This window comes from Vibrio galatheae (genome assembly GCF_000967545.1).
GTDB lineage: Bacteria > Pseudomonadota > Gammaproteobacteria > Enterobacterales > Vibrionaceae > Vibrio > Vibrio galatheae.
This window is the reverse complement of record NZ_JXXV01000028.1, coordinates 57,672-173,014: the sequence shown is the minus strand read 5'-3', so window position 1 is coordinate 173,014 and position 115,343 is coordinate 57,672. Positions and strand designations below refer to the sequence as shown.

Below are 115,343 nucleotides of genomic sequence, written 5' to 3'. Positions count from 1 at the left end.
TGGGTAGCCAGACATTGGCCAGTGGAATTAAAACGATTGCAGCGAGTATCGCCAATACGGTTAACTGCCCGCCTTTGTCGCCCTGCATGGCACTGAGTACAAAAGAGCGAGAAGGGGTTGAGATTGATTGAGTATGCATACTTCCTCCTTAACTCTCGGCTGCGCGGCCACGCTGAGGGAACAGCCCTCGCGGCCTTTTTTGAATAAACAAAATGATAAAGACTAAGACCAGAATCTTGGCTAACACCGCGCCCGCCCAAGGCTCTAAGATCTTGTTAAACAAGCCGAGACCCAAGCCTGCGACTAGCGTGCCCCACAAGTTGCCGACTCCGCCAAACACCACCACCATAAATGAGTCGATAATGTAGGCTTGACCCATGTTGGGGCCGACATTGGTAAGCTGGGACAAAGCCACACCTGCCACGCCCGCAACACCCGCGCCAAGGCCAAAGGTCAAGGCATCGACCCGTTCTGAGCGAATTCCCATCGCTCTTGCCATGGGCCTATTTTGCGACACCGCGCGAACTTGAAGACCAAGCGGCGTTTTTTTCAAAACCATCACCAAGGCGATAAAAACCAAGGCGCAAAACACAATGATGTAGAGGCGGTTATAAGTCAGAGAAAGCATGGGATTGATTTCGAGCGCGCCTGCCATCCAGTCTGGTGTGCTTACCGAACGATTAAGTGGTGAAAAGATAGAGCGCACCGCTTGCTGGAGAATCAAACTGATACCAAACGTTGCCAGCAAGGTTTCTAATGGCCGACCGTAAAGGTGGCGAATCACACCGCGTTCAATCGCGATACCAACCAAACCCGAAACCACAAATGCCATCGGTATAGAGAGAATCAACGCCAAACCTGTGTGCTGGGGCAATAATTGCTGCATAACGTAAGTGGTATAAGCGCCTAGCATGATTAGCTCACCATGAGCCATGTTGATCACGCCCATCACACCAAACGTAATCGCTAAGCCGATGCCCGCCAAAACTAAGACAGAACCTAGGCTTAAGCCAAAGAACAAGGTTTCGACACCGGCGTAAAGACGTTGGCTTTGTTGGTATTTATCTAGCCCTTTTTGCGTCGCTGCCAATAGCGTCGCGTCAGTGTCAGAAGCTAAGATTTGATTAAGCGTCACCAGTACAATCGGATCGGTGCTCTCAGAAATCGTGTCAATCGCCGCCAAACGATCTTCTGCACTAGCATCCAAAGCCGTGTTGATCGCCAGTGCAAAATCGAGCAGTGCCAAGACTTGCGCATCGGTTTCTGTTTGCTTTAACGCAATGAGCTTTTGCTGTGCTTCGCTTTGCCCGGTCAAGGCTTGAACCGACTGCTTGCGTATCTCAACATTGTCGCTGTTCAACCCTAATGCGGCAATTTCTAAACGGATGAAAGAGCGCAAGGTATTGTTGACGCGAATTTTTTTAAACTGGCGCTTATTTTCGATAGCGAGTTGCTCATCACTCCAGACGTGGCGTGCATTCGCCCCGACTTGTTCGTCGGCAACAATAAACAATTGCTGATACTGAGGGTGGTTGCGATCTTTGAGGTAGTAAAGTTGCCCGTTCAACCAAGCATCTAAAATGGGTTGCGCGGTTTCCATCGGGTAGTTAGCAGCGAGCCAGGTGGCAGCTTGCTGTTTTTGTTGTGTGTCTTTTCCAGAAAGTGCCTGAAAAAAAGATTCTTGAGTCAGTGGATTATCTGTTGCGGCCGACGCCGTCGTTAATCCAGTCAGCACAAAAACGAGCACACAAAACATCCGTAATACGGTCGTCATGATATGCATCCTTGCAGTAGCGATTTGTATGGCAATAAAAAAGCGCTGCTGAACCACGCGCAGCGCTAAACTTTTCAGGACAAGTGGGGGTTAGTTAGTCCCGGAGCATTTCTTAGTTTCGATGTTAAACGCGCCGCATGAGAACGGCTTCGACCAGCTAGAAAACAGTTTGGCTGATTCTGGTAAGTATTCCGACCAAGCATCACCAGCGACTAGACCCGTTGTTTCCCAGACGATCTCAAACTGACCGTCATCTTGAATTTCACCAATCAAGACCGGCTTAGTGATGTGGTGGTTAGGCATCATAGTTGAGTAGCCGCCTGACAAGTTCGGCACAGACACACCGATCAGCGCATCTTGAACCGCTTCAGGATCAGTCGTGCCAGCGTTGGTCACTGCTTGCGCCCACATATTGAAACCAATGTAGTGCGCTTCCATAGGGTCGTTAGTAACACGCTTGTTGCTGGCGATAAATTTCTGCCAAGTTTCAACAAACTCGTCGTTCTTTTCGGTATCGACACTCATGAAGTAGTTCCATGCCGCTAAGTGCCCGACCAGTGCCGAAGTATCCATCCCCGACAGTTCTTCTTCACCGACCGAGAAAGCCACGACAGGAATGTCTTCAGACGAAATACCTTGCGCGCCTAGCTCCTTGTAGAACGGGACATTGGCATCACCGTTAATGGTAGACACCACTGCGGTTTTCTTGCCTTCAGCACCGAATTTTTTGATGTCAGAGACAATAGATTGCCAATCAGAATGACCAAACGGAGTGTAGTTGATCATGATGTCTTTTTCGCTGACCCCTTTGCTCTTAAGGTAAGATTCAAGAATTTTATTGGTGGTTCTTGGATAGACGTAATCAGTACCCGCGAGAACCCAACGCTCCACATCAAGCTCATCCATCAAGTAATCCACCGCGGGGATCGCTTGCTGGTTTGGCGCAGCACCGGTATAAAAGACGTTTTTCGACGACTCTTCACCTTCATACTGAACTGGATAGAAAAGCAGGCTATTTAGCTCTTCGAAGACAGGTAGCATCGATTTACGTGATACTGATGTCCAACCACCGAACACCACATCAACCTTCTCTTTTTCGATAAGCTCACGTGCCTTTTCTGCAAATAAAGGCCAGTTAGAAGCGGGGTCAACTACCACAGCTTCAAGCTTTTTACCGAGCAAACCTCCCTTTTTGTTCTGCTCTTCAACCAACATCAACACAGTATCTTTGAGCGTAGTTTCACTGATCGCCATCGTGCCAGACAGCGAGTGCAACACGCCGACTTTGATCGTATCAGCGGCGTTCGCTATACCAGACATACATGCTAATGTGGTTCCCACTGCTGCAAGCTTGAGTTTGAACGTCATGTTCATTGGATATCTCCTTATTGTGAATTATTATTCAATTCTTGATACCTAAGGAGATAAATCCAAAAACAGTGCCAAATTAACCTTGAGTAAAAACTTTTGTTAAGCTATTGATTGTTAACACTTTAATAACATAACCCCACCAAACTTGTGCATACAACGCACTGTGCTTCGCTGCATATTAGTGCAATGTCATATTAATTTTCACCAATTTGGAGAGGTGACTCGTAAAACACCTTGATCAGAAACGAAATTTCGCGACCAACGCACTTAATGAGTCGGCGTTGCGCTTCAAACTGACACAATGCTGTGACGTCTTGGTGACCATGTCAGTGTTGCTACGAGCAACATCGGCAATACTCTCAACGTGAGGTGCTATTTCACTGATAACCTGTGATTGCTGGCCAGTTGCGGTTGCGGTTTGCGCGCTGAGCTGATTAATCTCTTCAACAATGTCACTGATTGAGGCGAGATAATGTTCCGACTCTTTCGCTACGATCAGACACTCACCGCCGATTTGGTGACTTTGGCTGACTTCGCCAACCACAGTGCGGCTAAGTCCCTGCAAGTTTTCGATAATGGTGCGAATCTCGTTGGCAGAATCATGAGTTCTTGAAGCGAGAGTTCGCACTTCATCGGCAACCACCGCAAAGCCTCTTCCTTGGTCTCCCGCTCTCGCCGCTTCAATCGCCGCATTTAACGCCAGTAAGTTGGTCTGCTCTGATACTCCGCTGATGACATCCAAAACGGTATCAATCGCATTGATGTCGTCGGAAAGTTTTTGAATGCTTTGATTACTTTGCTCAAGCTGTTGGTTCATCGCCTCGGTACTTGCATAGGTTTTACTGACTGAGTCTAAGCCGTGTTTCACTTCTTGCGCCGTGCGATGCACATTGTCTGAGGTATGGTTGGCGTTACTGGCAATCTCTTCTGAGCTGGCACTCATTTCATGCACCGCCGTCGCTACTTGATCGATATTGTGCTCCTGACTCTGAATTTGCTGCTTCATTTCATCCGCTTGCTGGTCAATTTGATTAATGGTGATCACCAGTTCTTCTCTGGCTCGTTCGATCTCTTCAAGCACGCTGCCCATATAAGCCACGAACTGGTTATAACCTTTGGCGATACTGCCAACTTCATCGTTACGGCTTTCATCGAGTCGTTTGGTTAAATCACCTCCGCCACTACCAATATCAAGCAGCAGATCAGCCGTGGTTGAGAGTGGTTTTAATAGTAGATGCGTCATGTAGGCGCTGAGCAAAATGAACAATAAGGCGACGCTTGCCGCAATCCACGTCATGGTTTGGATAAATTGATTGATTTCAGAAAGCACTTCAGAGGTCGGTTGAATCGAGACTAATACCCAGTCTAGCTGCGGCAATGCCATTAAGCCGATGATGGTAGATTGCCCTTGCAGCGTAGATTCCTCAATCACTGCCTTACCTTCAATGAGTTGGCCAAGACTCTCTGTCACCTCACTCATTCCAAGCGTGGCTAAGCTCTTACCGACTTGCTGCGCATCAGGGTGAATTTTGACCTGTCCGCGCTTATCCACCAACATGATCCGTCCCGAATCTCCTAAGGAGTAGTTCGCTACTGTTTTGCCAAGATTTTCCAACGAAAGACCAATTCCAGCCACACCAGTGCGTTTGCCATCTTTAAGAACAATGTGGTTGACGAATACAGTAGGGATGCCAGTGCCAGCATCAACATCAATCGACAACTCAACCTCTTTACTACCGCTTAAAAACGAATAGAACCATTGATCGTCTGCCGAGTTGGACGACATACTTTTGAGCTTTCCATCAGGAATGTAATAACTGTTATCCACGGTGGTAACAAAAAACGCCGTCAACGCATTAAAATCTTGCTTGATAGCGCTAAGCTGACTGATGATTTGCTCACTCTCCTGCCCCGAAAATTGCTCAAAAAGATTCAACTTTGCCATCACTTCAGAGACCACAATCGGCTTTTCTAGCTCAAGCAAAATTTGATTACTGACTTCGCCTAAAGCGGCAGGCATCTGCTGTTGGTAGGTTTTATCGAGGATGATTTTTTGCCCTTGATTCACTGTAGTACTCAACAGCACTATGATCACTAAGACCACCGCAGCCACAGTCGCGAATATAGTTTTATGTTTGATGCTTAAACTCAATTTCATCACCTATACGTCCTTATATATTTGGATGAGGTTTGTCGGCTCTGCTAATCAGCGCATTAGATAGCAGAACAAAATCGAACGATTGCTCTTTTAATAATGAGTATAGTCACGGGATCGTTCATCGCATCAATCCCAGACGCCAAGCGTGTTAATACACTCGCGTTATCAAAGGAACATAAAAAACCCCGGAACAGGGGCCGGGGGATCTCACGTGAGATAAAATGGCGGGAAATGCCACGTTTGCATGAACCACGCTTAACGGATTAGCAGTCCGTTAAGCGAGAGTCTTTAGCGAGTTAGTTGATCATCGCGCCCTGTTCGACCCATGTACCAATCAACGTACGTTCGTCATCGGTCATCTGAGTCATGTTGCCAAGTGGCATGTACTTGGTCGTCACGGTCTGTGCGATACGGGGACTGTTTGCCTGAATTTCCGCTGGCGTGTCTAACAGTACCCCAGCAGGTGCAGCAGCAAAGGCCGCGTGGGTCGGTGTGGCAGAGTGACATACCGCGCAGCGCTGTTGGATCACCTCGTTAATGGTCGAAAAGCTCACTGAATTCGACTGAGCCAGTTGATCCAATTCACCTTGCTGCTGCTCACTCGCAGTGTCAGCACTATGCGTCGCAGGCATTTCAACCACTTTGGTCGCTTTCACTGACTCGTTAGCAGGCATAGTTGCGTATGGTGACGTAACAAATGCCAATGTGATCATGCCTAGCGCTGCAACAGGGACTGTCCACGCATACTTCTGGCTACCATGGCGGGTATTAAAGTAATGGCGCACCAAGATACTAAAGATTGCCAAACCGGCCAGAATTGCCCAGTTGTACTCCGAACCATAAGTGCTTGGGAAATGGTTACTGATCATAATGAACAGCACAGGCAAGGTCAGGTAGTTGTTGTGACGAGAGCGCAATAAGCCTTTAGCGGGTAGCGCTGGATCGGGTTCACGTCCCTCTTCAATCGCACTGACCAGATTGCGCTGGGCTGGCATAATCACGCGAAATACGTTACCTACCATGATGGTACCGATAATCGCCCCAACATGAATGTAGGCACCACGACCACTGAATACCTGAGCAAGACCATAGGCAGCGCCCACTAACAGGACAAACAGCACCGCACCTAATAGTATCGGGGTTTTGCCGAGTGGCGAATCACACAACAAGTCATAGATGAACCAACCTGCGACTAAGGCTGAAACACCAATCGCAATGGCGGTCGAAGGCGACATGCCAGAGCCTGGTGCAATTAGGTAAATCTCAGCGTTGAGGTAGTAAACCACAGCCAGTAGCAGTACCCCAGTAATCCAAGTGAAGTACGCTTCCCATTTAAACCAATGCAGATGCTCTGGCATTTCTGGTGGCGCAAGTTTGTATTTTTCAAGGTGATAAATACCACCACCATGAATCGCCCATAGGTCACCAGACAACCCCGTTTTTGGGTTGACTCGGTTAAGGTTATTCTCTAACCAAACAAAGTAGAATGATGCACCAATCCATGCGATGCCAACTATCATGTGAACCCAGCGAATCGCTAGATTCAACCACTCCGTGATATGTGGATCCATAATTTACTCCTTTACAGCGCGTGTTCCGTGCGCTGTTTTTGTTGCTGTTGGTTGCACTCTGGCAGAGAGTCTAAGTCGAGCGACACTAGATCGGTGTCAAAATAGACTTCATCACAGTTATGTCCTTCACCACCTCGGTCAACGATCAGAAACTGATCTTGATCGGTCAATGCCAATACAGGGTGATGCCAAACGCCCTTGTGATAATTCACGCCTTGACGGCCATTACTCCAAAATGCTCGGCATGAACTGAGTGAAGGAGCGTCGCCTTTGGGTGCAACAACAATCAGATATGGTTGACCAAGCAAAGGAACAAATGCCTGAGAACCTAAAGGGTGGCGCTCAAGCATGTTTATCGTTAACGGATAGCTAAGCGGCGTTGCTTGGAAGATACTAATGATGGCTTCACCACCCTGATCTTGTACATCCGTCGTGGCTAACTTGTGATAACGGCGCGTTGAGCCATTGTTGATCATGAAGTAATCACTATTGTCTACCTCAATCACATCACCAAACTCGGCGAAGGCTTGCTTAGTTAAAGGCTCAATCGTTAAACGGCGTGTTCCTGTGCTCATATTCAATCCCTCGCTTATTTCGCTTTAGTGCCAAACAAACGCAAACGGCTGATACCACCATCAGGGAAAATGTTCAGACGAACGTGCGTCACCGCGCCAAGTTCATTAACTTCAGAGCTAAACTCATGAATATCGTGCGCTTTGAGTTTTTGTGCCGGCAGCAACTCGCGCCAGAACAGGCTCTGGGTTGCCACTTGGTCATCGGTTCCCCCTTTAACGTAAGCAGCCTGAATCGAGCAGCTGTCAGGGAAGTTGCCTTTAAAGTGAGCCGTATCAACCACCACTCGGTCGATATTGCCCGCATGACCTAAGGCGACAATTACCCAGTCATTGCCCGGTGTACGGCGGCGTGCGGTTTCCCAACCATCGCCCATGTTTTCACCGCGACCAGGGCCAAGAATGTTAGACTTGTTGCCGTAGTGCTCATCACTACAGGCTAACGCACGGCCACCATTTTCAACCGCCGCGAGATCAACTTGCTGCTGGCTGTCAATGCGATCCCAATCGACACTTGGACGGCCGTATACTCGTAGTCGAGCGACACCACCGTCTGGGTAGATGTTGAGACGTAAGTGAGTAAACACTTCGTCACTTTGAATTGGTTCTAAATGGTGATGATCACCCTGTAGACTCATGGACGGCAAAATCTCTTGCCACTCAGTGGCGTCCGTTGGATCACCATCTGGCGAATAACAAGCATCTATTGATGCCGATGGCGGGAAGTTACCAGTGAAGAAAGACGTATCAATATCAACCCCAGCAATCGTGCCAGCCAGACCGAGGCGGATGACGCAAAAGTCATAGCCTTCACCGCGTTTACGGCGGCTTTCCCAGCCATCCATCCATTTTCCGTTGTCATCATAAACGCCCTCTTTCCATTCTGGCGCTTCTCGGCGCAGCAGTCGGCTTTTATCAGCAAAGAAATCGTCTGTAGCGTAGATAGCTTCTGCGCCAAGTTTATCGTCAGCAAGGTTAATGTATTGTTCAATATCTAAGGACATGTCCTTATCCTTCCAATTATTCAAAAATAGGTTGAGTGAGTAGGCGCTTAATGAGCACCCTATGCCAATGGTTTAAACGAGATAGTCGACAGCACGGTGACTTACATATCTCGGAGACGAAACAGGGCAATCTTGTTGATCTCCTGAATCGCGGTAGCAAACTCAGTTTCACTATCATTGCCTAATCGCTTCTCGAACGACTCAAGAATTTGGTAACGATTGGCCCCTTTCACTGCCATGATGAAGGGAAAGTTGAAGCGGCTTTTGTAACTGTCGTTGTACGTGGTGAATTTTGCGAACTCTTGTGCGCTGCACTGATCAATACCCGCGCCCGCTTGCTCCGCCGTTGATGCGGCAGTGAGTTCTCCGTTAATAGCTGCTCGACCCGCTAAATCAGGGTGAGCGTTGATCAGAGCCAATTGCTTAGCTTTGTCTGCACCGAGTAGCGTCTCTGCCATGCGTTGGTGCAGATTTGAAATAAAGTTGTCTTGGTCGGTTAAACCTTGGTCGTATACAGACTCGGCAACCCAAGGACTATGTTCATACACATCACCAAATTGGCCGACAAATTCACTGCGAGCCATCTGTGACGGTTTGCAAAAACGAAATTCTGTCATGTTATTTCTCCTTGTTTGGTGTGTATGGATGGTGTTCGTGCCAATGACGCGCGATGTCGACACGTCGACATAGCCAAACATCATCATGTTGTTTGACATAATCGAGAAAACGCTTGAGCGAGGCAATGCGACCCGGTTTGCCGATAAGGCGACAATGTAGACCTACCGACATCATTTTCGGCGCCGTCTCTCCCTCGGCATATAAAGTGTCAAAGGTGTCTTTCAAATACTGATAAAACTGCTCACCAGAATTAAACCCCTGTACCGTTGCAAAACGCATGTCGTTCACATCCAGTGTGTAAGGGATCACCAACTGTGGTGCACCTGCTTCTGTGTGCCAGTATGGTAAATCGTCGTCGTAAGCATCCGAGTCATAGAGGAATCCACCCTCTTCTGCCACCAGTTTACGAGTGTTAGGCCCTGTGCGACCTGTGTACCAGCCCAATGGACGTTCACCAGTGATCGCTTTAATGATTTCAATCGCCTTCATCATATGGTCGCGCTCTTGCGATTCGTCCATATATTGGTAATCGATCCAACGATAGCCATGACTACAAATTTCGTGACCAGCTTGCACCATCGCCTGAGCAACCTCCGGATGACGTTCAATAGCCATTGCTACTGCGAACACCGTCAGCGGGATCTCATACTCATCAAACAATTTCAGCACACGCCAGACGCCAGCTCGACTGCCATATTCATAGATAGATTCCATGCTGATGTGGCGCTCGCCTTTAATTGGTTGCGCGGCAGGAATCTCTGACAGAAAGGCTTCGGATTCATCATCACCATGCAATAGGCAACGCTCGCCGCCCTCTTCGTAATTCAACACAAATGACACAGCGACACGCGCTCCACCTGGCCACTTAGGGTGAGGAGGATTCGCCCCATAGCCAATCAAGTCTCGTGAATAATCCTTATCCATTCAGGCTCTCCTTAATACAAGACACATCACCTTAGTGTCTTATGAAAACTTTATACACTCATTGTATACAATAAAATATCTTAATGTAAAGATTTTGTTGTTAAAGTTAATTTATCTTAACTAGATTATTATTTTCAATAAGTTAACAAACAAAAGTCTTTGCAACCTCTCTCGCCCAATCTCACAAATCTGAATTTAACGCACTTTTATCAGTAACAAAATTATAACATCACGCTTTACTATCTGGATATTTTGTGTACATATATAGGTATGGGACTTAATTTTAAAACAACCTTGTATACAATCTTGGTTAAACAAAGCTAAGGAGAGCGCTGGTCGCGAATAACAATTATGGGAAAATTAACCACTCACGTATTGGATACAATGCACGGTGTACCCGGTGCCAATATTCGCATCGAACTGTTCCGTGTTGAAGGCGAAGAACTGACGAGGATAAAAACCGTCACCACTAACTTCGACGGTCGAACGGATCAACCCGTACTCGAAGGGGAAGCGTTCACCACAGGAAAATACCAACTGGTGTTCCATGTGGCCGACTATTATCAGCACAAAGATGTTGACCTTGGTGAGATACCATTCCTCGACGACGTGGTGATTCGCTTTGGTCTGGGTGAAGAGGGGGCACACTACCATGTACCTTTACTTGTCTCGCCCTATAGCTTTTCCACTTACCGTGGCAGCTAATAACTAATTACATACTAATAATCTAACAACGACAGGTATCAGGAGAATTGAAAGGCTCCTGTGGGTGTTTGCACGCCCAAATCGAGCCAAAAGCAGTATTCAATTTGAGCAAAATATGACTAAAGGACTTGCTGAGATGAATGAAAGCAAAGCGGAAGTGCTTAACGAACAACAATCGAGTGGCTTTCTGGAACGCTTCTTTAAACTGAAAGCGCACGGAACCAGTGTAAAAAACGAAATGATCGGTGGTATCACCACCTTTGCCACTATGGCGTACATCATTTTCGTTAACCCGCAAATTATGGCCGCGTCCGGTATGGATTCAGGCGCCGTGTTTGTCGCGACCTGTATTGGTGCCGCCATCGGCTGTTTACTTATGGGACTCTTTGCCAACTGGCCAGTCGGCCTAGCGCCGGGTATGGGTCTGAACGCCTTTTTCTCTTTCACTGTGGTGAGCGAAATGGGCTATAGCTGGGAAGTTGCGCTCGGCGCTGTATTCCTGTCAGGCATTCTGTTTGTTGGCATGAGCTTTTATAAGATCCGCCAATGGATTATCGAAAGTATTCCCGAGAGCCTACGCTTTTCTATGACAGCCGGTGTCGGTTTGTTCTTAGGACTTATCGGCTTAAAAACCGCCGGAATCGTGGTCGATAACCCAGCCACCTTAGTTTCACTGGGTGACTTCACCAAGCCTGAAGCTATGCTCGCTGCCATCGCCTTTTTGATTATCGCAGTCTTAAGCGAGCGTAAAGTATTCGGTGCGGTACTGATCGGTATTCTTAGTGTTACTGTCATTGGCATGATGCTAGGGCTGGTGCATTACAACGGTTTCTTCGCTGCGCCGCCAAGCATAGCGCCAACCTTTATGGCAATGGATATTTCAGGGGCAATGAATGTCTCGATGATCAGCGTGATTTTAGCCTTCCTGTTCGTCAATATGTTTGATACTGCCGGGACCCTAATGGGCGTAGCGGAACGTGCTCACTTAGTTAATAAAGAGACAGGAAAAATTGAAGGGCTTAGCAAGGCGTTAAAGGCGGATTCTATCTCTAGTGTTGCTGGCGCATGCGTCGGTTGTCCACCTGTAACCAGTTACGTTGAGAGTGCGGCAGGTGTCGCGGCAGGTGCACGTACTGGCCTATCAGCGATTGTGGTCGCAGTGCTTTTCTTAGCCGCAATCTTCCTTTCGCCTCTGGCAGGTATGATTCCAGCCTACGCCACCGCGGGCGCGCTGATTTATGTGGCGTTCGTGATGATGAGCAGTATGCAGCACGTCGATTGGAAGGATTTCACCAATGGAGCACCCGCAGCCATTACCGCGCTGATGATGCCACTGACGTTCTCGATTGCCAATGGTATTGCACTCGGTTTTATCACTTACACTGTGCTGAAGGTGGCGACTGGCAAAACCAAAGATGTTTCGATTTCAATGTACATTTTGACGGTCATCTTCATCGCTAAGCTTATCTACATCTAATCCCATCCAACCTAACCTGAGCAAGCACTTGGGTTAGGTTTATTAACGAAACACTCGTGACCCTACGCAGTTTGTAGAAGTCAATTGTCCAATCAACGAGAGAACAAGGATCTTCTCTCCGAGGTATAACCAATGAAACTTCTCTATACACTTAATCAAAAGCCACCGCATGGCCTTACCTTACTGCTCGCCTTACAACATATGCTCGCTTCTATTGGTGGTATTGTTGCCGTGCCTCTGATTGTTGGTGCATCTATCGGATTACCTAATGATGAAATCGTATCCTTGATCAATGCTGCGCTACTCGCCTCGGGTATCGTCACCATGGCGCAGTGTATCGGTCTTGGCCCGGTTGGTATCCGTCTACCTGTGGTCATGGGGTCAAGTTTTGCGTTTCTCGGCGTAGCCATCGCCATTGGCCGTGAAGGTGGGGTGGCTAGTATTATGGGCTCAGCACTGGTTGGCTCATTGGTGGTGATCATCGCCAGCTTCTATATGGACAAAGTTCGCAAGCTGTTCCCAACGGTGGTCAGTGGCGTGGTTGTGACACTTATCGGTTTAACCATTTTGCCTGTCGCCATGAACTGGGTCGGTGATGCGCCGGCCGCGAGTGAAAACTTTGCTACGCTGCCTAAACTCTTCCTTGCGATTATTTCGCTCGGCATCGTTGTCGCGGTATCGGTTTACTGTAAAGGGGCGGTTGCGGCATCAGCGATTGTGATTGGCCTTGCTGGCGGCTATGTGGTCGCACTGTCACTCGGAATGGTTAATCTCGACGACGTCTCTTCGGCAGCTTGGGTCGGTGGTCCAGAACCGCTCAAATACGGTTTAAGTTTTCAGGCCAGCGCGATTGTCAGTATGAGCTTGGTTTACATTGTTGTGATTGCAGAAGCCACGGGTGACTTTATGGCACTGGCGAACAACTGTAATAAGCAGATTTCCGGTAAAGACCTCCAACGTGGCCTGCTGGGCGATGGCTTAGGCAGCACATTGTCTTCAATTTTAACCGCCATGCCACTGGCGTCATTTAGCCAAAACGTCGGTATCGTGGGCATCACGGGTGTTGCCAGCCGATACGTAGTGGCAGCAACAGGCGGCCTATTAATTCTGGCGGGCTTATTCCCCAAACTAGCGGCAGTTGCGGTCACCATTCCGAAACCTGTACTGGGCGGTGTCGGTTTTGTCATGTTCGGCATGATTGCTTATGCGGGTATCCGTATGTTAATTATGGCGGCAGATACCAAACGTAATGCTTTGGTCATCTGTGTCGGTTTAGCCTCTGGTTTAGCGGTAACTTTCGAGCCACGTTTACTGCAACACCTACCGCATGATATTGCCAGCTTTCTTCACTCAGGCATCACTACAGGTACCATCATCACTGTGTTAATGCATCAGTTGCTACCGAAATCGAGCAACAAAGAAGTACGTGAAGCGCTGACCGAGAGTAAAGTGCAGGTGGAAGAAAAAATCATTCGTAAATCTGATGACAATGAACAACCACAAGCAATCGAAAGTAAATTGGCGGCGAAAACCACCGAATAGACTTCAAAAGGAGACCCGAGCTCAATCGTAAGGTTGAGCTCAATAACAATACCCCGGCTAGGCATTCCTAGCTAAACAGCAACTAAACGTTTAAGACCCTCTCCCCTGAAATGGCTGAGACGGCTAAGGACTACTATGAATGGAAACCATCTGGATTAAGAATCCTTTGGCAATTTACACTGGCAGCACACAAGATGCCCAAGGCGGCGTCGTTGTGCAAGGCAATCACATTGTCGAGCTTGTTGCCAAACATGCAACCCCCTCCCACCAGATTGACTATGTGGTCGATGCCTCAAGGCATGTTGTCACCCCGGGCCTTATCAATGCCCATCACCACTTTTATCAAACCTTAACCCGCGCTTACCCTGATGCGTTAAATAAAGAGCTGTTTCATTGGCTCCAAAGCCTCTATCCCGTTTGGGCCAACCTCGATGAAGAGATGATGAGCGTCGCCACCGAGCTAGCGCTGGTTGAATTGATGCTCTCTGGCTGTACCACGGCCTCGGATCATCATTATCTTTTGCCACAGGGACTGGAGCATGCCATTGACCTGCAGGTTGAAGCTGCGCAAAAGCTAGGGGTACGAGCTATTTTCACCCGCGGTTCTATGAGCCTTGGCGTTGAAGATGGCGGCCTGCCACCCCAACACACCATTCAAACTGAACAAGCGATTGTCGATGACAGCTATCGCCTGATTCGCCAGTACCACCAGCCGGGCGAAGGCGCGATGACACAAATTGCGCTAGCACCTTGCTCACCGTTCTCCGTCACCACCGACCTGATGAAAGAGACCGCGCGAATCGCCAAACAAGAAAACGTCATGATGCACACTCATCTGTGTGAAACACTCGATGAAGAAGACTTCTGCGTAGAGAAATTTGGCTTGCGCCCGGTCGATTACCTAGAAGACGTCGGCTGGTTAAATGACAGAACCTGGCTTGCGCACGGCATCCATTTCAACAGCGAAGAGATTCGTCGACTGGGTCAGGCTGGCGTTGGGATCAGTCACTGCCCCACTTCCAATATGATGCTCGCTTCTGGGATTTGTAAAAACAACGATCTTGAAGCAGCAGGTGTCAAAGTTGGCTTAGGCGTTGATGGTTCGGCCTCTAATGACGGCTCCAACATGATTGCCGAAGTACGGATGGCGATGTATTTGCAACGCCTACAATATGGCTCGGCAAACGTCAGCCATTTTGATGCACTGCGCTGGGCAACTAAAGGTTCTGCACAAGCCATGGGCCGCAGTGACATCGGTGAGTTGAGTGTCGGCAAGCAAGCCGATATTGCGATGTTCAAGCTTGATGATATCCGCTTCTCTGGCAGTCACGACCCTCTCGCTGCCTTATTGCTGTGTGGCGCACAACAAGCTGACCGAGTGATGGTTGCAGGCCACTGGCGGGTATTAAATGGCGAAGTCATTGGTGTCGATATTCATCAACTAATGGATCGCCACAAGCGCGCAGCGGCAAAATTAGCACGTAAAGCGCTCGGAGAGTGATATAATCGCTTGCCTTTAAATAAACCCACATGAGATTAAATAACCTCATGTGGGTTTTTATTATCTCTTATAAAAGGTTGTTATTTTTAGATATAAATCGTTGTCACTTGCTCGGAGAATAACTGGGGCTTGATATTCGAGGGCATGAACTCGTTAAAAGTGACCTGCTATCTTTTTAAACTCAGCCAGTGCTTGTGGCGTATCGATATCATATTTCGCATGTGGCAGAGTGATTTCGCGAATGGGAAATTGTTCACCGCGTAATAGGCTACGAGCACCGTGTTCGCCATTTAGCTGAGTTAACTGTGGAAAATAGCACGCTGGAAACAGCACAGGCACACCTCGTTTACCGTTATAGTGTGAGCATACGATGTGCTCTTTGCTGGCTAACTCAACGAATCGGTGAAAATCTTCACTGGTGAGGGCGACTTGATCAGCAAGGGTGATCAAAATCGCGTTGTAGTCTGGCGCGAGAATTTCTACCCCATAAGCGATAGAGCGACCTAGCCCTTGCGCCCAATCCGGGCAATGCAGAAGTGGCACGGTAGCGAACGCTCCTTGTTGCTGCACTTGATCAATTTCATTATGCCATCGGCCGGTAACGACAAACACCGGACCTATTTGGGCGTTAACGGCTTGTTCGATGGCATGGGAAAGTAAGCTATGATCGTCACTGACTTGGCTGAGCTGCTTACAACCACCAAAGCGCTTGCTTTCGCCAGCAGCCATAATCATTAAGGCGACTTTCATCTCTTTAGTTTCCATATTATTGGACGTTACCTGCTTTCTCTAACACACCACTAATAGAACGAGCACTGGTTTTTGTGATAGCAGCTTGGCACTCTGCCAGAATTGACAAGGCGATGGTTTCTGGCAATTCGGCGCCAATATCTAGCCCTGCTGGACCTGATAATGGAGCAGAGAGCTGGTTTAGCTCAATACCAGACTGCTCGATAACACGCTCGCGGCGGTTGACTGGCCCAAGTAGTGCTACGTATTTGAGCTGCACTCCAGCCATTGCTGCAAGTGCCTGTGCATCTAGTGTGACGTTATGGCTCATCAATACCGCTGCCTGTACGCTGTGTTGCTGGCAATAGGCATTAAGGTCACTTGCTGTGCCGTTTAAGCGTCTAGAGATATTGGGGAAATATTCCATACGACCATTGGCAGGTCTTGGGTCCCATAGGGTGACTCGCCAACCAAGTTGGTGAGCAAGCTGGGCGACAGGCCGCGCATCAATTCCCCCCCCTGCAATCAACAGATGCAGGGGCGCTTCAGTCGGCGTACATAGCCACAAGCCGTCTTCCTGCTCAAGTAACTGAGCACGTTGCTGCTCATTTGACCTTGGCTCAACCACAAAACGCGCCGCGATCTCTTTATTTGAAACTTTTTGGTAAAAATAGCCAGTGTGATGATGCTCTAGTGCATCCAATACTTGGACAAGCCCTAAATAGTCATTTTCAACCGTTAATGGCTGCAAAAGAATATGTACCGTACCACCGCAACCAATGCCTAGCTGGAATGCCATGTCATCTTCATCACTGCCGTCATAAGTCAGAGTCGCCGGCTTTTGATTGAGCACAACTTTACGCGCGTGTAAGTGAATGTCGGACTCAAGGCAACCACCACTGAGCATACCGAGTTGATGTCCGGAGTCACTAAACAGCATCATTGCGCCCGTTTTTCGATAAGCTGGGCCTTCGGTTTTATACACTGTCCCTAGCACCCAATTAGCTTCATCTTTGAGATCACGCCATTGAGTTAGTAGGGACAACAAATGATTCGACATCTTTGGCTCCAAGAGTCATTAAATTTGATTAGTAAGGCAGGTTACAGACAAACAAAAAGAGGTCTGGTCGGGCACTTTGCTCTAATGCGCCCCGACCATTCCTCTAATTATCAAGCTTTCAAGAGAAGCAGATTAGTGAGCGGCATTTTTCTGATTGTCTTCTACTTCTTTACGTAGAGCGCTTATTTCCGCTTCAGTGTAGCGAACAGGCGATTCAGTAAAGGCGGCCTTGAGGTAGTTAACTAGCCCAGTCAGCTCGGCATCATTGAGTTTGCCGCCATAGGCTGGCATATCATCAAATGACACCAAGGTAGAGTAGTGCTGCGGCTTAATACCAAATAACGTCGCAACCAGTAGGTTGACGCTGTTGTCATGAACAAGAGAGCCGTTACCCGCTAAGCCAGGAGCAAAGTTCGGTTTACCTTCACCTTCAATGCCGTGACAGCCAGCACAGTAACCCATGTAAAGCTGGTACCCTTCACCTTGGTTGGCATCAATGTTGAACGCTAGCGACTTACCTGCTATTTCTTCGTCACTATCAAGCAAATAAGTGGCAGCAGCTTGCAGATCCCGCTCATCAAACTTACTTAAACTGTGGTAAATCGCGGTGTACATCTCACCAACAACCGTGCCTTTGCGTGAGTAACCTGTGCTCAAAAGATGTTTCACATCTTGAGTGCTCCAACCCTGCTCGATAAGCGCTTCTGGAGTAATATCCGGTGCCCACACATTTCCAATCATCGCACCTTGGTAGTGCTGACCATGATCCATCGCCATGGTCATATCACGAGGAGTATGACATTCGCCACAGTGACCGAAACTGTTGAGGATGTAGTTACCGCGGTTCCAATCATCGCTCTTGCTGCTATCTGCGACAAATTCTTGTGGGCTGTGGTTAAGCAAGTTCCAAGCTTTTAGACCGGTGCGGATATTGGCCGGGAACATCACGTCATTTTCAGAATTTGGCTGTGAAGATGGCTTGGTATCCATGAAGTAGGCGTACAGCGCACGCATGTCTTCTTGAGTGATTTTATCAAACGAAGTGTACGGCATGGCAGGGTACAGGTTACCCTTTGGTGCAACACCGTGACGCATCGCTTTATCAAACTCTTCAAAGCTATAACCACCAATACCTTGCTGCTTATCAGAGGTAATATTGGTTGAGTAGATGGTACCGAACGGAGTTTTAAACGCTAACCCACCGGCATACGGCTCTCCGCCTTCTGCGGTATGACAAGCGTAACAGTCCGATAGCTCAGAGAGGTATTTACCTTTTTTGATAAGTTCGTTATCGGCTTCGGCCATCGTCATCGGACTGATGGCCATTAACAGCGCTAAAGGAGCGAGTTTTTTCATTATATCGTTGCTCCTTCTGTCGATAAGATCAGCTCTTTGACCGCTTTGTAGTATTTAACATAGCCAGTACATCGGCAAACGTGATCCTTCAGCTCAGTTTCAATAACGTGTTGAACCTGATCTTTGGCAATCGGGTTACGTTTTAGATTTTCAACTAAAGCGACAGTCTTATTAGTGAAGCCTGACGTACACCAACCGCATTGGAAAGAGAAGTTCTCAACAAAGGCTTCTTGCACAGGGTGCAGAGCGATTATTTCTCCTTGCTTGTTGGTTTCTGCGTGGCCTTCGATGGTACGCAGTTTTTTACCGTTGAGTACGACCGCGTTAGTGATACAAGTACGTATCGTATCACTGCTTCCATCTTCGTTATCGACAATGATGGTACAAGCTTGACATACCCCCTGACCACAACCGAACTTGGTGCCAGTTAAGTTAAGGTATTCGTGTAGAAAGTCGGTCATCTTCACTTCAGGATCAACTTCCAACGGCCCGTACAACTTGTTGTTGATGGTTAAACTGATCATGCTCATGATTAAAGTGCCTCTACAATATCTTTAGCTCTAACGGGCGTGTGGTAAAAACGGGTATTGGTTGCCTGATAGATCGCTTCAATCAAGGCGGGTACGACAGGGATCATGACCACTTCACCAATACCTTTGGCTGGGTCTGACTCTGACAATGGCGGTAGCAAGGTGTAGTTCATGTTCCATACACCGTTGTGCTGCGCCAGTGGCACCTGATAACGGTTAAGGTTCCACGTACCGTTGCCTGCGCCGTGTTCGTTTCTTGGTAAGTATTCATACAGTGCGTGGCCAACGCCCATGGTTAGACCGCCTTCAATCTGGCCTTCAACAAGCTGTTCGACGAGCACTTTACCTGGTTCTAGCCAAGTGTGAGTCGATAGAATTTCAACTTTGCCTGACGCTTTTTCTACCGCAATTTCAGCCAGCGTTGCACAAGGTGCATAGTAGGTTACCATCGCATTGTTAAGTTGAGTTTTTGGATAATCGACACTCTTACGCTCAATCACTTGGTAGCCAAAGCGGTTGGTTTTCACGTTGCGTGCTCCGATACCGCGTTTGACGGCAATTGCATCTAGCGGATAGCGTTGCAGCTCACCATTGATTTCGAATTCCGCAGAAGCCCATGCCCAGCGGTTAAACGCGTGCGTCATAACGCCAGTGATCATGCCATCAAGATGCGCTTTGCTCGCAAGCGTTGCCAAGTCAATCGGTGGGTAGCCTTTGATCGTTAAGCCTTGTTCGCTCCAGCGCGCTTCTGAAATATCTAAGAAGTCTGGAGTCGCTAATTCGCCGTTGAAGTAACGATTTCTCCAGATTTCAACCGCAGCAGGGAACAGTGTTTTTTCGAACAAGATACGCGCAGCTTGCTCTGTGGTCTGCGTTTGGTAGAAGCTCGACATACTTGCTGCTGTCGCCATTGAAACCACTGGTGTCCAACGTGGATTGTTAGACATTTCATCCTGGCGATCTTGCGAGATGATGTATGGGCTGTCAGTATCGAACAGTTCCATGGCATCAAACTCTTCTGTCACCGCCATTTCTACTTCGTCGGCGGCTGAGCCCAGGTATTTAGAGACAAGATTACCTTGCGACGTGTCGATACCTGTCCCCATTTCAACCGAACAAGTCTTAACGATGATCTTACCTTCAGGCGTTAGCTCCACACTGGAAGATGGCGCCGCGGCACCCGTACCGTAGTCTTTTGACACAATACCGAAACCCACCCCATAAAGTTTACCTGGGTTTTTAGCTTCAAAGGCTTGCTTAGCTGACTGACGATTGATCCAAGTCGGATGCTTCTCTGCCATTTCTAGCATTTCTACGTAGCGCATATCACCATTTGGTCGTGCACCTTGGGTATTACGTTCGCCTGGTTTCAGCGCGTTAATCTTACGCAGTTCAATTGGATCGATATCTAGCTCGGCTGCCGCTTCGTTAAACATCATTTCCATCGCTGACATCGACTGCAGTGTCCCGTAACCACGCATAGAACCAGCATGTGGTGTTTGCGAGGGGTAACATACGGCGGTGATGTCGTTACGAGGGATGTAGTAAACCCCTTGAAGCGCACTCGCACCAACCATAGTCACTGAACCAGAGAAGTTGATGCGGCCACCGCCGTCGACTTCCATATCCGATACCAAACCTGTGATTTTCTTGGTCTTTTTATCAAATGCCAGTTGATTGGCCATTTTGAAAGGATGACGTTTCAAACCGTACTGGAACTGCTCAAAACGGTCATTGGCAATACGTACTGGAGCTTTAGCAAACATCGACGCCAAAATGCCATAGTATGCAAATTGGGTGTGATCTTTCGCGCCAAAGCCACCACCGATATAAGGCGTATGAACCACTACATTTTTAATGTCGCTCGCGAGTGGACTCTTAGCGATAACGTGCCCTGCATGATAATAGAAATGCTGAGCTGACTGGCTAGAAATGACAATATGCAGAGTCTTAGCCGCGCGGTCATACCAGCCGTTATACGACTCTGGCTCAAAAGCCATGGGCTCAATTGATTGAGTCTGATAGGTACGGTCGAGCACAAACCAATCATCACGGTTCGCAACATCGTTTTGTAGCTGCTCGGCATAGTACATGCCACGCTTGCCATTATCTGCCATGCTGTTTTCAGCGTCTGGCCATACAGGGCGGCGTTCAACATAGTTCGGAAAGAACAGGCCATCTTGCAGAGTGCTGTAGTGGTCGGCTAAACCTAGTGGGCCCTCTTCGCGAACAATACGCCATGCTGCATATGGGTCTTTTGCGTCAGCAACAACCGCGGTTTGTTCGCCATACTGCACAACATCTTTGTTGAACTGAATACGGCCTTTCGCTTTGTTGAAGGCAGCAAATGAGTCAAACAGTAAAACGGCAATCTCTTGACCAAGATAATCAGGCGTTTTACCCTTTTCCAGCAGCATGTTACCGCCAAACTCTTCAATTAAATCAATATTATTTGCAGCTAAGTCTTCAGCGGTAATCACTTTGTATGGCTGAATGTCCGCAGGCAAGAATGAAATATCGAAGCCTAAGTACACGCGGTTGGCGATAGAAGCACGAATAATCAGTGCATGATGCTGTTCATTTGGCCAATCTGGCATGTCCACAGCGCGGTAATCGCGGCCATAGATTTTTTGTCCGGTCACTTTTTCGATGGCATCGAAACGAAAATTTGGTTTATTGTCCGTACTCCAATTAGCACGAATTTTTTCAATCGGATTATTTTCTGCGGCGTGGACGCTATTCATAAGCATCGGAGCGCTATAAATGGTGACACCACCAATCACGCACTGCTTCATAAACTTACGTCTTGAGCTATCGTATGGTAAAGACATTACTTCCCCTAGAACCAATGTGTTATATCTAATTATAAATGGCTGACATTAATTGATTTGATTATTAACAACACAACTATTAATTATGCGAATTGTTTCAAAGACAAAATCGGCCGCGCATTCTCTGTCAATACTAACCAATAGGTCAAGATCTCGATTAAAGCAAAGTGATCTCAAGCGATATTTGATTTCACGGCCCACAACGTTGCCCGGCCTCGATATAGAGTTACTAGTAAAACAAAGTATTACTTTGTTTTCTGCCAGTTTAAAAATTGAAGCAGGTCACTTGTATCATATGAGCCTTCAACTACGCTTTTAACAGTACGGCTGTTGAAAAATAATAATGCTAGGTGAGCAGGCCATGGACGCAATAAGAAATCAAAGTGACCCTTCGTTTTCAGTTGACTTAAAACACGCCCTTGTTTGGGTCGCGCGGGCACTTGATTATGTTGGTGTCGATGACATCCACCATAACCATAGAGTAGCGTATATTGCCTATGAGTGTTCAAAGCAGCTTCAGTGGGATGTTAAACAGCAAGAGTTTGCATTCTTTGCCGGGCTAATTCACGATTGTGGGGTGTCTCAAACCACAGAGCACACCGAACTCGTTGCCAAGCTAAACCCTGACCATGTTAAAGTTCACTGTATTGCCGGATTCCAAGCGCTAAATAGTTGTAATTTGCTGGCAAAATTCGCCCCGATCATTCTCCACCACCATACCCACTGGCAGCAGCTAGAACAAACTGAGCTGTCTTGTTTTGAGAAGGACATGGCCGCACTTATTTTTATTGCAGACAGGCTGGATTTTTTTCGCGCCGAGTGTGCAAACGTTAAACACCCAGATCTCATCACCCTCAAAAAGCATGACATCATTCGCTCTCTGAAGAAAAATTCGGGTTCTACCTTTCGCCCAGACTACGTCGACGCACTGTGTACACTGGTGGAAAAAGATGGCTTTTGGTTTGCAATGGAACCAGAAAATATCGAAGCGTTACCACTGGGTTTTAGTCACTTAGATTGGCTGCAAAAAGATCTCTCGCTGCATGATCTGGTTCAGCTCGGTCGATTCATTGCAGGTATTGTTGATGCTAAAAGCCCCTTTACTTACCAGCATTCTCGTAAAGTCGCCGAGCTGTGCCTCTACTTAGCAAAAGGGATGGCGCTGACCAAACGTACATCGCAAATGTTGTATGTGTCGGGGCTTGTCCATGATGTTGGAAAACTGCGTACTCCCGATGAGATTCTTCACAAGGAGGGGCCGCTGACCAGTGAAGAATACATCCATATAAAACGTCACACGATCGACACCGAAATTGCATTAAAAATGGTCTTTCCTTGTTCAAAAATCGGCGAGTGGGCATCAAATCATCATGAAAAACTCAATGGAAGTGGCTATCCATACAATAAAACTGACCAAGATTTAGACTTACCTTCACGAATTATTGCCGTTGCCGATATCTTTCAAGCACTATCTCAAAATCGCCCGTATCGTGAACGGCTAGAAGCCAAAGAAATACTAGAGATCATGTGGGCTATGGTGGAAAAAGGCGAACTTGACCACGCAGTGTTTGCTTATTTAGAGCAGAATATTGATGAGTGCTACGAGCTGTCGGTCAACGAAAATATCGATAACTCATTGCTCGATGCTCGGCATAAAAGCAGCCCCGAACCAGAAAGCCGTTTGAATCAGGACATAAAAGTGTAGAAAGGGGGCTCTATGTCCCCCTTCCTTTACATCTCTCTAAGTGTCAGCTAGCCAAAGCGGCTCACAACTTGTCACTTAACATGAAAAATCTGTTCAGTTTCCAATGACGTCATGGCTTTGATTTGTCGCCATAGATAATAAAAAATCCCAAACATCATCAACATGCTTGGAATAGCAATCATAGGGTAGCTGTATAACGTCATCTTACCCAGCTCTTCGTTGAACTCTGGGGTACCTGCTGGACTGGTCACAATCCAAGTCGCAAGGAAGTAGTTCATCGCTGACGAGAAGGCGAACGTGCTGGCGAACAGGTAATTTGATGACATCAGACAACGCTCAAATGCCTCTGTTTTGCCTTTCTCTTTTAGACGCTCTGTGATGACGGGAAGATTCAAAACGGTATCGTTAAGAATCATTTTCTGCATAAATGGGTAACGGGTAAACGTTGATCCTAATACCGCTAGGCCAATCAATCCTGGAATCAATGCTTCTTTAAGCGCTAACCAACGAGTATCTAGCTCTAGTAGACCAATTCCCCCGGTCAACAGGACGCTGACAAAACCCAGAGCTGCGATAAAGTTAAACTTTTTGTTACGGATGAGATCCATTCCACCGTACACAATGGGAAATAGCAAAGCGACAACAAGTGCCAGAGACGTTCCCAGATGTTCTTCACCACTAAATTTCATTAATATGAATGAAGGGATAAAAACGTTAAATAGGATCTCAAACAAGGGATTCGACTTTTTCGTCGTCGTGTTATTCATAATTTATACTGACTCTATATCTGTCGGCTGTGATTAAAATTCGAGGGGAAGTGTTCAACGCTTAGCATCAGATGTAAAGCGCTAAAGCCGCGAGTTGTGTAAGAACTTATGAAATATTGGCGTTTAAACGACTATCTCGCATTAAACCACTCATTTGGCACTTTAACTGCGATAACTTCTGCGCAGCAACATAACTCGCCTTGAGAGTGGAGCTCACACTCCAAAATCATCTTCTTCTCGCTGGTTTCAAGTACCTTGGCAGTTAAAGTCACCGTCGTATCAATCGCGACGGGTTTGAGAAAAGACACGTTGAGATTCCCAGTCGCATACCACACTGGCTCCCCCTGCCCCACCTTCTGACCATTGAGTTGATAGCCTTTGGCAATCGCCATACATACACAGTGACAATCAATGATAGTGGAAATCACCCCACCATTTAGAAAATGAGTCGGTCCAGCACAATGATGTGGCTTAGGTTCAAACTCGCAGCGCGCGTGGCTATCTGATTGCCAGTAACTCTTGAGCTGCAAACCAACGTCATTGTCTGCCCCGCAGCCAAAACAATGGTTATTCGGTAGTTGGTCTTGTATCGCAACTTGATCTGGCATCTTTAGCTCCTATTCGCGCACTTGTTCTCCACGCCCAAAGCGTAAAGAACTTAATTATTATCTTACAGTTATAGTCTAACCTCGCCGTTTGATTTACTGAATTGACGCCTTGATACCCAAAAGCTGGCCATGCTCACGTCTTTAAACTTTTGCTGATACTCCTGTTCTCTTTACTCGCAAAATCAAAACCTTGCTATAATCGTAGCCTTCCTTTGCTAATGAGTAATAACCATGATTATTTTATCCACCACCTATGGCGATATCGAAATTGAATTGAACATGGACAAAGCGCCTGTCAGCTCAAAGAACTTTTTGCGTTACTGCCATGAGGGGTTTTATGAAGGCACGATTTTTCATCGTGTTATCGATGGATTTATGATTCAAGCGGGCGGCCATACCGAAGATATGACTGAGAAAGAAACCCACGCACCGATTGCCAACGAGGCCAATCGAGGGCTTAAAAACAAAACAGGCACTATCGCTTTTGCTCGCACCGACGCTCCACACTCTGCAACCGCGCAGTTCTTTATTAACCTCGATGATAACGACTTCCTCGATCACACAGCGAAAACCAATCAAGGCTGGGGTTACGCGGTATTCGGTAAAGTGACTGCGGGTATGGACGTAGTTAACAATATCGGCAAAGCCATGACTGGCAGTAAAAAAGGCCACGATGATGTGCCACTTGATACAATCAAAATCGAAAAAGTGACCCTATCCGAGTAGCAAATTTATCGCCGTATTAATCCGCTTGCTTCGCTCTGGTCGCAAAAATCAGCGCTATGCCACCCAGCACTAGTAGCGATGAAATAACCGCAGTGGTAGTCACTGGTTCACCCAGTCCAACACTGCCAGCAATGAAGGCGATAACAGGGACTGCAAGTTGAGAAACGGAAGCTTGCAGTACCGAGATGTGTTTAACGACCTGATACCACAAAATATAGCCAAAGCCAGAAGCAAAAATACCCGACATTAGCGCCCACACTACTCCCTGTAAATGAATCGACTGGAATGAGATAAGCCAAGGGCTAGCAACTGCAGCTAAAACGCTCGCCAAGACAAAACCTTGAGTGATGGCAACCGATGCAACACTGCTTTTCCTGCCAAGCATGGTAAAAACGCCCCAGCAAACACCTGCCACCAACATCAGCGATGCAGCACTAACAGTCGGAGCCTGTGCAGAAGGCAGCATTAACAATACAAAACCCGACAAAGAGACAAGAATTCCAAGCAACTCTTTACCACTCAGCCGATTACCCGACAGTACGTGAAACGCCACTAACGTCAGTTGTACCACACCAAACAAAATCAAGGCGCCCGTCCCGGTACTCAACTGGGTGTAGGCAAAAGAAAAACACACCGCATAACCAAACAGAGAAAGCCCTGCCCACCAGCTATGCTTATCAGTTAAGAATGAAAAGTTCATCTGCCGACGAAAGCTTTGGATGATCACTAAAGTCAGTGCGCCAGAAACCAGTCTCAACCAGGTAAACGAGCCTGGATCTATCGCTTGGCTTGCCAGTGCGAATCGGCAAAAAAATGAGTTGGCGGCAAACGCGATCAATGCGATAACCAGAAGTGTAAGATTGTGCATAATTCTCCCTAATAGCTAACAGAGTGTAGTACTCAATGGCTGATTAGTGATAACGCTATTACTTCTGACTAAGACAATTTGGCTATATCTCCTGCCAAGCAATTTTGCCTTGATTTATTTCGCGACCACCGCGTATAAATGATTTGAACAAACCAAACTGAAGGGATAACGATGAAACGGTTGATACTTGTTGTGACGCTACTTGCGTCTTTTGGCCTCCCCGTCGCAGCATCTGAGCGTGCTGAAATCGGTTGGCAGTGGATTGAACAAGGCGCTATGGTGGTTGATGTGCGCACAGAGCAAGAATTTGCCGCGGGGCACTTAGATCAAGCGGTCAATTTCCCACTTTCGGAGCTAGAAAAACACTTCGCCCACATCGACAAAGATACCCAAATCGTTCTCTATTGCCGTAGTGGTAATCGCTCAGGCCAAGCCTACCAGTATTTAAAATCTCAAGGCTTTACTAACTTACACAATGCGGGTGGGCTAGGAGAAATACAGAATGCAAAATAGTGTACAACAGACTATTTGACCCAACTGAAGCCTGCAGGATAACTATGTAGACCATCGAAGTCACCTTTACTTAAAGGCACACCGTTGGCTCTGGCAATCGCGTAAACCATGCTGATATGAAACAGAATGTTGGGTACGATGTAGCAATGGATAAACTCAGACTCTTTCAGTTTGACCTCAGCAAAACCTGCCTTATCCACCAACATGTTACTGTCATCAAATTGTTGGTGGATAGAAGCCTCGCCTAACATATCTAGCGTGGCTTGTATCTGCTTCAGCACTGGCGCTTTGCCAGATTGATCTTCAAACAGTGACACTGGCTCGATACCATTCAAGGGGCAATAGCCACGCAAGGTGAAATTCGCTGCGATTTTGGCGTGCATTTCTAACGAAAACATATCTTCGCTCAACGACGACGAAAAAAGTTCATCGGGCACTTTTTGAACAATTTTCTTCAATTGAGTGAGGTATCTCAGGAAAAGTGACTGACTATCAACCATGTTACTACCCATTCAGTTGGTATTGGATAACTAAATCTAGCTTGCCACGATAAGCATCAATGAGCGCTTGCTGGGTTTTGCCTTGATTGTGGTAAAACAGACCCCCTTGCTGCTTTAGTTCAGCATAGTGCTCGGTGATTGTATTCAATACCGTTTCAACACGCTTAATGGTAATGGGTGTACAACTTTTTCCATCCAGATCATCTTCAATATCAAGAACATGAGAACGAAACATTTCTAGTTGAAACAAACTCTCTAGTTTAGTTTGGCTTTCAAGAGCTTGCTGGTAGGTATCAATCAACGCTTGCTTAGCCTGCATAACCGCCACGCTAGCTCCATTATTTTTTAACCATCTGAGCTGCTGTAGCAAAACTCGCAACGCTTCATGTTTCACGTTCTTGAACACGGCTAACGCCTCACTGTGCGAGAGCTCTTTGTCCAGTAACCAACCAGATAAAAAGCGCGTCTCAAAGCGCTCACAAAAATTAAACAGCGGTGCATCCAAACCATTACTATTGAGTTCGTTAAGCGGCTCAAATCGATACATGTAGCCAAAATCAAACAGCCACAACTTGTGCTGCTCATCAACAAGCAAATTGCCCGCACATAAATCCCATTCGAACAGACCGATTCGTTCACATGCCGATAAAGTCGAAAAAAGCTGTGAGAGCAGTGAACTCGACACTTGTTTCACTGGCTCACCTTCAATCCAGTCAGAGACAATGATGCCCAAATGGTAATCTGCGTACACAGTCGAAACTATGCATTCAAAATCTGCCGCGCTACTGGGATCATCCTTTTGCTGCTGAATATCGAAACGGCGCTGTACTTCGTTGAGAAAGGAATAGTGACCATCGAGATTGCTCACTCGCGCGGTAGGGCGTTTTTTCTTCAACGTATAGTCTCGGCCATCGACTCGAATGCGAAAAACTTCGGCTGTAAGACCACTGTTAAATGTCTCAACCACATAGTCACAGTCTGCTGTAGTTTGTGCTAGCTGCTCGGGAGATAACGGGCACGCTTGAAGCGAGCCTACAACTAAGTTTTCTCCACTTTGTTCAAACTGCTGCTGCGCTAACTGGCGTTGATTCATAACATGCTCCTGCTGGTCGTAACGAGAATGCCTACTTTATCAACAGTGAAGCACATCACCTCATCCCTAACTGTTTGATAACTAGGCTTAGGTCGTGGGTGGAGGCGATTGAGAGCATTGAAGCACTTTTAACTACCAGGGATGTACATTGCGGTATTAAGGGTTAGAATCTTATTTATCCAATCACCCAAAGTGGCGACACTTTACAACTAAACTAAGGAGGAACTTATGTCATTGTGGTGTTCAATCTACCCACGCTTGTTTGGCATTAAGGCGCGCTCAAGAGTTTTCGATATCGCGCTGCGATAATCTCGACTTGAGCGAAATTTAATTTACAGACGAATACCGTCACGAGTACCTTCCCTCAAGCTCGAAGAATTATTGTCAGCCCTGACAACGGCTTTTTACGCCCAAAATTCTTGAGAAAATTATGAGTACTTATTTAACTGCACAATCTTTAACCCTTGCTTACACATCCAATCCGCTTTTTAAAGATCTCTCTTTCACGCTCAATCGTGGTGATAAAGTTGGCCTCATTGGCCATAATGGCTGTCTGCTAAAACTACTCAATGGCCAATACGAACCAGGTGAAGGTCAAATAGCCAAAGCAAAACATTGCCTTATCAGCTACGTAGAACAACACCTTCCGACGCACCTTGAGAGTAAAAGTGTTTTGCAAGCTCTGGCGGAAACACTCAGTAGTGAGGAATATTGGCGCGCTGAGTTGGTGTTATCTGAGCTAGGTTTTTCTGACGCGCAGCGAGATATGCCCGTCGTCAATTGCAGTGGTGGTCAACAAATGAGATTGCTTATCGCAAGAGCGATCATCAATCAGCCCGACCTGCTGTTTTTAGATGAGCCAAGCAACCACTTAGACTTGCCCTCTTTACTGTGGCTAGAGCAGTTTCTCGCTCAATGGAAAGGCTCTTTTGTCTTGGTTTCTCACGATCAAACCTTACTTGATCGAGTGACAAACACGACATGGGTTATGCGAGATCAAGCGCTGCATCATTTTGCCCTGCCATGTTCGCAAGCAAGAGCTGCTTTAAAAGAGAAAGATCGGCAAGATAAAGCTCGCCATGCTAATGAGCAAAAGGAAATCGACCGGATAGAGAAAAGCGCTAAACGGCTCGCAACTTGGGGCAAAGTGTACGACAACGAAGATCTTGCACGCAAAGCAAAAACCATGTTCGCGAGGAAAGAACGCCTTGAAGATCAACAAACAGAACTGACAGAAGGCACACCTTGGCAGCTCAGACTGCAAGGAGAAGCCCTAGCGGCCAATCGACTGCTCGAAACAACGCCTTTCTCTGTTACGCCATTAGACAGTGATCTTCACCTGTTTTCTATGGCCGAAATGCGAGTGAAAAGTGGTGACCGAATCGCGGTGCTTGGCAGTAATGGCTGTGGTAAATCAACGCTGCTCAACCAGCTTTACCGCCACTACCAAATGGACTTGGCACTCAACCCATCAGTGACGTTTCATGACCGATGTAGACTAGGCTACTACGATCAATCACTCCAGCAACTCAAAGACACAGAGACGGTCAGCGAAGCACTTGAGTCGTTCTCGGCGGTGAATAGTGAAACCGCAAAGCGTGCCCTAATTAGTGCTGGTTTTGAATACACCAGACACAACCAACACGTTAAGTCGTTGAGCGGAGGTGAACGCGCTCGATTGCTGTTTATCGGTCTGACGTTGGCCAAGTATCACTTGCTGTTTCTCGATGAACCGACCAACCATTTGGATATGGAAGGCAAAGAGGAGCTTATCACCACGTTGAGTGAATTCGCAGGTGCGGCTTTATTAGTGAGCCACGATCGGAGCCTAATTGAGCAAAGCTGCAACCGCTTTTGGCTGATTGACAAAGGAGAGCTGACTGAATATCTCAGCGCAGAGGAGGTGTATCAGCAACTCTCGGATTTGAAGCATCACGCAACCTCGGGCGAGACTGAGCTGTCGATATCGAGTGATGAAATCGTGTCACTAAACGATGAGGAGCAACTATTGGAACGCTTGATTGAGTTAGAGATGCTGTTGGCCGCGGATTTACAACGCAAGCCCAAACATCAAAAACCAAATTTGCAGCAGCAATGGCGCGAGGAAATCGAAACCATCAGCAAGCAAATGTAAACGCAATAAAAAAGGCTCTGGTGTAGAAACACTAGAGCCTTTCATTTTATATCGAGTGATTATGCGTTTTCTAAATCAGCGACCATGGCTTTTGACAACGCTTCAGCGACTTTGATGCCGTCGATGCCTGCAGACAAGATCCCGCCAGCGTAGCCAGCTCCTTCACCCGCCGGGTAGAAGCCTTTCAAGTTGATGCTCTGGAAGTCTTTACCGCGCTTAATACACACTGGTGACGAGGTACGCGTTTCCACCCCCGTTAATAGCGCATCTTCGCTGGAAAAGCCTTTGATTTTCTTGTCAAACGCTGGAATCGCTTCGCGGATCGCTTCAATGGCGAACGCTGGCAATGCTTGCGAGATATCAGTGAGATGAATACCAGGAGTAAAAGACGGTTCAACATCACCGATTTCGCTTGGGGAGCGACCTTTCAAGAAATCGCCAACTTTTTGTGCGGGCGCATCGTAGGTCTCGCCGCCGAGTACATAGGCGCCAGACTCAAGCTTACGTTGCAACTCAATACCCGCCAACGGATGTTCTGGGTAATCACGTTCTGGATCAATCCCAACCACAATGGCAGCGTTTGCGTTACGTTCTGCACGCGAATACTGGCTCATACCATTGGTCACCACGCGATTCTCTTCTGATGTCGCGGCAACCACAGTACCGCCAGGACACATACAGAAGCTGTAAACCGTACGGCCATTCTTACAATGGTGCACCAGTTTGTAATCTGCGGCGCCAAGGATAGGGTTGCCGGCATTCGGACCAAAGCGGGCTTCATCAATCATCGCCTGCTTGTGTTCGATGCGGAAACCAACCGAAAATGGCTTAGCTTCCATATACACGCCGCGATCGTGCAGCATTTCGAACGTATCACGCGCACTGTGACCCACTGCGAGTACCACGTAGCGAGTTTTAATCTCTTCACCATTCGACAGAGTTAGACCGGTAATTTGCTCACCATCCATATGGATGTCATCAACACGAGTGCTAAAACGAATTTCACCACCCAGTTCGATGATTTTCGCGCGCATTTTTTCAATCATGGTCACCAATTTAAAGGTACCAATGTGCGGCTTACTTACATACAGGATCTCTTCTGGTGCGCCTGCAGCAACAAACTCAGTGATCACTTTACGACCATAAAAGTTGGGATCTTTAACTTGGCTGTAGAGTTTACCGTCCGAGAAGGTACCCGCGCCGCCCTCACCAAACTGCACGTTTGATTCAGTGTTTAAGGTACGCTTACGCCAGAAGCCGAACGTATCTTTGGTACGCTCACGTACCTCTTTACCTCGCTCAACAACAATCGGTTTAAAGCCACTTTGCGCCAGAATGAGTGCTGCGAATAGACCACATGGCCCAAAGCCAATCACCACAGGGCGCTCAGTGATGTTCTCTGGCGCTTTGGCGACAAACTTGTACTCCATGTCCGGAGTCTGTTTAACATGAGGATCACTGACGAACTGCTCAAGTAACTCGGCTTCGTTTTCTACAATCACGTCGAGCGTATAAATCAGCAGAATGTTGGCTTTCTTACGAGCATCGTAGCCACGTCTAAATATGTTGTAAGAGATAACTTGATCATCACTGATGCCAAGTTTCTTGGTGATAGCCGCCATTAGCGCCTCTTCCTCGTGATCAAGAGGAAGTTTGATTTCATTTAAACGTATCATTTTGATGTCTCGTATCGATAGGTGTCTTAGCCAAAACCGTTTGAGTGACGGTCAGCTCACAATGGCGCGCATTTTACGAGAATTTGAATTGTCTGTCATACTAAATCAAACATATTGAATTTTGGCTTGGGATGAGTATTATCCCCCTTTCTTTAAATTTGACTAACTTAAGAGCGGATCATCATGGCGTTTGTCGTAACGGATAACTGCATTCAATGTAAATATACTGACTGTGTCGCAGTATGCCCTGCAGATGCTTTCCACGAAGGGCCAAACTTTATGGTGATCAATCCAATCGAATGTATCGACTGCGGCTTATGCGTTGATGAGTGCGATGCTCACGCTATTTTCCAAGAAGATGAAGTTCCGGCGGATCAAAAGATTTACGTTGAACTGAATGCGGAACTTGCCGAGCTTTGGCCAGTGCAAACCGAAGTAAAACCTGCGATGGAAGAAGCCGAAAAGTGGAATGGCGTACCTGACAAGTTAGGTATGTTAGAGAAGTAAGTTTGTTGATCTGCCAACTGTAGTTTTACGCTTCTCTCTATCAGAAGTTCTTGTTATCACATACACTACTCATGATAATTTTTTGTTATGAGAAGATGCGATGATAAATCCAGCTTGGCTCAAAACCTTTGTCACTTTGGTTGATACAGGCCACTTCACCAAAACCGCTGAAAAGCTGTTTATGACTCAGCCCGGTGTCAGCCAACATATCAAAAAGCTCGAACAAGCTTGCGGCTACTCGCTGATTGAACGCTACAACAAAAGCTTCGAAGTCACTGAAGCTGGTCACAGCGTCTATCAATACGCACTGCATATCGAAAAGCAGGAATCAGATCTACTCAGCTCTCTCAACATGGAAGATCCGTATTCGGGTAGTGTTGCTATCTCTTGTTCAGGTTCACTCGCGCTGCTGCTCTATCCACACTTGCTAAATTTACAATGTAAATACTCTCAGCTCGTGACCAAGCTTGAAGCCGCGCCACATCAAAAAATCGTTACCGATGTGCTTTCTGGTGCGACCGATATCGGAATCGTCACTCATATTCCAGCCGATTCACGCTTTGATTCACAAATCTTAGGCAGCGAACCACTGTGTTTAATGCTGCCGAAAAGCCAAGCATCGCAACCAATCACGCAAACAAGGCTCAAACAACTAGGTCTGATTCAGCACCCAGATGCGATTCACTACTTGTCGCTCTATTTCTCTCAATGTGGTGATTCTGACTTAGAAAACATCAATATTGATGAGATACCTGTGAACGGTTACATCAATCAACTTAGCCAAATTTTGCTGCCCGTTGCCAAAGGGCTTGGGTTCACTGTGTTACCCAAAAGTGCGCTCGATTCATTTAGTGATAAATCTCGAATCGCGATCTTTGAACCAAGCAATAGCGTGATTGAAACCCTTTACTTTCTCACCAAGCGTCACCGTCAGTTACCGAAAAGGTTCGCAACCATAAAAACAGAGATCATCGAGCACTTTCAGCAACGCTAGAAAGCGAAAAAGGAGCACTCAGCTCCTTTTTCATCAACGTTGCCATCATTAATTATGCTTCAAGAACCTCTTCTCCAGAGAGTTCTGAAATCAGCAGTAAATCATCTTCATCAAGCTTCATGCCCAAAACCGGTAAACCGTGCTGAACAACCCAACAGAAGAAGAATACGAAAACGCCTAACGCGACTAAACCTAATGAAATCATAGCCAAACCTCCTCCTTTGCTATCCGAATGTATCGATAACTTGAAGATGTGACTACTTGAGAGGGATAAAGCAAAAAGCCTTGGAAAATACTTCGTTCTTATACGTTTTTAAACACTCTCAACGGAAAGATCGTTAAGTTTTGTGTCTCTATTTTCGTTGTGTCAGTTCGTATTCACTCGGGGAGTTTACTCGCGTCTCTACACCTTTAAGTTATTGGGATACTCTTTCAATATAGTGATAGCGTACCTAAGCCGCAACTAGATTGAGTGTTTCCGCGCCATAAGATCACAGTTTTTATGCTTAGATGCGCATAATTATCCAGTCAATAAATAACTTAGGGTCTACAGACGGAATTTCTGGTGGAACGCGGATATAAAAAAGCCCCAAATGTTGCCATTTGGGGCCCAAACGTCGTTGCTTGGTTATGCGCCGATCACACCGCCGTCTTCACGTGTAATCGCCATAATGGTTGAACGTGGTTTGCTGTTGCCACCAGCAGGGAAGTGAGAAGGTGCGCCACTTTCACCTGGATGCTGAACACCAACGAACATGGTTTTGTAATCTGGCGAGAAGGTAAGTCCTGTGATTTCACAAGCAACAGGCCCGGTCAAGAATCGACGTACTTCACCTGTCATTGGATCTCCACACAGCATCTGGTTATTGCCTTGCCCAGCAAAGTCACCCTTATTTGAGTAGTTGCCATCCGTTTGAATCCACAAACGACCAGCCGCATCAAAACCAATCCCATCTGGGCTATTAAACATATTGTCGGCATTGATATTCTCGCTACCTGCGTAGAGAGTACCCGGATGTACTTCTGGGTTACCCGCGATAAGGTAAAGATCCCATTCGAACCCATCACTGGTGTGATCGCCATTTTGTGGAACCCAACGCACGATCTGGCCGTAATGGTTTTCCTTACGTGGGTTAGGGCCGCCAACCGGCTGCCCCTCTTTCACGCCGCGATTTTTGTTGTTGGTCAAAGTACAGAATACATGTTTGTTATCTGGATGAACCGCAACCCACTCCGGGCGATCCATGGTCGTTGCACCGACCTGCGTTGCTGCACGGCGAGCAAAGATCATCACTTCACCTTGATCAGCAAAACCATTTTCTTTAGTCAGGCCATTTTTACCGTGGGTCAGTTCTAACCACTGACCCTTTCCTTTCAGCTCTTTGTCGTCCATTTCGAACTTAGCGACATACAGCGTCCCTTGCTCAAGCAGATCTCGGTTTGCTTGGTCATTCCCTGGTTGGTATTTGTTCTTAGACACAAACTTATACAGGTGCTCGCCTCGCTCATCATCACCAAGATAGACCACTACATGGCCGTCATCGTTGATCAGCAGCGCAGCGTTTTCATGCTTAAAGCGACCGAGCGCGGTACGCTTCAGCGGTGTAGAAGTCGGATCATTCGGATCGATTTCGACCACCCAACCAAAGCGGTGTGGTTCATTCGGGTGCTTGGCAACATCGAAACGCTCGTCACTGTCATGCCATTGGTACTTGCTCTGCGCCGCTTTGACACCGTAGCGTTTATGGTCTGCAGAAAGCTCCGCGCTACCGCTAGTTCCAAAGTAGCCGTTGAAGTTTTCTTCGCACGTTAAGTAAGTGCCCCATGGTGTTTGGCCATTAGCACAGTTATTAAATGTGCCGAGTGGTTTCATACCAGATGGGTCGAGTTCGGTTTTAACTAAGTCGTGCCCTGCCGCTGGGCCGGTCAACTTCATTTCGGTGTTTGCGGTAATACGGCGGTTAAGTTTGCCGTTCCTATCTAGCTTCCACTGACCGCCCGATTTAACGATTTCAAACACAGTCACACCATGGGCAGCTTGCGCTTTAACAACGTCATCAGCCGTCATCGCTTTACCGCCGTGATCGAACAGCAAGTCGTAGTTGGTGTACTCGTTGTTAACAGCAATAACAGCACGATTCTCAGAGAGTGGAAATAAACTCATACCGTCTGTGTTATCGCCAAACTGACGCATCTGCGCTTTAGAATTTTGCTTACCGCTTGGGTCAAATTCTGGCGCATCAGCGAAAATTGGATCACCCCAAGACAGCAACGGTGTTGCTTTGTAACCCTTAGGCACAATAAACGTATCGGCAGTAGACGCCGGAACCGCTTCAAAGTTTAGCAGTGAACTTTCACCTTTGGCGGCAAACGCTTTCGCAATAGGGTTGAGCGAAAGAAATGCGCTGGCACTCACTGCGGCTGTTCCAGCTAGGAAACGACGGCGAGATAGACGCGCATCGATCATTTGGCTGAATTCGGAATCCTGACTGTCACACTTATTGTCTGAAATCGGGCACATTGCTGACTCCTTGCTTGAGTAATAATTATATAAAATGCGGGGAAATCGTAGACGCCGAACGTGACATTTTGGTTAACTTACTGTTTCTTATTGATTAATAAAAAACGACAATGCTCCTTCAGTTACATGTCAAACTTATTAAAGTGCGCTATGGTTCACTTTTGCCTAATAGGGTATAGCGTACATACAAAAAAATGTGATCAAAACCCTAGATCTTTTCAGAATTGGGGTCTAAATTAATCCGTGTTCATGAGGAACTACATTTATATAAGCTCAATGACGAGCTGCATTGTTTCTAAGTGAGGGATTATCATGAAGAAAATGAGAAAAGCACAATTGCATCGCGTACGCATTCAGTACTGGAAAGAGTCGAACAAAGACGCAAGCAAAACATCTTAATGTGCTAACCCACCAAACTAAGCTGGCTTAACCGCCAGCTTTTGTGTTTCTAGGGTTTAAGATTTTCACCGTTCACCGCTAGGCGGCTCTGTCGCGATAGGGAAACATCTGGGTTAACTCATGCAGAATGCTTTGGGTCTGCTTAGAGTAAAGATGCTTATCTTTATATCCAACTAACTGAACTTGACGCACTTTGCCAGAAATCAGCAATTGACGAATCATGCGATTCACCATTTGGGTATCAAGTGCCAAACCACTTTCAATCCGCGAGTCGGGAGACAAGCACGACAAATCAATGCTGAAGATGATGTCGTCACAATGAGAAAGAAAATTGGCCAACTGATGCTTAACCTGTAAACGATGGCTGAAACCGCATTCGGCGAGCATCATCCAGTCACAGCCAAGATCTTCGGCATATTCCAATGTTCTATCGTCAAGAGCACTGGCATCAATGCCTAAACAAAATAAACGGCATTCATTGTAACGAGACAAAGCAAAGTGATAGGCACTGCCTTGTTCAATCTCCAATGAGGCTTTGATCTCGAACTGGCGGCCAATATTGATGATGCCTAACTCTCGACGCGCAGAATGCAGAAGTGGCAAACTCTGCAACACAGTCTCACAATTATTGGTCAATACAATAGGCAAGGCTTCGGAGCCCAAATAACGACTCAAGTGAAGTTGATATTTACCCGCAGGTTGACCAGATAGGTTGTAATGTCCACCATTGATCCATTGACTACCTTCAACATCCGCAACCCAATCGTACATCTCTTCTAAACTTTGGTTGGCCATTTCGAAGTCGACAAGTTTCAACGGTTTTAAGTGTTCACTGACACTCATCAATACCAAACGATGGGACAAAACACCGCTAACACTTTGCGTTTTATTACGTCGAAATAGGCCTAACATACCAATTACCTTTCTGGGGGCAATGCCCTTGCTGCTTGAAGAACGTGAAGAATTATCTTCTGCTGATTGATCTCTACTCGGTGCGCGGGCGCCATAACAGAAATGGCGCCAATCAATTTCGAGCCCTTCATTACTGGCGCACTAATGCCAGACACTCCGGGATCGATTTCGGATGTGCTCAGCGCATAACCTTGATTACGGATCTGCTCAAGCTCTTGATGCCACTGCTCTAACCTTTGCTGTTGACCAAAGTAGCGCAATATCTTTTCGCATCGCGAGATTGGCATATAAGCCAGCATCACCTTTGATGAGGCGCCCCGTAGCAGGGGTTGACTTTGACCCTGGACGTAGCTGCAACGAAGCGCCTGCATACTTTCCTTCCGGCTGACACAGAGGGCACGATAACCAACAGGCACCATATAGGCAGCCATTTCGCTGGTCTGTTTCTGTAAACGATTGAGCACCGCATCGACAGTATCTAAGTCGTGCTGACTCGTTTGATAACTGCGCATCAGCAGTAGCGCTGCCGGACCTATGATCAAGGTTTTGTCATTTGGACTCTCCTCGATCAGGTTCCACTCTTTGAGCAGTTTCAAATGCCGATATAAGCTGCTGATGGGCGTACCCAATTGCTCGCTGAGTTGCTTCGCTGTGACCGGCTCTTCATTGACAGCAACTTGCATTAATAACTGAAGAACTTTTTCGTTTACTTGCCCACTGTTCTGCTTCATGGAATTCACACTAATCTTGTATCGCTACCTTGAGGTCTCGATCAAACTATATTCTTACCCTGTAAGAATTAGTAATTAAAATTCACTCCATTTTCTCATATAACGAGAAACAACCCCTCTCTTTCCATGAACGAAAAACACGGTTATGGGATCCAGAAAAAACAACAGGAGCCGTTTGGCTCCTGTTGTTTTCGTTAAGCTTTTAATGATGCGCCGTTGCTGCGAATCACATCCTGATACCAGTAAAAACTCTTTTTCCGCTTGCGGGTTAAAGTACCACTGCCATCATCATGGCGATCGACATAGATGTAGCCATAGCGCTTACTCATCTCTGCGGTTGAGTTCGCCACTAAATCAATCGGTCCCCAACTGGTAAAGCCCATGAGATCAACACCATCTAATACCGCCTCTCGCGCCTGAACAAGATGATCATTGAGATAGGCAATCCGGTAGTCATCAATAATCTCGCCATTTTCATCTATTTCATCACGAGCGCCTAAACCATTTTCAACAATGAACAAGGGTTTCTGATAACGGTCATGCAGGAAGTTAAGCAGAATACGTAGACCTTTCGGGTCGATGAGCCAACCCCATTGGCTTTTTTCAAGGTACGGATTAGGCACGCTATCAATAATATTGCCGACCTCTTTTTGCTTGGGATCGGCGCTAGCACAGCCACTGGCGTAATAGCTGAACGAGATAAAATCGACACTTGCGCTGGCTAACTCTTCAATATCAGCGGGCTCCATTGCGATCTCAATACCTTGTTCTCTGAAGTAGCGCAGCATATAGCCCGGATATTGACCGCGTGTCTGAACATCACCAAAAAACAGCCATTTGTTGTTTTCGTGCATTGCCGCGATAACATCGTCGGGATTGCAGGTGTAAGGATAGTTGATCGCCCCTAACAGCATGTTGCCAATCTTGCCATCCGGAATGATTTGCTGGCACAGTTTGACGGCTTTGGCATTGGCCACCAACTGATGGTGAATTGCCTGATAAATAGCTTGCTCTGAAGCGTCTTCTTGTAACCCAACACCAGTAAATGGCGCATGCAATGACATGTTAATTTCATTAAATGTCAGCCACAGCTTGACCTTATTTTTGTAGCGTTCGAATACAGTACGTGCATAACGTTCAAAGAAAGTAATCAGTTCACGACTTCCCCACCCTCCGTAGTTTTCCACCAAGGCGTAAGGCATTTCATAATGAGAGAGCGTGACAAACGGCTGCATACCATGCTTGGCGAGTTCATCAAAAATTTTATCGTAATAAGCCAGTCCCGCCTCGTTAGGCTCTAGCTCATCACCATTTGGGAAAATGCGCGTCCAAGCGATTGAGAGACGTAAGCAGTTGAACCCCATCTCATTAAACAAAGCGATATCTTCTGGATAACGGTGGTAAAAATCGATCGCCAGATCTTTGATGCCATCAGTGCGCTCTTCACGAGATTGGTGTGGGCTGAGAATACCGTTGGGCAGCATATCTGATGTAGACAACCCTTTGTTATCTAGATTAAAAGATCCTTCAACTTGGTTGGCCGCAATTGCGCCCCCCCAAAGAAAATTACTGGGAAATGTGTTCATAATCGATTCCTAAATCCGCCTTGCTATCTGCCAATCATTGTAGGGAGAAAATAAGGAACAAATAAGGTCAAGTTGATGAATCTAGATTTCCCATTTTCTCTAGCATGATTTAGATAATTTTCATAAATTCGAGACCGTTACGACAACATTTCACCGATCTAGAGATTATGCTTATCTTAAGAGATTCAGAAGAGGACTCGATTATGAACTACCGACATATTCTGGTTGCCCTTGAGCTTGAAGAAGAGAGCAAAGCTCTGATAGACAGGGCCGTTTACCTAGCGAAATTGACCGATGCACAAATCTCTTTTGTTTATATTGATGGCTCACATGGGGAGATTTATCCCGAACTGATTGATTTGAAACAGACCCCCGATGAACATCCATTTGGCGAACACGCTGTTGAGCAGATCCTGGCATTTGAAGCGCATAGCCCGCTGGCAATAAAACAGATCTTGGTCGGCACGGGAGATCTGGCTGAAAAGCTCAAAGACACCGTTGCAGAGCACAACATTGATTTGCTGATCTGTGGGCATCACCATGATTTTTGGAGCAAAATCGTTTCGCACTCCAAGCATCTTATCGACAAATCACCGGTTGATATCCTCGTCGTCCCTATCTAACTGGCCTACCTAAAATACTGCAAGCCATGGTGAGAATGATCTTTGCTCGCCATGGTTACACAACACGCTACAGTCTGACTCTATTCCTCACCCAGCTCCGTTAATTATGGAATTTTTATTCCATAGTGATTGGAGATATCGGCTATTTTTCTCATTGAGCGAGTGAATTAAATTACCTCTATTGACAAGCACTACCGCGATTTCTCGATAACTGGGGCATGTTCCAATCACACGTTAATTGTTGACGCACCGAACATCAAACCCGATTGCATTGGTAAATTTTAGCTAGTTAGGAGCCAACATGACTCATCCAATCATCAAAGACTTAAATACTCGTTACACCGCCAAAAAATACGACGCAACAAAACGTATTTCGGCACAAGACATGATAGTGATCAAAGAAGCGATTCGCCTTTCCGCCTCTTCCATTAACTCTCAACCTTGGAAATTTATCGTTCTTGAGAGTGACGAAGCGAAACAACGTTTCCATGATAGTTTTGCCAACATGCATCAGTTTAACCAACCGCATGCCAAAGAAGCATCACACACCATTTTGTTTGCTCACAATCCTCGCTTTAGCAAAGAGCAGTACAAAAAAGTGGTCGATGCGGAAGTCACTTCAGGTCACCTGCCTGCCGAGCGTTACAACGACATGTTGAACGGTGCTTATGGCTTTGCTGAGTTCAACACCGATGAAACCGGCTTCAACGGCAACTGGACTAAAGCGCAAACCTACATTGCTGTTGGTAACACCTTGCATACGCTTGCACGTATGGGCATTGCATCGACACCGATGGAAGGTGTTGATCCTGAGCTTATTGGTGAAATATTCAAAGATGAATTGGAAGGCTATGTGTGTGATTTTGCACTAGCAATGGGCTATCACAAAGATGGCGAAGACTACAACCACGGCTTGCCAAAAGCACGTTTGCCAATCGATGACGTGATTACAACACTGTAAAATCCAGCAAATAGGTGACTCTCGCTATGACACAGTTGACCATAATTGCCAACATTATCGCCCAAGACACTCACGTAGCCATGGTAAAATCTGAGCTAATTAAATTGATCGATAAAACTCGGGCTGAGCAAGGGTGTATTAACTACGACTTGCACCAAGAGCAACAAAACCCAGCGCATTTCGTGTTTTACGAAAATTGGCATTCAGAAGCAGCACTAGAGACCCACCTGGCTAGCGAACACATCGCCAATTATTCAGCCGCGGTGGAGGGTGCGATTAAATCTTTTACCATGAATCGCATGACACAAATTGCCTAATCGATGCGCAACCACGCTCCCGATGTTTCACCTTAGAAATATCGGGGTATTGGTTTATATCTGACTTAAATAGACTTGTCTTGGACACCGCACTCAATGAAGTGATAGAGATGCCATATAGGTGTTTGGTAATCAGCGATGATCAAGCAGTACAGCGATGTTCCATAAACTTCGCTTCTGCAGTGGAATAACACTGACCATTAATAAAAATACTACTTTGCAACACATACAAACCTCGTTTGCTTTTCACACAATGAGCCTCAACCTGAATTAAAGTATGGAGAGGAACAGGTTTAATAAACCGAACATTAAGTTGTGCTGTCATTGCGCAGACATTGCGGGAAAATAAACAATGTGTCATCGCCGTATCATGTAGGGCAGAGATTGCTCCTCCTTGCATGACGCCTTGATAGCCTTGTACTTTTTCAGTTGCTACAATTTCCCCCAGCACTCCACCATCTGACATTACGCGAAATTGAATAACAGAATGTGAGTTGAAAAAGGGCTGACAGCATACTGCGCATTGCTGATGGTTGATGGGAGTGTGAATAAACATAAAATATCCTAGATTTTAGAATCTCATTCAACCTAAACAAATCAATAGAAAAGGGAATAAAGTGGCTAGACCCAAAATAGAGCGAAATATCTGCACCAGTGCGCCATACGAATGTTTTAAACCCAACGGCGTTCCACTTGCAAAGCTGGAAAAAATAGAACTATTAGCGGAAGAACTCGAAGCACTGCGTTTGGCTGATCTCGAATCACTGAGCCAATTGGACGCCGCGACTCGTATGGGAATATCGAGACAAACATTTGGCAATATTGTTAAAAGCGCACGAGCCAAAGTGGCGCAAAGTTTGGTTTATGGTCAAGCCTTGATGTTTGATCGTCAATAATCAGCTAAGAGCTTGGTAGATTTGGCTCTTGAATTTGGTAGAGTACACTCTGATGTTGTTCGCATGTTGTAACACAATTGCACTCCCTCTCGATTTCAATACTCGCGAGCCCACCGCAACTTCCTTGTATCGCTTGGCGTTTGAACATGACGCCTAATGTCATTAAGGCGATGGCAATCAGAAACACAATAAAGCTGACTAGATAGATCATTATCGCTCCTCAGCTGGCAGGGTAAGTTTCAAAACCTTAGCCAGACGGTTCATTGCTCTTGGTGAAAGCTTGTTCACAGAGGCTCGCTGGTTTGATGTTTCTTTGCTGGCTGACGATTTGGCACCATGACCCGAGCAGCAAGTTTTATTCTTCTTCGCCGACGGGCGAGCAAACTCAACTGTTGTTACCGCAGTCAATTGATCTACATCGAAACACTCCAGATCAAATCCTCTTGGGGCACTTAAGACACGTACATTGAGTTCAAACAAGGTGTTAAGCATATTCGTGCCAATTGAGCGCACGACGACTGCATCAACGTTATTGTCTTGCAAGACTTTGCGCCAATACTTCTTATGACCACAACACGCCGACGATTCAGGTAGATTTAAAGTTCGCTTCGTATGACTTTGGCTGTCCCAAAGCGTAATCTGAGGAGCTTTAGCGAAGTGATTGGAAAGAGAAGAGTCTCTGCTGGGAATGGCAAATAGCATAATGAGTACCTTAATCTGTGTGATATGGGTACTATAGAACCAATTATTGGCATATGCCAATAACAACAATTGAAAAATTAAGATCCATATAACGATAGTGGAGTGGCACACCACAAGATTAACGAATATACGCTGCTCAATATCTACAGTGACTGCCTAATTCCAAGCTATGATCGATGTTGCAAAAAAACGGCCGCTATTTAGCGACCGTTTACAGTGTAAAAAATACGAAATTACTTAAATGTCATTGCCAACGCAGCAGCGATGTTACGCGACGTCATTTCAACATTAAATGCCGCTTCTTTGAGAGCAGTCGGCAAATCAGTTGCCCCTAATACCACGCTATAAACCGCATCAAGACCGTGTTCATGGACCACTCGGCAATCTTTGGCAATACTGCCCGCAATACCAATCACAGGGAGATGATATTGTTTCGCGATGCGAGCGACACCAATTGGCGTTTTGCCGTGAATGGTCTGGCTATCGATACGACCTTCACCGGTAATAACTAAGTCTGCATCTTTAACTACTTCGGCTAAATTCACTGCGTCCATAACAATATTGATACCCGGGCGAAGGCTCGCGTCAAACAAACCGAGTAACGCGGCACCTAAACCACCAGCGGCGCCAGCACCCGCTTGGTCAATCACCTGCTTGCCATTGGTTTGGCGAATCACTTCTGCATAGTGAGCAAGGTTTTTGTCGAGCAGCTCAACCATCTCTGGGGTCGCGCCTTTTTGCGGGCCAAATACATGTGATGCCCCTTTAGCGCCACACAGTGGATTATCGACGTCACAAGCAACTTCCAACTTAATCTCAGCTAGGCGGCTATCTAATCCCGACAAATCGATACTGGCTAAGTTTTCCAGCGCGCCACCACCGTAGGCTAATTCGACGCCTTGTGCATCTGTTAAGCTTGCACCTAATGCCTGAGCCATACCGATACCACCGTCATTGGTCGCACTACCACCAATACCGACGATAATATGCTTAACACCCGCGTCTAATGCCGCCTTAACCAGTTCACCCGTACCGTAGGTTGTGGTTAGCAGTGGGTTGCGTTTTTCTGGCTCAACAAGGTGTAACCCTGATGCGGCCGCCATTTCAATCACAGCCGTAGAGCCGTCACCCAATAAACCGTAGAAGCCTTCAACGGGTTGTCCAAGCGGCCCAGTCACGGTCGCGGCGACAATTTGACCACCAGTCGCATCAACCAGTGATTGAACCGTCCCTTCACCGCCATCCGCCATCGGCAGCTTGATGAACTCGGCGTGTGGCATTATCTCTTTAAATCCATTTTCAATCGCAATTGCGACTTCCATCGCCGTCAAACTTTCTTTATACGAATCTGGAGCAATGACAATTTTCATCTTGAATCCTTAAACAAATAAACCAAACACACCGGCCAACGCACCTAGGGCTGTAACTTCTATCATTGTGTTGTGAATTCCAATGATTTTTACACTGTCTTAAGAGTAAAAGCTCAGCCCAACAAATTCTTTATGCAAAATGACAAATTTTAATCCACTTAGCACAAATCATTTTGTTTAATTAAAAAATAAACAAAATACTGATACGCAATTTAGGGCTAAAAAGAAAAAATCCCGATGTAAGCACGCGAGGTGCCTGCTAAGACGAAGCTCGTAAGCTTCTACCTGTTGCCTTACAACGGGAACGCGCACAAAAGGAGACAAAAAACTACGCGATTTAAGCAATACCAATCTCACCAAACTCCCCCACTAAGGTTGGTTGATGGAATTGGTATGTATTTGGGACGGCTTGGGAGAGGAGTCCTCACCATCCCAGACGGAAACGAGAGGCCGTCGCCTTAATCTCGAATCGAGTGACCAGATCGCTTCTCAATCGCTTTGATCAGCGCTGAGTGATCCCAATCTTTGCCACCCAATGCGGCACAATCTTCAAATAGCTCTTGCGCCGTTTGTGTGTTCGGTAACGCAACATCTAGCTCTCTCGCACCTGAAAGCGCTAAATCGAGATCTTTCTGATGCAATGAAATTCTGAAACCGGGATCGAATGTGCCTTCAATCATACGCTCGCCGTGTACCTCTAGAATTTTTGAACTGGCAAAACCACCTAGCAAGGCTTGGCGTACCCGCGCCGGATCAGCTCCCGCCTTAGACGCAAAGACCAATGCCTCGGAAACGGCTTCGATGTTGAGCGCCACAATGATCTGGTTCGCCACTTTACATGTTTGTCCTGCGCCATTGTCGCCAACCAAGGTAATGTTTTTACCCATCACTTCAAACAGTGGACGAGCTTTATCAAATGCCTGTTGTGAACCACCAACCATAATGCTTAACGTCGCGTTAACCGCCCCGACTTCACCACCGGATACAGGCGCATCGAGATATTGCGCACCACTTTCATTAATGCGGGCAGCAATCGCTTTGGTTGCCATTGGCGAAATAGAACTCATGTCGATCACAAGCTTACCTTGTGCGCCGCCAGCACTAAGACCAGCCTCAACACCTTTGTCACCAAATAGCACATCTTCTACCTGTGGTGTGTTTGGCACCATCAAAATCACGGCGTCGGCGGCACGAGTGGCTTCTTCAGGTGAATGGCAGACCATAGCGCCAGCATCAACCAGATCTTTTGGCGCTGGATTAAAGTGATCAGACAGGACGATTTGATAACCCGCTTTTTGCAAGTTCGCTGCCATTGGGCGACCCATGATTCCTGTGCCGATAAATGCAATTTTCATATTCTGTTCTCCGTAACGTTTACCCACCGCTATGATGGGTATCAACCGCGCTTAGCGGTATAGGTTGATCCAATCTAAGCCTTCGGTGGTGGTGGTTTTCGGTTTGTACTCACAGCCGACCCAGCCTTGGTATCCAAGCTGATCAAGATGTTTCAAGACGAATGGATAGTTAATCTCACCGGTTCCCGGCTCATGTCGTCCAGGATTGTCCGCCAATTGAACGTGAGCGATTTGTTCGATATTGGCACTCATGGTAGGAGTTAAATCCCCTTCCATGATTTGCATATGGTAGATGTCATATTGGATGAATAGGTTGTCGCTGCCGACGTCCTTAATCACCGCTTTCGCCTGCTCTGTCGTATTAAGGAAAAAGCCCGGAATATCGCGTGTGTTGATCGCTTCAATTACCAAACGAATCCCTGCTTCTTTGAGCGCCTGTGCGGCATAACGCAAGTTGATCACAAACGCCGCATGCGCATCATGCTGAGTTACCCCCTGTGGAACGATGCCCGCAAGACAGTTGATTTGGGTGTTACCCAATACTTTGGCGTATTCAATCGCCTTGGCGACGCCTGCCTGAAACTCTTCAATTCGCTTGGGGTCCACCGCGATACCGCGCTCGCCCGCCTCCCAATCGCCGGCCGGAAGGTTGAACAACACTTGGGTAAGTTGGTACTCATCAAGCTTCTCCTTGATTTGCGCGGCTTCTAGCGCATACGGGAATAGATATTCCACGCCGCTAAAGCCTGCTTTTGCCGCGGCTTCAAAGCGGTCTTCAAAGTCCAGTTCGGTAAACAACATGGATAAATTTGCTGCAAACTTTGCCATTTTGATTTCCTTATTCTGTTAACGGTTGTGAATCAATGCAGTAGGTGCGTCATCGGCATGTTCCGCCAGAGATTCAAACTCGTTGATTGAATCAATCTCTACCCCCATGGCGATGTTCGTGACGCGCTCCAAAATGACTTCAACAACAACGGGCACTTTATGCTTGTTCATTAGCTCTTTGGCCTCTGCAAACGCCGCTGGCATCTGCTCGGGATCCGTGACTCGAATCGCCTTACAGCCTAAACCCTCAACAACGGTGACATGGTCAACACCGTAGCCGTTAAGCTCTGGTGCGTTTTGGTTTTCAAATGCCAACTGAACGCAGTAATCAATATCGAACTGACGCTGCGCTTGGCGGATCAAACCAAGGTAAGAGTTGTTTACCAACACATGGATGTACGGCAGATTAAATTGCGCGCCCACGGCCAATTCTTCGATCATAAATTGGAAGTCGTAATCACCAGAGATCGCCACAATATCGCGATTTGGATCGGCGGCGCGAACACCAAGTGCGGCTGGCGTCGTCCAACCAAGTGGGCCAGCCTGACCACAGTTGATCCAGTGGCGCGGTTTATACACGTGTAAGAACTGCGCCGCTGCGATTTGTGACAAGCCGATGGTGCTGACGTAACAAGTATCGCGACCAAATGCTTTGTTCATTTCTTCATAGACACGCATTGGCTTGATCGGCGCGTCGGTGTAGTGAGTTTTACGTAGCATGGTCGCTTTACGCTGCTGACATTCCCCCACCCAAGCACTGCGATTAGGTAGCTTACCTGCATCGCGCCATTCACGAGCGACTTCCACCAAGAGTTCAAGAGCCGCTTTGGCGTCGGAAACAATGCCCAAATCAGGACAGAACACACGACCGATTTGCGTTGGTTCTATGTCAACGTGAACAAACTTGCGTCCTTTGGTGTACACATCAAGCGAGCCTGTATGACGGTTAGCCCAGCGGTTACCAATACCAAACACAAAATCAGATTCTAGTAACGTGGCATTGCCGTAACGATGCGCAGTCTGTAGACCTACCATACCGGCCATCAATTCATGGTCATCGGCAATCGAGCCCCAACCCATCAAGGTTGGAATCACAGGGACCCCAGTAATTTCGGCAAACTGTTGCAGTAAAGCTTCAGCGCCAGCGTTGATAACCCCGCCACCAGACACTATCACTGGATTTGCCGAGTCACACATCATCTCAAGCGCTTTTTCGACTTGAGCGCGCGACGCTTTCGGTTGATAAGCCTCGAGTGGTTCGTAGGTATCAATATCAAACTCAATTTCAGTCAACTGCACATCAAGTGGCAGATCAATCAATACTGGGCCCGGACGACCCGAACGCATTAGGTGGAACGCATGCTGAAATGCACGTGGCACCTGAGCTGGCTCTAACACGGTTGTTGCCCATTTAGTGACAGGTTTGGCGATGGATTCAATGTCTACCGCTTGGAAATCTTCCTTGTGTAGACGTGCTCGTGGCGCTTGCCCGGTAATACAAAGAATGGGAATGGAATCCGCAGACGCCGAATAGAGGCCGGTGATCATATCTGTTCCCGCGGGGCCTGACGTGCCGATACACACACCAATGTTCCCTTGCTCAGTACGGGTGTAACCTTCAGCCATATGCGAGGCACCCTCGACATGACGTGCAAGTACATGATCAATCCCACCCAGTTTTTTCATTGCTGCGTACATTGGGTTAATCGCTGCGCCAGGAACACCGAAGGCAATGTTGACACCTTCTTTTTTCAATACCTCTACCGCTGCTTCAATTGCCTTCATCTTTGCCATGCGAACCTCCATTTAGATTGTATACAATTAAAAGATACTTTGTGTACTATGAATCATATTTAGAATTTGGCAACCCCTAAATGCAACATTTTTTCAACATAGAGCTATTGCTCGAAGCGATCACTTACCCCTTAAAGCCTAGAAACCATTGCTTTACATAAAATATCTTTACATAAAAATAAATTCATTTCGGCACAAATGAAAAATAATTGTTAAATACTCTTTGATTGTTTACATAAATTAAAATATAAGTATTCGTGAAATATGATTTTTGTACACAAAATCAAAAGGTATTGTTTAAAGGAGACGAACAATGAATATCAACGACGTAGCAGAAAGAGAAGAAACCGCCTGTCTGCGAGTAATCGGCAGTATGGACAACCCTGAGTACCCAGAGATTCTCAATCACGAGGCTCTGTCTTTCTTATCCAAACTGGTCGAAAAATTCGCCCCACGCCGAGATGCGCTACTTGCCGCGCGAGAAGAACAACAGCAACGATTTGACGCTGGCGAGTTACCCAACTTCAGAACAGATACCCAAGCGATCCGTGAAAATAAAAGCTGGAAAGTCGCTCCACCACCAGCGGAACTGCTTGATCGCCGAGTCGAAATTACCGGACCAATCGATCGAAAAATGGTGATCAACGCCCTGAATTCCGGCGCAAAAGTGTTTATGTGCTGCTTTGAAGATGCTTCGTCTCCCACTTGGGAGAATATGGTTCAAGGCCAAATCAATTTGCGCGATGCCAACGCTGGCACGATTAGCTATCACGATGAAGCAAAAAACAAACATTACCAGCTCAGTGATAATCCAGCCCTACTGATTGCCCGCCCACGAGGCCTGCACCTGCCGGAGCAATCAATTCAATTCGCCAATAAGCCAATTCCTGGCTGTTTGATGGACTTTGCGCTTTACTTCTACCACAACTATCTGACGCGCGCGCAACAAGGGCTGGGCGTTTACTACTACATTCCCAAGCTCGAAAGTATGGAAGAGTCACAATGGTGGGATGACGTTTTCTCTTTTACCGAAGAGTACTTTGGCGTAGAGCGCGGTACCATTCGCGCGACCGTACTGATCGAAACCTTGCCGGCTGTATTCCAAATGGATGAAATGCTTTACGCGATGCGCGATCATATTGTTGCCATGAACTGTGGCCGTTGGGACTACATATTCAGCTACATTAAAACACTTAAAAATCACACCGATCGTATCCTTCCAGACCGCCATGTGGTGGGAATGGATAAAGAGTTTCTCAATGCCTACAGCCAATTGTTAGTGCGTACTTGCCATCAACGTGGCGCTTTAGCCATGGGAGGTATGTCAGCCTTCATTCCCGCTAAAGATCCTGCTGAAATGGAGCGAGTCACCGCCAAGGTTATCGAAGACAAAGAGCGTGAGTCACGTAACGGCCATGACGGCACTTGGGTTGCGCACCCTGCTCTGGTTGACTTAGCCATGTCGGTATTTGAAAAAAATCTTGCTGGCAAACCGAATCAACTTGATTTCGTCAGTCCAACTCATGAAATCGGCGCCGATCTGTTGCTTAAACCATGCGAAGGTTCGCGTGACGAAGCTGGCGTGCGTAAGAACATTCGCATTGCGCTTTACTACATTGAGGCTTGGATTCAAGGCCAAGGCTGCGTGCCTATTTATGGCCTGATGGAAGATGCCGCTACGGCTGAAATTTCACGAGCCAACATCTGGCAATGGATTCATCACGCCGTTGAACTGGATGATGGCCAAATCTTTACCAAAGAGCTGTTCTACAAATGGCTGTATCAAGAGCTCAATACTATCAAACAGGAAGTGGGCAATGCTCGATTTGCAGCAGGCCGCTTTGAACAAACCGCTGACCTTTTCTTCGAGCTGTCAACGGCAAAAGAGTTTGCCACCTTCCTGACCTTACCAAGCTACCAGCTTCTCAACGGGGCTGCGTAATACCAACCAAGTACACGCTACCAAGCGAATGAATGCCAACTAAGCAATTATTCGCTTGGTGTTACGTGGACTAGGAAGGTAGAACATTAACAGGAGATAACATGGGAAGTTTAACTCTAGAGCAAGCACTCTCCGTCATTGACGGGACCTTTCAGGCAGGTTTCAACAACAAAAGCGCACCGCTTACGGTGGCCGTTCTCGACAGTGGGGGAAAACTCATCTCACTGCAACGCCAAGATGGCTCAAGCATGATGCGACCAGATATCGCAATTGCAAAGGCTTGGGGAGCACTCGCGCTCGGCTGTTCCTCACGCAAACTCGCTCAAGATGCAGACAACCGCCCTGCGTTTATCTCCGCCGTTAATGTACTCGCACACGGCAATATGGTGCCCGTTCCGGGTGGGCTACTGATTCGCGATGCAGAGAAAAACATTCTCGGCGCCGTCGGAGTCAGCGGCGATTTGTCGGATATTGATGAATCTTGTGCGCTCGGCGGCATCGACTACGCACAGCTCTACAGCGATGAGGCGATGTAACGGCTAAGTTTAGCAATAATTGAAAACGCCCTCAGTGTGATTAAGTGACATGAGGGCGTTTTTATTTGACGACTAAAATCGAGTGACCGTGGTTATTCGTATTGTGTCAGCCAACCTTTTAAGATGGTGTTGATCTGCTTCTTCTGGTTGGAGTTAATTCCCTTAACCAGCTTCTCCTGTACTGCAGCATGCTCTTCGATAATCTTATCGATTAGCACATAGCCATCTTGAGTCAATTCTACTGTCACACTGCGGCGATCTTCTTTGCTGTGTTCACGAACAATCAACCCCTTAGATTCAAGTTTATCTAAACGGTTGGTCATCGCACCGGATGTTAACATCATAGAGTCAATCAATTCAGAAGGGGTAAGACGAAACGGTTTACCGCTGCGACGTAATGTTGCCAGCACATCAAACTCGCCGAGTTTCAAATCATAACGCTTGTGCAGTTGAGCGACTTCTGTCTCCATATATTTAGCAATGCGCATCAATCGACCCATGATCGACATAGGCTCGGTTTCTAGATCCGGCTTTTCCTTAGCCCACTGCTCTACTACTCTGTCAATAGCGTCCATGAATATGTGTCTCCAGTAACAAAATGCCATTTGAAATACCTTAACATAAAGATACTTTACAAACAGCGTTTTTAGGCGTACATTCCTCACAAAAGTATCTTAACGTAAAGATAATTGTTATGAATATATTACTTGCCATGATTCCGGCGTTCTTTTGGGGAACGACCTATGCCGTTACGCAATATACGCTTGCGGACTGGCCACCTCTATTACTGGGTGCGATTCGCGCACTGCCAGCCGGTCTTTTGTTGTTGGCATTTAGACCAAGCTTGCCGAAAAAAGGCGATTGGCAAATCTTGTTCAGCCTAGGGCTTATTAACATCGCGACCTTCTTTGGTCTGATCTTTGTGATGGCGCTGACTTTGCCATCCGCTATCTCTGGAGTGGGTATGATCTCGGTGCCTGTTTTCGCCATGATCTACAACTGGCTTATCAATAAACACCGTCCGGGGCTGATCCAAGCGATATCTGGAGCAACCTTGATTATGCTTGCTTGGATGTTGTTTGACCCAAGTTCGATCAGTCTAAATCCTATTGGTTTAGGTGCGATGCTGGCCGCGATCATGTGTATTGTCGTCGGCAGTTCACTGACTAAGTCACTCGGTCACCGCATGCACTGGTGGACAGTACTCACCTGGCAGTTATTGTTAGGCGGTGTGATTCTCGCGATTGCCGCTGGTGTGCAGGGCGTTATGGAACCCGCTAAATACGCAGCAATTTTTGACAACTTCTCAATGACTAACCTATCTGGCCTGCTATGGGTGGTTGGATTAAATACCGCGCTCGGCTACGGCATGTATGTATGGCTGCTGCAACGTATGTCTGTGGTTGACTTCACCTTTGGCGGAATTGCCAACCCTATTGCGGGGATTGTGTCGGGTTTGGTACTGCTCGGTGAATCGTTCACGCCATTCCAGTACAGCTTGATGATCGGCATGATAGTGATGTCGTTACTGCCACAAGCGATCCTCGCACTACGCCAAAACAAGGCAGCGCCAGCAGAGTGTCAAAGTTAGCAGACCAACGATTTAGAACAAGGATTTAGAAATACCAAGCCGCGCATATTTGCGCGGCTTTTTGTTATCGCATCATTTAAGTTGAAAACGCATCCCTTGCTCGAGATACAAGTCATGCAGAGATTTTAAAGTAAACCCACTCAACAAAATCACACAAAACAGCAAGCTATTTTTCATAGCAACAAGAGCAGAATCAAACACATCAAGACTAATAAAGTAAATCTGCCCAATAAGTCCGATGCCAACCGCCATACCAACATGCTGTAGAGCTTGCATAGCGCCCGAAGCCGTTCCTGAATCACGACTATCGACGAGGCCCATGATCGTTTGGAATAAGGCAATAATGGCACTACCCATACCTAATCCGCCCAACAGAAAAGGCACCATTAGCCACTGAAAATCCTCACTTGAAGAGACATTACCAATGGAGAAATAAAGCAAAGTCCAGCTGATAGTGAGTACCAAACAGCCAGCGAAAATTCGATAGCGTTGCCACCTAGCTGAGCGCCCCTTTAGCAGCGCAGAAGCGATGAACACGCCGAGCGGAAAGGCAAAGGTGACACCCCCAGACTCAAAAGGAGTAAACAGCAAGTGGCTTTGCAAATAGTTGGTTAATACAAAAAATAATCCAGGTGTTGATGTACCAAACAGCATCAAGAAAAAGATTTGTCTGATAAACGCTCGGTTTTGGTAAAGACCTTTAGAGATTAGCGTCGGACGGCCCCTTTTTAGCGAGCTTTTTAACCAAGTATTGAGCAAGATAAAACTCGGCACGGACATAACCAAGAGGACAACCAACCAAGCAGGCCAGTTCAAGCTATAGCCTTCGATCATCGGGACGATGAAAAGCACGCTGATTAAGACAACCAGCCCATTGCCGACCCAATCAATACGCGGTTTATCAGCAACCACTTCGTTAGTTAAAGTATGTTTAACACCAAAATACGCAACGGCTCCAATCGGAATATTGATCAAAAATACCCACCGCCAGTCCAACTCAAACAGGTCTAAGGTTATCAATCCTCCCCCAACAACTGGACCAAGAATAGACGCAAGGCTACTTACCATGCCGATATAACCGAACATTCGCACTTTTTCTTGATCGGGAAACAAAGTCACTGCGATGGCCAGTACCTGAGGCACCATTAATGCACTGGCAATGCCCTGAGCAAGCCGGCTGAACACAAGCGTCTCGATATTCGGTGACATAGAGCAGAGTAACGACGTGACGATAAATGCGATGAGACCAAGTTGAAATAACCTCACTTTGCCGTACATATCACCAAGCTTGCCAAAGGGTAACAGACACGCAGCAAAGCCAGTTAAATAGATCACCGACACCCACTGTGCCTGAGAAGGGCTGATATCCATATCGAGATAAATTCTCGGAATCGCGACATTAACGATGGTCACATCAAGAATGTTGAGAAAGTTAGCGAGTAATAAATACAACAGTGCCTGCCATCTGTTTGCTGGGAATGATTGAGTCATCTTTACACCATATGTAACTTTAAAAGTATCGTGAAATTCATTCTAGTTTCATGTATCTTTTAAAGCAACATGAATATGGAGTTTGATATGCGTACCGATTCTAGACTCTCGCGCGTTATTCACGCACTGCTACACATGCAAGACAGTAAAAAGCCACTCACATCGGATCTATTGGCGAAGATGCTCAATACCAATCCGGCGGTTGTCAGACGAACCATGGCAGGCCTAAGAGACAAAGGCTATGTGCTATCAACCAAAGGTCATAATGGTGGCTGGGAATTAGCCGTACCCACAGATCAGATCACTCTACTTGGTCTGTATGAGGCATTGGGGATGCCGCGCTTATTTGCTATTGCACCTGAAACCGAAAAAGCCACCTGTCTGGTTCAACAAATTGCCGATGAAACATTGATGAGTGCACTTGAACGTTCGCGAGCAACCTTTCTTAGCCAACTTGAAGCAGTATCTCTCGCCGATCTTGATCAGCAATTTAGACAGCGTTTAGCGCAAGTTAAAGAATGTGATAGACACGCCCCTTTAGACACAAATGAAAGTTAGTGCTCACAAACACTGAATAGCTGAAATGTAAAAGCCAATTTCAAACACTCACTAAAGGAATCATGGGAATATGAACCAAGAAGAGCTTAAAGCTGTTTTTGATAATCAAGCGTCTGGCTATGAGGCGCAACAGCAAAAACTGGCCCCAATACACCAAGGTCTATATTTTCAACTGGAATGGATTTTGTCCGAGTTACCTCAGAATGCTCATGTCGTCTGTGTTGGATTAGGCGCAGGAGCGGAGCTTTCCTATTTGGCTAGTCGCTTTCCACACTGGAGATTTACTGCAGTAGAGCCATCAGGTGCCATGCTCGATGTATGCCGAGCTAGAGCGCAAAAAGAAGGTTTTGTATCGCGTTGTGAATTCCATCAAGGATACTTAGAGTCGCTCCCTCAAACTGAACGTTATGATGCCGCGACCTGTTTTATGGTCTCGCAATTTTTTGTGGATAGAACGGAGCGCAGTGAGTTCTTTGCCCAGATTGCCGAGCGATTAAAATCAAACGGACTGTTAGTGAGCGCCGATCTCTCATCAGACATGGATTCATCGGAATATCGGGCGTTGCTAAACGTTTGGGTTAACATGCTACATGAAGGAAAGCGGCCTAAGGATGCGGTCGAAAAAACCCATTCATCATGGAAGAAAGACGTAGCTATATTGCCTCCCGAGGAGGTGAAAACCATTATTAGCAAGGGTGAGTTTGAAGCTGTCACTCAATTTTACCAAGCTGGGTTAGTTCATGCTTGGTTCGCGCGCAAATCAAAGTAAGTCGGTGTAATGCAACTGTGAATACAACGATTTGTATTGCAAAACCTATTCAGCAAGCACCAAGTGCTGAATAGGTTGTTACAGGTTTCACCAAGCACAGTGCTTTACACTGTAAAACTCTACATTCCGTAGCGAAATTCTTTGCCAGCAGAAACCATATCGCGGTGGACAGGAGCCAATGCGCGTGCGTAACTCGCCAGTAGTCCTAGGGTATATTGGCTGCGCTGATGCATTTTTTCATCCGTCAGTTGGTTGTTCTGCGTGAGCAAAGTTTCCACATTACGGAACATCAAGTGATCAGGGATAAAGCAAGCATGGTTATTTTTACTTCCTGTCATACGCAGCTCACTGATTGGGTAAACACCATTTATACTCGCAGAAACACTGACCAATAAAACGGGTTTATGGGCCAGCTCTTCGTCTGTAGTCAGCAGTAGAAAGTTCTTTAATGCTGGCGTAGCCATCCCGTGCCACTCAGGTGAAATGAGCACAACTGCGTCGGACTGTTGCAGAGTTTGAGCAATCGGTGTCCACTGTTGCCATTCTGCACTTTTTTGCCACACTCCTTCGTTCCATAGGGGCAAGTTAAGTTGATGTAAATCGAGAATCTCGATCTGCTCGAAGTGTGGTTTAGCGACAGATTGTAAATAACGCGCCACATTGAGGCTTTGTGAGTTCGCACGTTGGCTGCCTGAGACAATAGTGATGTTCATAATACCTTCCTTCTCATTGACGAAATAGTGAGTTTAAATTTGTTATCCGCTGTAGGATTTACTGACGTAGATAGCCCAATGGCGAGCATTATTGATAACGCACCAAATAGCTGGGACAAGGTCATTGTTTGGTCTAGGATCACATATCCTAAAACACACGCAGAGACGCTGCTAAGAAAACCGAGAAATGAAACCAATACCGGCGGTAATTTTTCTATACCACGAAACCACAGCAAATAACCGACAATGGCTCCGACGGCACTAAGATAGAAATAGCCCAGGTAATTCTCTAACGTGAATTGGCTCGGGAGCCCCTCAATCAGCAAAGCAGTCGGCAATAGCATCACACCACCAAACAGCAGTTGCCAGCCTGTGAAACCAAGTAGAGTCATCCCCTTAGGTCTCCCCCATTTCTTAGTCAGTACCACACCGGATGCCATACTCAAGGTTCCGATCAGCGCCACCACGATTCCTTGGAGACTTAACTGCGCAGCACTATTTAGCACCAGAAGTGCAACACCTAACACTCCAAATCCACTGGCCACCAGTTGATTCAATGACAAACGACTCTTGAGCCATTTCCAGCTCAGTAGCATCACCACGATCGGCTGTACTGACATCACCATTGCAGCCATACCTCCGGGAAGAGACGTTGCTGCAAAAAACAGGCAGCAAAAAAACAAACCGATATTGAGAAAACCAAGCAGAGCTAAGCGAAACCACCAATTCCCCTGCGGCATCACTTGACTAAACATCACCAACAAGATACCAGCCGGGAGAGCGCGAATTGTCGAGGCGAGCAACGGACTCTCTGGGGGCAATAGCTCTGTAGTCACAATATACGTGCTTCCCCACACAATGGGTGCGATCGCGGTTAGCGCCAACGTTTTAATTTGATCCAATCCATTCATCATCTCGACTCCAAAACCTTTATAAAAAGTATCTTTCGCAAAAGATACTTTTTATAAAGTAATGGAAGTATAACTTTTGATCAAGTATCTTTTTAAAAAGATATTCACACGGAAGATAATCATGTCGTCAGATAGCGTTGATACCATATTGGCTCAATGGGAGCAGGTCCGTCCGGATTTAGATTGCTCTGCTATGGGGGTTGTAGGCCGATTACGTCGTACAAGTATTGCTTGGAAAACTAAATTAGATCAGGTGTTTAAACAACATGATTTAAGTAGTATTGAATTTGATATTTTAGCGACAATACGCCGCAGTGAAACAACGGGAATCACCCCAACCGAGCTATACAAAACCTTGATGCTGTCGTCGGGAGCGGTCAGTACTCGTATTGAACATTTGGTAAAACGGGGTCTTATTGAGCGTGTATTCAGTGAACAAGACAGGCGCAGCTGTAAAGTCATTCTGACCCGCCAAGGCTGCAAACTCGTTGATGAAGCACTTAATGATCATGTCGCGAACATGAATAATATGCTTGACGTCCTAACCCAAACTGAACAACAGCAACTTGCCAAGCTGTTACGTAAGATTCTAATCGCTGAGGCCAACACCAACTAATCATTTTCCCACCCGCTTTACATCCTCGATAAAGAGTAAACGGGTAGGTAAGCCGCTCTATACCGTTAGTATCCAAGAGCCGACACTGGGCCCTCAGTTGGTTGTCGATTTTTCATTCAACTAAACGCTATTCAGCAGTGATACTTTTCTGATTTATAAGAAAAATATCACTGCTAATTTGCCGATTTAGCACAACTTTTCGCAACCACTATCTATACTAATACAATAAGCTTACCTAGTGAGCGCATTGTCAGTGAATCTATAAGAAGAAAATAGTATGCGTTATTGGCTAAATTCCCTTTTGTGCGTTGTCGTTGTCCAGTTTTCATCATTCGCAATTGCAGACAGCAGCAAACCCTTATTGCGTATCGGAGTTCCCGAAGATTTTCCACCCTTCTATTTTCACGATGAAAATGGCGAATTGCGTGGTGCGTCTTATGAAGTCGTCGTTTCGATACTTCACTCACTCGGCTATCAAACCCAAGCGACCCAGTACCCAAATATGAGACAACTGCTCGCCAATATCGCAGCAGGTAAAGAAGACATCGTCGTCAACCTCACTGGTACCGAGTCACGCCGTAAAGTCGCCTACTTTACCGATACACCTCATATCTACGAATCACAAGATGTCATCGTACGGGCTGATAGTGCTATCCGCTTTGAAGGTAAATTACCCCAGCTCTCACCGTATAAAATTGGCACTATATTCGGTTGGACATATGGGCCCGAGTTTGACTCTGCAAACTACCTGCATAAAGAATATGTCAACGATTCAGAAGAGCAGCTCAAAGGATTGCTATCTGGCAATTTTGATATGCTCATCAACAATAAAAACTTCGTCCAATCCGTCACTCAAACGCTTGGTGTGTCAAAAGCATTTGAGGCACTTGATCACGCAATATTTATCCTCCCCGTGACGATCGCGGTCTCTAAAGCTCACCCAAATGCCACCAGCTTGGTCGCAACGCTCGAAAATGAAGTGGTTAGGTACCGAAAAACCGAAGAGTACCAATCCATTTTGACCCGCTATGGGTTTGATCCCAACATCCTGAACGAGGGAGGCTCATTATGAAAAATAGGATGAGCATTCATTACCTCCTATGGGGCATGTTCACGCTGCTGTTTATCAGTTGTTTTTCCATTTGGGCGCAAGAAAGTGAGCAAATATCAGAGAACGTCGCTGAACTACGCCTTATTGAATTAACCCAAAATTTGCGCTTACAAGATGAAGTGGCAACCAGCGCGATTATCACATATAGCCACAGTGGCGATATACGCTGGCTCGACAGGTATGAAAAAGCAGTAAAGCAATTTGACACTAGCCTGTTGGAGATTAAACGCATGGGTCGCAGCAACGGTGTTGATTACATTCGCCTAATTGACGGAATCCATGAATCTGTGACTGCGCTAGAAAAAACCACAATCAAGCTGGTTTTAGCTCAAGAATCGCAAGATGCGCAATTATTACTAGATTCCATCGATTACATAGAAAATACTGCCCAGAGAAAGCGGGCGATCAATGACTTTATTGATTATCTAGAAAACCGTCTTTCGCAATCCTTGATCCCTGTCGATAATGGCATAAGTCCACCTCAAAAGAACTTGGCACGACAAACCGAAAAACTTTATCTAACTCAAGAAGAACTGCGCTGGATTAGCGAAAATCCCACCATCACCATAGGTAAGGAAACAGACTGGCCTCCGTTCAATTTCGCCAACGATGATGGTGAACAAGTGGGTATTTCTATTGATGTCCTTCATCTAATCGCAAAGAAAACGGGACTGATAATCGAGTTTTCTCCTCCGGGAACCTATTCTCAACTACATCAAATGTTGGCTAAAGCTCAAATTGATGTCATTGCTGCCGCCTATTTTTCAGATGACAGAAGTACCTATGGATTGCACACGCCCAGCTACACCGTGTTACAGGAATATGTCTACGTCAAATCAGGTTCCGAAATACGGACGATGGACGACCTCAACGGCCGTACTCTTGCCATTCCACAAGGTTATGCGACTGCTGACATCATCAGCCAAAAGAGACCTGAAATAAACTTAATACGCACCAATTCGATACTCGAAGCGATTGAACTGGTGCTTGAAGGGCGGGCTGATGCGACAATCGACTCTCAAAGCGTTATCGAATACTATCTTAAAGAGCGTGCTTTATCCGGCTTTCGCTCATTTTCATCCGAGATGGGGACCCAACCTCTGCTAATGCTGGTTAATGGTAGCAAACCGATTTTACACAGTATTTTAACTAAGGCTATTGTCTCGATCACTCGTGAAGAGCGTTTAGAAATCCTCGACGATTGGATACAAACAGAACCTAGTGCGCCTGTCACCTACTCGCAAGTCGCAACACACCTCAGTCCCGAACAGCATGCTTGGCTTAACCAGCACCCAGTTATTCGAATTTCCGGAGACCCCGACTGGCGTCCATTTGAATTTACTGATGAGACAAACTCGTACAGCGGCATTTCAGCCGAGTACATGCGCTTTATCGGTGACCAATTGGGTATCGAATTTAACTTTGTTCCCACCCAAAGTTGGGAACAAACCCTAGACACAGCCAAAAAGCGCGAGGTAGATATTTTACCTGCACTGGCTCATACCCCTGATCGGGAAGCCGACTTTCTGTTCTCAACCCCCTATCTAACCATACCAACCGTGGTTATCACGCAACGAACAGCAGCAAACTTTTCCAGCGTGAGCGAACTAAATGATATGACAATAGGCGCGATTAAAGGTTATGCCAGCACCGAATGGCTAGAAACGAATTACCCAAAAGCCAATATCGTTAAGATTGAGAATATTAGCGACGGATTACTGCAAGTCTCAAACGGCACTTTAGACGCGGTGATCGCGGGGCAGCTAACCGCGATAGATAAAGTCGATCGGCTCGCATTGGATAACCTCAAAATAAACTTCCGTACCAGCTATCAATATCAGCTATCCATTGCGGTTAGATCGGATTGGCCAGAGTTAGTCACGATTATTAACCAAGTACTGGGCACCATTACTCCCTCACAACGTGATGCTTTTAGACAAAAATGGGTCAGTGTTGAACTGGAAAGTCTCATTGCCCCTACTATTTCTGCCAAGAGTGCACAACTGCCTATCGTGTCGCTAGTGAGCATTACACTTGGCTTAGCGGTATTTTTCTTGCTTTTGGCTTGGTATCTAAGTCGTAAAAGTGGCGATGTGCTGACCTTATATGAATCAGGCAGACTAAGAGTATTTGCCATGCTAGGTGTCAGTACATTGCTGATGGCGATTGCGGCATTAACCTGGGACTCACTTGCTAAAGAGGAGCAAATCGCACGACAACGCACAGGGCAAGCACTGGTTACTGTGCTTCATGCTACCCACGACACCTTACATTACTGGGTAAAAAGTCGTTTACAGTTAGTCACACTTATCGCCAATGAAACCGGATTAAAAACACTCTTTGCATCAACCTCGTTGTCAAATAGTAGTAAGCCAAACAGCACATTTGCAGCGAACAAAAACGTAGGCTCGTTACTCGATAGACAAAAACTCGGTGAAGATGACTGGACTTTCCATATGGTATTGACCGATGGTACTTCGGTATTTGATAACTCTCCCCCACTTGCTCATCTATCTACCATCTTACGTGAGCGCGTATTTGCGGGAGAAACCGTCTTTATTCCGCCTAAACGCAATCCAACCAATGGTCTGGTGGAAATATATTTTGCGGCGCCTGTGGTTGATTATTCAGGGAAAGCTATAGCCGCGGTTATCGCTTCTACCGATCCGAAAGGAGAATACTCTAGCATTTTAGCCAAAGGCCAAATTGGTGAGACTGGTGAGACTTATGTAGTTCAGTCGGACGGAGTTCTGCTTTCTGAAAGTCGCTTTATCAATCAGCTCAAACAAAGTGGTGTATTAGATAATGATCAAAGTTCGATACTTAATGTTCGCCTGACCGTCCCTGCAACTCGCAACGATTCTGACCAACAAGTAGACCTAGCTCAACTTAGCCCAAACATTCAAAGCGTAATCACAGGCGCAAGTGACGTAGACACGGCTGGCATCAACGACTACCGCAACAACCTCGTCTTAAGCGCATGGACATGGGATGCCGAGCTCGGCTTTGGTTTAGTCACCGATATCGATGAAAAGGAAGCGCTGCAATCTTCTGATATTTCACAAAATACCATGTATTCAGTATTAGGTGTCACCTTGATTTTGTCACTCAGTTTAATGGCCATCAACGCATGGATTGGACATAGGGCCAATACTGCGCTTTTACGCGCGCGCGATGAGTTAGAAGACAAAGTGGAAGAGAGAACGGAAGAACTGAATAAAACCAAAGATCAGTTTTATAACCTGCTGGAATTAGCGCCCGATCCTATGGTGGTCGCCGACGAAAATGGGTTAATCGTTATGCTCAACAACCAAGCGCAGAAACTGTTTGGTTACCAAAGCGCCGAGCTGGTAGGTCAGTACTCATCCATACTGGTGCCAGAAGAAGATCGGGGCAGATACGCTCAAGATACTCGACCTTTTATCTCTTCTATTCATGATTATTTTAACGAGAAAGAGTCTGAAATTTATGTTTTAACCAAAGACAAACAGAAGATTTCAGTGGAAGTGAATATCAGCCCGATTGAGTCTGACAACGGCACTTTAATTGCCAGCTCACTGCGTGATGTCTCTCAGCGTAAGAAAACCGAAAAGGACTTGGCCGAATCAAGAAAGCTGCTCCAAGCCGTACTCGACAACTCCCCTGCCTTGATCTATCTAAAAGATATCGAAGGCCGCTACATTCTGGTCAATAAAGTATGGCAGAAGGAAATTCGTCGCTCTGAAGAGTCGGGGATTGGTCTTAAAGATGCGGATTTGTTGCCCGAAGAAACGGCGAACATGCTCAGACAAAGCGACTTGCAGGTTATGGAGCAAGGTGAAACATTACAAGTAGAGGAAACGCTAACCGAACCCGATGGGAGAGTCATTACCTATATTTCCTTTAAGTTCCCCGTCTATGACTCCGACGGAAACATCTTTGCAGTCGGGGGCGTTTCGACAGATATTACTGAGCTGGTCGATGCGAGAGAGCAAGCTTATGAGGCCAGCAAGGCCAAAAGCGAATTTCTCGCCAACATGTCTCATGAAATCCGCACGCCCATGAATGCAATTATTGGTATGAGTTACCTGGCGCTACAGACGGAACTCTCTCCACGTCAGCATGACTACGTAACCAAAATTAACTCGGCGGCCAATGCACTCCTTGGCATCATCAACGATATTCTCGATTTTTCAAAAATTGAAGCGGGTAAGCTCGAAGTAGAGAACATTCCATTCAATTTAGATGAAACACTAGAGACATTAATTAGCCTAGTCACCGTTAAAGTGCGCGAGAAAAACCTCGAATTGCTCATCTCCATCACACCAGACGTACCTAGGGGGTTAATTGGCGATCCACTACGCTTAGGCCAGATTTTAATTAACCTAGTCAATAATGCGATTAAATTTACCGAGCAAGGAGAAATCGTCATTCAAGTGTCTTTACAAGAGGCCTCAAAAGAAGATGTTGCCTTGCTGTTCAGTGTCTCCGATACCGGGATTGGCATGACGAAAAAGCAAATAAATGCACTGTTCCAATCATTTAGCCAAGCAGATGCTTCTACAACGCGAAAATACGGCGGCACTGGCCTTGGTCTCAGCATCAGTAAAAACTTGAGCCAGTTAATGGGCGGTGATATTTGGGTGGAAAGTACGCCAGAACAAGGCAGTACTTTTTCGTTCACGATTAAAGCCGGCCTCAGCACAGAAGTAGAAAGTAAACCTTTAGCGCTAGATGATGATTTAACCGGCCTGCCAGTACTGATCGTCGATGACAGCCCAGTCGCTCGTCTGATCATGAGGCAAACCGCTGAATCGCTGACTTTCGAGCCGATATTGGCGGAGTCGGGCGCTGAAGCTTTAGCACTTATCACCAAACATGAAAAGCAAGGCCACCCATTTAGAATCGCCTACATCGATTGGAAAATGCCTTCTATGGATGGTATCGAGCTAAGTGATATTATCCACTCTGACGAGTCATTAACCTCACCACCAAAAGTGATTCTCGTCTCCTCATATGATATCTCAGAGATACCACACCAAACTGCAAACAAAGTAGAAAGTCTGCTCAGCAAGCCAGTATCCAGCTCATCCATGCTTGATGCGACCTTACAAGCGATCGGCAAAGCAGTGGCCATTAGACCGAACAACAAATTAGATGACCAACATATCGCCCTGGTGGCAAAAGTATCGGGAGCAAATGTATTACTGGTTGAAGACAATGAGATTAACCAACAAGTGGCGACTGAACTGCTTTCGCGCTGTGGCATGCAAGTCGAGGTGGCAGAAAATGGGTTAATCGCTGTCGAAAAAATAAAAGCCAATCAATACGATATTGTTTTGATGGACATTCAAATGCCAGTAATGGATGGTTTTGCAGCGACAAAAGAAATTCGCCAAGAAAGTCAATTCGACACACTGCCTATCATCGCAATGACCGCAAATGCGATGGCAGGTGACAAAGAAAGATGCATCAATGCAGGCATGCAAGATCATATAGCCAAGCCAATCAATGTCGAAGCCCTTTATCAAACATTGGCAGAGTGGATTCGCCCTCGCAGCGGATTAGGCGAACAACATGTTGAGTTCGCAGCGCGCAGCGACCAAGAAGAAGTCATCATCGATATCGAGGGTTTAGATGTTGAAGTTGGGCTGAGCCGAGTCGCAGGTAACAAAACCTTATATCAAGAGTTAATTCAACGCTTTGTTAAAAATCACGCCAATGCAGCCAATGAGCTCAGACAAGCTCTAGAGCAGCAAGACTACAACTTAGCAGAGCGGGTTGCGCACACATTAAAAAGTGTCGCAGGAAATATTGGTGCCAGTGCCATACAGGAAAAAGCGCAGATATTAGAAACGGCCTTCGCAGAAAGTGAGCCTAACGTAGCCGATCTTAAAAGCTCAATTAATGAATTTGAACCGCAACTTAATCAACTGATTGATGCGTTAAGTGCTTATTTGGCTGCAACTGTGCCGCCAGCTCAGCAGAAAGAATCGGGATCAGTTGAGAATTTGGAGCAGTATGTTGAGACACTCGATAAGTTGCTGTCGCTATTGGAAGATTTTGATGGGGAGTCAGAGGCTTGCTTTATCGACAACAGAGCGCTAATCCAGAGCTTTGCCCCCACTAATAAGTACCGATCGCTTGCTGATGATATTGAAAGTTTTGATTTTGATTCAGCGATTGACGTAATTAAAGAGTTGCAAAGCAATTTACCGAAGCCTTCCAATTAAGGTATTGCTAAACTAGTTAGGTCTCATTAGCAAAATGATGGTAAATAGATGCTGTGTCCACTGTTCTTAAGAGGCATTGGACACTTCAATGAATGGTAAAATTGAATGAATGACAAAAAAACGATCTTGATCGTGGATGATACTCCAGCAAATGTTTCTTTGCTCAACAACATCTTGAAAGATCGGTATAAAACAAAAATTGCCACCAACGGTGAAAAAGCGCTGAAGCTTGCCTTATCTAACCCTGCTCCTGATTTGATCTTGCTCGACGTGATGATGCCTGAAATGGATGGCTACGAGGTCTGTGAATGCTTAAAAAGCGACGTCATAACCCAAGATATTCCCGTCGTTTTCCTCACAGCCAAAGTTGCGGTCGAAGATGAAGCCAAAGGGCTTTCATTAGGTGCGGTAGATTACATAACCAAACCGATTAGCGCCCCTATCGTATTAGAGCGTGTAAAAAACCACTTAGCGCTAAAAGAAGCGCGTGATTTACTCCAAGAGCAAAACCGCCTATTGGAAGAAAAAGTCAATGAACGAACTCGTCAGTTAGATGAGTTGCATGATGTCGCGATGGAAGCCATGGGGGCCCTAGCTGAATCAAGAGACCCTGAAACTGGCAACCATATCAAGCGCACTCAACTTTATGTCAAACTGCTGGCAGAGGCTCTCTCTTCTCATCCGCGCTTCTCACACTTTCTGACACCAGAGATTATTACTCAATTGTACAAAGCCGCCCCTTTACACGATATTGGCAAAGTTGGCGTGCCTGACGCAATTCTGCTCAAACCTGGTAAGCTGACTGAAGAAGAGTTTGAAGTGATGAAACTTCACACTGTCTACGGACGAGATGCCCTGCTCGCGGCAGAGAAAAAGCTGTCAGAACCGAGTGATTTCTTACTCTTTGCCAAAGAGATTGCATACAGCCATCAAGAAAAATGGGACGGCTCAGGTTACCCAGAAGGCTTAGCGGGTGAAGCAATCCCTATATCTGCCCGCATTATGGCAATTGCAGATGTATACGATGCCTTGATCAGTCGCAGGGTGTACAAGCCACCCTTCTCTCATGAAAAAGCCATGACCATCATGATTGAAGGCCGAGGCAGTCACTTTGATCCTGATATGTTGGATGCGTTTGTTGAGATTTCTGAACAATGCCGATCCGTCGCGCAAAAATACGCAGATTCAGAGCAAGACATACAGTCACATCTAGGTAAGTTGCAGATTTAAGGTGCAAGCTAGATGTGGCTCCTGCACCTCTAAAATGGCTTTTAGTTGATCACTTTCACGACTGGGCAAACACTTTTTCTATAAGTATCGCTTTACGGGTATCAAACGCCCCTTGGCGTAAACCAAATTCCCAGTCGACGCTGCGGTTGAACATTGCAATCATCAGCGCGACACTTCTGCGATTCGCATCTTGCCAGCAGTCAGACTCAGTATATTCACCGTGATTGATCGCTTTTCCATCAACCTCTACTGGCTCAAAACGCCACTTTTTACCGACTCGGTAATAGCCTTTGCAATTCAATGTCGAATCAGAGCGAATATTGAATTGATATTCGATCCCCTCTTCCCCATTAAGCATTAAATTAATGCTCAACCGATGTACTCCACAGCTAAGCTGGACGGATATCACATCATCGGATTGAGTTACCTTTGCTTGTGAAAACTCGCCAAAATAGTGCAGTAACCAAGATAACGGATGGCTGGCAACCTCGACAAACCATTGTTGAACAGACATATCTCCCGGTAAGTTGACATAGCAATCAAGAATGACATCACATGCGGTATTCTGCGTGTCTAACCATTGCTCGATACATTTTGCCGTCTCTAGTTGAGCAAAGGCATAATTGACTAAGATGCGTTGATTCGACTTTGCCCACACTTGTATATCGCCATGCAACCCAAGCAAAGGCTTTTCGCAAATGAGGTTTGGCCTAGAGAGAGTTTCAATACAGTTGCTGTGTTGATCTGCTGGAGTCGCGACGGTGACGACATCTAGATCGTTTAACTCATGGATATCTGTAGTGGCACGAACAATATTTTCTGCTGCGCACACTTGCTCTAATTGCGGCAGGTTCTTTGCGCACATAGCGGCAACATCAAGACCAGCCGCTCTATAGTGAGGAACATGTGTTCTACCCCACTTGCTGCCAAGGATACCCGCAGAACAAAGCAGTTGTGGACGTTTGAAACGTGAGCTGAGCGGAGGTAAGCCAATACGTTCATCTTGCAGACGTTGATCGTGTTGGTAATCATCACAGGGTACAACCTGCCAATCTTTCCCGTAATGCAGTTTTAAAGCGCAGACAAGTTCATAGAAACTCCAACGTTCCTGAGCGTTGCTGTCTAAATGGTAAAGACCGGCTTCGTTGCGCTCAATCAATTGTAAAAACGCTAGCGCTGTGTCGTCCATGTGAGACGTAGCCGGATACCAATGTGTGCTGGCTGTTAAGACCCCTTTTTCTCGATGCTGAGCCTCTAGGTGAGCGAGCATATTATTGCCACTGCTGTCATCATGCATTTGCCAACCAATGCGAGCGATCATTGCATTTGGGTTCACCTGCCATATCGCATCTTCACTGCGTATCTTGTATTGCCCGTAATCGTCTACTGCATTACGTTGACTAAAAATCCCATACGGTCCATTAACCTTAGCGTCAAACACCATAGCCGTGCTAACAAACAGATAAGGGAGGTTTTCACGCAAACACTGCTGTGCCAACCATGAAGCCCAATCCTCACTGCCCATTGCCATATGACACACCGCATCAAAATGGTGACTGTGCCAGAATTCCTTACATTTGTTTTCTTGAGATGGCGAGACCTGATGGTGGTTCCACTCAAGTACATTCCAGCCTCGTGATTGAAACTGTTTGGACACTTTTGGTCCAAGACTTCCGCTCAGGCCGGTCATTAACACTGTTTTCATCGTACTGATCTATTGATTCGCTTTGCTGAAAGTTAACCATAGAAACGGTTTTAGTCATTCTGCTTATAGAGATTAGCTTGATACAAAGCACGCTTTGTAGGGGTATTTTGCTCAGTGGTGCTTTATGTTAACTCACATGAGTAGATGCCTTGCAATAACTTATTTACAGTGTAAAAAAGCCACCTTGATTCGGTGGCAATGTTTGGTTAGACCAGCTCGACAACAACAGCTTGGTAGGGTTGCAATGTTAACCGGTCGAGAGTGCTTACGGAACTTGAGTAGTTATTTATTACTACCTGTTTAAGTCGCCCATCATAATGCCTAACTAACTCATTGGCGGTAAAGTTGGCGATAGTAAGTAATGACTTGCCTTTATAGGAGCGGATATAGGCGTATACATCTGCATCATCAGGGTCAAGCAGTTTATGATCGCCGTAAACAACAACATCGCCATACTCTATACCTTGACGAAGCGCGATTAACTGACGGTAGTGATGATAAATTGAGTTAGGATCACTGAGCGCTTGCTCTGCATTAATTTCTTGATAATTGTCATTCACAGGTAGCCACGGTTTCCCAGTAGTGAAGCCTGCGTTTGCTTGCTGGTTCCATTGAATTGGTACCCGTGCATGATCACGAGAGAAATCATTCAAAAAAGCGATAGCCTCAGTCTCACTGACACCGCGCTCTCGCATTTTTTGATAGTGGAACTTGGCCATCAAGTCATTAAACTCATCGATTGAGTTGAAACATTTGTTGGTCATGCCTATCTCTTCGCCCTGATAAACATAGGGAGTACCGCTCATCATATGCAGTACGGTTCCCAACATTTTGGCGCTAACAAGCCTATACTGGGCAGAATCACATCCATAACGTGAAACGGTGCGCGGTTGATCATGGTTGCTCCAGTAAAGGCTATTCCACCCTTTTTGGTACAAGTCTTCCTGCCAACGCGCCATGATCTCTTTGTATTGAACTAAATCGAAGGGTTTCTTCACCGCATTATGCTCTTCCCGATCAATACTGACGTGCTCGAACTGAAAGATCATACTAATTTCGTTTCGAGCGGGATGTGAGTAATAACGCCCGTCTAACGTCGTTGTAAATGGTGTTTCCCCCACCGTTAATACATCGTAATGCTTGAGCACTTTGTCATGCATTTCTCGTAAGTATTGGTGAACCAGTAAGTTATTTGACCAATGTTCCCAGCCAGCCACACCCTGATCAAAAATCGTAGCGTCAGGAAAATCGGATGGTTTGCCGATCATGTTAATAACGTCCATACGAAAACCACCTAGCCCTTTTTTGAGCCAAAAGTGCATCATCTCATAGATGGCTTCACGAACTTGCGGATTAGCCCAGTTAAGATCAGGCTGTTTATTACTAAACAGGTGCAGATAGTACTGATCTGTCTGTTCATCAAGCGTCCAAGCTTTGGGTTTAAAAAACGATTCCCAGTTATTCGGCTCACTACCATCAGACTTAGGATCTTTCCAGATATACCAATCGCGTTTAGGGTTATCTGTTGAGCTGCTCGATTCAATAAACCACGGATGCTGATCAGAGGTATGATTAACCACCAAATCCATAACAATTTTGATGCCACGCTTATCTGCTTGTTCAATCAAAGAGTCCATATCCGCCATGGTGCCAAACTCTGGCGCAATACTCTGATAGTCAGAGATATCATAACCATTGTCATCCATTGGAGATTGATACACAGGGCTCAACCAAATCACATTCGCACCCAGTCCAGCGATATAATCAAGCTTTTCGATAATCCCTGGAATATCGCCAATACCATCGCCATTTGTATCGTTGAAACTACGCGGATAGATTTGGTATACGACCGCATTGTGCCACCAGCGCCTCTCTAATTGCTGTGTGCTCATGATAATTACTCCTCTAGCGTATTAAATAAACCCTAAGTGGTACTGCGATGTATCAATTCAGTATCAAGAACTATTGTTTGATAAGGGATCTGGCCCATAGCCATCTGGGCTGCAAGTTGACCTTTATGCATTATTGGCTGCCTAACCGTAGTTAACCCAGCGGGTTCGGCAGCAGGAATATCATCGAAGCCGACGATGCGAATCTCTTGCGGTACCCGTAAATCGAGCTCTTGCGTCACCTCTAGTGCTGCTAGGGCGATTTTATCACTCATACACAGCAACACATCAGCTCGCTGTGGCGAGGTCAACGCTCCACGCAGCATGGTCTTTAGCGCATTTTTCTCAAGCTCATGTATCTGCCATACATTTCCAATCTCTAGCACAGCTCCTTTATCGCGTATCGCTCGCTTGTAGCCCTCAAAACGACAGCGCGAAACTGACTCTTCCTCTGTATACAGTTTGTCTAAATTTGCCAATGCTAATGCATTGGTTGATTCAAGGCGTAAACCGAGGATCAAAATTTTATCTTGAGGACTGCGAATCGCATGACAAGCAATGTCATAGCACGCCTGCTCATTGTCGACGTTAATTGATGGCATCTCTGCCCAACAAAAGTCCACAGTCACTAGCGGCTTACGCTGACGGGTAATCAGATTCATCACATTAGCATCCATCGGTTTACCGTAAACAATGAAGCTATCAGGGATGGTTTCAACCTGAGTATTTTGGTAGTTCTCTATTGTAGAAGGCAGCATCAACATGTTGACGTGTTCTTGATCGAGCAGTTGGGAGATCCCCGTGAGGAACTCTGTCGCTACGGGATCGGTAAAGTTAAACGCAAGATTGTCAGCCAATAGCAGACCAATCACACCTGTTTTACCCGTGCGTAAACTACGAGCGGTAATACTCGGCCCACTGTAACCAAGGTTTTCACATTCCGAGAGTATTTTTTCTCGCAGCGCTTTAGACAGCTGATTCGGTCGATTAAACGCATTAGAAACCGTTGCAGTTGAAACGCCCAAGTATTGAGCTACCGTTTTAAGTGTTGTTTTTTTGTTTTGCATGGTCGCCCAGCGTTCATTGCATCGAATCTATAAGCAAAGATAGTCAATATTTTCCCAAAGTCTAAAACGATTAAGTAAAAATAAATACTGATGTAAAAACGCTCAGTGCATCAACTTTGAATGCGATCAAACTTCACACCAAGAAAGCCACTAAAACATGATAAAAAGCACAATTTTAGGTCAAAGAACAAGCAAGTTTAATAGCAACTTCTATTTTATATACTGACAACTTAATCGATTAAGACATTACCTGAATGAAGCAGTATTCGCATGAGGTAACTCAGCTCGGTTTTATAACAAGAAACGTTAATTAGGTATCTGAACACGGAGTCTAACCAATGAAAACCACCCTACTTGCTAGTACGATTGCTGTCGCAATACTCTCCCTTCCTACCCTTGCTGCCGACTTAAAGTATGCGCCTGGCGACGATGCTCGCTTCAATTGGCAAAGTTACGAAGCACTTAAAAGCCAAGATCTTACAGGCCAAACTGTGACTATTTTTGGGCCTTGGTTAACCGAAGATAAAGCGCTAGTTGAAAGTGTTGTTGCCTATTTTGAGCAAGCCACTGGCGCAAAGGTCAACTACTCAGGTTCAGATTCCTTCGAACAACAAATCGCCATCGATGTTCAAGCAGGTAGCGCACCAAATATCGCCATTTTCCCACAGCCAGGCCTAGCTGCCGATCTTGCATCCAAAGGTTTCTTAACACCACTAGAGCCTAAAACAGCCCAATGGATAAATGACAACTATGCCGCTGGTTCATCTTGGGTAGACCTAGGGACGTTTGCAGGTAAAGATGGCAAAGATGCATTATATGGCTTTTTCTATAAGGTCGATCTCAAATCGTTAGTTTGGTATGTACCTGAAAACTTTGAAGATGCTGGCTATGAAGTACCACAAAGCATGGAAGAGTTGAAAGCTCTGACCGAGCAAATTGTCAAAGATGGCGCAACGCCTTGGTGTGTCGGGTTAGGTTCTGGCGGAGCAACTGGCTGGCCAGCGACTGACTGGGTGGAAGATATGATGCTACGCACGCAGTCACCAGCCGATTATGACAAATGGGTCACTAATGAACTTAAATTCAATGATGCCAAAGTTGTGAATGCCATTGAGGAGTTTGGTTGGTTTGTCAGAAACGATGCCTATGTCGACGGTGGGGCACGAGCAGTAGCCGCAACTGATTTCCGTGATTCTCCTAAAGGACTATTTACATCTCCAGCGAAGTGTTACATGCACCGCCAAGCCTCTTTCATTCCAAGCTTCTTCCCTGAAGGGACAGAACTAGGGGCTGATGCGGACTTCTTCTACTTCCCTGCTTATGAGTCTAAGGATCTCGGTAAACCAGTGCTTGGTGCGGGTACTATGTGGAGTATCACCAAAGACTCTCCAGCGACACGTGCCTTTATGGAATTCCTCCAATCTCCGATTGCTCATGAAATTTGGATGGCACAATCTGGCTTCTTAACCCCGCACAAAGGTGCCAATGTTGAAGCTTATGGTAATGAGACCTTGAAAAAACAAGGTGAAATTTTGCTGCAAGCTACTACGTTCCGCTTTGACGGTTCCGATCTGATGCCAGGTAAAATTGGCGCTGGCGCTTTCTGGACGGGCATGGTCGATTATAGCGGCGGTAAATCTGCACAAGACGTCGCGAACGATGTGCAAACCACGTGGGATGCATTGAAATAACCCCGTTTGGCTATTAAGCCGGTAGCATATGGCTACCGGCTTTTTGTCACCTCGATATTCATTTCGGCTGCTTAAGGTCAGATAGCGATGGAACAGCTTTACTCTTCTTTATTTATTATGGCGTTAGGTGTCGCAAGTTGCGTGGTCTATTTTCTAGGGACTAACTGGCTGCTAACCCTAATTTTTCCGAGCAAAAACGTCTCTAATCAGGTAATGGCTCGTAACCTACGCCGTGCCGCCTCCATTCGACCATGGCTGTTTCTTGGTCCTGCACTGAGTTTCTTAGGCTTGTATTTGGTTTATCCTGTGTTTGAGTCTGTGGCACTCTCTTTGCACGATAGGAATGGAGATCAGTTTGTTGGCTTGTCGAACTACCTTTGGCTATTTAACGATCCTGAGTTTCGCGAATCATTGTTCAACAACCTACTCTGGTTGTTGGTTGTTCCTGCAGCGTCAACCTTCTTTGGTCTAGTTATCGCCGCACTCACCGATAGAGTCAGTTGGGGCAATATAGCGAAAAGCTTGATTTTTATGCCGATGGCTATCTCGTTCATTGGTGCATCTATCATCTGGAAGTTTGTCTACGATTACCGCGCTCCTGGCTCTGAACAGATTGGTATCCTCAATGCCATTGTTGAAGCATTTGGCGGAACGGCTCAAGCTTGGATCACTATTCCATTTTGGAACAACTTCTTTTTAATGGTGATCTTAATCTGGATCCAAACCGGATTCGCCATGGTAATCCTCTCTGCTGCACTACGCGGTATTCCGGAGGAGACAGTTGAGGCCGCCATTTTAGACGGCGCGAGTGGCGTGCAGATATTCTTCAAAATCTTGATACCACAAATTTGGGGCACCATCGCGGTGGTGTGGACAACGATCACCATCCTAGTACTCAAAGTGTTCGATATCGTATTAGCCATGACCAACGGTCAATGGAGCACCCAAGTTCTGGCAAACATGATGTTCGACTGGATGTTCCGTGGCGGCGGAGACTTTGGCCGCGGTGCTGCCATCGCCGTCATTATTATGGTTGCGGTTGTGCCAGTTATGGTTTGGAACATGCGCCAAGCTAGCGCGCAAATGGAGGATCGTTAATGTCGAATACTACAGCGGCGAATGACGCTAAGTTTGGCCTCAGTAAACTAAGACGCTCGCCATTAACCTTACTTGTGCACTTTTCTGTCATGGTCATTGTCGTTCTATGGACACTGCCTACCGCAGGACTATTCATCTCATCTTTCCGCGATAAAGATCAATTAGCCCTCTCCGGCTGGTGGACTTCGCTCACCGCTTCACAGCAAAACTTAGTCGAGCGTACAGATGATCCAAGTAAGCAAGTAAAGCAAGGTAATAACTACGTCTTAAGTGGACAACTTTTAGTGGATGGCAAGCCTAGCACAATCAGCGCATTTGGTTTCTCTTCACGTGAACCAACTCGTTACTTGCCAGGTGAAGTAGCAGAAATGAACGGAGGTGGCACACTCACGGTAGAAGAAAATGGAGAATATAAAATGACCTCTCTTGAACCATTCAAAGGTTCAAGAGGTAAACGCATTTTCTACACTGCAGTGGTCGCACCTAAGTTTGGCCTAGCCAACTATGAGGAAGTCCTCACCGCCGAAGGTATAGGTCGCTCCTTTATCAACTCCCTCACCGTGACGATACCCGCAACCATCATCCCCATTCTGATTGCTGCTTATGCGGCCTATGCTCTGTCATGGATGAAAATGCCGGGGCGTAACCTTTTGATAGCACTAGTTGTTGGCTTACTCGTGGTCCCACTACAAATGTCATTGATCCCACTGCTCAGGCTCTACAACGATATAGGCGCATTCTTTGGGGTTGGTGCCAAAACTTACCTCGGTATTTGGCTGGCCCATACTGGGTTTGGCTTACCTCTCGCCATCTATCTATTGCGGAACTACATTTCGAGCCTACCGCGAGAGATCATTGAATCGGCCAAAGTTGATGGCGCAACGGATTTTGAAATTTTTATGCGCATTGTTCTACCACTATCTTTCCCTGCCCTCGCCTCGTTTGGCATCTTCCAATTCTTATGGGTATGGAATGATCTACTTGTCGCAACCGTGTTCTTAGGCACAGGCGAAGAACACATGGTATTGACTGCGCGTTTACGTGAACTACTTGGCTCCCGAGGTGGCAACTGGGAAATTTTGACCGCTTCGGCATTTGTTTCGATAGCCGTTCCCCTAGCAGTCTTTTTCGCCCTACAGCGTTACTTAGTTCGTGGCCTTCTTTCTGGCTCAGTCAAATAAACCACCAGCATATGATGAGAATAATGAAATGACAGGATTAGCTTTAACCAATGTAAAAAAATCATACGGTGACACTCAAGTCCTACACGGAATAGATCTAGATGTTAAACAGGGTGAATTTATTGTTTTTGTTGGCCCCTCTGGCTGTGGAAAATCAACCTTGCTGCGCATGATAGCGGGGCTTGAAGATATTACTTCCGGCGATCTGTTTATTGAGGGGGCACGTGTCAACGAATTACCAGCCGCCATGCGAGGGATTGCAATGGTGTTTCAAACTTACGCCCTTTACCCGCATATGACGGTTTACGACAATATGGCGTTTGCGATGCGAATCGCCAAAGAGCCCAAAGAAGCGATTCATGAACGAGTCATGGAAGCCGCCAGAATGCTGCAGCTTGAGCCTTATCTCGATCGCTTACCGAAAGCACTTTCGGGAGGACAGCGGCAGCGTGTTGCGATTGGACGCGCGATTGTTCGTCAGCCGAAAGTATTCCTATTTGACGAGCCGCTTTCTAATTTGGATGCCGCCTTACGAGTCCAAACACGAATCGAGATAGCCAACCTCAAAGAACAACTTAAGCAAACCACTATGGTTTACGTTACCCATGATCAAGTCGAAGCAATGACACTTGCTGATAGGATCGTGGTGCTGTCTGCCGGAAAAATTGAGCAGGTAGGAACGCCACTCGAACTCTACAGCAATCCAGCCAATGTTTTTGTCGCCCAGTTTATTGGCTCTCCGGCAATGAACTTAACCGCCGCTAGCATGCTAGAGGGAGGGGAAAGCTGCACTGTCAGGGCAGACAGCGGGCTTACCGTAACCATTCCGATTAGAGCCGAAAGTGAACTTATAGGAAGCTCACTTAAACTAGGAGTACGCCCAGAGGACTTCCTAGTCGCCAATCAAGAGGAAGCACTCATATCTGGGACAGTGCTGTTTGTTGAATCGCTTGGTGAAGTCACGCTGCTGCACATCAATGTTGAAGGCAATGATCAAACAATTGTGGCGAAGCTGCCGGGCATTTTAGATTTCCATCGAGGTGAAGAGATTCATCTCAAGGCTGAGGCCGAGAAAATCCATCTGTTTAATCAAGATGGTATTTCACTTAAACACCTTTAACTCAGTGCGAGTCTGTCAACATGAGGCCACATAATGGAAAATAAAGTCCAGTTAATCACCTATGTTGATCGCCTTACCGGAGGGGATCTTTCTAGCTTAACCAAATTGCTAACAACCGATTTCGCCGAACTATTTGCCAGCGTCCACCTGCTGCCTTTCTTCTACCCGATTGATGGTAGCGATGCTGGTTTCGATCCGATAGATCATCGCCAAGTCGACTCTCGACTTGGCTCATGGGATGAAATAAAGAAACTCGGGAAGCATTGCGACATCATGGCGGATCTCATCGTCAATCATGCTTCAGCGCAATCGCCGCAGTTTTTAGATGTTTTACAACAAGGTGAAGAGTCCCCATTCTGGCCGCTGTTTCTAAAAGAGCAGGACATATTCCCAAATGGCATTACCGATGAGCAAGCCAATGCGATTTACCGTCCCCGCCCTAACGCGTGTTTTAGTTTGAAAACACTTCAATCAGGGCAGCAAGTTAATTTCTGGACAACGTTTACCGACAATCAGATAGATATCAATGTCGAACACTCACAGGGAGAAGCCTATCTTGAACAAGTGCTGCAACTGTTCGCCGACAACGGGGTCAAAATCATTCGCTTAGATGCGGCAGGTTATGCGATTAAACGTGCCAATACCTCTTGCTTTATGCTGGACGAAACGTTCGATTTTATCGACCAATTGTCCCAACGAGCGAAACAGTTGGGAATGGAAACCATCGCTGAAATCCACAGCCATTATCAAACACAAATTGATGTTGCTTCACGAGTACATCGCGTATACGACTTTGCCTTACCACCTTTAGTGCTGTATGCCCTTTCAGCCAACAATTTCGATCCTCTGATTGAGTGGCTTGAGGTAGCACCGCGTAACTGCCTGACCGTACTGGATACGCATGATGGCATTGGGATTATCGATGCAGGGCCTGAAGGTTCAAAATCAGGGCTGCTTAATGCAGAGCAATTAAACCAGCTAGTCGAAACCATTCATACCAACAGCAAGGATGAGAGTCGACTGGCGACAGGAGCCGCGGCTAACAACCTTGACCTCTACCAAGTCAACTGTAGCTACTATGATGCGCTAGCAAGAAACGACTTCCATTATTTGATAGCGCGTGCAATTCAATTCTTTAGCCCAGGTGTACCGCAAGTTTACTACGCTGGATTACTTGCGATGGAAAACGACATGGCGTTACTCCAACAAACCCAAGTTGGACGCGATATAAACCGCCCATACCTCAACCGAGACGAAATTAACGCACGACTTACACGACCTGTCGTAAAGGGCTTAATAGAACTGATTAAACTACGCAATACTCATCCCGCTTTTAATGGCGAATTTAGCCTCACAGGCGGTAAAGAAGCCCTAACACTTAGCTGGAAAAAAGCTCTAGATAGTGTCCGACTAGAGGTTGATTTAAGACAGCAAACAGCTGCGATTTATAGTAACCACCTCGGCGAACAACGACTAATAAACATAAAACAGCTCGGCTAGCTTTGCTTACCTTTGATATTTAAAAATACCTTCTCCGTTCGCGTTACATTGAATATCAACGTAAACTAGCGCCCTTTCCCCCCCATCAAATATAGAAAGGCCGTCAGTTTGAATAGCGTAGAACAACTTAAGCGTGGTGAATTATCAGGAATTCAACGCCTTCAGCTTGTCGATCAACTCACTGAGTTACCACAAGAAATATTAACGTTAGCTGAAACATTAGAAGTTCTCGATGTTTCAAATAACCAGCTATGTGAACTGCCTGCATGGGTTGCCGATCTGCCCAAACTAAAGATTGTTTTTGCCTCGAATAACCGCTTTACAAGCCTGCCGCTAGTATTAGGTCAGTGTAAACAACTGGAAATGGTCGGCTTCAAGAGTAATCAGATTAAATGTGTTGACGAAGAGTCACTGCCGCCACAACTGCGTTGGTTGATTCTGACCGACAATCATATTCGCCAATTGCCTGAATCGTTAGGTTATCGAACTCAACTCAAGAAGTTAGCTCTCGCTGGTAATCAGATAGAAGCATTGCCAAATAGCTTTGCTCACTTACACAACCTCGAGCTGGTCAGACTGTCAGCAAACCAATTGAGCGTGTTCCCTGATGTGCTACTCACACTGCCCAAACTCGCTTGGGTGGCCTTTGCTGGCAACCCATTCTGTGACACATCTTATACCAGGCAAGGGGTTCCGCAAGTCTCGTCTGACTCATACACCCTGAATCACGTATTGGGCCAAGGTGCGTCAGGCGTGATCTCTCATGCAAATTGGCACAACGACGCGTTCAGCTTTCCCGATAACGTGGCAGTCAAAGTCTTTAAGGGAGAAGTTACCAGTGATGGCTACCCTAGTGATGAACTGCAAGCTTGCCTACAAACCGGACATCACAACAACCTAGTTAAGTCGATCGCACAGGTGAATGAAGACAATCATCTCGCCTTAGTCATGGAGCTGATCCCAGACAACTACGTCAATTTAGGACTACCACCGACGTTAGAAACCTGTACACGAGATGTGTTCAAACAAGACTTCACCTTATCGGTTCGTCAGATTGAAAAAATTGTCTATCAGATGATGGATGTTTTTAATCATTTGCATGACAGCCAAGTCTGCCATGGCGATTTATACGCACATAATGTTTTGTTCAATACGGATGGCGAGATGATTTTTGGTGATTTTGGGGCTGCGTCCGTCTATCACTACTTAACGCCAAGACAGCAACAAGGTATTCGTCAAATTGAAGCCCGCGCACTGGGGCATTTTATTGATGATCTACTCACCGTTTGTCTGCCAAGAGAAGTCGCAACCGCAGCGTACAAGAGCCTAAAAAATCTCGCACGACTAGTCAGATAGCTCTAATCTTTAGGACATTTAGGGGACTAGCGAGGAGAAAACCATGCTCAATATGAACTTTACCAAGCAAGTGGTGATTGACACAGCCAGAATGGAATGGGTTGCTAGCCCTGCCAAAAGCGTGTGGCGTAAACCGCTTGAGCGAGAAGAAGCCGAATCAGGTCATACAACCAGCGTGGTGCGTTATGAGGCGGGGTCTCAATTCAACACTCACCATCATCCACTTGGAGAAGAAATCTTTGTGTTAGAAGGCGTCTTTTCTGATGAACATGGTGATTACCCAGCAGGCACCTATCTTCGCAATCCCCCAAAAAGTAGTCATGCACCTTTTAGCCAACAAGGCTGTGTCATTTTGGTAAAACTCAACCAATTTGACTCTAGAGATAAAGACGTTGTCAGGCTAAACACCAACACGCAAACATGGCGTGCTGGAATTGGTGGCCTTGAAGTGATGCCCCTACATGACTTTGAGCATGAACATGTTGCGCTAGTAAAATGGCCTGCTGGTGAAAAATTTCAACCTCACAAACACTTCGGAGGAGAAGAAATATTTGTGTTATCTGGTGAATTTTGCGATGAGTATGGACGATACCCACAAGGCTGTTGGATACGTAGTCCACACATGAGTGCACATTGTCCTTTCGTTGAACAGGAAACGGTCAAACTGGTGAAAACAGGCCACTTACCATTGCTGCGTTAACTCGTAGCAATTCAAACTAAAATGGGCCTCAAATCAGTTTGATACCCATCTCATTAGCGTCCACCAGCAATATCGATAAACGACCCCGTGACGAACGAGGCTTCATCCGAAAGCAGCCACGCAATAGTATACGCCACTTCTAATGCCGTACCTCCACGTCCAAGAGGCAGTTGTGGCCCCAATCTGTCCACTCGTCCTGGTTCCCCCCCATCGGCGTGCATTTCTGTGTAAATACAGCCTGGCCTCACGCCATTGACGCGAATATTGCGTGACGCCAACTCAAGAGAAAGGCCTTTGGTCAATGAGTCCATCGCTCCTTTTGAAGCCGCATAATCTACGTATTCAAAAGGTGCTCCGGTCCTTGAAGCCGCTGAGGAGACATTAACGATCGCACCCGATGAATCCAACTGATTGATGAAGGTTTTACTGCACAGAAAGCAGCTCACCACATTCGAATCCATCACTTTTTTAAATCGCGTAAGGTCTATCTCGCTCAACGTACACTGGGAAAACAGCACCCCAGCATTGTTAACCAAGTGAGTCACGGTGCCATAACGCTCGCTAACTTGAGCAAACATAGCTTCAACTTGCTGTTCGTCCGAAACATCAGCCTGTACAGCAAAAGCTCGTCCCCCACTGGCAGTAATGTCTTCAACCACTTCCTTGGCACGTTGGTGGTTTTTCAGGTAGTTTACCGCGACCGCATATCCCTGACTGGCCAGCAACTTTGCTGTTTGTGCGCCAATTCCTCGTCCCGCTCCCGTGACAATAACGACTTTATCCATCAGTTCTCCTATTTATTCCCTTTGCAATTAGTGATGAGTTTACAGTGTAAAATCCTTAGGCTTTTGCATTTTCTCGACACCATTCATTAAGCGTTCAATCAATAAACTCAGCGCTTTTGGCTGATAGCGCCTCTGTTTATAAACCAAATAAGCTTGTCGCACGCTACGTTGGTATTGAGGTAGGACACGTACGACATTCATTCCCTTATGGACATGTCTAAATGGCAACGAAGCAACCCCGAGCCCTTTTTCTACCGCGCCGCACACGGCGAGGATGTCATTGACGATCAATTTCGGCGTCACTGTCATCACATCGACCAACTGATCCTGTTGGTAAACCGAAATATCCAATGAGTGATCCACACTCACCCAATCAAGCTGACTAAGCGTCGCTAGATCGTTAATCTCACCCACTTTTTGTAAATATTCTGGGCTAGCATAAAACGCTTGTCTCGCCTTGAACAAAGGTCTGGCTATCATGTCGTGCATATCAGCCAACTCAAATGTTATCAAAAGATCTCGATCGGTTTGTGGTGAAACTTGCTCCTGACTGAGCACCAGATCAATGGAAACTTTAGGATGTTCGACCAAGAAACGCTCAACGACTTCACCAACAAAAGCACGATAAAAGCTGTGCGGGATCGCAAGTTTAATCTTGCCAGAGGCCTCTTGGGTATCAGTAAGCATTTGCCCAAAACCCGTTTCGATGGATTCCATACCACTCTGAAGCAACTCGAAAGCTTCTAAGCCACTTTGAGTGGCCACCAGCTCTCTGCCCTGCTTTTCAAGAAGTCGGGTATTAAGACGCTGTTCAAGAGCAGATAAGCGGCGAGACATAGTAGAGACTGGCAGCTGCAGTTTTTTCGACGCGGCGAGCAAAGAACCTTCTTCCACGACATAACAAAACAAATAGAGATCATCGATGTTTCCAAATATGGAACTCATGCTTCTATACCTGCTTATTTTTTTCACTATTGGATAGTTATATCCTTAATAGCACCGGAAAAACACCACCAATAGGAGATTTTATGAGCCGTAAACACTTTTGGATTTCAGCGCTACTGTCATCGCTGACTATGGCAATCATTATGTCAGGGCTAATTTCAGGTTACAGATTGGGCTTTAGTATTGAGTGGCCTGAGATGTGGTTAGACAGCTTTCTACTTGCTTGGCCTACCGCCCTATTGCTCAACCTAACAGTGTTGCCTCAGATCCGCAAACTATCGAACTGGCTGGATTGCGTCACGACCATTCCGCAAGCATAAAAAAACCGAGCGATGTGCTCGGTTTTCATTTATCTAGGTAGCGATTATAGCTCAGCGTTGTGGTAAACCTGCTGAACGTCATCACAGTCGTCTAGAAGATCAAGAAACTTCTGGAATTTTTCAGCGTCTTCACCCGCGATTGGCGTGTGAGTTTGCGGAACGAAAGTGATCTCTTCCACATCAATAGTCAGATCTGGGAACGCACTATTAAGAGCCGTCTTAGTTTTGAAGAACTCAGTGTGAGGAGCAAATACGGTAATCACACCATCTTCAAGCTCTACATCAGTCACATCAACATCTTCCATCATTAGCGTTTCAAGAATGACTTCGTCATCGTCGCCTTTGAACTGGAATACCGCTTGGTGATCAAACATGTGAGACACGGAACCTTCAACACCAATTTTTGCGCCTGTTTTTACAAAGCACTGGCGTACATCTTGGAAAGTACGGTTACCGTTATCAGTTAGACAGTCAACGATGACACTCGTGCCACCAGGGCCAAAGCCTTCGTAGCGTGCAGGAACATAGTCTTCGCCGCCGCCGCCACTCGCTTTATCAATCGCCTTGTCGATAACGTGTGCAGGAACTTGGTCTTTTTTCGCTTTTGCGATCAGGTGCTTAAGAGACAAGTTCATGTCTGGGTCTGCACCGCCATTTTTCGCGCACATGTAAATTTCTTTACCGTATTTGGAATAAACTTTAATTTTTGCGCCAGCAGTTTTAGCCATCGAGGCTTTGCGCACTTCAAAACTTCTTCCCATCGGGATGTTCTCTCTAATTCAATTTAACGCGAAGGATTTTAGCAAAAAGCGAGCACATTTCAATTTCTCGCCTTGCTGAGGAATTGGCTGCATTACGCGACGCCCATTACTCGCTTATATTTAGCTACAGACTCTAAGAACGAGGCTTGCTCTTCCTGGTCTGTGATTTTTGCTGCTACCTGGTCAATCTCATCAGGCACCGCTTTTGCCTCACGAAGTTTCCAAACCAAAAACGAGGCTTGTTTATCAAGTTCAATCTTGTTTTTGTCACTTGCTGGAAGCGTAGACAGGTTGATCGACATAGCAAAGCTCAAATCTGTAAAAATATGGGGAGGCAATATATCACACCCAAGACAAATGTTGAGAGGGATTCGAGGCGAGAGTGGAGGATTAGATCAAAAAAATTTCAAAAACAAAGGGTGGCTTTCCCGAGCCACCCTTAGGTAATCGCATTTGTGCGTCACAACTAGTGCAAAATGCCCAGTTCTTTCGCCTCTTCGATTGTTAATCCACTTTCACGAATCTCTTTTAATGCTTCAATACGACGACGAGCTTCGGCAGATTTGACACTCTTATTTGGCTTTTGTGATTCTACTTCTTCCGTGAAGTCCCACGTGCCTGCAATTTTACTCATTTCATCATGGTCAATAGAATTAATGGACATAATAACCTCCGAACAAACCATGCTAGGGACAACTAATCTGTAGCAAAACCTCTTATCCCTTGTTAAGAATTTTAGCTCCATTATGTGATTGTGCTAATAGTTCAGAAACTCTTACTGTTTTTTGTATAAATAAGCTTTGCACCCCATATTGTTGCACAGTACATTTAAAGGATTACCCCTACAAAAACGAAGGCGATCCGAGTCTCATTTTTCGCTCTTGTTATCTTATCCTTCCGCCAAGGCTCGCAACAAAATAGTCTCTCTGATTTATATAATACGATTTGGTAATTCACTCAGGAATGCACCACACTGATCTTTAGTGGCTGGTTAAGAGCACTGGTAAACCATGACGGTGTTTCAATCAGTTTTCAGTCAGAGCGAATGACATGGATTGAGCCAAGATGAATCAACTCGATAGTTGGGTGAAACAGATCGAAATCTGGTATCAAACTCGAAAGCATGATCAAGGGCGAACTCTCGAAACCTTGATTCTCTCGCCGCCAGATCCTATTTGGGGGCCATACATTACCCCGCAGCAGAGTAAAGCCATCGCCTGTTGGTTAGATGGCTGTTTACGACTTTTTGAGTGTGCGCGCTTCAACGAACCCGATATCGCATACCCATATCTACAACTCGCCTATGGCAAGTTACAGCTCGTCGTCACCAATCCCTCAAGTGAGTTAACGCTTCGAGATTGGTGTATGAAGCGAATGCAGCACCTAGCAGTGCTAAGCCTAGAGTTCTGCAATCAGCAAAGCCAAGTAGTGTGGCAATCAGAAGCTCATCGACTCATCGAAAACCACGTACAGTTCATGACCGACTACGCTTGGAATGAACCCTTAGCTGAGCGCAGCAACACTCTACACTGACGTTCGTATTCCGTCTGTACGATGTACCTTGATCATAGTTCCGGAATATGACAACAAGCCGTCAAGGAAACGCGCTTATCAACCGCAGATTTATTCAGGCCAGCCCACCGTTTGCCCTGATCACTTGACCATTAACCCAGCCTCCCGCCGAAGAACAAAGAAACGCGACTACATGAGCAATGTCATCCGTTTCCCCGAGTCTTTCGAGTGGTGCCATTTTGCTAAACTGTTCAATCTGCTCAGGACTCTTACCTTTTAAAAACAATTCAGTGGCAACTGGCCCCGGCGCTACAGCATTGACGCTGATTCGACGTCCACGGCACTCCTTAGCAGCCACGCGCGTAAAGGCTTCAACGGCGGCTTTAGAGCCATTGTAAACACCGTATCCCGGCATATTCAGTGCGAGTGTTGTACTAGTGAGGTTGACGATACGCCCACCCTGTTCAAGATGCTTAAATGCCTGTTGCATTGCATAAAAAACGCCAAACGTATTAATGGTGAATGTACGCGTCAGCTGTTCATGTGTTGCCTGATCAAACGGCGAAATTTCAAGGATGCCAGCGTTATTCACTAAAGCACTGACCTTGCCAAACTTGGATTTGGTTTGCTCGAACAGCCCTTGTACTTGATCTGGATTTGAGATATCAGCCTGAATAGCGATCGCCGTTCCGCCGCGCTCTTCTATCGTAGCAACAACGCTATCCGCCTGATCTTTACCATTTTGGTAGTTAACAACGACGCAAAAGCCATCTTCAGCCAGTTTGCAAGCAACGGCCGCACCAATCCCGCGTGACGCACCGGTGACAATTGCGACTGGATTATGATTGATCATACCTTTTCCTTTTATGCTCAATTAATTGAGCTTCCAGCATACTGCCTTGTCATATTGAGATAATCACCGTAGATTTAATTTAACTATTTCATTTGCGTTAACAATGAGGCCATCAATGGATCGTTTTCAGGAAATGCAGATTTTTGTCCGAATCGCAGAACGCAGTAGCTTTACACTCGCAGCCGATGATTTGCACATCCCTCGTGCAACCGTAACCAATATGGTCAAAAGACTAGAGGCACGCTTAGAAACTCGGTTGTTAGAGCGCACAACGCGACGCGTTAATATGACTCAAGAAGGCGAATACTTTTATCAACGCTGCCTACACATTCTTTCAGAGCTTGAAGACACCGAAAGTACATTTTTGGCCAAGAATCCCAAGGGGCTGCTCAAAGTGAACTTGCAAGGCACGTTAGCTCAACATTTCGTGATGCCGTATTTAGATGACTTTATGACGCGATACCCGGAGATCCAACTGCACATTGGCGTTGATGATCGTTTGATCGACCTAGTCAAAGAAGGGGTAGATTGTGTATTACGCGCGGGGACTTTGCTGGACTCAACACTGGTCGCCAAGCCTTTGGCATTAATGCCTCAAGTCACTGTCGCCAGCCCAAAGTATATAAACAAATTTGGTCTACCAACCGACATAGCTCAGTTAGCGGATCATGTCACCATAGGCTATAGATCAAAAGAGTTCGGTCATCAAACGGACTTAGACTTTATGGTTGAAGGGCAGCAGAAACAGGTCGTCGTGCCAACCAATTTATTTGTAAACAGCGCCGATCTTTATACTGGTGCTGCGTTAACTGGACTTGGAATCATTCAAGTGCCGCGCTACAGAGTTGAACAGGAATTGGCTCATGGAAGGCTGATTGAGCTGCTACCCGAGACACCACCGCCTGCCATGCCTGTATCAGCCTTAATGACGCATCGCCAGCAACTATCGTCGCGTACTCGCGTATTTATTGACTGGCTGCAAGAACGCTTTCACCATCACAATACCGCCTAGCACAGCCCTAATCACAATCGGGATTGGCAACCAAAGCCAGATAGCTAGATATATGGCAACATGATCAAAAACATTCCCCTTTCTACGGTAAAATGAGTTGGAGAAAGGGGAACGATGAAAGGGTCAAATCGTATTAACGCTCAAACGAAAACACAGCGACTTTCGACTTCAGCACATCAACAATACTTACCTGAGAACTTGCTTCAACTTCCGTCGCTTCCGCCTTACTATTAGTCTGATCGGCCAGCATGGCGACTTGGTTGATATTTTGATCAAGCTCTTTTAGCGTCACCGCTTGCTGCTCTGCTGCCGTTGATATCAAATGGCTTAAGTCTTGAATTTCGGTCATAAACTGTTCGAAATTCACAATGGTTTCATCCGCTGAAGTCGCTTGCTCTAGACTGTCGTTCGCTAACTTTTCGCTTCTTGAAATCACATCGACTGCCGACTTGGAATCCGCAACCATAGAACTGATTTTATCTTGGATTTCTAGCGTGGAATCTTGAGTTCTGGTAGCGAGATGACGAACTTCATCCGCAACAACAGCGAAGCCCCGACCATGCTCGCCCGCACGAGCTGCCTCTATCGCTGCGTTGAGCGCTAAAAGGTTAGTTTGTTCAGCAATGCCTGTGATGGTATCAATAATGGTCTCTATACTCTTAACGCCCTCATTAAGATTATTGATAGCGACAATCGTTTCCTTGGTCTGTCCCACCATTCCTTCAACACTTTGACGGCTGCTTTGTACTTGCTCACGGCCAGCTCGTGATAAATCGCTCGCGGAAAGCACTCGGCTATAGGTTGTTTCGGTATGCTGCGCGACCTCTTGTGCGGTAGAACTCATTTCGACCAATGCGGCGGCAATCGCGTCAAGCTCAGATTTCTGCCTCTGAACGATTTCTCGAGTATCGGTCGAACTCATCGCCACTTTTTCGACCGATTCATTGACCTGATTCGACGAGGCTTCAATATCAACCACCGTCTGCTTCAAGTTTTGTACAACTTGAATCAGATACTGATTGAGTACACCAAATTCATCGGATCTGTGGGCATCTGGAATATTCCTCAACTCACCACGTGAGAGCGCATCAAGTTCTTGAGTTAACCCTTTGATCGACTTCTTAATGAAGGTAGTCATCCAGACTGAAATGACCAATATTCCGCCAATAATTGCCAAACCCACATAGATCGACACCTGATTCTGATACTCTGCGCTAAGATTGATTCCTTCAGATAGGGCGTTGTTCGATTGGAACGATTCCGTTAACAGCATCTGCGTCGACTGATTGAGGCGATGTAGGCTTTGCTCCAATCCGCTCACTAACTCAGCTTGAGTTGCCGCGAGCGCTAAATTTGACTCTTGTAATGCTATCAGCCCTGCATCCCCTTCCACTGAATCCAGTAATAGTAAGGTCAAACGCGACAGCTCCCTGACGAACTTTTGATAGAACGCCTCATCGGATGCAAAAATCAGGGTTGGTAACAGATTCGAATGCTTGTTCTGCCAACTAACGAATGCATCTTTTAACGCTCCAATTTCAGCAACGCTTTGTGCTCCGGAGATCATTTCAATGACGCGTAAACCATTAACAACCGACGCGTTAATTTCATTTACGGTAGATATAACCGCATCGTCATCGAGTTCAAACAAGGTCGCTTCCATCAAGGGAACAATTTGATCTTGTAACTCAGACAAGGTGGCGATGAGTTCTTTCGCTCGGGTTTGTGTTTCAATAATGTCATGCTGGAGGCTTACCAACTCGGTCGTTTTGGCCTCGATACCCAGTTTTTCTTGGTTAATTCCGTTCAGCGTTGAGTCAACGACACTGGCGAGTTCCCCATTTAACGCCACCTGACTCAACGAATTTAACGCACTGTCCAGCTCAGATTTATATTGCGTTAATGCTTGAGAGAGCGGATTGAACGTGGCGCTAGTTTGAGCATGGCTAACCTCTCTTGAGGTCATTTCCAAATTGAGCACCAACTCATTGATCTTCGAGGCATACTGTACAACCGGAGAAGACTCGTTATTGATTTTGAACAACCCTGCAATGACTTGTTGGCTATTTTGATAACTGTATATGGTTGATCCAATAAAGAGTAAACCGATAACAGAAAAACTGAGGATAATTTTGGTCGATAGATTGGTCATTTTTGACACGGAAATCATTTTCACTCTCCAAGCGGAAACATTCACCTATTAATAAAATAGACAACTTTCACCGAAATATTTGCAGTAATTAGATTATCAAGTAGAAGCCTGTCACTATTTTTAGCTAATCATATAGCCAAAACTCTAACGAAAAATTCCCACAATAAACCTATGCTTGATTTGTATTTAGTATGATTTCAAATATAAATTATAGTGATACAAATCACATCACAAATAACATCCGCACTTAATCGTGTGTGATCTACATAACACTAATGGGTGTTTTTAATACAGAATTAATATTCCAAGTGATATGAATCGCATTTAAGTTATTCAGAACATCTAATAAACCAACAGGTATTTAATGAGTTTTTTACATTAACGACAAGCTCTGACTTTACTCAAAATGTAATCTTAGCGACGTTTCAAATATAGAGAGCTGATACTCAGTTTGGTTTTGTTAGTGTGAGTATCCATACTGATAAATATAGGTGCTATTGTTAGAGAATGGCTCTTGATAGGAAAAGAAAGATGAAATTCATTAAGTTACCACTGTTCACCAGTCTCGCTTTTTATTCATTTGGCTTTCATGCCGTTGCCGTGGAGATCAATATTGCCACGGTAAACAACGGACATATGATAGAAATGCAGAAGTTATCGTCAGCGTTTGAAAAAGAGTATCCGGATATATCTCTGAACTGGCATGTTTATGGTGAAGGTAGCTTACGCATGCGAGCCATTGCAGACATAGCTGCCGAAACTAACAAGTACGATGTGGTGACGATTGGTATGTACGAAACACCAATCTGGGCCAAACGTGGCTGGCTACAACCACTGAATCCTCCGAAAAGCTATGATGTGAACGATATCCTTCCTGCAGTCAAAGATGGGCTTTCATACAATGGAACACTCTACGCCGCGCCTTTCTATGGAGAAAGTTCTATCACCATGTATCGAGCAGATTTATTGGCTGATAAAGGTATTTCACTTTCTGACACACCATCTTGGGACGATATTAAACAAGCGGCAGCGGCAATACACGACCCGAGTAAAGGTATCTATGGTGTCTGTCTGCGAGGAAAACCAGGCTGGGGCGACAACATGGCGCTCATCTCTACAATAGCTAACAGTTACGGCGGACAGTGGTTTGATATGGACTGGAATCCTCAACTCACCTCCCGTTCATGGTCCCAAGCCGTTAACTTTTATGTTGATTTGCAAAAGAACTATGGCGCACCAGAAGCTGAGAAGAATAGCTTCAACGAAATTCTATCGTTGTCACGTGAAGGCAAATGCGGCATTTGGGTAGATGCTTCCGTGGCGGCTTCGTTCCTTGCTGATAAAACCAAAAGTAGTGTTGCCGATAAATGGAAATTTGTTCAGGCTCCCAATCAAGTCACCAGTAAAGGATCGAATTGGCTTTGGGCTTGGGCACTCGCGATACCAACCAGTTCAAAGAACTTTAATGCCGCCCAAACGTTCGTCACATGGGCAACTTCAAAAGGGTATATTGAACTTGTCGCGGAAAAAAACGGCTGGGCGAATATCCCAACCGGTACGCGTATTTCTACCTACAACAATGATCAGTTTCTACAAGCCTCGGGATCATTTGCCAAGGCCGAATTGCAAGCACTTCTGGCGGCAGATCCCATTAACAATACCCTTCCCCCTTCGCCGTATCAGGGAATCCAATTTGTTTCTATTCCAGAATTTGTCTCAATTGGTGGGGTCACTGCGCAAAAGATTTCAGAAGCTTTAGAAGGCAAAACTTCAATCGAAAAAGCTTTGTCTGATGCGCAAAAACTCTCGATACGTCAGATGCAAAGGTTTGGTTATTACGATTAATTGAGCGTTGGAGAGATGGGAAACAGCAAACGATAGGCAAAAAAAAGCGAGCTCTGAGAACTCGCAAAATATTCAGAATGAATGTAACAATATGAGCCAATCTATGAGGGATAATCTAATCCCTCATTCATCAGAAAGGACAAAAGGTTGTCTATTCGGGATAAATATTAGCCAACTTTGCTGCGCTGAATGTCAGTGTATTGTCAGGGGAATGTAGTAGCTTTGTCTATAAGCCTTAAGAGGGTAACAAGCTGTTTGATTGCGCAAACAAACACGAAAAAACCAGCATGACGCTGGTTTTTTCGTGTTCGCTTTGTCGTTATATACAGTTTACACCGCGACTTCATCCAATGCTCGGAAGACACTTTCATCCAAGTGACCTTCAAATACCTGCTTACAGACTTTGCGTCGTACTGCGAGCCCCGCAATCAGGCGCTCAATAGACAAGTGTTTGTTCTCACTTTGCCCATTATAGAGTTCGACCATTTTGCTCAATGTCTCATAAGGAATGACCTCTTTGCCGACTCTCAGGTAGTCAAGCTTGTCAATCAACTCCAGACACTCTTCTTGTATTGAGCTATGGGAATGCCCTGTCATTGCCGACAACGCCGTTATAGAGCGTTCTAGAGCCTCTGAGGAGGTGTATTTAGATAAAGTAATGGTTATCTCGTCAGCATTGATCTCTACCAAGTGTTTGCGCTGTTTCACACGGCGTCCAAGTTTGCCACGCGGAGAACGCTCTTTGCGCTGAATCGGTTCAAACTCACCATCAATAATCTGCGACATCTCTTCAAGTTGTTGCTTCGATACCATTTCGTTGCGCAATGGGTTAGGTAGCGTTGGGGCCATGTTGCGCTTACCAGCATTGGTAGTACGCGCTCGCGAGTAGCGTAGTACCTCTTCGGCATCACATTTGATATCAAACTGGTAGTCCTTCACTTTATCATTTTCGATCATCGCAGTGATCGTCAGGTGATACCCCCACAAATTGACCAAAAACAGATCTTCTGTGCCCTTTCCTTCTGAAAGCTTCTTCAATTCTCGAATCAGATCCATCGAGAAGCGGCGCCACTCAATATTGCGCGCAAGCTTCTGGTTGAGCTCACTTAACAACATGACATCAGAATGACGACGTGACATTCGGCTGCGGAAGTAGCTGTAGAGCTGAAAGACCAAAGTATGTTGTTTAAGAATTTCCGGTGGAAACAAGAAGAAATAATCACGAGTAAGGAGCTCTTCGTAAAATGAAGGTTCCCAAACAAGAATATACAAATTCGGTTTAATGCGAATTTCGCCGTCAGCGCCTTCCGTAGGGGCTTCTTCGGATGCGGTAATAGTCCGGGCTAAAAATCGAAAACGATCGCTCTTAAAGCCTTCTGGCATGTTTTCACTAAGCCATCGGCCTGTAAGCTCGTGAAGTTGGAAGTCGGTAAATTCGATTCGATCAATACTGTCGCGAATAGAATCACGTGCGGGGCCGCTGTCTTTTTTACCACGGAGTGACAATATGTCGGTAATATAGAGCGGTGTTTTATTCGGTACATGAGTTCCATCAAGCTGGTACTGGTGTTGATGATGTTCGTGGTATTGCACTGTCAACGTAAAGAGCGCAAACAAGGTCATCAGATCATCAACGGTCATTATATTTTTTGATGATCGTGTTTCGATCACTGCGCGTGTACCAGAGATCGAAACCATACTTTTCTGATAACTTTTCCTTGTTCTAGGCGGCGCAAGAGCTTGATCTATGATACCTGCCCAATTTGTTGGCGAGACAACAAATTGATCCGCCTCATCTTTCATTGCTGGTGGCGTATTGAGACCATGCTCATTCAACAGACGTTTATTAACTTGAGTTTGCGCCAAGGCTTTGGAGCGTTTTTGCTTTTCTGTTTGCTTAGCTGATTCGGTGACAAGACTGGTTGCTCCCAGTACAGAAATAAGCTGATTAGGATTAACAAAACGGTGTAACATCGTTTTGCCCGCGAGACCCTCTTCAAAACGGACAGGAACTTGCTGGAAAAGTCCGATAGTTACCGCTGCACGTAATCTCTGTTGTATTGCCGCCCGAGTGACTTGTCCATCAGTCGCATCGATCAGTTCCGTGGTAGAAACCAATCCATCTTTGCTGCTAAAGCCTCGAAGAGAAATTAAGTTGAGAAGTTCGACGATACTTTTCGTAACGCCTTTGAAGTGTTGATACTGCTCTATCCAATTGACGGCAACTTCAGAAACTTCAAATAAGTGTCCATCTTTGTGGCTTCTTGGCGCTTTGATCAGTAGTTTTTCGTCTGAGCTCATTTATTAGATCCGTGTCACAGTAGCCGTAATATTGCTATAGTTCCGAAAGAATAAAGAAAAAAAGATCATAAATAAAGAAAAAATTATTGCTTTTAAATAACTGATCTTTTTGATTAATCTGATCTTAAATGATTATATGATCTAATGATCCGGGCTGAGATTTGCTTGTAAGACACTGTCAATAAACAAGTTTTTTTTTAGCGTCTCGAAAGCATGATCATGTTTAAAGTGAAAGCATGATCATTAAGTTATTGAAAGCATGATCAAAAATATCTTGAACAATGATCATAACAAATACGAATCAATGATCATTGGTTGTCCGTAAGCATGATCATCATCTCTACACAATTTATCCACAGGCGCTTGTTGTATTGCGGAATGCAATTGCAAAACTTCGTCTCTTTTGCTGCCTGATTTCTTCGCAACGATGATCAAGGAGAAGCTTATTTCGCAGATATTGTCTATGTTGTGCTCGATATTATCTGTTGAACAGCAATGAGCTTGAGACTTCATCAAATGTTTATTCATATTTATTTTATCGAAAGCATGATCATGGTATTCAGATAAATGATACGAACGCTAGCGCTGCTGTTCAATTTTCATCAATTTATTGCTCTGTTTACGCTTAACTCTTAGTTCATCTGCATTCCACCGTAAAATATCGACAATTTTACATGCTTCCGTAAGCCTCCTACACTTGATCATTGATCCGATCTTTGATCATTTTTATTTAAATGTTTGGTTAAGTTTGCTTTGAGGTACTTTCCCTTGATCATTGTTCCTTAAAGCGCGAAAACGACCGAAAGCATGATCACCATATCTTCCTTGATCATGGTTCCGTCTAGAAGTCGCGAAAGGAAGTGAGTCAGTGATTTTCTGACTGGCCATGCTGTGACGGCAGTTTGGTTCAAGTTCAAAGTGCATGTACCGTAAATTGTCGTTGATTCTTAATCGTTCCGAAGAAAAAGTGGCCATGTTTTTTACAATGTAAATAAGTGACACTGTAATAATTTAAATATTCAGCGGTTAACTCGTCTAGTTGTTCATCTTTTCTGGGTAATAAAATGAGCTGTTTTGTTAAATAACAATTAAATCAGTGTCAGAATTCTATTTAATGTGATTAGAATCTATAATTGAGTGTTCACCTTTTTGTTGTTTATTGGGCTTAGTGCTGTACAATGATTCTAGGTTACTAAATAACGGAATTTGGCAAATGAAACGAGAACATACGATTGAGAGTCTCATTCAGCTCGCTGAGAAAACGGCTCAGGTTCAGGCTGATCGTATCGAAATTGTATTGGAGGAGCGCAGCGATGAGCATTTTCCTCCGATGTCAAAAGCATTGATGGAAACGCGTTCTGGGTTAACCCGACGTAAGTTGGATGACGCGATCAATAAGCTTGAAGAGGCTGGTCACCAGTTCACTAAGAATAACGCCAACCACTACTCTATTTCTTTGCAAGAAGCGCACATGCTGATGGATGCGGCTGGCATCCCGAAATTTCATGAGCGCAAAAAGAACTGTGAAAACAAACCTTGGATCATCAATGTACAGAACCAAAAAGGCGGTACAGGTAAATCGATGACTGCGGTTCACTTGGCGGCTTGCTTGGCACTCAATTTGGATAAGCGCTATCGAATCTGTCTTATTGATTTAGATCCCCAAGGTTCACTGCGCTTGTTCTTGAATCCACAAATCAGCTTAACGGATCACGATAATATTTATTCTGCTGTTGATGTGATGCTAGATAACGTGCCGGATGGTGTCGAAGTAGATAACGAGTTTCTACATAAAAATGTGCTGTTGCCGACTCAGTATCCGAATTTGAAAACAGTTTCGGCTTTCCCTGAAGATGCGATGTTTAATGCTGAAGCTTGGCAATATCTCTCGCAAAACCAATCACTTGATATCGTTAAGCTGCTCAAGGAAAAACTGATTGATAAAATTGCCGATGATTTTGATGTGATCATGATAGACACAGGACCACACGTGGATCCTTTAGTGTGGAATGCCATGTATGCGTCAAACGCTTTGCTCATCCCTTGTGCCGCGAAACGTCTTGATTGGGCATCGACGGTCAATTTCTTCCAGCATCTTCCGACCGTGTATGAAATGTTCCCCGAAGATTGGCAGGGTCTAGAGTTTGTACGCTTGATGCCGACCATGTTTGAAGATGACAATAAGAAGCAAGTGTCTGTTCTTACCGAAATGAATTACTTGTTAGGAGACCAGGTTACTATGGCGACTATCCCGCGTAGCCGTGCGTTCGAGACTTGTGCCGATACGTACAGTACGGTGTTTGACTTAACCACTGGCGATTTTGAAGGGGGTAAGAAAACGCTCGCTACAGCTCAAGATGCGGTGCAAAAGAGTGCGCTAGAACTTGAACGTGTTCTTCATAGTCATTGGTCGTCATTGAATCAGGGGTAAGTAAACTATGGCCATTAAAACTTCAGATTTAAACGCAAGATTATTCGGCAAGGCGAACAAGCGCCATGTCACGACGCCTCAAGAAGCGCAACAAGCCGCAAAAGAGCAGGCTCAAGTTATCGAACTTGCGGTAGCGGGTGAAGAGAAAGTTCAATTTGAACTCGTTCGTGTTCCTGCCGATCAAATTAGTGATCGCACGGTTGTTTTTTCTGAGAATGCGCGAGAGCAGTCATTCCTCAACGAACATGCACTATCAGACGTGCTGGTCACGCTAAAAGAGCGTGGTCAACAATACCCAGCTGTTGGTCGTAAACGCGAAGACGGCAAAATTGAAGTGTTAGACGGTAGTCGCCGCCGCATGTCGTGTCTTCTTGCTGATCAAGAATTCCTCATCTACGTTGGAGAGAATATTAGCACTGAACACGCTAAGTTCTTGTCTGATGTCGCCAACGCTCATAAGCCTCTTTCTTTATATGAAAAGGGCAGAGAAATGCTGGCGAAACTTGAAAGCGGTGAAGCCGAAGATCAAAAAGCGCTAGCCAAAATGTTCCAATGCAGTGAGGCATTAGTCAGTGGCGCTTTGAAAGCGGCGGATTTACCTCTCGAACTATTGCAAGCCTACCCTAATGTGGCTGAGCTAGGCCGCCCTACTATCGTTAAGCTACATAAACAGTTTAATGGATTAGAGTCTGGAAAGCAGAGTCAATTGCTGGACAAATGTCGTTCTGAAGACGGTTTTGTTTGGCAGCGTACCCAATCGCAAGGTGTGGCTCGTATCACTAAAGAAGTGACTGAGACCATTGAAACTTGGATTGAAGATCTACAACCAACTAGCAAGCCAGCCGTTGCCAAAACTGAATTAGTCAAAGGTCGTGCTAGTTACACTCGCAAAGGTAGCAATCTGACGCTCAATCTGAAAAAGGTCGATGATGCTTTGATGCAAGAGTTACTTGATTTAGTCGCAACTAAGCTCAACTAGTTCGCTATCAGAATAATTGGACAAGCCGCTTAATCGCGGCTTTTTTTATGCCATAATGTCGGTTATTTGTTACGCCAGTCGATTTCCTGATCCTATGATTGTCACCCAACACTATTTCTCCCAACTGCTGCAATCTGCAACTGAGTCAAATCATCGCTATGGCGTTGTTCTGCAGGGAGATGAATCTTGGCAACGAGACTGTCTCGCACAGCTATTTAGCTTGGTTGATAGTGATGATATTTTCTTGCTTGGTAATGTAAGTTCCAATCCTGTGGGGAAAAGAGTTAACTATAAGCAAGGTCAACAGCTTCTCGGTCAGGAGTGTCGACTGCTGTGCTGTGATTTTCGTGAAGGATTTGATGCCAACAGTTTTACCGCGGCTACCGGAAGTGTACGTGGTGGTGGTTTGGTCGTAATTTTACCTCAGCAACACGAGCGCCCCACTTTTGATCAAGTTTGGCTGCAAGCTGCGTTAGAAAATCTCATTGTGCTCAAGGAACAAGGCCCACTACCACTACCAGAAAAAGCGAAAGCAGAATCCAAAGCGACGTTGACTGAGCAAGCACAAGCGGTCGAAAGAGTTAAAAAAGTGGTGGAAGGGCATCGTAAAAGACCACTAGTGATGACGGCAGACCGTGGGAGAGGCAAAAGTAGCGCACTCGGTATTGCCGCTGCAGAGCTTATCCAGCAGCGCTCTCCTATTCATATTGTGGTCACCGCGCCAAGTTTAGCTGCGGTACAACCCGTATTTGAGCATGCCAAGCGTCTACTCCCCGAGGCGAGCCTCGATAAGGGACGGCTTCAATATCAGCAATCGATGATTGAGTTTGTCGCCCCCGATGAGTTGTTACTCCATAAAAAAACGTGTGATTGTCTGTTTGTTGATGAAGCTTCAGCGATTCCCATTCCTATGTTGCAGCAGATGGTTGAACACTACCACCGAGCGGTATTTTCGACCACAGTTCACGGTTATGAAGGATGTGGGCGCGGTTTTACCGTCAAGTTTCAAACGTGGTTAAAACAAGAACGCCCTGGCACACAGTTCTTTCATATAGAGCAGCCGATTCGATGGAGCGAGTCGGATCCGTTGGAACAGTGGTTATTTGATTCGTTCTTACTTGATGCCGACCTTGGTGAAATCGTCGGCGAGTCCAATCTTGGTGAGCTTAAACGGGTGAGTAAACAAGCAATGGTTGATGAACCTGCACTGTTACGAGCCTGTTTTGCTTTGTTAGTAAATGCCCATTATCAAACGTCACCGAATGACTTGATGTTACTCCTACAGGATGACGCTATTTCTCTTTATGCCCAGTATGTTGATGGTCAATGTTTAGGGTGTATTCTCACTGTCGAAGAAGGCAATCTAGATCGTCACCTGATCGAGCAGATTCAGTTAGGTCAACGTCGACCCAAGGGACATTTGGTTCCGGCTATGCTCGCTAACCAAATGGGGATTGCTGCGGCCGCGCAACAGGCTAGTCTCAGAATTATGCGTATCGCGGTTCACCCTAGTTTGCAACGTAAGGGATACGGTCACAATTTGCTGACTCGACTTATACATAAAACGTCGTACGATTTTTATTCCACCAGCTTTGGCGTAACTCACGAGTTACTGGCCTTTTGGCAAAAATGCGGATTTGAGCCGGTTAAGTTAGGCAGCCAACGAGACCAAGCGAGTGGTACTCATTCCCTCATCATGCTTTACGGCGATGTCGCATGGCGCAATCAAGCGCAGCGACACTTCTTACTCTCCTTGCAATATGCTTTGAGTGATTCTTTTAACGGACTTGAGATTGAACTTGTCCGTAGTTTACTGGCAAATTGTAATGCTTCCGTTGAAGAACCTAGTGCCGTAGCCTTGATTCGCAATTACGGCCAAGGGGGATCAAGCTTTGATAGTGTGGCGCCATTTCTCGAAATCTGGTGGAGAAGGTCACCCAAACTGGTGGCGTTGATGTCTGACTTGCTTGTTCGACGAGTCGTTCAAAAATGGAGTTGGACGCAGTGTAAAGCGTCTTTTGGCTATGCTGGCAACAAGCATGCAGAGACCGCATTTAGGGAGCAGTTACTCGAGCTACTCAGCCAAATCCAATCCGATCTAGACAACGTTTAATTTACACTGTAAAAAGCACGGCGTTGTTGAATCCTTCATTACGAGAATTTACAGTGTAAACAATCACTTTTTTACACTGTAAATTGAAATTCCTTTGGTTCAAACCACAAAATATAAAATATTTCCAAGAGTGAAATTTGATGTAATTATCTAATATATAAAGATAATTACATATTTCGCTAAGAACTTCCCCCAAAAGTGCATACATTTTATGTATATCAGTAACTTGCGAATTAGTGATTCCTTTCTAAACTCATTACTAAGCATCAAGCTTAATATCGGCTAGGAATAATAATAAGTAGCGAAAGGTTGATAACATGGAATGTTCACTACCTGAATCGTTGGATATATCAACGGTACTTGACTCCGCAACCCAATACAAACAATGGCTTGCAAACAGTGATTTGCTCAAAATTGATGCATCACGTGTCACTCGTGTTGATGCAGCGGGAATTCAGGCGTTAACTTCTCTATTTATCTCTGCCAAGTCCAATCAGTTAGACATTCAATTAATACAACCTACACCAGCCTTACTTGAAGGCATAAATACGCTCGGTCTGAGTAATCAATTTGATATGAACAATGAAGTTGGAGAACCGTAACATGACTAAGATTCTAGCTGTGGATGATTCCGTCTCGATCCGTCAAATGGTCAGTCATACTTTGCGTGATGCAGGTTATGACGTAGAAACAGCGAACGATGGCCGCGATGCGTTGAACAAGGTAAGTGCTTGTAAATTTGATGTGGTGATCTCGGATGTCAACATGCCCAACATGGGTGGTTTTGAATTGGTAAAAGCGCTACGAGAAAAGCCGCAGTATAAGTTCATTCCGATTCTTATGTTGACGACAGAAACAAGCACAGACAAAAAACAACAAGGTAAATCTGCTGGAGCGACAGGCTGGCTAGTTAAGCCATTTAATCCTGATACGCTACTAAAAACATTAAAACGCGTGATTTAAGCAGGTTAAATTTCTCACGACAACGTCATTTGGTGAGGCGACTATATGGCTTTAGACATGGAACAGCTACGCAAGATGTTTTACGAAGAGTGTCGTGAAAATCTTGATGTGCTTGAAGATGTACTCCTTAACTTGGATCCGAATCATGTAGAAGATGAATCGATCAATACGATATTTCGTGCCGCACATTCCATCAAAGGCGGCGCTGGCACTTTTAATCTTCTCGACATCAGTGAATTTACTCACAACGTTGAGGCTTATCTTGATTTAGTCCGAAACAATGAACGCTCGTTATCGGCAGAGACGGTTGATTTGCTGCTTAAAAGTGGTGATTGTATTCACAGCATGCTTGAAGGGCATGAACAAGGAAGTGAAGTCAATGAAGCGCTTAAGCTCGAAGTGAGTGAGAAGTTAGCCCGCTTATTGGGCGAATCAAGCGATGGTGATCTGACCGTCAACGAAGAGCCTAACGATACCATAATGGCCACTGATGCTAACCCTGCTCAGCCTTGGCTAATCACCTTTGCTCCCCACCCTGAAATGTTTTTCAGTGGTAATGATCCCCTACGTATTTTACGAGAACTTAACGAACTCGATGATTCTTGCGAGATTTCGGCTGACTGCTCAAAACTACCGGATATCGACGTAATTGAAGCAGAGCTGTGCTTTCTCTCATGGACAGCAAGCCTAGATGGCTGTGTGGATGAAGAACTGATCAAAGAAGTGTTTGAGTGGGTTGAAGACGAGTGTGATTTAGTTATAGCGAGAGCCCAAGCCGAACAGCAAATACATCCCGAGCAAAAGAATTTAGATACACAATTGGAAACGAACGAAAGTGTGTCGCCAGAACTTCCCCCTGCCCTTTCTGAACCTGCCAGTGCGAAAGAAACTAAGTCAACTAAAGTGGCGAAATCCGATTCGAGTGTCAGTTCGATTCGCGTCGATATTGATAAGGTAGATAGCCTGATTAACTTAGTCGGCGAATTGGTGATTACACAATCAATGCTGACTGAAATTGGTAACGACTTCACGATAGAGAAGCTAGAGAAGCTCAAAACGGGATTAGATCAACTGCTGCAAAACAGCAAAGACTTACAAGAGAACGTACTTAATATCCGTATGTTGCCGATGAGTTTTGCTTTTAGCCGTTTTCCCCGTTTAGTTCGTGATCTATCCAGTCGCCTTGAAAAACAAGTGGATTTGCAAATTAAGGGCGAACAAACCGAACTTGATAAAACGGTTCTGGAGCGCATTGTTGACCCACTTGTTCATCTGGTCAGAAATGGCATCGATCATGGTATAGAACAACCTCAGGCACGCCGTGATGCCGGCAAAGACGAGATGGGGATAATTGAACTCAACGCTTATCATCAAGGCGGCTCAATCGTCATTGAAATCAAAGATGATGGCGCTGGTTTGAACTGCGACAAACTTTGGAATAAAGCGCTTGAAAAAGGTGTTCTGGCCTCGGACTCGCGACGAGAAGAGTTTTCCGATAAACAGATCATGAACTTGATTTTTGCTCCCGGTTTCTCGACGGCGGAACAAGTGTCAGATATCTCAGGGCGCGGTGTGGGTATGGATGTGGTGAGGCGCAACATTGAAGAGCTGGGCGGTCATATCGAAGTCGAATCACAACTTGGTGCTGGCAGCCGTTTCACTATTAGTTTACCGCTCACACTGGCGATTCTTGACGGCCAATTAGTTCGTGTCGCTGGAGAAGTCTATGTCATACCGCTATTAACTATCGTTGAGTCGATTCAAATAGACTCTAGCTGCATCAAACTTGCTTCTGGTGGAGTAGAGCTTTATCGCTTGCGCGAAGAAAGCATCCCCATTTTACGCCTGCAAGATGAATTGGAGATGGGCACCAGCGACAGCTTGGACAATGGCATTCTCTGCTTTGTTGAGGCGGCGGGAAATCGTGTTGGTTTATTGCTGGATGAATTGCTCGACCAGCAGCAAGTTGTTATCAAAAGCTTAGAGTCGAACTACAGCAAAGTGGCAGGAATTTCTGGAGCTACCATCTTGGGTGATGGTTCGGTATCACTCATTCTCGATATCCAAGGATTGATTACCAATTTCTTAAATCGAGCTTCTGAGTCGGCCCATAAAGGCATTGCAGCGTAGGGGGCATTTATGGACGGAGTGGCGAGCGAACTGAAAAACATCAATGCAATGTCTGATGCAGCAAAACAGGGCATTGAAGCTCAAGCTGAAATGCTATTAGAAAACGTCAGCTCTGAAGTGAGCGAGAGCGCTGATTTTCTCAGCTTTCGACTAGCAGATGAGCTCTACGGAGTGGAAATCAAAGATGTCGAAGAGATTCGAGTTTGGGAGCGGCCAACACCAATTCCAAGAGCACCAGAGTTTGTCCGCGGAGTCATTAATTTGCGTGGCATGATTGTGCCGGTGGTTGATTTACGGCTGCGATTCTCTATTGGTACGAACGACTACCTGCCGACCACAGTGGTTATCGTGCTGCGATATAGCAATGGCGAACAAGACCGCCTTATGGGCTTAGTTGTGGATGCTGTCAGCGATGTCGTAAGTCGCGGTTCAAATGAGCTGTATCCTTCAGTCGGAGAGTCGCTTGTGACCCCTTATCTGCAAGGGCTTATTAACGTCGGCGAGTATGTGATGTCATTGCTAGACACAGAAGAGCTGCTCAATATCGACCGCATTTTGAGGACTGACAGATGATGACAACACAGGAGTTTCTCAGCTTTGTTTTGGAAGGGGAAGAGTATGGTGTTCCCATTCTTGATGTACGCGAAGTGAGAGGCTGGAGTACGGTAAGACAGGTTCCAAACTCACCGGAGTATATGAAAGGGGTGTTAGAGATTCGAGGTGAATATGTGCCGATTGTTGATTTACGAATGCGCTTTGGCCTCGCTCCAGCGCAAATCAGTTCAACAACAGTTGTGATTGTTTTGAATGATTCACATAAGCACCCATTAGGAATTATCGTTGATGGGGTGTCTGAGGTTTATCCGCTGACAGAAGAGCAAATTAAACCGTCACCTCATGTATCGACCAACGTTGACCATAGTTATGTTCGGGGTATTGCGTCGGTGACTAATGGACATCTAATACTGATTCATTTGGAGGCTCTGTTTGATGTAGCTGAGCTTCCTGTTCCCGACCAAGAGGAAGAGAGTTGGGCCTAATCTCAGCAGGAATAATTGACATTTTTGCTGCAAAAAACACGTCAGAATAAGCAACCAGTGAGGGAAAACTCATGGCATTTTGGAATAGGAAAACAGCACCCGCTGCACAGTTTGAAGCACCAACGCAGGATACATTAACCGACGAGCAATCAGAGCAAGGCGTGTCAAGGGAGCAACTGTTCTCGGCTTTAAATGCGGCTCAAACGGCTTTGATGATGATTGACCGTGATTTTAAGATTACCTATCTCAATCAAAAGTCAGTTGACTTGCTCAAAACGCATGAAGCGTTGTTTCAGTCAATGTGGCCTAACTTCCGCGCCTCGGAGGAATTTTTGCTTGGTTATTGTATTGACCTATTTCATGCCAATCCAAGTCACCAACGCCAAATGCTGTCATCACCATCTAATCTCCCTTACACCACAACAATTAATGTTAAAGATGTCCTGATTGAACTCAATGTTGGCGCAATTATTGATAAACAAGGGAATTATGTAGGTAATACGCTAGAGTGGTCTGACGTAACTGAAAACGTTAAACAAAATAACGAAATTTCTCGTCTACAAGCGGCTGTCAACCAAGCGCAAACAGCAATGGTCATGATTGATAGAGATTTCAACATCACTTATGCGAACAAAGAAACCATTAGCTTATTCAAACAACATGAAGCCACCATGCGCACTGTGTGGAGTGGTTTTACTGCGAGTGAAGAGTGGTTAATGGGGCGCTGTATTGATGAGTTCCACCGCAATCCGGCTCACCAGCGTAAAATGCTCGCTGATCCCAGCAATTTGCCTTACAGCACCGACATCAATATCGCTGACATTAAGATCGAGCTCAATGTTGCTGCCATCCATGACGCTCAAGGAAATTACATCGGCAATACGCTTGAGTGGCGTGATGTAACGGCAGAGCGAGCCAAAGAAGAAGAAATTGGTCGCTTGGCCTCTGCGGTCTCGGGTATGACGACGAATCTAATGATGGCCAACAAAGATGGCATCATTACCTACTTAAATCCGGCTCTGCAAACCTTGCTCAGTAGCCGAGAAAGTGATTTGAAAAAAGTCCTTTCAGGGTTTGATGCGAGTAATCTGGTCGGTAAGAATATTGATATATTCCATAAAAACCCTGGTCATCAACGCAGCATTATTACCAATCCAGATCGCTTGCCTTTTTCCTCTAACATCGCTGTTGGTGGGCTTGAGTTTAATCTCACCTGTATTGCAATGCGCGATAGTGAAGGGAATTACATTGGACCAGCATTACAGTGGATCGATATTACCGAGCAGCAAGATGGTCAACGTCAGGTCGAAGCTCTGATTCAGAAAGCCATTGTTGGTGAGCTGGATGATCGCATCGACACCAGTGTTTACAACGGATTTATGAAAGAACTTGGTGATGGTATCAACAATCTTCTCGATACCATGGTTGCGCCAATGAGGCAGTGTATTGATGTCATGAGTCAGGTCGCTGACGGCAACCTCAATACCACCATGCCAGACGACAACACGGGTGAATTTGAACGCTTGTCTAATGCGGTCAACACGTCAATCCTCAATCTAAGAAATATGGTCGACAAGATCACTCAATCCTCTGCTCGCGTCGCCACAGCTTCGAGTGAAATTGCTGAGGGTAACAATGACTTAAGTCAACGTGTTGAAGCGCAGGCGTCGAATTTGGAAGAAACCGCGGCGAGCATGGAACAGATGACAGCGACGGTGCGCCAAAATGCGGATAACGCCAAAGGAGCCAACGAGCTTTCTGATGACGCAGCGAAGAAAGCCAGCAAAGGTGGCGAAGTTGTTGGCCAAGCGGTTTCAGCGATGGCTGAAATCAACACTGCAAGTAAGAAAATTGCCGATATTATCGGGGTTATCGATGAAATTGCTTTCCAAACCAATCTGCTGGCGTTGAATGCGGCGGTAGAGGCTGCGCGAGCCGGCGAGCAGGGTAGAGGTTTTGCCGTGGTTGCGGGTGAAGTTCGTAACCTTGCACAGCGCAGTGCTGCAGCGGCTAAGGAAATCAAAGGGCTTATCAATGATAGCGTTGAGAAGGTCGATGAAGGTTCACGTTTAGTGGATGAATCAGGAGAAACGCTGAATGAGATCGTCGATGCGGTGCAGAAGGTTACGGAATTGATTGCGCAAATCGCGTCGTCGAGCCTAGAGCAATCCACAGGAATAGACGAAATCAATCGAGCAATTAGCACCATGGATGAGATGACGCAACAAAATGCGTCCTTGGTCGAAGAAACATCAGCAGCAAGCCAATCACTTAAAGACGAAGGTAAAGAGCTCTTACACTTAATGAACTTCTTTGTTACGGACAGCAATGTTGCGACGTTTGACGCTAAACCGCACGAAAAAGCCAGACAAGAAACTAATGTCCGAGATATTCGAACACCTAAGGTTGCCAACTCTAGCTATAAGCTTGAAGAGGATGGAGACGAATGGGAAGAGTTCTAGCTCAAAGCGAGAAGGCCGCACCCTTAAATCAGGAATTTGAACTCACTGATAAAGATTTCAAATTCATTCAATGGTTTATGCACAAGAATGTCGGAATCTTCTTCTCTGATAGAAAACGAACCATGGTGTATGGCAGGGTAAGCCGTCAACTTAGACGGCTTGGCCTAAAACGCTTTAGTGAGTATCGCCCGATCATAGAGCAAGATGCGGAAGAACAACTCACTTTTATCAATTGCCTTACGACCAATAAAACGCAGTTTTTCCGCGAGTATCATCACTTTGAATTTATGGAAAAGGTGCTGATGAAAGAGTGGCGCGAGCAAGGCGTAAAAAGGTTGAAGATTTGGTCTGCAGGTTGCTCGACCGGCGAAGAGCCATACAGCTTCATTGCTTCGTTGCACTGGTCTAATGCTCTGTCCTATTTCGATGATGTGAAAATTACTGCTACAGATCTGGACACTAAGGTATTAGCTCACGCGAAAACAGGGGTTTACAGTGACGAGGCGATATCGAGCATTCCCAACAAATACCTTAAACCTTGTTTTGTGCGCGGCGTAGGCCAGCACCAAGGTCAAATTAAATGCAAGGTAGGGTTACAAAAACGCATCCTTTTTCATCGCTTGAATCTGTTGGAAGAATGGAAATTTGAGGAGCAGTTCGATCTTATCTCATGCCGTAATGTGATGATCTATTTTGATAAACAGACCCAAGAAAAATTGCTCAAGCGTTTCCATCAACATCTTAAGCCAAATGGCGTTCTTTTTATCGGTCATTCCGAGGGTGTTCCGGCTAGCCTAGATATCTTTCATCATCTCGGCCATACCATTTATGTAAAGAAATAGGCATCCATTATGCAGAGGTCTTTCAATAGAAAAGATAGTTATGAAAATAACCACTTCAGTCGCTTCTATCATCCTTCAAGAGAGAAGCACATCGTGAAAGTGTTTCCTGGTGGCGTATATTGTACGCAAAAGACCGACGAGATTATTGCGACGGGATTAGGATCTTGTATTGCTGCTTGTATATGGGACGAACAGAAGGCGGTAGGTGGTATGAACCATTTTTTACTTCCATTTGATAGTCGAACGCAACTGAGGTCTTGGAAGCCTGAAGAGGTTGTTTCAACTGCATCACGTTACGGCAGTTTTGCGATGGAGATATTGATAAATGAGTTGATTCATAGAGGCGCACGACGTTCTGCGTTGCAAGTCAAACTATTTGGTGGTGCGCAAATGTTAGGTCTCAACAGTATGGTCGGAGAAAAAAACGTCCAGTTCATTCGCAGCTATGTTGCTCAAGAGCGTTTAGAGGTTATCGCTCAAGATCTCGGGGGGCTGGAGCCACGTCGAGTACTATTTGACCCCATTAGCGGTAAAGCTTGGCTCAAACGGATACCGTTTACAGAAGTACATAACGTACAACATCAAGAAGAAAAATATGCCCGTCAGTTGGATAAAGAGAGTCACCGTCCTCATGACGACGATGTGGAGTTGTTCTGATGAGAAAAATAAAGGTTCTTATCGTTGACGATTCCCCAGTATTTAGAGCGTTGCTTTCGCAGTTAATTAGCTCTGATCCTGAATTAGAGGTCGTAGCGATGGCTGAAGACCCATATCAGGCTCGGGATTTGATCAAACAACATAACCCCGATGTGCTGACGCTGGACATTGAAATGCCAAAAATGAATGGCGTGAAGTTTTTAAAAAACTTAATGCGATTACGTCCTATGCCTGTGGTAATGATTTCAACGCTGACTCAGCACGGGGCCGATGCAACCTTAACCGCGCTTGAACTCGGAGCTGTGGATTATTTTCCTAAACCTTCGGTAGATAGTACTGCCGAAATGGTCAACTACAAAAAACTCGTTAATGAAAAGATTAAAATAGCTGCGGGTGCGAATGTGGCCAGCCAACCGCTGGGCTCTATGAGTGAATCTATTTCCGTTCCGACACAGAACAATAAAACCGAAGTGATTGCTATCGGAGCATCGACTGGAGGAACCGAGGCGGTGAAAAATGTTTTGTCGGCGTTACCTGCTGGTTTGCCGCCTATCATCATTACTCAACATATCAGTGCGATGTTCTCCCCTTCATTCGCTGCTCGGCTTAATGAAAACAGTGATATTGAGGTCAAACAGCTCGACGTAAATCGCGCTCCGTTAGTGAATGGTTGTGCCTACGTAGCGCCTGGTGACAAACATCTAGTGGTGATACGCAGAGGCGATCGTTTGTATTGTCAGCTCGACGACAGACCGACAGTCAACCTGCATAAACCATCTGTGGATGTGATGTTTGACTCGGTAGCAGAAACCGTGGGCAAAAACTCAATTGGCGTCATTTTAACTGGAATGGGCAAAGATGGCGCTCAAGGGCTATTGAGTATGAAAAAGCTAGGAGCAAAAACCATTGCCCAAGATGAGGCCTCTTCGGTTGTGTGGGGGATGCCTCGGGTTGCCGTAGAGCTGGATGCGGCGCTCTCAATTTTAGACTTAAACAAAATTCCCAAGCAAATCTGCCAGTACTTGGCAGCAAAAGATTAATCAGGCGAGTCACTATTTCAAGGAACAACGATGAAATCGAATAATAGCAGTATAAAAATCAAGTACTTCATCGCAGTAGGGATACAGATAGCGCTGTTATCGTTGGCAATGAGTATGTCCACTTCATTGGCACTTGTCGCCGCTATGATAGCCGCAGCGGCCATACCGTGGTTTGTTATCGCAAACCCTGCCTCATCAGTAAGTAAGTCGAAAGTGCATAACAACAAGGCTCAGAGCCATCATCTTAACCAAGCGCCACCCGCGGAAATCTCGCCCATGTTGGGAAAAATTTCTCGGCAATTGATTGAGCCGTTAGAGCATCAACGGAGTGTTGTTGATGAGTCAGTCGAGACACTCAACGAAAGCTACTTTGAATTGCAAAAAATTGCTGAGGAACAAAATCACATTACCACAGACCTTGTTGACAATTTGCTGGGTAACCGCGACAAGAACAATGATATCAGCCAGGTGCTACCAAAAACCGAGGCGATCATTCGTCAGTTTGTGGAAACGCTTGTTAACGTATCGGAAAGAAGTATTTCCGCCGTCCACAGTATTCACGATATGTCAGACAAGTTAGATGCGGTATTTAAGCTACTCGCGCAAGTACGTGGCCTATCTGAACAGACTAATTTATTGGCTCTGAATGCAGCTATTGAGGCGGCGCGAGCAGGAGAAGCCGGCCGTGGTTTTGCCGTTGTCGCGCAAGAAGTTCGTAACTTGTCTTTGAAAGCGAAGGAGCTCAACGACGAAATCGAAGAAGAGATCAATGTTGCGCAAAGTACCGTCCAGCAGGCTAACAAAACGGTTGGCGAAATGGCGTCGATCGATATGACTGACGCGATTGAGTCAAAAGATAAAGTGGACGAAATGTTGCGTGGTGTTCATGAGATTAACCAATCGGTAGAACAAGAGCTGAAGAAAATTCGTTCGAGTGGTGACCTACTGCATGTTCAAGTCGATAACGGGATCAGGGCACTGCAATTTGCGGACATCATCGTCCAACAAGGTGATTACGCCCGCCAATCGGTGGACTACTTGCAGAAATTTGCCATTTTGTGTGAACAGTGGGCAAATCAAGAAATCGATCAACAAGCGTTCACAGAGGGTGTGGTTGACTTACATCATCAAGCCGAAAATCGAGGAGCGCCAGCTGCATCACAAGAGAGTATTGAAGAGGGTGAAGTTGAGTTGTTCTGAACCACAATGCGTAGATTTAAACCAGTGAGGTAAAAGAAAAATTATGTCAGTAGAAACCGTGATTGATTCAGCGTCCAAGCACATTACTATTCTAATTGAAGGGGCATTTGGCTTTAACTTAGTTCAGGAGTTTCGTCGTTGCTATAATGACCGTCAGGAATTTCGATTTACCATCGACTTACGCAAAGTTGACTACATTGACAGTGCAGGTCTTGGCATGTTGCTCAATATGCACAACTATTTAGGCCAAGGGGATGGCACTATCCGTATTACCAACACACTGCCTCAAGTGAGGAAAATCCTAACCATATCTCGTTTTGATAAGAAATTTGCCATTGAGTAAACCACTCGGAGGTCTGTTATGCATGTAATGATCGTTGATGATCATGCGACCAATCGTGAATTGTGTCGATTCATGCTCAATCACCTAGTCGAAACCGTGACGACATTCGAAAACGGTGAAGGGGTGGTGGAAGCTATGCGCAAGATGGACAGATTGCCTGATGTCATACTCCTTGACGTTATGATGCCAATTAAAGATGGATTCACAACGGCAGAAGAGATTAAGCAAGCGTTTCCCGATGTCCATATTCCCATTATATTTTTAACCGTACTTGATGATCATGTCTCTTTTGAACGCTGTTTGACCGTTGGCGATGACTTTATCCTCAAGCCGGTAGAGCGCAGTGTTTTAATCGCCAAAGTGCAAGCGCATTGCCGCATCGTTCGTATGCATAATGAAGTTAAAGCGCAGCGCGATGAGCTCAGCCAATTTCATGAGCAAGTTCGCTACGATTACGCTATCGCTGAGTCCATTTTCTCTAACTTGATGCATGAGATGAGTTCTCAGGTTAAGAATATCTACGGGATTAACTATCTATCGACCCCTTCTACCGTGTTCAATGGCGATTTGATCGTGGTGGCAAACCGACCCCACGGCGGTGTTTACGTCATGATTGCGGATGCAACGGGGCATGGATTGCCAGCCGCCATTTCTGCCATCCCTGCAACAAGAGCTTTTTTTTCCATGGCGGCTAAGGGGCTAGCGTTAGGCGAAATAGCGCGCGAAATTAACGACGTTTTAGTGCGCTTCCTTCCTTTGGGTATGATGCTAGCGGCGAGTATCTTCGAAATTCGCGCCAATGGATTTGAAGTATCTTGGTGGGGCGGTGGACTTCCTGACGGTTACCTCATTGATGCTGACGGTAAGATTGTACGTCGTTTGACGTCAACACATATGCCGCTCGGTGTATTAAAAGCGCATGAGTTTGAATCAAACATTACTCACTTCAAGCTTGAACCAGACCAACAAATTGTTTGCTATACAGATGGTGTTATCGAAGCTATGGACGAGTCTGGCGAACAATTTGGTCAAGAACGACTTGAAGCCTCATTTGCGAAAAGTCAGGCGGTCATTCCTGTTCTTTACGAGGCGGTGCGACAATTTGCAGATAAGTCCGTCGGGGACGATTTATCTATCTTGACCATGAAGTTTCCGATCCTTAATGGCAATACTCAAGAAGTACCAACAGAGCCAGTTCAGTATAATAAAGTCCCTTCCTGCTCGACATTGCGCCTCGACGGAACAGTACTTCGCGAAGTCACGGTAATGACTGAGATTAGAAAGTTTCTTGCTGGCATCTTAACCAGTGGTGCACATCTTGATCTGGTTTGCTCCGTTCTATCAGAGCTATTTGCCAATGCCATAGAACATGGTCTATTGAAGCTCGACTCGTCGATTAAAGATCAGCCTGATGGTTTTTTTCTGTTTTATCAAATCAGGGAGGAAAAAATAAAACAGCTCGACGATAGCGCTTGGGTGGAGTTGGAAGTGAATTATAACCCTACTGAGCAAAAAGTGACGTTTGATCTTGAGCACAGCGGCGATGGCTTTGACTACGAGAGTGACAAACATGAACCCGCCAATGATCTAACGCATGGACGAGGCATCATTCTTGCTACTGAATTGTGTGATTCATTGGAGTATTCCAAACAAGGTCGTCGCGTCACTGCTGTGTACTCTTTAGCGGCAACGCATCACTTTCCTAGCTCTAGCTAACGTTATTTACACTGTAAAAACGCCTTCTAGTGATGTATGCCTTAAATTGCCACACTATTGATATTGTTGGAGGAATAACTTCTATACACTCGGGTTAGGAAGTACATAGGGCAGAAGGCATGTGGAATAAGTTTGTCGCGTTTTCTGATAACAATGAACAAGTTATCGCAAAATTGTCTCCCGACATTACGGTAGATAACAGTTTTGACACTCGTGGATTGAGTGACGCTCTAACAGCGCTCGGAGCGGGTGATTTGTATGTGTTAGAGGATGAGGTCACGCGATTCATCAATCTGGCTAAGGACATGAAAAGTGAGGCCTATGTGGGCATCACGATCGCTGAGGTGCGCGATGCTAAAGTTGAGGTCGTGCTGTCAGATCACGATATGCTGGCTAGCATGATCGTTACTGGGGCATATAAAGGTAAACCACTAAAAGGTCCCGAGATTGTCCAAGCGCTTGCGCAGGCGCATATCACTAAAGGCATTAACAAACTCGCGCTGAAAAAAGTACTCGTTATGAGTCATCAGCTTAAAGCGGGCGCCACTTTTACTCAGCCTGTCGCAAAAGGTAAAAACCCTATCCAAGGTAGCGACGCAAAATTTGTCGCTTTGGTAAAAGATCCGACTAAGCAAGTTCTGGCCCCAAAAGCGGAAGATGAGGGCGGTAAAGTGGACATGCTTAACCTTGGCGAAACCATCACTGTTGCCGAAAATGATCCGTTAATGAAGCGAGTTCCTGCCACAAAAGGCAAGCCTGGTATGACGGTTCAAGGTAAACCCATTCCACCTAAACCGGGCAATGATGCCGTGCTTAAACCAGGTAAAGGCACGAAAGTTTCACCCAATGATCCCAATCTGCTCGTCGCTGAAGTGTCTGGTATGCCAATACTGAAAGAGCGCACTGTTGATGTCGAAGATGCACTGTGTCTGCCTACGATTGGCGTCTCAACCGGACACGTCAAGTTTAAAGGTAACGTGGTTGTGTTTGGCAATATTGAATCGGATATGGTGGTAAGAACCACAGGTTCATTGACCGTGGGTGGTTTTATTGAATCGGCAGACGTCCAGGCACAAGGTGATATTGAAGTAGCAAAAGGCATTATTGGTCACAATGTTTCTGAGGACGATAAAAAGAGCTGTGTGGTCAAATCTGGAGGCTCAATTAAGGCCAACTACGCCCAGTTTAGTGAGTTGCAAGCGGCCAATGATATCCATCTTGCGGTGCATTGTATGAACAATGAAATTCGTTGTGGTCATAATTTGGTTGTGTGTGATGCCAATGAAAGGCAAGGCACCCTCAGTGGGGGAAGTGCGAAAGTCGGCGATAAAGTTAGCTGTGTGAACTTGGGGGTCGAAGGTGATACAGCAACACATGTTCACGCTTTTGCTCGCTTTCAGATGTTTAAAGATCGTCAAGCGAAGTTAAAAGAGCAATACACCCAAGCGCAAGAAGCCACAATGGGCCTGATTCGCAAGGAGCTAGAGTTTAAGAAGATTCCTAAGGCAGAACGCACTCAAGAGCAAGCCGATAAGCTAGAAGCCGATAAAAGCGAAGCCAATGAATACCTCGAAAAAGTCAAACATGCCCGCGATACTCATGAGCAAGAGTTAGAAGTCGCACTCGCTGATACCAACATCGAGGTAAAAAATAAAGTTTATTCTCATGTGACGGTTCAGTTTGGCGAAGAGAAAGTGACCACCAAACGCATACATGGTCCAAGCATATTTAGCTTTAACCAGTTCGAGATTAAGTTTTCTTCGATGCTTGAATCAGAGGATGTGGGTCAAGAGTTGTGAGTTATCTTCTCTGACACGAAGTGCACCCGCGACAAGCGGAGCGGGTGTGCTTATCTAAACGGCTTCGCTGTATCTTACAATAGGCATTCTTTAGCGCATGTCTGCCAGCAAACCAATCCTCTGGTTTTTCAAGAATTAAGTAGCCATTAAATCGTTTCACCAACTGACTGCGATACTGGTCGATAAACTTACTGTCACAACCAATTTAAAAATAGTCTAGCGCTTGCTCTATCGAGGTAAAGCTCCCAATCGTCTGCTGAAGGTCTGTTTTGCTCATCGGTGTTACCGATACCGCTCTAGCAACTTGGCAACATCATGCTTACTGGTTTTGCTGATTTTTTGCATCAGTTCAAATGAAGGCTGGTGGATGCCTTGCTGTTCCATCTCTTCGATCATTAACAACCACAGTTTTGCTGTCATCTGCGAATCGGCCAGAGCGCGGTGAAATACGCCGTCGTTAGCGATATTTTTGAATCGGACTAAGTCACCTAACTTGTGACTCGGTGCCTGTTGGTTGAGCCTGCGCGAAACGAGCAGCGAGCAGGCAAATTCGCCTCGATAAGTTCGATTTACACGCTCAAGTTCGGCATCAAGAAAACGTTTATCGAATGAGGCATTGTGTGCGACTAGGTTGTCGTCGGCGATAAAATCACAAAACTCTGCTATTACTTCAGCACAACTGGGGGCATGGGTTAGCATGTTATTGGTGATGCCTGTGTAGCCTTCAATGAAGCTACTGACTCTAAAGCCAGGATTCATTAATTGCTGAAAAGTATCGACGACTTGACCATTGATAAGCTTTACCGCACCAATTTCTATTGCTCGATCGCCCATGTTGGGAGATAAGCCAGTGGTTTCGAAGTCGAGTATGATAACGGAGTTTGCAGATGACATTTACAATCCTGGATTTACTATGAGCGTGACGTTAACGGCTATTCTCTGATGTCTTCAAGATAGCAAAGCGCTCGCATTGATTAAACTGAGCAAAGGCTTGAAGCTCTTGCTCTAACGCACTCATAAAGTTTGATTTATCCTTCAATGAGGATTCGGTGAACAAGTGAAGCACATTCAGTATTGAATTGCTTTTGTCGACTTTGCAATCTGCTCGCGCCACCAACTTGCCATCCCATAAAATAGGTAAGCAGAAATAACCAAATTGCCGTTTGGCTTGTGGGACATAGCATTCAATGAGATAGTCAAAGTTGAAAACCGCGCTGGTGCGTTTTCTTTGGATCAGCAGGTTGTCAAACGGCGATAGAATTTTAGCTTGTTTGCGATTGAGCCTTTTATCGAGCAGCTGTAGAGCGTTGCTATCAACCACATATTGCTCACTGCCAATTATTACCTGAGCGATCTCTCCGCTTTCTATCAGCTCGTTTATCGCTTGTTGGACGCCTTGTTTAACATCTTTAAGTTGATAGGTCATTTCTGCCAAGCGGCCAAAACTGTGCGCTTTGAGGTAACTCATGACAAGAAATCGAGCGTGTTCTTGTGCGGAAGGCATCGAAACATCGATTGTGCTGGGCAACACGCGTTCGGTTAAATCGTAAACCTTGTGGAACCCGCGCCGCTCCGAGATCATCAAATCGCCCTGCATATAGAGGTTTTCTAATGCTTGCTTCGTGGGCTTGGTATTCCAACCGTCAGTTTTATGCGTTTTTGACTCAAAGTCCTTGGCCATTAATGGCCCTTCACACTCAATGCGCTTGAGAATTCGACTCATCAAGGCTCGGTCTTTGCAGTACCAATGCCTTTGCTGCCCTGACTTTATCGCGGCCTTGCGCGGCAAGCTATAGCGAAAACTACTCATGGGCAGGTAGGCGGCTGCGTGAGCCCAATACTCAAACACTTCGCCATTAGCGACTAGTTGGTCGAGATGTTTGGGTTGATAACTCGGATTGCGGCTCCACAGTGTGTGGTGGTGCGCTCGCTGAACCACGGATATGGTATCAATTTGCACGTAACCGAGTTGCTCGAAAGCCGTCAGCGTTTTGGCGTAGGCGCTGCCTTTGCTGGAACTGGCTGGCAGCCCTTGGGCAAGAAGGGCGAGTTTTTGTGCTTGAGCTAAAGAGAGTGACTTCATGTTGTAATGCTTTGTCCTTTTTGCTGCATCGATTGCACCACGTTAAAACCACGTACAATGTTACCAAGCGTAATCGCAGCAAAAATTAGAATCACGAACGATAGGTGCCAAGCCTGACTTAATCCAAGCTGGACGAGCGTCATACTGACAATCGATGAGGCGATCATTTGTCCTCCCCCCGACATAGCTGCAGCCGCACCTGCCTGTTGCTTGTATGGTTGCATGACCATCGCTTGGGCACAAGGGAGCGCAATCCCGTTTCCGAGAATCATAAGCCATTGTCCAAGCATCAAGTAAATGGGTTCAACCGGGCAGAAGAAAAACCATAGCGCAGAGCATGTATGCAGTATCGGGGTAAAAATAAGCAGTTTTTTACTGCCGACTTTTGGCCTGACGCGATTGTAAATACTGGTGCCAGTGATCATCCCTAATGCAGGTATGAGCGCCCACAATGCATATTCATCGGATGTCATGCCTATTTGGTCTTGCATTATGAAGGGCATGACAGACACCGTGGTGATCATCAAACTAAAATTGAGCCAACCAATGGTGGCGAAACTCATAAAGTATCGTGAGGTCAGTAGTTGTTTATACTGCACCGCCATCTGTTTTAATGATGGAACCTTGCCATGCGTGGCTAAAGTCTCGTCAAATCGGAATAGCAACATCGCCCAAGCAACAGCAACATAACCAAGTAGGGAGACGAACACCATCGTCCAACCAAAATGATAGTTGATGAAGCCGCCAATGATGGGAGCGACTAAAGGTGTAATCGAAGCGGCCATGGCGATATACGACAGGGCAACAGGCAGTTGGGCGCCACTGTATCTGTCTCGCGTGGACGCTCTGGCGAGTACCGCGCAGCAGCCCGTGCCTAAGCCTTGCAGCAGGCGACCAACCACCATGCCATTGAACGAGTCGTTATAGACAATAATGACTGCCAGTCCTGACAGCGCGACAAGTAATCCACCAAGCAGTACTTTCTTTCTACCCAACGAGTCAGAAATCGGTCCATATATAAATTGAGAAGGGCCAAAACCAAGTAAGTACACACTAACCAAAAGCTGAGCCTGATCCAGTGAGATGGTGAAATCTTTGGCTATCCAAGGGAGTGAGGGAAACACCAGTCCCATACTGAGTTGGCCAATACTGATGATAAGACACGCCAGTAAGATGGCTCTAAATTGAATTGGTTTACTCATTACACCTCGCTTTGTGAACAACTTGACGACGACTCTAACGGTCTATGCAGCGATTCACTAA

100 protein-coding genes and 1 pseudogene (1 of these 101 only partly in view) are annotated in these 115,343 nt (G+C 45.9%); 50 read left to right on the top strand and 51 right to left on the bottom strand.

All coding sequences use genetic code 11. The annotated features are described in order from the left end of the window. The 9 genes from urtC to puuE all read right to left on the bottom strand — a co-directional run. Nucleotides 1-139, bottom strand: the start of a protein-coding gene (urtC, locus tag TW81_RS16280; RefSeq protein ID WP_045956789.1) for an urea ABC transporter permease subunit UrtC. The gene continues 1,028 nt to the left of window position 1, outside the view; 139 of the gene's 1,167 nt are visible here — the first part of the coding sequence; it begins with the start codon at nucleotides 137-139; the stop codon falls past the left edge of the window. A 9-nt stretch (nucleotides 140-148) separates the two neighbouring features. Further along, nucleotides 149-1,774, bottom strand: a complete 1,626-nt coding sequence (gene urtB / locus TW81_RS16275; RefSeq protein ID WP_045956788.1) for an urea ABC transporter permease subunit UrtB — start codon at nucleotides 1,772-1,774, stop codon at nucleotides 149-151. A 90-nt stretch (nucleotides 1,775-1,864) separates the two neighbouring features. Then, a complete protein-coding gene (gene urtA, locus TW81_RS16270) occupies nucleotides 1,865-3,148 on the bottom strand; it encodes an urea ABC transporter substrate-binding protein (protein WP_045956787.1) in 1,284 nt (427 codons plus the stop codon). A gap of 235 nt (nucleotides 3,149-3,383) precedes the next feature. Next, a complete protein-coding gene (locus tag TW81_RS16265; protein WP_045956786.1) occupies nucleotides 3,384-5,303 on the bottom strand; it encodes a methyl-accepting chemotaxis protein in 1,920 nt (639 codons plus the stop codon). 296 nt (nucleotides 5,304-5,599) lie between these two features. Beyond that, nucleotides 5,600-6,874 carry a urate hydroxylase PuuD gene (locus tag TW81_RS16260; protein ID WP_045956785.1) on the bottom strand — a complete coding sequence of 425 codons (1,275 nt, stop codon included), beginning with the start codon at nucleotides 6,872-6,874 and terminating at the stop codon, nucleotides 5,600-5,602. Between the two features lie 11 nt (nucleotides 6,875-6,885). Next, nucleotides 6,886-7,449 carry an ureidoglycolate lyase gene (locus TW81_RS16255; protein ID WP_045956784.1) on the bottom strand — a complete coding sequence of 188 codons (564 nt, stop codon included), beginning with the start codon at nucleotides 7,447-7,449 and terminating at the stop codon, nucleotides 6,886-6,888. 14 nt (nucleotides 7,450-7,463) lie between these two features. Continuing rightward, nucleotides 7,464-8,450 carry an allantoicase gene (gene alc / locus TW81_RS16250; RefSeq protein WP_045956783.1) on the bottom strand — a complete coding sequence of 329 codons (987 nt, stop codon included), beginning with the start codon at nucleotides 8,448-8,450 and terminating at the stop codon, nucleotides 7,464-7,466. Nucleotides 8,451-8,551: 101 nt separating this feature from the next. Further along, the gene (uraD, locus tag TW81_RS16245; RefSeq protein ID WP_045956782.1) at nucleotides 8,552-9,067 is read right to left on the bottom strand and encodes a 2-oxo-4-hydroxy-4-carboxy-5-ureidoimidazoline decarboxylase; all 516 of its coding nucleotides are present in this window, start codon (nucleotides 9,065-9,067) and stop codon (nucleotides 8,552-8,554) included. Nucleotide 9,068: 1 nt separating this feature from the next. Beyond that, a complete protein-coding gene (puuE, locus tag TW81_RS16240) occupies nucleotides 9,069-9,992 on the bottom strand; it encodes an allantoinase PuuE (RefSeq protein WP_045956781.1) in 924 nt (307 codons plus the stop codon). A 351-nt stretch (nucleotides 9,993-10,343) separates the two neighbouring features. Between puuE and uraH the strand changes: the two genes are divergently transcribed. The 4 genes from uraH to TW81_RS16220 all read left to right on the top strand — a co-directional run bounded on the left by uraH (nucleotide 10,344) and on the right by TW81_RS16220 (nucleotide 15,217). Continuing rightward, nucleotides 10,344-10,697 carry a hydroxyisourate hydrolase gene (gene uraH, locus TW81_RS16235; RefSeq protein ID WP_045956780.1) on the top strand — a complete coding sequence of 118 codons (354 nt, stop codon included), beginning with the start codon at nucleotides 10,344-10,346 and terminating at the stop codon, nucleotides 10,695-10,697. 136 nt (nucleotides 10,698-10,833) lie between these two features. Further along, nucleotides 10,834-12,174, top strand: coding sequence for an NCS2 family permease (locus tag TW81_RS16230; RefSeq protein WP_045956876.1), 1,341 nt, complete (start codon nucleotides 10,834-10,836; stop codon nucleotides 12,172-12,174). A gap of 132 nt (nucleotides 12,175-12,306) precedes the next feature. Continuing rightward, nucleotides 12,307-13,716, top strand: coding sequence for a nucleobase:cation symporter-2 family protein (locus tag TW81_RS16225; protein WP_045956779.1), 1,410 nt, complete (start codon nucleotides 12,307-12,309; stop codon nucleotides 13,714-13,716). 139 nt (nucleotides 13,717-13,855) lie between these two features. Continuing rightward, nucleotides 13,856-15,217, top strand: coding sequence for an 8-oxoguanine deaminase (locus TW81_RS16220; RefSeq protein WP_045956778.1), 1,362 nt, complete (start codon nucleotides 13,856-13,858; stop codon nucleotides 15,215-15,217). 153 nt (nucleotides 15,218-15,370) lie between these two features. On the opposite strand, the gene TW81_RS16215 is transcribed toward TW81_RS16220, so the two are convergent. From TW81_RS16215 to TW81_RS16195, 5 genes are all read right to left on the bottom strand, one after another. Further along, nucleotides 15,371-15,982, bottom strand: a complete 612-nt coding sequence (locus TW81_RS16215) for a nucleotidyltransferase family protein (protein ID WP_045956777.1) — start codon at nucleotides 15,980-15,982, stop codon at nucleotides 15,371-15,373. 1 nt (nucleotide 15,983) lies between these two features. After that, on the bottom strand, nucleotides 15,984-17,006 hold the full coding sequence (locus tag TW81_RS16210) for an XdhC family protein (RefSeq protein ID WP_045956776.1): 1,023 nt from the start codon (nucleotides 17,004-17,006) through the stop codon (nucleotides 15,984-15,986). A gap of 132 nt (nucleotides 17,007-17,138) precedes the next feature. Next, a complete protein-coding gene (locus tag TW81_RS16205; RefSeq protein WP_045956775.1) occupies nucleotides 17,139-18,362 on the bottom strand; it encodes a cytochrome c in 1,224 nt (407 codons plus the stop codon). Continuing rightward, nucleotides 18,362-18,892, bottom strand: coding sequence for a (2Fe-2S)-binding protein (locus TW81_RS16200; RefSeq protein WP_045956774.1), 531 nt, complete (start codon nucleotides 18,890-18,892; stop codon nucleotides 18,362-18,364). Before TW81_RS16200 ends, TW81_RS16205 begins: the two co-directional genes overlap by 1 nt. A gap of 2 nt (nucleotides 18,893-18,894) precedes the next feature. After that, nucleotides 18,895-21,723 carry a xanthine dehydrogenase family protein molybdopterin-binding subunit gene (locus tag TW81_RS16195; RefSeq protein WP_045956773.1) on the bottom strand — a complete coding sequence of 943 codons (2,829 nt, stop codon included), beginning with the start codon at nucleotides 21,721-21,723 and terminating at the stop codon, nucleotides 18,895-18,897. A 361-nt stretch (nucleotides 21,724-22,084) separates the two neighbouring features. Between TW81_RS16195 and TW81_RS16190 the strand changes: the two genes are divergently transcribed. Further along, nucleotides 22,085-23,428 (top strand): HD-GYP domain-containing protein, encoded by a 1,344-nt coding sequence (locus TW81_RS16190; protein ID WP_045956772.1) that lies wholly within the window; start codon nucleotides 22,085-22,087, stop codon nucleotides 23,426-23,428. A 71-nt stretch (nucleotides 23,429-23,499) separates the two neighbouring features. Here TW81_RS16190 and TW81_RS16185 read toward each other — a convergent pair whose 3' ends face one another. Together TW81_RS16185 and TW81_RS16180 are read right to left on the bottom strand one after the other, a co-directional pair. Further along, nucleotides 23,500-24,195 (bottom strand): VC0807 family protein, encoded by a 696-nt coding sequence (locus TW81_RS16185; RefSeq protein ID WP_045956771.1) that lies wholly within the window; start codon nucleotides 24,193-24,195, stop codon nucleotides 23,500-23,502. Between the two features lie 131 nt (nucleotides 24,196-24,326). Further along, nucleotides 24,327-24,803: a PaaI family thioesterase gene (locus tag TW81_RS16180; protein ID WP_045956770.1), complete on the bottom strand. Its 477-nt coding sequence runs from the start codon at nucleotides 24,801-24,803 to the stop codon at nucleotides 24,327-24,329. Between the two features lie 231 nt (nucleotides 24,804-25,034). On the opposite strand from TW81_RS16180, the gene TW81_RS16175 reads away from it, so the two are divergent. Further along, on the top strand, nucleotides 25,035-25,529 hold the full coding sequence (locus TW81_RS16175) for a peptidylprolyl isomerase (protein ID WP_045956769.1): 495 nt from the start codon (nucleotides 25,035-25,037) through the stop codon (nucleotides 25,527-25,529). Between the two features lie 16 nt (nucleotides 25,530-25,545). Here the strand turns inward: TW81_RS16175 and TW81_RS16170 are convergent, their stop codons facing one another. Next, a complete protein-coding gene (locus TW81_RS16170; RefSeq protein ID WP_045956768.1) occupies nucleotides 25,546-26,397 on the bottom strand; it encodes a DMT family transporter in 852 nt (283 codons plus the stop codon). Between the two features lie 171 nt (nucleotides 26,398-26,568). Between TW81_RS16170 and TW81_RS16165 the strand changes: the two genes are divergently transcribed. Then, nucleotides 26,569-26,910, top strand: a complete 342-nt coding sequence (locus tag TW81_RS16165; protein WP_045956767.1) for a rhodanese-like domain-containing protein — start codon at nucleotides 26,569-26,571, stop codon at nucleotides 26,908-26,910. Between the two features lie 11 nt (nucleotides 26,911-26,921). Here the strand turns inward: TW81_RS16165 and TW81_RS16160 are convergent, their stop codons facing one another. Together TW81_RS16160 and TW81_RS16155 are read right to left on the bottom strand one after the other, a co-directional pair. Beyond that, nucleotides 26,922-27,410: a DUF1993 family protein gene (locus TW81_RS16160; protein ID WP_045956766.1), complete on the bottom strand. Its 489-nt coding sequence runs from the start codon at nucleotides 27,408-27,410 to the stop codon at nucleotides 26,922-26,924. A 4-nt stretch (nucleotides 27,411-27,414) separates the two neighbouring features. Continuing rightward, nucleotides 27,415-28,503 carry a protein kinase family protein gene (locus TW81_RS16155; RefSeq protein ID WP_045956765.1) on the bottom strand — a complete coding sequence of 363 codons (1,089 nt, stop codon included), beginning with the start codon at nucleotides 28,501-28,503 and terminating at the stop codon, nucleotides 27,415-27,417. Nucleotides 28,504-28,933: 430 nt separating this feature from the next. On the opposite strand from TW81_RS16155, the gene TW81_RS16150 reads away from it, so the two are divergent. Further along, nucleotides 28,934-30,637 carry an ABC-F family ATP-binding cassette domain-containing protein gene (locus TW81_RS16150; protein ID WP_045956764.1) on the top strand — a complete coding sequence of 568 codons (1,704 nt, stop codon included), beginning with the start codon at nucleotides 28,934-28,936 and terminating at the stop codon, nucleotides 30,635-30,637. Between the two features lie 59 nt (nucleotides 30,638-30,696). Here TW81_RS16150 and TW81_RS16145 read toward each other — a convergent pair whose 3' ends face one another. Then, complete coding sequence (locus TW81_RS16145; RefSeq protein WP_045956763.1) at nucleotides 30,697-32,313, bottom strand: NAD(P)/FAD-dependent oxidoreductase; 1,617 nt, start codon at nucleotides 32,311-32,313, stop codon at nucleotides 30,697-30,699. A gap of 183 nt (nucleotides 32,314-32,496) precedes the next feature. Between TW81_RS16145 and fdxA the strand changes: the two genes are divergently transcribed. Both fdxA and TW81_RS16135 read left to right on the top strand, forming a co-directional pair. Continuing rightward, nucleotides 32,497-32,820: a ferredoxin FdxA gene (fdxA, locus tag TW81_RS16140; protein WP_045956762.1), complete on the top strand. Its 324-nt coding sequence runs from the start codon at nucleotides 32,497-32,499 to the stop codon at nucleotides 32,818-32,820. 100 nt (nucleotides 32,821-32,920) lie between these two features. Beyond that, nucleotides 32,921-33,814 carry a LysR family transcriptional regulator gene (locus TW81_RS16135; RefSeq protein WP_045956761.1) on the top strand — a complete coding sequence of 298 codons (894 nt, stop codon included), beginning with the start codon at nucleotides 32,921-32,923 and terminating at the stop codon, nucleotides 33,812-33,814. Nucleotides 33,815-33,866: 52 nt separating this feature from the next. Here TW81_RS16135 and TW81_RS19460 read toward each other — a convergent pair whose 3' ends face one another. The 5 genes from TW81_RS19460 to ascB form a co-directional block, all read right to left on the bottom strand. Further along, nucleotides 33,867-34,019, bottom strand: coding sequence for a hypothetical protein (locus TW81_RS19460; RefSeq protein WP_204244008.1), 153 nt, complete (start codon nucleotides 34,017-34,019; stop codon nucleotides 33,867-33,869). 423 nt (nucleotides 34,020-34,442) lie between these two features. After that, a complete protein-coding gene (locus TW81_RS16130) occupies nucleotides 34,443-36,335 on the bottom strand; it encodes a PhoX family protein (protein WP_045956760.1) in 1,893 nt (630 codons plus the stop codon). Nucleotides 36,336-36,812: 477 nt separating this feature from the next. Further along, complete coding sequence (locus tag TW81_RS16125) at nucleotides 36,813-37,646, bottom strand: arginase family protein (RefSeq protein WP_045956759.1); 834 nt, start codon at nucleotides 37,644-37,646, stop codon at nucleotides 36,813-36,815. A 5-nt stretch (nucleotides 37,647-37,651) separates the two neighbouring features. Further along, nucleotides 37,652-38,377, bottom strand: coding sequence for an IclR family transcriptional regulator (locus TW81_RS16120; protein ID WP_045956758.1), 726 nt, complete (start codon nucleotides 38,375-38,377; stop codon nucleotides 37,652-37,654). Nucleotides 38,378-38,571: 194 nt separating this feature from the next. Beyond that, nucleotides 38,572-39,963, bottom strand: a complete 1,392-nt coding sequence (ascB, locus tag TW81_RS16115; RefSeq protein WP_045956757.1) for a 6-phospho-beta-glucosidase — start codon at nucleotides 39,961-39,963, stop codon at nucleotides 38,572-38,574. Nucleotides 39,964-40,166: 203 nt separating this feature from the next. Between ascB and TW81_RS16110 the strand changes: the two genes are divergently transcribed. The 3 genes from TW81_RS16110 (at nucleotide 40,167) to TW81_RS16100 (ending at nucleotide 41,864) form a co-directional block, all read left to right on the top strand. After that, nucleotides 40,167-40,586 (top strand): universal stress protein, encoded by a 420-nt coding sequence (locus TW81_RS16110; protein ID WP_045956756.1) that lies wholly within the window; start codon nucleotides 40,167-40,169, stop codon nucleotides 40,584-40,586. A 301-nt stretch (nucleotides 40,587-40,887) separates the two neighbouring features. Continuing rightward, nucleotides 40,888-41,547: a nitroreductase family protein gene (locus TW81_RS16105; protein WP_045956755.1), complete on the top strand. Its 660-nt coding sequence runs from the start codon at nucleotides 40,888-40,890 to the stop codon at nucleotides 41,545-41,547. A 26-nt stretch (nucleotides 41,548-41,573) separates the two neighbouring features. Continuing rightward, on the top strand, nucleotides 41,574-41,864 hold the full coding sequence (locus TW81_RS16100; RefSeq protein ID WP_045956754.1) for a putative quinol monooxygenase: 291 nt from the start codon (nucleotides 41,574-41,576) through the stop codon (nucleotides 41,862-41,864). A gap of 142 nt (nucleotides 41,865-42,006) precedes the next feature. Here the strand turns inward: TW81_RS16100 and TW81_RS16095 are convergent, their stop codons facing one another. Continuing rightward, nucleotides 42,007-42,420 carry a PaaI family thioesterase gene (locus tag TW81_RS16095; protein WP_045956753.1) on the bottom strand — a complete coding sequence of 138 codons (414 nt, stop codon included), beginning with the start codon at nucleotides 42,418-42,420 and terminating at the stop codon, nucleotides 42,007-42,009. A gap of 61 nt (nucleotides 42,421-42,481) precedes the next feature. On the opposite strand from TW81_RS16095, the gene TW81_RS16090 reads away from it, so the two are divergent. Continuing rightward, nucleotides 42,482-42,760: a DUF134 domain-containing protein gene (locus TW81_RS16090; protein WP_045956752.1), complete on the top strand. Its 279-nt coding sequence runs from the start codon at nucleotides 42,482-42,484 to the stop codon at nucleotides 42,758-42,760. A 4-nt stretch (nucleotides 42,761-42,764) separates the two neighbouring features. On the opposite strand, the gene nqrM is transcribed toward TW81_RS16090, so the two are convergent. The 6 genes from nqrM to gcl form a co-directional block, all read right to left on the bottom strand. After that, nucleotides 42,765-42,971, bottom strand: a complete 207-nt coding sequence (nqrM, locus tag TW81_RS16085) for a (Na+)-NQR maturation NqrM (RefSeq protein WP_045956751.1) — start codon at nucleotides 42,969-42,971, stop codon at nucleotides 42,765-42,767. After that, nucleotides 42,971-43,462, bottom strand: a complete 492-nt coding sequence (locus TW81_RS16080) for a NifB/NifX family molybdenum-iron cluster-binding protein (RefSeq protein WP_045956750.1) — start codon at nucleotides 43,460-43,462, stop codon at nucleotides 42,971-42,973. Before TW81_RS16080 ends, nqrM begins: the two co-directional genes overlap by 1 nt. 233 nt (nucleotides 43,463-43,695) lie before the next feature. Beyond that, complete coding sequence (locus TW81_RS16075) at nucleotides 43,696-44,832, bottom strand: glycerate kinase (protein WP_045956749.1); 1,137 nt, start codon at nucleotides 44,830-44,832, stop codon at nucleotides 43,696-43,698. A gap of 458 nt (nucleotides 44,833-45,290) precedes the next feature. After that, nucleotides 45,291-46,187, bottom strand: coding sequence for a 2-hydroxy-3-oxopropionate reductase (locus TW81_RS16070; protein WP_045956748.1), 897 nt, complete (start codon nucleotides 46,185-46,187; stop codon nucleotides 45,291-45,293). A gap of 51 nt (nucleotides 46,188-46,238) precedes the next feature. After that, nucleotides 46,239-47,015, bottom strand: coding sequence for a hydroxypyruvate isomerase (hyi, locus tag TW81_RS16065; protein ID WP_045956747.1), 777 nt, complete (start codon nucleotides 47,013-47,015; stop codon nucleotides 46,239-46,241). An 18-nt stretch (nucleotides 47,016-47,033) separates the two neighbouring features. Beyond that, nucleotides 47,034-48,809 (bottom strand): glyoxylate carboligase, encoded by a 1,776-nt coding sequence (gene gcl, locus TW81_RS16060; RefSeq protein WP_045956746.1) that lies wholly within the window; start codon nucleotides 48,807-48,809, stop codon nucleotides 47,034-47,036. A 313-nt stretch (nucleotides 48,810-49,122) separates the two neighbouring features. On the opposite strand from gcl, the gene aceB reads away from it, so the two are divergent. Together aceB and TW81_RS16050 are read left to right on the top strand one after the other, a co-directional pair. Then, nucleotides 49,123-50,751, top strand: coding sequence for a malate synthase A (aceB, locus tag TW81_RS16055; RefSeq protein ID WP_045956745.1), 1,629 nt, complete (start codon nucleotides 49,123-49,125; stop codon nucleotides 50,749-50,751). Nucleotides 50,752-50,852: 101 nt separating this feature from the next. Beyond that, on the top strand, nucleotides 50,853-51,287 hold the full coding sequence (locus TW81_RS16050) for a GlcG/HbpS family heme-binding protein (RefSeq protein ID WP_045956744.1): 435 nt from the start codon (nucleotides 50,853-50,855) through the stop codon (nucleotides 51,285-51,287). Between the two features lie 92 nt (nucleotides 51,288-51,379). On the opposite strand, the gene TW81_RS16045 is transcribed toward TW81_RS16050, so the two are convergent. Continuing rightward, nucleotides 51,380-51,862 carry a MarR family winged helix-turn-helix transcriptional regulator gene (locus tag TW81_RS16045; protein ID WP_045956743.1) on the bottom strand — a complete coding sequence of 161 codons (483 nt, stop codon included), beginning with the start codon at nucleotides 51,860-51,862 and terminating at the stop codon, nucleotides 51,380-51,382. A 119-nt stretch (nucleotides 51,863-51,981) separates the two neighbouring features. On the opposite strand from TW81_RS16045, the gene TW81_RS16040 reads away from it, so the two are divergent. After that, a complete protein-coding gene (locus TW81_RS16040; protein ID WP_045956742.1) occupies nucleotides 51,982-52,878 on the top strand; it encodes a DMT family transporter in 897 nt (298 codons plus the stop codon). Between the two features lie 72 nt (nucleotides 52,879-52,950). On the opposite strand, the gene TW81_RS16035 is transcribed toward TW81_RS16040, so the two are convergent. Next, nucleotides 52,951-54,369 (bottom strand): MFS transporter, encoded by a 1,419-nt coding sequence (locus TW81_RS16035; RefSeq protein WP_045956741.1) that lies wholly within the window; start codon nucleotides 54,367-54,369, stop codon nucleotides 52,951-52,953. Nucleotides 54,370-54,456: 87 nt separating this feature from the next. Between TW81_RS16035 and TW81_RS16030 the strand changes: the two genes are divergently transcribed. After that, the gene (locus TW81_RS16030) at nucleotides 54,457-54,927 is read left to right on the top strand and encodes an Rrf2 family transcriptional regulator (RefSeq protein ID WP_045956740.1); all 471 of its coding nucleotides are present in this window, start codon (nucleotides 54,457-54,459) and stop codon (nucleotides 54,925-54,927) included. A 70-nt stretch (nucleotides 54,928-54,997) separates the two neighbouring features. Further along, on the top strand, nucleotides 54,998-55,696 hold the full coding sequence (locus TW81_RS16025) for a class I SAM-dependent methyltransferase (protein ID WP_045956739.1): 699 nt from the start codon (nucleotides 54,998-55,000) through the stop codon (nucleotides 55,694-55,696). Between the two features lie 119 nt (nucleotides 55,697-55,815). On the opposite strand, the gene TW81_RS16020 is transcribed toward TW81_RS16025, so the two are convergent. Beyond that, complete coding sequence (locus tag TW81_RS16020; protein WP_045956738.1) at nucleotides 55,816-56,409, bottom strand: NADPH-dependent FMN reductase; 594 nt, start codon at nucleotides 56,407-56,409, stop codon at nucleotides 55,816-55,818. After that, a complete protein-coding gene (locus TW81_RS16015; RefSeq protein ID WP_045956875.1) occupies nucleotides 56,406-57,320 on the bottom strand; it encodes an EamA family transporter in 915 nt (304 codons plus the stop codon). Before TW81_RS16015 ends, TW81_RS16020 begins: the two co-directional genes overlap by 4 nt. A 121-nt stretch (nucleotides 57,321-57,441) precedes the next feature. Here TW81_RS16015 and TW81_RS16010 point away from each other — a divergent pair, with 121 nt between their 5' ends. From TW81_RS16010 to TW81_RS15995, 4 genes are all read left to right on the top strand, one after another. Further along, entirely contained in the window at nucleotides 57,442-57,936 is a 495-nt protein-coding gene (locus tag TW81_RS16010; RefSeq protein WP_045956737.1) for a MarR family winged helix-turn-helix transcriptional regulator, read from the top strand. A 277-nt stretch (nucleotides 57,937-58,213) separates the two neighbouring features. Further along, nucleotides 58,214-59,008: a substrate-binding periplasmic protein gene (locus tag TW81_RS16005; protein WP_045956736.1), complete on the top strand. Its 795-nt coding sequence runs from the start codon at nucleotides 58,214-58,216 to the stop codon at nucleotides 59,006-59,008. Then, nucleotides 59,005-65,259 (top strand): response regulator, encoded by a 6,255-nt coding sequence (locus TW81_RS18880; protein ID WP_052706229.1) that lies wholly within the window; start codon nucleotides 59,005-59,007, stop codon nucleotides 65,257-65,259. The genes TW81_RS16005 and TW81_RS18880 overlap by 4 nt, the downstream gene beginning before the upstream one ends. Nucleotides 65,260-65,364: 105 nt before the next feature. Then, nucleotides 65,365-66,489 carry a response regulator gene (locus TW81_RS15995; RefSeq protein ID WP_045956735.1) on the top strand — a complete coding sequence of 375 codons (1,125 nt, stop codon included), beginning with the start codon at nucleotides 65,365-65,367 and terminating at the stop codon, nucleotides 66,487-66,489. Between the two features lie 55 nt (nucleotides 66,490-66,544). On the opposite strand, the gene TW81_RS15990 is transcribed toward TW81_RS15995, so the two are convergent. From TW81_RS15990 to TW81_RS15980, 3 genes are all read right to left on the bottom strand, one after another. Continuing rightward, nucleotides 66,545-68,194 carry a sugar nucleotide-binding protein gene (locus TW81_RS15990; RefSeq protein ID WP_045956734.1) on the bottom strand — a complete coding sequence of 550 codons (1,650 nt, stop codon included), beginning with the start codon at nucleotides 68,192-68,194 and terminating at the stop codon, nucleotides 66,545-66,547. 206 nt (nucleotides 68,195-68,400) lie between these two features. After that, a complete protein-coding gene (locus TW81_RS15985) occupies nucleotides 68,401-70,086 on the bottom strand; it encodes a glycoside hydrolase family 13 protein (RefSeq protein ID WP_045956733.1) in 1,686 nt (561 codons plus the stop codon). Nucleotides 70,087-70,118: 32 nt separating this feature from the next. Then, the gene (locus TW81_RS15980) at nucleotides 70,119-71,150 is read right to left on the bottom strand and encodes a LacI family DNA-binding transcriptional regulator (RefSeq protein WP_045956732.1); all 1,032 of its coding nucleotides are present in this window, start codon (nucleotides 71,148-71,150) and stop codon (nucleotides 70,119-70,121) included. A gap of 338 nt (nucleotides 71,151-71,488) precedes the next feature. On the opposite strand from TW81_RS15980, the gene TW81_RS15975 reads away from it, so the two are divergent. The 7 genes from TW81_RS15975 to TW81_RS15945 all read left to right on the top strand — a co-directional run bounded on the left by TW81_RS15975 (nucleotide 71,489) and on the right by TW81_RS15945 (nucleotide 79,796). After that, the gene (locus TW81_RS15975) at nucleotides 71,489-72,841 is read left to right on the top strand and encodes an ABC transporter substrate-binding protein (protein WP_045956731.1); all 1,353 of its coding nucleotides are present in this window, start codon (nucleotides 71,489-71,491) and stop codon (nucleotides 72,839-72,841) included. An 87-nt stretch (nucleotides 72,842-72,928) separates the two neighbouring features. Next, nucleotides 72,929-73,939 (top strand): carbohydrate ABC transporter permease, encoded by a 1,011-nt coding sequence (locus TW81_RS15970; RefSeq protein WP_045956730.1) that lies wholly within the window; start codon nucleotides 72,929-72,931, stop codon nucleotides 73,937-73,939. Continuing rightward, nucleotides 73,939-75,120 carry a carbohydrate ABC transporter permease gene (locus TW81_RS15965; RefSeq protein WP_045956729.1) on the top strand — a complete coding sequence of 394 codons (1,182 nt, stop codon included), beginning with the start codon at nucleotides 73,939-73,941 and terminating at the stop codon, nucleotides 75,118-75,120. The genes TW81_RS15970 and TW81_RS15965 overlap by 1 nt, the downstream gene beginning before the upstream one ends. A 28-nt stretch (nucleotides 75,121-75,148) precedes the next feature. Next, the gene (locus TW81_RS15960; RefSeq protein WP_045956728.1) at nucleotides 75,149-76,240 is read left to right on the top strand and encodes an ABC transporter ATP-binding protein; all 1,092 of its coding nucleotides are present in this window, start codon (nucleotides 75,149-75,151) and stop codon (nucleotides 76,238-76,240) included. Nucleotides 76,241-76,273: 33 nt separating this feature from the next. Continuing rightward, a complete protein-coding gene (gene gtfA, locus TW81_RS15955; RefSeq protein ID WP_045956727.1) occupies nucleotides 76,274-77,740 on the top strand; it encodes a sucrose phosphorylase in 1,467 nt (488 codons plus the stop codon). 108 nt (nucleotides 77,741-77,848) lie between these two features. Next, nucleotides 77,849-79,096 carry a leucine-rich repeat-containing protein kinase family protein gene (locus TW81_RS15950; RefSeq protein ID WP_045956726.1) on the top strand — a complete coding sequence of 416 codons (1,248 nt, stop codon included), beginning with the start codon at nucleotides 77,849-77,851 and terminating at the stop codon, nucleotides 79,094-79,096. A 43-nt stretch (nucleotides 79,097-79,139) separates the two neighbouring features. After that, nucleotides 79,140-79,796 (top strand): cupin domain-containing protein, encoded by a 657-nt coding sequence (locus TW81_RS15945; RefSeq protein ID WP_045956725.1) that lies wholly within the window; start codon nucleotides 79,140-79,142, stop codon nucleotides 79,794-79,796. 53 nt (nucleotides 79,797-79,849) lie between these two features. On the opposite strand, the gene TW81_RS15940 is transcribed toward TW81_RS15945, so the two are convergent. Both TW81_RS15940 and TW81_RS15935 read right to left on the bottom strand, forming a co-directional pair. Continuing rightward, complete coding sequence (locus tag TW81_RS15940) at nucleotides 79,850-80,581, bottom strand: SDR family oxidoreductase (RefSeq protein WP_045956724.1); 732 nt, start codon at nucleotides 80,579-80,581, stop codon at nucleotides 79,850-79,852. 39 nt (nucleotides 80,582-80,620) lie between these two features. Beyond that, entirely contained in the window at nucleotides 80,621-81,526 is a 906-nt protein-coding gene (locus tag TW81_RS15935; RefSeq protein ID WP_045956723.1) for a LysR family transcriptional regulator, read from the bottom strand. A gap of 83 nt (nucleotides 81,527-81,609) precedes the next feature. Here TW81_RS15935 and TW81_RS15930 point away from each other — a divergent pair, with 83 nt between their 5' ends. Beyond that, nucleotides 81,610-81,846 (top strand): DUF2798 domain-containing protein, encoded by a 237-nt coding sequence (locus TW81_RS15930; protein WP_045956722.1) that lies wholly within the window; start codon nucleotides 81,610-81,612, stop codon nucleotides 81,844-81,846. A gap of 44 nt (nucleotides 81,847-81,890) precedes the next feature. Here the strand turns inward: TW81_RS15930 and TW81_RS15925 are convergent, their stop codons facing one another. The 3 genes from TW81_RS15925 to TW81_RS15915 form a co-directional block, all read right to left on the bottom strand. Continuing rightward, the gene (locus tag TW81_RS15925) at nucleotides 81,891-82,607 is read right to left on the bottom strand and encodes a YebC/PmpR family DNA-binding transcriptional regulator (protein ID WP_045956721.1); all 717 of its coding nucleotides are present in this window, start codon (nucleotides 82,605-82,607) and stop codon (nucleotides 81,891-81,893) included. A 92-nt stretch (nucleotides 82,608-82,699) separates the two neighbouring features. Next, nucleotides 82,700-82,909 carry a DUF3283 family protein gene (locus TW81_RS15920; RefSeq protein ID WP_045956720.1) on the bottom strand — a complete coding sequence of 70 codons (210 nt, stop codon included), beginning with the start codon at nucleotides 82,907-82,909 and terminating at the stop codon, nucleotides 82,700-82,702. Nucleotides 82,910-83,073: 164 nt separating this feature from the next. Further along, nucleotides 83,074-83,271 (bottom strand): PA3496 family putative envelope integrity protein, encoded by a 198-nt coding sequence (locus tag TW81_RS15915; protein ID WP_045956719.1) that lies wholly within the window; start codon nucleotides 83,269-83,271, stop codon nucleotides 83,074-83,076. A gap of 401 nt (nucleotides 83,272-83,672) precedes the next feature. Between TW81_RS15915 and TW81_RS15910 the strand changes: the two genes are divergently transcribed. Further along, nucleotides 83,673-84,140 carry a hypothetical protein gene (locus TW81_RS15910; protein WP_045956718.1) on the top strand — a complete coding sequence of 156 codons (468 nt, stop codon included), beginning with the start codon at nucleotides 83,673-83,675 and terminating at the stop codon, nucleotides 84,138-84,140. 94 nt (nucleotides 84,141-84,234) lie between these two features. Here TW81_RS15910 and TW81_RS15905 read toward each other — a convergent pair whose 3' ends face one another. After that, complete coding sequence (locus tag TW81_RS15905; protein ID WP_045956717.1) at nucleotides 84,235-84,972, bottom strand: SDR family oxidoreductase; 738 nt, start codon at nucleotides 84,970-84,972, stop codon at nucleotides 84,235-84,237. Nucleotides 84,973-85,087: 115 nt separating this feature from the next. Here TW81_RS15905 and TW81_RS15900 point away from each other — a divergent pair, with 115 nt between their 5' ends. After that, nucleotides 85,088-85,984: a LysR family transcriptional regulator gene (locus tag TW81_RS15900; RefSeq protein ID WP_045956716.1), complete on the top strand. Its 897-nt coding sequence runs from the start codon at nucleotides 85,088-85,090 to the stop codon at nucleotides 85,982-85,984. Between the two features lie 133 nt (nucleotides 85,985-86,117). On the opposite strand, the gene TW81_RS15895 is transcribed toward TW81_RS15900, so the two are convergent. After that, entirely contained in the window at nucleotides 86,118-88,154 is a 2,037-nt protein-coding gene (locus tag TW81_RS15895; RefSeq protein ID WP_045956715.1) for a methyl-accepting chemotaxis protein, read from the bottom strand. 513 nt (nucleotides 88,155-88,667) lie between these two features. On the opposite strand from TW81_RS15895, the gene TW81_RS15890 reads away from it, so the two are divergent. Next, the gene (locus TW81_RS15890) at nucleotides 88,668-89,981 is read left to right on the top strand and encodes an ABC transporter substrate-binding protein (protein ID WP_045956714.1); all 1,314 of its coding nucleotides are present in this window, start codon (nucleotides 88,668-88,670) and stop codon (nucleotides 89,979-89,981) included. 330 nt (nucleotides 89,982-90,311) lie between these two features. Here TW81_RS15890 and TW81_RS15885 read toward each other — a convergent pair whose 3' ends face one another. Next, nucleotides 90,312-92,282: a replication initiator protein RctB domain-containing protein gene (locus TW81_RS15885; RefSeq protein WP_045956713.1), complete on the bottom strand. Its 1,971-nt coding sequence runs from the start codon at nucleotides 92,280-92,282 to the stop codon at nucleotides 90,312-90,314. A 1,213-nt stretch (nucleotides 92,283-93,495) separates the two neighbouring features. Between TW81_RS15885 and TW81_RS15880 the strand changes: the two genes are divergently transcribed. From TW81_RS15880 to TW81_RS15800, 16 genes are all read left to right on the top strand, one after another. Beyond that, nucleotides 93,496-94,713 (top strand): ParA family protein, encoded by a 1,218-nt coding sequence (locus TW81_RS15880; RefSeq protein ID WP_045956712.1) that lies wholly within the window; start codon nucleotides 93,496-93,498, stop codon nucleotides 94,711-94,713. Nucleotides 94,714-94,720: 7 nt separating this feature from the next. Continuing rightward, a complete protein-coding gene (locus tag TW81_RS15875) occupies nucleotides 94,721-95,692 on the top strand; it encodes a ParB/RepB/Spo0J family partition protein (RefSeq protein WP_045956711.1) in 972 nt (323 codons plus the stop codon). 55 nt (nucleotides 95,693-95,747) lie between these two features. After that, entirely contained in the window at nucleotides 95,748-97,805 is a 2,058-nt protein-coding gene (locus TW81_RS15870; RefSeq protein ID WP_239424385.1) for a tRNA(Met) cytidine acetyltransferase TmcA, read from the top strand. Between the two features lie 317 nt (nucleotides 97,806-98,122). Beyond that, nucleotides 98,123-98,407 (top strand): STAS domain-containing protein, encoded by a 285-nt coding sequence (locus tag TW81_RS15860; RefSeq protein ID WP_045956709.1) that lies wholly within the window; start codon nucleotides 98,123-98,125, stop codon nucleotides 98,405-98,407. A gap of 1 nt (nucleotide 98,408) precedes the next feature. Continuing rightward, nucleotides 98,409-98,768, top strand: coding sequence for a response regulator (locus TW81_RS15855; RefSeq protein WP_045956708.1), 360 nt, complete (start codon nucleotides 98,409-98,411; stop codon nucleotides 98,766-98,768). A 45-nt stretch (nucleotides 98,769-98,813) separates the two neighbouring features. Beyond that, entirely contained in the window at nucleotides 98,814-100,898 is a 2,085-nt protein-coding gene (locus TW81_RS15850; protein ID WP_045956707.1) for a chemotaxis protein CheA, read from the top strand. Between the two features lie 90 nt (nucleotides 100,899-100,988). Beyond that, complete coding sequence (locus tag TW81_RS15845) at nucleotides 100,989-101,471, top strand: chemotaxis protein CheW (protein ID WP_045956872.1); 483 nt, start codon at nucleotides 100,989-100,991, stop codon at nucleotides 101,469-101,471. Next, nucleotides 101,468-101,938: a chemotaxis protein CheW gene (locus TW81_RS15840; protein WP_084715937.1), complete on the top strand. Its 471-nt coding sequence runs from the start codon at nucleotides 101,468-101,470 to the stop codon at nucleotides 101,936-101,938. Before TW81_RS15845 ends, TW81_RS15840 begins: the two co-directional genes overlap by 4 nt. Nucleotides 101,939-102,009: 71 nt before the next feature. Continuing rightward, a complete protein-coding gene (aer2, locus tag TW81_RS15835; RefSeq protein WP_045956706.1) occupies nucleotides 102,010-104,400 on the top strand; it encodes an aerotaxis transducer Aer2 in 2,391 nt (796 codons plus the stop codon). Next, nucleotides 104,385-105,242 (top strand): CheR family methyltransferase, encoded by an 858-nt coding sequence (locus TW81_RS15830; protein WP_045956705.1) that lies wholly within the window; start codon nucleotides 104,385-104,387, stop codon nucleotides 105,240-105,242. The genes aer2 and TW81_RS15830 overlap by 16 nt, the downstream gene beginning before the upstream one ends. A gap of 9 nt (nucleotides 105,243-105,251) precedes the next feature. Beyond that, the gene (locus TW81_RS15825; protein ID WP_045956704.1) at nucleotides 105,252-105,899 is read left to right on the top strand and encodes a chemotaxis protein CheD; all 648 of its coding nucleotides are present in this window, start codon (nucleotides 105,252-105,254) and stop codon (nucleotides 105,897-105,899) included. Next, the gene (locus tag TW81_RS15820; protein WP_045956703.1) at nucleotides 105,899-106,939 is read left to right on the top strand and encodes a protein-glutamate methylesterase/protein-glutamine glutaminase; all 1,041 of its coding nucleotides are present in this window, start codon (nucleotides 105,899-105,901) and stop codon (nucleotides 106,937-106,939) included. The genes TW81_RS15825 and TW81_RS15820 overlap by 1 nt, the downstream gene beginning before the upstream one ends. A gap of 30 nt (nucleotides 106,940-106,969) precedes the next feature. Next, complete coding sequence (locus TW81_RS15815) at nucleotides 106,970-108,139, top strand: methyl-accepting chemotaxis protein (RefSeq protein WP_045956702.1); 1,170 nt, start codon at nucleotides 106,970-106,972, stop codon at nucleotides 108,137-108,139. Nucleotides 108,140-108,182: 43 nt separating this feature from the next. After that, entirely contained in the window at nucleotides 108,183-108,482 is a 300-nt protein-coding gene (locus tag TW81_RS15810; RefSeq protein ID WP_045956701.1) for an STAS domain-containing protein, read from the top strand. Nucleotides 108,483-108,500: 18 nt separating this feature from the next. Continuing rightward, nucleotides 108,501-110,198 carry a fused response regulator/phosphatase gene (locus TW81_RS15805; RefSeq protein WP_045956700.1) on the top strand — a complete coding sequence of 566 codons (1,698 nt, stop codon included), beginning with the start codon at nucleotides 108,501-108,503 and terminating at the stop codon, nucleotides 110,196-110,198. 119 nt (nucleotides 110,199-110,317) lie between these two features. Continuing rightward, nucleotides 110,318-111,997: a DUF342 domain-containing protein gene (locus tag TW81_RS15800; protein WP_045956699.1), complete on the top strand. Its 1,680-nt coding sequence runs from the start codon at nucleotides 110,318-110,320 to the stop codon at nucleotides 111,995-111,997. Between the two features lies 1 nt (nucleotide 111,998). On the opposite strand, the pseudogene TW81_RS19110 reads toward TW81_RS15800, so the two are convergent. The 4 genes and pseudogenes from TW81_RS19110 to TW81_RS15785 form a co-directional block, all read right to left on the bottom strand. Beyond that, nucleotides 111,999-112,274 (bottom strand): annotated as a pseudogene (locus TW81_RS19110) (nitrogenase-stabilizing/protective protein NifW). A gap of 5 nt (nucleotides 112,275-112,279) precedes the next feature. Next, nucleotides 112,280-112,891, bottom strand: coding sequence for a 3'-5' exonuclease (locus TW81_RS15795; RefSeq protein WP_045956698.1), 612 nt, complete (start codon nucleotides 112,889-112,891; stop codon nucleotides 112,280-112,282). A 31-nt stretch (nucleotides 112,892-112,922) separates the two neighbouring features. Beyond that, a complete protein-coding gene (locus TW81_RS15790; RefSeq protein ID WP_045956697.1) occupies nucleotides 112,923-114,080 on the bottom strand; it encodes a winged helix-turn-helix domain-containing protein in 1,158 nt (385 codons plus the stop codon). After that, entirely contained in the window at nucleotides 114,077-115,282 is a 1,206-nt protein-coding gene (locus TW81_RS15785; RefSeq protein ID WP_045956696.1) for an MFS transporter, read from the bottom strand. The genes TW81_RS15790 and TW81_RS15785 overlap by 4 nt, the downstream gene beginning before the upstream one ends. Nucleotides 115,283-115,343: the final 61 nt, after the last annotated feature.

Coding starts and splice junctions, on each gene's coding strand:
- urtB (WP_045956788.1), bottom strand. CDS start 1,774: ATGACGACCGTATTACGGATGTTTTGTGTGCTCGTTTTTGTGCTGACT.
- urtA (WP_045956787.1), bottom strand. CDS start 3,148: ATGAACATGACGTTCAAACTCAAGCTTGCAGCAGTGGGAACCACATTA.
- TW81_RS16265 (WP_045956786.1), bottom strand. CDS start 5,303: ATGAAATTGAGTTTAAGCATCAAACATAAAACTATATTCGCGACTGTG.
- TW81_RS16260 (WP_045956785.1), bottom strand. CDS start 6,874: ATGGATCCACATATCACGGAGTGGTTGAATCTAGCGATTCGCTGGGTT.
- TW81_RS16255 (WP_045956784.1), bottom strand. CDS start 7,449: ATGAGCACAGGAACACGCCGTTTAACGATTGAGCCTTTAACTAAGCAA.
- alc (WP_045956783.1), bottom strand. CDS start 8,450: ATGTCCTTAGATATTGAACAATACATTAACCTTGCTGACGATAAACTT.
- uraD (WP_045956782.1), bottom strand. CDS start 9,067: ATGACAGAATTTCGTTTTTGCAAACCGTCACAGATGGCTCGCAGTGAA.
- puuE (WP_045956781.1), bottom strand. CDS start 9,992: ATGGATAAGGATTATTCACGAGACTTGATTGGCTATGGGGCGAATCCT.
- uraH (WP_045956780.1), top strand. CDS start 10,344: ATGGGAAAATTAACCACTCACGTATTGGATACAATGCACGGTGTACCC.
- TW81_RS16230 (WP_045956876.1), top strand. CDS start 10,834: ATGAATGAAAGCAAAGCGGAAGTGCTTAACGAACAACAATCGAGTGGC.
- TW81_RS16225 (WP_045956779.1), top strand. CDS start 12,307: ATGAAACTTCTCTATACACTTAATCAAAAGCCACCGCATGGCCTTACC.
- TW81_RS16220 (WP_045956778.1), top strand. CDS start 13,856: ATGGAAACCATCTGGATTAAGAATCCTTTGGCAATTTACACTGGCAGC.
- TW81_RS16215 (WP_045956777.1), bottom strand. CDS start 15,982: ATGGAAACTAAAGAGATGAAAGTCGCCTTAATGATTATGGCTGCTGGC.
- TW81_RS16210 (WP_045956776.1), bottom strand. CDS start 17,006: ATGTCGAATCATTTGTTGTCCCTACTAACTCAATGGCGTGATCTCAAA.
- TW81_RS16205 (WP_045956775.1), bottom strand. CDS start 18,362: ATGAAAAAACTCGCTCCTTTAGCGCTGTTAATGGCCATCAGTCCGATG.
- TW81_RS16200 (WP_045956774.1), bottom strand. CDS start 18,892: ATGAGCATGATCAGTTTAACCATCAACAACAAGTTGTACGGGCCGTTG.
- TW81_RS16195 (WP_045956773.1), bottom strand. CDS start 21,723: ATGTCTTTACCATACGATAGCTCAAGACGTAAGTTTATGAAGCAGTGC.
- TW81_RS16190 (WP_045956772.1), top strand. CDS start 22,085: ATGGACGCAATAAGAAATCAAAGTGACCCTTCGTTTTCAGTTGACTTA.
- TW81_RS16185 (WP_045956771.1), bottom strand. CDS start 24,195: ATGAATAACACGACGACGAAAAAGTCGAATCCCTTGTTTGAGATCCTA.
- TW81_RS16180 (WP_045956770.1), bottom strand. CDS start 24,803: ATGCCAGATCAAGTTGCGATACAAGACCAACTACCGAATAACCATTGT.
- TW81_RS16175 (WP_045956769.1), top strand. CDS start 25,035: ATGATTATTTTATCCACCACCTATGGCGATATCGAAATTGAATTGAAC.
- TW81_RS16170 (WP_045956768.1), bottom strand. CDS start 26,397: ATGCACAATCTTACACTTCTGGTTATCGCATTGATCGCGTTTGCCGCC.
- TW81_RS16165 (WP_045956767.1), top strand. CDS start 26,569: ATGAAACGGTTGATACTTGTTGTGACGCTACTTGCGTCTTTTGGCCTC.
- TW81_RS16160 (WP_045956766.1), bottom strand. CDS start 27,410: ATGGTTGATAGTCAGTCACTTTTCCTGAGATACCTCACTCAATTGAAG.
- TW81_RS16155 (WP_045956765.1), bottom strand. CDS start 28,503: ATGAATCAACGCCAGTTAGCGCAGCAGCAGTTTGAACAAAGTGGAGAA.
- TW81_RS16150 (WP_045956764.1), top strand. CDS start 28,934: ATGAGTACTTATTTAACTGCACAATCTTTAACCCTTGCTTACACATCC.
- TW81_RS16145 (WP_045956763.1), bottom strand. CDS start 32,313: ATGATACGTTTAAATGAAATCAAACTTCCTCTTGATCACGAGGAAGAG.
- fdxA (WP_045956762.1), top strand. CDS start 32,497: ATGGCGTTTGTCGTAACGGATAACTGCATTCAATGTAAATATACTGAC.
- TW81_RS16135 (WP_045956761.1), top strand. CDS start 32,921: ATGATAAATCCAGCTTGGCTCAAAACCTTTGTCACTTTGGTTGATACA.
- TW81_RS19460 (WP_204244008.1), bottom strand. CDS start 34,019: ATGATTTCATTAGGTTTAGTCGCGTTAGGCGTTTTCGTATTCTTCTTC.
- TW81_RS16130 (WP_045956760.1), bottom strand. CDS start 36,335: ATGTGCCCGATTTCAGACAATAAGTGTGACAGTCAGGATTCCGAATTC.
- TW81_RS16125 (WP_045956759.1), bottom strand. CDS start 37,646: ATGTTAGGCCTATTTCGACGTAATAAAACGCAAAGTGTTAGCGGTGTT.
- TW81_RS16120 (WP_045956758.1), bottom strand. CDS start 38,377: ATGAAGCAGAACAGTGGGCAAGTAAACGAAAAAGTTCTTCAGTTATTA.
- ascB (WP_045956757.1), bottom strand. CDS start 39,963: ATGAACACATTTCCCAGTAATTTTCTTTGGGGGGGCGCAATTGCGGCC.
- TW81_RS16110 (WP_045956756.1), top strand. CDS start 40,167: ATGAACTACCGACATATTCTGGTTGCCCTTGAGCTTGAAGAAGAGAGC.
- TW81_RS16105 (WP_045956755.1), top strand. CDS start 40,888: ATGACTCATCCAATCATCAAAGACTTAAATACTCGTTACACCGCCAAA.
- TW81_RS16100 (WP_045956754.1), top strand. CDS start 41,574: ATGACACAGTTGACCATAATTGCCAACATTATCGCCCAAGACACTCAC.
- TW81_RS16095 (WP_045956753.1), bottom strand. CDS start 42,420: ATGTTTATTCACACTCCCATCAACCATCAGCAATGCGCAGTATGCTGT.
- nqrM (WP_045956751.1), bottom strand. CDS start 42,971: ATGATCTATCTAGTCAGCTTTATTGTGTTTCTGATTGCCATCGCCTTA.
- TW81_RS16080 (WP_045956750.1), bottom strand. CDS start 43,462: ATGCTATTTGCCATTCCCAGCAGAGACTCTTCTCTTTCCAATCACTTC.
- TW81_RS16075 (WP_045956749.1), bottom strand. CDS start 44,832: ATGAAAATTGTCATTGCTCCAGATTCGTATAAAGAAAGTTTGACGGCG.
- TW81_RS16070 (WP_045956748.1), bottom strand. CDS start 46,187: ATGAAAATTGCATTTATCGGCACAGGAATCATGGGTCGCCCAATGGCA.
- hyi (WP_045956747.1), bottom strand. CDS start 47,015: ATGGCAAAGTTTGCAGCAAATTTATCCATGTTGTTTACCGAACTGGAC.
- gcl (WP_045956746.1), bottom strand. CDS start 48,809: ATGGCAAAGATGAAGGCAATTGAAGCAGCGGTAGAGGTATTGAAAAAA.
- aceB (WP_045956745.1), top strand. CDS start 49,123: ATGAATATCAACGACGTAGCAGAAAGAGAAGAAACCGCCTGTCTGCGA.
- TW81_RS16050 (WP_045956744.1), top strand. CDS start 50,853: ATGGGAAGTTTAACTCTAGAGCAAGCACTCTCCGTCATTGACGGGACC.
- TW81_RS16045 (WP_045956743.1), bottom strand. CDS start 51,862: ATGGACGCTATTGACAGAGTAGTAGAGCAGTGGGCTAAGGAAAAGCCG.
- TW81_RS16040 (WP_045956742.1), top strand. CDS start 51,982: ATGAATATATTACTTGCCATGATTCCGGCGTTCTTTTGGGGAACGACC.
- TW81_RS16035 (WP_045956741.1), bottom strand. CDS start 54,369: ATGACTCAATCATTCCCAGCAAACAGATGGCAGGCACTGTTGTATTTA.
- TW81_RS16030 (WP_045956740.1), top strand. CDS start 54,457: ATGCGTACCGATTCTAGACTCTCGCGCGTTATTCACGCACTGCTACAC.
- TW81_RS16025 (WP_045956739.1), top strand. CDS start 54,998: ATGAACCAAGAAGAGCTTAAAGCTGTTTTTGATAATCAAGCGTCTGGC.
- TW81_RS16020 (WP_045956738.1), bottom strand. CDS start 56,409: ATGAACATCACTATTGTCTCAGGCAGCCAACGTGCGAACTCACAAAGC.
- TW81_RS16015 (WP_045956875.1), bottom strand. CDS start 57,320: ATGAATGGATTGGATCAAATTAAAACGTTGGCGCTAACCGCGATCGCA.
- TW81_RS16010 (WP_045956737.1), top strand. CDS start 57,442: ATGTCGTCAGATAGCGTTGATACCATATTGGCTCAATGGGAGCAGGTC.
- TW81_RS16005 (WP_045956736.1), top strand. CDS start 58,214: ATGCGTTATTGGCTAAATTCCCTTTTGTGCGTTGTCGTTGTCCAGTTT.
- TW81_RS18880 (WP_052706229.1), top strand. CDS start 59,005: ATGAAAAATAGGATGAGCATTCATTACCTCCTATGGGGCATGTTCACG.
- TW81_RS15995 (WP_045956735.1), top strand. CDS start 65,365: ATGAATGACAAAAAAACGATCTTGATCGTGGATGATACTCCAGCAAAT.
- TW81_RS15990 (WP_045956734.1), bottom strand. CDS start 68,194: ATGAAAACAGTGTTAATGACCGGCCTGAGCGGAAGTCTTGGACCAAAA.
- TW81_RS15985 (WP_045956733.1), bottom strand. CDS start 70,086: ATGAGCACACAGCAATTAGAGAGGCGCTGGTGGCACAATGCGGTCGTA.
- TW81_RS15980 (WP_045956732.1), bottom strand. CDS start 71,150: ATGCAAAACAAAAAAACAACACTTAAAACGGTAGCTCAATACTTGGGC.
- TW81_RS15975 (WP_045956731.1), top strand. CDS start 71,489: ATGAAAACCACCCTACTTGCTAGTACGATTGCTGTCGCAATACTCTCC.
- TW81_RS15970 (WP_045956730.1), top strand. CDS start 72,929: ATGGAACAGCTTTACTCTTCTTTATTTATTATGGCGTTAGGTGTCGCA.
- TW81_RS15965 (WP_045956729.1), top strand. CDS start 73,939: ATGTCGAATACTACAGCGGCGAATGACGCTAAGTTTGGCCTCAGTAAA.
- TW81_RS15960 (WP_045956728.1), top strand. CDS start 75,149: ATGACAGGATTAGCTTTAACCAATGTAAAAAAATCATACGGTGACACT.
- gtfA (WP_045956727.1), top strand. CDS start 76,274: ATGGAAAATAAAGTCCAGTTAATCACCTATGTTGATCGCCTTACCGGA.
- TW81_RS15945 (WP_045956725.1), top strand. CDS start 79,140: ATGCTCAATATGAACTTTACCAAGCAAGTGGTGATTGACACAGCCAGA.
- TW81_RS15940 (WP_045956724.1), bottom strand. CDS start 80,581: ATGGATAAAGTCGTTATTGTCACGGGAGCGGGACGAGGAATTGGCGCA.
- TW81_RS15935 (WP_045956723.1), bottom strand. CDS start 81,526: ATGAGTTCCATATTTGGAAACATCGATGATCTCTATTTGTTTTGTTAT.
- TW81_RS15930 (WP_045956722.1), top strand. CDS start 81,610: ATGAGCCGTAAACACTTTTGGATTTCAGCGCTACTGTCATCGCTGACT.
- TW81_RS15925 (WP_045956721.1), bottom strand. CDS start 82,607: ATGGGAAGAAGTTTTGAAGTGCGCAAAGCCTCGATGGCTAAAACTGCT.
- TW81_RS15920 (WP_045956720.1), bottom strand. CDS start 82,909: ATGTCGATCAACCTGTCTACGCTTCCAGCAAGTGACAAAAACAAGATT.
- TW81_RS15915 (WP_045956719.1), bottom strand. CDS start 83,271: ATGTCCATTAATTCTATTGACCATGATGAAATGAGTAAAATTGCAGGC.
- TW81_RS15910 (WP_045956718.1), top strand. CDS start 83,673: ATGAATCAACTCGATAGTTGGGTGAAACAGATCGAAATCTGGTATCAA.
- TW81_RS15905 (WP_045956717.1), bottom strand. CDS start 84,972: ATGATCAATCATAATCCAGTCGCAATTGTCACCGGTGCGTCACGCGGG.
- TW81_RS15900 (WP_045956716.1), top strand. CDS start 85,088: ATGGATCGTTTTCAGGAAATGCAGATTTTTGTCCGAATCGCAGAACGC.
- TW81_RS15895 (WP_045956715.1), bottom strand. CDS start 88,154: ATGATTTCCGTGTCAAAAATGACCAATCTATCGACCAAAATTATCCTC.
- TW81_RS15890 (WP_045956714.1), top strand. CDS start 88,668: ATGAAATTCATTAAGTTACCACTGTTCACCAGTCTCGCTTTTTATTCA.
- TW81_RS15885 (WP_045956713.1), bottom strand. CDS start 92,282: ATGAGCTCAGACGAAAAACTACTGATCAAAGCGCCAAGAAGCCACAAA.
- TW81_RS15880 (WP_045956712.1), top strand. CDS start 93,496: ATGAAACGAGAACATACGATTGAGAGTCTCATTCAGCTCGCTGAGAAA.
- TW81_RS15875 (WP_045956711.1), top strand. CDS start 94,721: ATGGCCATTAAAACTTCAGATTTAAACGCAAGATTATTCGGCAAGGCG.
- TW81_RS15870 (WP_239424385.1), top strand. CDS start 95,748: ATGTCGGTTATTTGTTACGCCAGTCGATTTCCTGATCCTATGATTGTC.
- TW81_RS15860 (WP_045956709.1), top strand. CDS start 98,123: ATGGAATGTTCACTACCTGAATCGTTGGATATATCAACGGTACTTGAC.
- TW81_RS15855 (WP_045956708.1), top strand. CDS start 98,409: ATGACTAAGATTCTAGCTGTGGATGATTCCGTCTCGATCCGTCAAATG.
- TW81_RS15850 (WP_045956707.1), top strand. CDS start 98,814: ATGGCTTTAGACATGGAACAGCTACGCAAGATGTTTTACGAAGAGTGT.
- TW81_RS15845 (WP_045956872.1), top strand. CDS start 100,989: ATGCTATTAGAAAACGTCAGCTCTGAAGTGAGCGAGAGCGCTGATTTT.
- TW81_RS15840 (WP_084715937.1), top strand. CDS start 101,468: ATGATGACAACACAGGAGTTTCTCAGCTTTGTTTTGGAAGGGGAAGAG.
- aer2 (WP_045956706.1), top strand. CDS start 102,010: ATGGCATTTTGGAATAGGAAAACAGCACCCGCTGCACAGTTTGAAGCA.
- TW81_RS15830 (WP_045956705.1), top strand. CDS start 104,385: ATGGGAAGAGTTCTAGCTCAAAGCGAGAAGGCCGCACCCTTAAATCAG.
- TW81_RS15825 (WP_045956704.1), top strand. CDS start 105,252: ATGCAGAGGTCTTTCAATAGAAAAGATAGTTATGAAAATAACCACTTC.
- TW81_RS15820 (WP_045956703.1), top strand. CDS start 105,899: ATGAGAAAAATAAAGGTTCTTATCGTTGACGATTCCCCAGTATTTAGA.
- TW81_RS15815 (WP_045956702.1), top strand. CDS start 106,970: ATGAAATCGAATAATAGCAGTATAAAAATCAAGTACTTCATCGCAGTA.
- TW81_RS15810 (WP_045956701.1), top strand. CDS start 108,183: ATGTCAGTAGAAACCGTGATTGATTCAGCGTCCAAGCACATTACTATT.
- TW81_RS15805 (WP_045956700.1), top strand. CDS start 108,501: ATGCATGTAATGATCGTTGATGATCATGCGACCAATCGTGAATTGTGT.
- TW81_RS15800 (WP_045956699.1), top strand. CDS start 110,318: ATGTGGAATAAGTTTGTCGCGTTTTCTGATAACAATGAACAAGTTATC.
- TW81_RS15795 (WP_045956698.1), bottom strand. CDS start 112,891: ATGTCATCTGCAAACTCCGTTATCATACTCGACTTCGAAACCACTGGC.
- TW81_RS15790 (WP_045956697.1), bottom strand. CDS start 114,080: ATGAAGTCACTCTCTTTAGCTCAAGCACAAAAACTCGCCCTTCTTGCC.
- TW81_RS15785 (WP_045956696.1), bottom strand. CDS start 115,282: ATGAGTAAACCAATTCAATTTAGAGCCATCTTACTGGCGTGTCTTATC.